General features: G+C 45.9%; 101 protein-coding genes and 1 riboswitch (1 of these 102 running past the window's edge). Of the genes, 74 read left to right on the top strand and 27 right to left on the bottom strand.

All coding sequences use genetic code 11. The features are described from left to right. The 5 genes in view from IEY13_RS23525 to IEY13_RS23505 are tightly spaced (at most 20 nt apart) and all read right to left on the bottom strand, a layout consistent with a single transcriptional unit that may run on beyond the window. Positions 1 to 477: the 5' end (the start) of a hypothetical protein gene (locus IEY13_RS23525; protein ID WP_188956857.1), read on the bottom strand. The gene continues 1,293 nt to the left of window position 1, outside the view; only the first 477 of its 1,770 coding nucleotides appear in the window; the start codon lies at positions 475 to 477; its stop codon lies beyond the left edge, outside the window. After that, the gene (locus tag IEY13_RS23520; RefSeq protein ID WP_188956855.1) at positions 474 to 2,654 is read right to left on the bottom strand and encodes a DUF4175 family protein; all 2,181 of its coding nucleotides are present in this window, start codon (positions 2,652 to 2,654) and stop codon (positions 474 to 476) included. Before IEY13_RS23520 ends, IEY13_RS23525 begins: the two co-directional genes overlap by 4 nt. Then, positions 2,647 to 4,158, bottom strand: coding sequence for a BatA domain-containing protein (locus IEY13_RS23515; protein ID WP_188956853.1), 1,512 nt, complete (start codon positions 4,156 to 4,158; stop codon positions 2,647 to 2,649). The genes IEY13_RS23520 and IEY13_RS23515 overlap by 8 nt, the downstream gene beginning before the upstream one ends. Before the next feature lie 2 nt (positions 4,159 to 4,160). Next, complete coding sequence (locus IEY13_RS23510) at positions 4,161 to 5,045, bottom strand: DUF58 domain-containing protein (protein ID WP_229687982.1); 885 nt, start codon at positions 5,043 to 5,045, stop codon at positions 4,161 to 4,163. A 20-nt stretch (positions 5,046 to 5,065) separates the two neighbouring features. Continuing rightward, positions 5,066 to 6,070: an AAA family ATPase gene (locus tag IEY13_RS23505; RefSeq protein WP_188956851.1), complete on the bottom strand. Its 1,005-nt coding sequence runs from the start codon at positions 6,068 to 6,070 to the stop codon at positions 5,066 to 5,068. 201 nt (positions 6,071 to 6,271) lie between these two features. Here IEY13_RS23505 and IEY13_RS23500 point away from each other — a divergent pair, with 201 nt between their 5' ends. After that, the gene (locus IEY13_RS23500; RefSeq protein ID WP_188956849.1) at positions 6,272 to 6,895 is read left to right on the top strand and encodes a DUF4159 domain-containing protein; all 624 of its coding nucleotides are present in this window, start codon (positions 6,272 to 6,274) and stop codon (positions 6,893 to 6,895) included. Positions 6,896 to 6,949: 54 nt separating this feature from the next. On the opposite strand, the gene IEY13_RS23495 is transcribed toward IEY13_RS23500, so the two are convergent. Continuing rightward, positions 6,950 to 7,243 (bottom strand): hypothetical protein, encoded by a 294-nt coding sequence (locus IEY13_RS23495; protein ID WP_188956847.1) that lies wholly within the window; start codon positions 7,241 to 7,243, stop codon positions 6,950 to 6,952. Between the two features lie 73 nt (positions 7,244 to 7,316). On the opposite strand from IEY13_RS23495, the gene rpoN reads away from it, so the two are divergent. Continuing rightward, positions 7,317 to 8,801 (top strand): RNA polymerase factor sigma-54, encoded by a 1,485-nt coding sequence (rpoN, locus tag IEY13_RS23490; RefSeq protein WP_188956845.1) that lies wholly within the window; start codon positions 7,317 to 7,319, stop codon positions 8,799 to 8,801. A 5-nt stretch (positions 8,802 to 8,806) separates the two neighbouring features. Next, the gene (locus IEY13_RS23485; RefSeq protein ID WP_188956843.1) at positions 8,807 to 9,493 is read left to right on the top strand and encodes a hypothetical protein; all 687 of its coding nucleotides are present in this window, start codon (positions 8,807 to 8,809) and stop codon (positions 9,491 to 9,493) included. Positions 9,494 to 10,177: 684 nt separating this feature from the next. Here the strand turns inward: IEY13_RS23485 and IEY13_RS23480 are convergent. Continuing rightward, positions 10,178 to 11,002 (bottom strand): murein L,D-transpeptidase catalytic domain family protein, encoded by an 825-nt coding sequence (locus tag IEY13_RS23480; RefSeq protein ID WP_229687991.1) that lies wholly within the window; start codon positions 11,000 to 11,002, stop codon positions 10,178 to 10,180. Between the two features lie 193 nt (positions 11,003 to 11,195). After that, a riboswitch (cobalamin riboswitch) is annotated at positions 11,196 to 11,409 on the top strand. Positions 11,410 to 11,570: 161 nt separating this feature from the next. Here IEY13_RS23480 and IEY13_RS23475 point away from each other — a divergent pair. After that, a complete protein-coding gene (locus IEY13_RS23475) occupies positions 11,571 to 12,665 on the top strand; it encodes a DUF5074 domain-containing protein (RefSeq protein ID WP_188956842.1) in 1,095 nt (364 codons plus the stop codon). A gap of 21 nt (positions 12,666 to 12,686) precedes the next feature. Here the strand turns inward: IEY13_RS23475 and IEY13_RS23470 are convergent, their stop codons facing one another. Both IEY13_RS23470 and IEY13_RS23465 read right to left on the bottom strand, forming a co-directional pair. Further along, positions 12,687 to 12,926, bottom strand: a complete 240-nt coding sequence (locus tag IEY13_RS23470; RefSeq protein WP_188956840.1) for a DUF3820 family protein — start codon at positions 12,924 to 12,926, stop codon at positions 12,687 to 12,689. A 528-nt stretch (positions 12,927 to 13,454) separates the two neighbouring features. Beyond that, on the bottom strand, positions 13,455 to 14,339 hold the full coding sequence (locus IEY13_RS23465) for an AraC family transcriptional regulator (protein WP_188956838.1): 885 nt from the start codon (positions 14,337 to 14,339) through the stop codon (positions 13,455 to 13,457). Between the two features lie 301 nt (positions 14,340 to 14,640). On the opposite strand from IEY13_RS23465, the gene IEY13_RS23460 reads away from it, so the two are divergent. Genes IEY13_RS23460 through IEY13_RS23430 form a run of 7 tightly spaced genes read left to right on the top strand, consistent with a single transcriptional unit; the run spans position 14,641 to position 22,366 of the window. After that, positions 14,641 to 15,543, top strand: a complete 903-nt coding sequence (locus IEY13_RS23460; RefSeq protein WP_188956835.1) for a magnesium transporter CorA family protein — start codon at positions 14,641 to 14,643, stop codon at positions 15,541 to 15,543. Between the two features lie 42 nt (positions 15,544 to 15,585). Beyond that, complete coding sequence (locus tag IEY13_RS23455; protein ID WP_188956833.1) at positions 15,586 to 17,055, top strand: DUF3375 domain-containing protein; 1,470 nt, start codon at positions 15,586 to 15,588, stop codon at positions 17,053 to 17,055. Between the two features lie 10 nt (positions 17,056 to 17,065). Beyond that, positions 17,066 to 17,668: a DUF4194 domain-containing protein gene (locus IEY13_RS23450; RefSeq protein ID WP_188956832.1), complete on the top strand. Its 603-nt coding sequence runs from the start codon at positions 17,066 to 17,068 to the stop codon at positions 17,666 to 17,668. Then, positions 17,634 to 21,026: an ATP-binding protein gene (locus IEY13_RS23445; protein ID WP_188956830.1), complete on the top strand. Its 3,393-nt coding sequence runs from the start codon at positions 17,634 to 17,636 to the stop codon at positions 21,024 to 21,026. The genes IEY13_RS23450 and IEY13_RS23445 overlap by 35 nt, the downstream gene beginning before the upstream one ends. 56 nt (positions 21,027 to 21,082) lie before the next feature. Further along, entirely contained in the window at positions 21,083 to 21,649 is a 567-nt protein-coding gene (locus IEY13_RS23440; protein ID WP_188956828.1) for an NADPH-dependent FMN reductase, read from the top strand. Between the two features lie 4 nt (positions 21,650 to 21,653). Further along, entirely contained in the window at positions 21,654 to 22,118 is a 465-nt protein-coding gene (locus tag IEY13_RS23435; RefSeq protein WP_188956826.1) for a TspO/MBR family protein, read from the top strand. 20 nt (positions 22,119 to 22,138) lie between these two features. Further along, positions 22,139 to 22,366 carry a hypothetical protein gene (locus IEY13_RS23430; RefSeq protein WP_188956824.1) on the top strand — a complete coding sequence of 76 codons (228 nt, stop codon included), beginning with the start codon at positions 22,139 to 22,141 and terminating at the stop codon, positions 22,364 to 22,366. A gap of 6 nt (positions 22,367 to 22,372) precedes the next feature. Here IEY13_RS23430 and IEY13_RS23425 read toward each other — a convergent pair whose 3' ends face one another. From IEY13_RS23425 to IEY13_RS23415, 3 genes are all read right to left on the bottom strand, one after another. Then, the gene (locus IEY13_RS23425) at positions 22,373 to 23,098 is read right to left on the bottom strand and encodes a phytanoyl-CoA dioxygenase family protein (protein ID WP_188956822.1); all 726 of its coding nucleotides are present in this window, start codon (positions 23,096 to 23,098) and stop codon (positions 22,373 to 22,375) included. 5 nt (positions 23,099 to 23,103) lie between these two features. Further along, on the bottom strand, positions 23,104 to 23,526 hold the full coding sequence (locus IEY13_RS23420) for a hypothetical protein (RefSeq protein ID WP_188956820.1): 423 nt from the start codon (positions 23,524 to 23,526) through the stop codon (positions 23,104 to 23,106). 67 nt (positions 23,527 to 23,593) lie between these two features. Beyond that, complete coding sequence (locus tag IEY13_RS23415) at positions 23,594 to 24,328, bottom strand: YqjF family protein (protein WP_188956818.1); 735 nt, start codon at positions 24,326 to 24,328, stop codon at positions 23,594 to 23,596. Positions 24,329 to 24,570: 242 nt separating this feature from the next. Between IEY13_RS23415 and IEY13_RS23410 the strand changes: the two genes are divergently transcribed. The 10 genes from IEY13_RS23410 (at position 24,571) to IEY13_RS23365 (ending at position 45,407) form a co-directional block, all read left to right on the top strand. Then, positions 24,571 to 28,722, top strand: a complete 4,152-nt coding sequence (locus IEY13_RS23410) for a hybrid sensor histidine kinase/response regulator (protein ID WP_188956816.1) — start codon at positions 24,571 to 24,573, stop codon at positions 28,720 to 28,722. A gap of 272 nt (positions 28,723 to 28,994) precedes the next feature. After that, positions 28,995 to 32,195, top strand: a complete 3,201-nt coding sequence (locus IEY13_RS23405) for a SusC/RagA family TonB-linked outer membrane protein (protein WP_188956814.1) — start codon at positions 28,995 to 28,997, stop codon at positions 32,193 to 32,195. 33 nt (positions 32,196 to 32,228) lie between these two features. Then, positions 32,229 to 34,136 (top strand): RagB/SusD family nutrient uptake outer membrane protein, encoded by a 1,908-nt coding sequence (locus tag IEY13_RS23400; protein WP_188956812.1) that lies wholly within the window; start codon positions 32,229 to 32,231, stop codon positions 34,134 to 34,136. Positions 34,137 to 34,159: 23 nt separating this feature from the next. Beyond that, positions 34,160 to 35,377 carry a DUF5000 domain-containing lipoprotein gene (locus tag IEY13_RS23395; protein ID WP_188956810.1) on the top strand — a complete coding sequence of 406 codons (1,218 nt, stop codon included), beginning with the start codon at positions 34,160 to 34,162 and terminating at the stop codon, positions 35,375 to 35,377. A 35-nt stretch (positions 35,378 to 35,412) separates the two neighbouring features. After that, positions 35,413 to 36,624 (top strand): DUF4998 domain-containing protein, encoded by a 1,212-nt coding sequence (locus tag IEY13_RS23390; protein ID WP_188956808.1) that lies wholly within the window; start codon positions 35,413 to 35,415, stop codon positions 36,622 to 36,624. 492 nt (positions 36,625 to 37,116) lie between these two features. After that, entirely contained in the window at positions 37,117 to 38,427 is a 1,311-nt protein-coding gene (locus IEY13_RS23385; RefSeq protein WP_188956806.1) for a BNR repeat-containing protein, read from the top strand. A gap of 12 nt (positions 38,428 to 38,439) precedes the next feature. Beyond that, entirely contained in the window at positions 38,440 to 39,426 is a 987-nt protein-coding gene (locus tag IEY13_RS23380; RefSeq protein WP_229687979.1) for a glycoside hydrolase family 43 protein, read from the top strand. A gap of 33 nt (positions 39,427 to 39,459) precedes the next feature. Beyond that, positions 39,460 to 42,567, top strand: a complete 3,108-nt coding sequence (gene lacZ / locus IEY13_RS23375) for a beta-galactosidase, LacZ type (RefSeq protein WP_188956804.1) — start codon at positions 39,460 to 39,462, stop codon at positions 42,565 to 42,567. A gap of 11 nt (positions 42,568 to 42,578) precedes the next feature. Continuing rightward, a complete protein-coding gene (locus IEY13_RS23370; protein ID WP_188956802.1) occupies positions 42,579 to 43,811 on the top strand; it encodes a DUF2264 domain-containing protein in 1,233 nt (410 codons plus the stop codon). A gap of 87 nt (positions 43,812 to 43,898) precedes the next feature. After that, the gene (locus IEY13_RS23365) at positions 43,899 to 45,407 is read left to right on the top strand and encodes a family 43 glycosylhydrolase (RefSeq protein WP_188956799.1); all 1,509 of its coding nucleotides are present in this window, start codon (positions 43,899 to 43,901) and stop codon (positions 45,405 to 45,407) included. On the opposite strand, the gene IEY13_RS23360 is transcribed toward IEY13_RS23365, so the two are convergent. From IEY13_RS23360 to IEY13_RS23345, 4 genes are all read right to left on the bottom strand, one after another. After that, positions 45,401 to 46,534: a PAS domain-containing protein gene (locus IEY13_RS23360; protein ID WP_188956797.1), complete on the bottom strand. Its 1,134-nt coding sequence runs from the start codon at positions 46,532 to 46,534 to the stop codon at positions 45,401 to 45,403. The two genes, IEY13_RS23365 and IEY13_RS23360, sit on opposite strands and share 7 nt — an antisense overlap. Positions 46,535 to 46,658: 124 nt before the next feature. Next, positions 46,659 to 46,865, bottom strand: a complete 207-nt coding sequence (locus tag IEY13_RS23355) for a hypothetical protein (protein ID WP_188956790.1) — start codon at positions 46,863 to 46,865, stop codon at positions 46,659 to 46,661. Positions 46,866 to 46,898: 33 nt separating this feature from the next. Further along, positions 46,899 to 47,681 (bottom strand): TIGR03915 family putative DNA repair protein, encoded by a 783-nt coding sequence (locus IEY13_RS23350; protein ID WP_188956788.1) that lies wholly within the window; start codon positions 47,679 to 47,681, stop codon positions 46,899 to 46,901. A gap of 1 nt (position 47,682) precedes the next feature. Further along, positions 47,683 to 48,942, bottom strand: a complete 1,260-nt coding sequence (locus IEY13_RS23345) for a putative DNA modification/repair radical SAM protein (protein WP_188956786.1) — start codon at positions 48,940 to 48,942, stop codon at positions 47,683 to 47,685. 108 nt (positions 48,943 to 49,050) lie between these two features. On the opposite strand from IEY13_RS23345, the gene IEY13_RS23340 reads away from it, so the two are divergent. The 3 genes from IEY13_RS23340 to IEY13_RS23330 are packed head-to-tail and all read left to right on the top strand — an operon-like array spanning position 49,051 to position 53,252. Then, positions 49,051 to 52,167 carry a glycoside hydrolase family 2 TIM barrel-domain containing protein gene (locus tag IEY13_RS23340; protein WP_188956784.1) on the top strand — a complete coding sequence of 1,039 codons (3,117 nt, stop codon included), beginning with the start codon at positions 49,051 to 49,053 and terminating at the stop codon, positions 52,165 to 52,167. Positions 52,168 to 52,196: 29 nt separating this feature from the next. Further along, positions 52,197 to 52,820 (top strand): hypothetical protein, encoded by a 624-nt coding sequence (locus tag IEY13_RS23335; protein ID WP_188956782.1) that lies wholly within the window; start codon positions 52,197 to 52,199, stop codon positions 52,818 to 52,820. A gap of 45 nt (positions 52,821 to 52,865) precedes the next feature. Next, positions 52,866 to 53,252, top strand: a complete 387-nt coding sequence (locus IEY13_RS23330; protein ID WP_188956780.1) for an acyl-CoA thioesterase — start codon at positions 52,866 to 52,868, stop codon at positions 53,250 to 53,252. Positions 53,253 to 53,824: 572 nt separating this feature from the next. Here IEY13_RS23330 and IEY13_RS23325 read toward each other — a convergent pair. Then, positions 53,825 to 54,487 carry a phosphohydrolase gene (locus IEY13_RS23325; RefSeq protein ID WP_229687978.1) on the bottom strand — a complete coding sequence of 221 codons (663 nt, stop codon included), beginning with the start codon at positions 54,485 to 54,487 and terminating at the stop codon, positions 53,825 to 53,827. A 102-nt stretch (positions 54,488 to 54,589) separates the two neighbouring features. On the opposite strand from IEY13_RS23325, the gene IEY13_RS23320 reads away from it, so the two are divergent. Then, on the top strand, positions 54,590 to 55,066 hold the full coding sequence (locus IEY13_RS23320; protein WP_188956778.1) for a DUF695 domain-containing protein: 477 nt from the start codon (positions 54,590 to 54,592) through the stop codon (positions 55,064 to 55,066). 59 nt (positions 55,067 to 55,125) lie between these two features. On the opposite strand, the gene IEY13_RS23315 is transcribed toward IEY13_RS23320, so the two are convergent. Then, positions 55,126 to 56,997, bottom strand: coding sequence for a M1 family metallopeptidase (locus IEY13_RS23315; RefSeq protein WP_188956776.1), 1,872 nt, complete (start codon positions 56,995 to 56,997; stop codon positions 55,126 to 55,128). A 111-nt stretch (positions 56,998 to 57,108) separates the two neighbouring features. Between IEY13_RS23315 and IEY13_RS23310 the strand changes: the two genes are divergently transcribed. From IEY13_RS23310 to IEY13_RS23265, 10 genes are all read left to right on the top strand, one after another. Next, positions 57,109 to 57,309 carry a hypothetical protein gene (locus tag IEY13_RS23310; RefSeq protein WP_188956774.1) on the top strand — a complete coding sequence of 67 codons (201 nt, stop codon included), beginning with the start codon at positions 57,109 to 57,111 and terminating at the stop codon, positions 57,307 to 57,309. 165 nt (positions 57,310 to 57,474) lie between these two features. Continuing rightward, positions 57,475 to 58,206 carry an acyl-CoA desaturase gene (locus IEY13_RS23305; protein ID WP_188956772.1) on the top strand — a complete coding sequence of 244 codons (732 nt, stop codon included), beginning with the start codon at positions 57,475 to 57,477 and terminating at the stop codon, positions 58,204 to 58,206. A gap of 297 nt (positions 58,207 to 58,503) precedes the next feature. Beyond that, a complete protein-coding gene (locus IEY13_RS23300; RefSeq protein WP_188956770.1) occupies positions 58,504 to 58,740 on the top strand; it encodes a hypothetical protein in 237 nt (78 codons plus the stop codon). Between the two features lie 89 nt (positions 58,741 to 58,829). Beyond that, positions 58,830 to 59,981, top strand: coding sequence for an HlyD family secretion protein (locus IEY13_RS23295; RefSeq protein ID WP_188956768.1), 1,152 nt, complete (start codon positions 58,830 to 58,832; stop codon positions 59,979 to 59,981). A gap of 1 nt (position 59,982) precedes the next feature. Then, positions 59,983 to 62,217, top strand: a complete 2,235-nt coding sequence (locus IEY13_RS23290; RefSeq protein WP_229687977.1) for a peptidase domain-containing ABC transporter — start codon at positions 59,983 to 59,985, stop codon at positions 62,215 to 62,217. Between the two features lie 8 nt (positions 62,218 to 62,225). Further along, the gene (locus IEY13_RS23285; RefSeq protein ID WP_188956766.1) at positions 62,226 to 62,600 is read left to right on the top strand and encodes an SRPBCC domain-containing protein; all 375 of its coding nucleotides are present in this window, start codon (positions 62,226 to 62,228) and stop codon (positions 62,598 to 62,600) included. A 198-nt stretch (positions 62,601 to 62,798) separates the two neighbouring features. Then, complete coding sequence (locus tag IEY13_RS23280; RefSeq protein ID WP_188956759.1) at positions 62,799 to 63,875, top strand: fatty acid desaturase; 1,077 nt, start codon at positions 62,799 to 62,801, stop codon at positions 63,873 to 63,875. Between the two features lie 153 nt (positions 63,876 to 64,028). Further along, positions 64,029 to 65,012 carry a FecR domain-containing protein gene (locus IEY13_RS23275; protein ID WP_188956757.1) on the top strand — a complete coding sequence of 328 codons (984 nt, stop codon included), beginning with the start codon at positions 64,029 to 64,031 and terminating at the stop codon, positions 65,010 to 65,012. A gap of 112 nt (positions 65,013 to 65,124) precedes the next feature. Next, a complete protein-coding gene (locus IEY13_RS23270) occupies positions 65,125 to 65,667 on the top strand; it encodes a YceI family protein (RefSeq protein ID WP_188956756.1) in 543 nt (180 codons plus the stop codon). Between the two features lie 85 nt (positions 65,668 to 65,752). Continuing rightward, complete coding sequence (locus IEY13_RS23265; RefSeq protein ID WP_188956754.1) at positions 65,753 to 66,106, top strand: cupin domain-containing protein; 354 nt, start codon at positions 65,753 to 65,755, stop codon at positions 66,104 to 66,106. Here the strand turns inward: IEY13_RS23265 and IEY13_RS23260 are convergent. Both IEY13_RS23260 and IEY13_RS23255 read right to left on the bottom strand, forming a co-directional pair. Then, the gene (locus IEY13_RS23260) at positions 66,093 to 66,479 is read right to left on the bottom strand and encodes a DUF779 domain-containing protein (RefSeq protein ID WP_188956752.1); all 387 of its coding nucleotides are present in this window, start codon (positions 66,477 to 66,479) and stop codon (positions 66,093 to 66,095) included. The genes IEY13_RS23265 and IEY13_RS23260 overlap by 14 nt on opposite strands. A gap of 89 nt (positions 66,480 to 66,568) precedes the next feature. Beyond that, positions 66,569 to 68,101, bottom strand: a complete 1,533-nt coding sequence (locus IEY13_RS23255; protein WP_188956750.1) for an aldehyde dehydrogenase family protein — start codon at positions 68,099 to 68,101, stop codon at positions 66,569 to 66,571. A 156-nt stretch (positions 68,102 to 68,257) separates the two neighbouring features. Here IEY13_RS23255 and IEY13_RS23250 point away from each other — a divergent pair, with 156 nt between their 5' ends. The 6 genes from IEY13_RS23250 to IEY13_RS23225 all read left to right on the top strand — a co-directional run bounded on the left by IEY13_RS23250 (position 68,258) and on the right by IEY13_RS23225 (position 75,755). Next, entirely contained in the window at positions 68,258 to 69,184 is a 927-nt protein-coding gene (locus IEY13_RS23250) for an AraC family transcriptional regulator (RefSeq protein ID WP_188956748.1), read from the top strand. A 51-nt stretch (positions 69,185 to 69,235) separates the two neighbouring features. Further along, positions 69,236 to 70,453, top strand: coding sequence for a sensor histidine kinase (locus IEY13_RS23245; protein ID WP_188956746.1), 1,218 nt, complete (start codon positions 69,236 to 69,238; stop codon positions 70,451 to 70,453). A gap of 2 nt (positions 70,454 to 70,455) precedes the next feature. Then, positions 70,456 to 72,015: an ATP-binding protein gene (locus IEY13_RS23240; protein WP_188956744.1), complete on the top strand. Its 1,560-nt coding sequence runs from the start codon at positions 70,456 to 70,458 to the stop codon at positions 72,013 to 72,015. A 169-nt stretch (positions 72,016 to 72,184) separates the two neighbouring features. Continuing rightward, on the top strand, positions 72,185 to 74,629 hold the full coding sequence (locus IEY13_RS23235; RefSeq protein ID WP_188956742.1) for a TonB-dependent receptor: 2,445 nt from the start codon (positions 72,185 to 72,187) through the stop codon (positions 74,627 to 74,629). 163 nt (positions 74,630 to 74,792) lie between these two features. Continuing rightward, positions 74,793 to 75,008 carry a hypothetical protein gene (locus IEY13_RS23230; protein ID WP_188956740.1) on the top strand — a complete coding sequence of 72 codons (216 nt, stop codon included), beginning with the start codon at positions 74,793 to 74,795 and terminating at the stop codon, positions 75,006 to 75,008. A gap of 138 nt (positions 75,009 to 75,146) precedes the next feature. Beyond that, positions 75,147 to 75,755 carry a TlpA family protein disulfide reductase gene (locus IEY13_RS23225; RefSeq protein WP_188956738.1) on the top strand — a complete coding sequence of 203 codons (609 nt, stop codon included), beginning with the start codon at positions 75,147 to 75,149 and terminating at the stop codon, positions 75,753 to 75,755. Positions 75,756 to 75,845: 90 nt separating this feature from the next. Here the strand turns inward: IEY13_RS23225 and IEY13_RS23220 are convergent, their stop codons facing one another. The 3 genes from IEY13_RS23220 to IEY13_RS23210 form a co-directional block, all read right to left on the bottom strand. Then, on the bottom strand, positions 75,846 to 76,973 hold the full coding sequence (locus tag IEY13_RS23220; RefSeq protein WP_188956736.1) for a hypothetical protein: 1,128 nt from the start codon (positions 76,971 to 76,973) through the stop codon (positions 75,846 to 75,848). Between the two features lie 125 nt (positions 76,974 to 77,098). Continuing rightward, positions 77,099 to 77,410, bottom strand: a complete 312-nt coding sequence (locus tag IEY13_RS23215) for a hypothetical protein (RefSeq protein WP_188956734.1) — start codon at positions 77,408 to 77,410, stop codon at positions 77,099 to 77,101. Positions 77,411 to 77,518: 108 nt separating this feature from the next. Then, a complete protein-coding gene (locus IEY13_RS23210) occupies positions 77,519 to 77,893 on the bottom strand; it encodes a hypothetical protein (RefSeq protein ID WP_188956732.1) in 375 nt (124 codons plus the stop codon). 280 nt (positions 77,894 to 78,173) lie between these two features. Here IEY13_RS23210 and IEY13_RS23205 point away from each other — a divergent pair, with 280 nt between their 5' ends. Both IEY13_RS23205 and IEY13_RS23200 read left to right on the top strand, forming a co-directional pair. After that, on the top strand, positions 78,174 to 78,707 hold the full coding sequence (locus tag IEY13_RS23205) for an RNA polymerase sigma factor (protein ID WP_308421187.1): 534 nt from the start codon (positions 78,174 to 78,176) through the stop codon (positions 78,705 to 78,707). 11 nt (positions 78,708 to 78,718) lie between these two features. After that, positions 78,719 to 79,822, top strand: a complete 1,104-nt coding sequence (locus IEY13_RS23200; protein ID WP_188956730.1) for a hypothetical protein — start codon at positions 78,719 to 78,721, stop codon at positions 79,820 to 79,822. Between the two features lie 325 nt (positions 79,823 to 80,147). Here the strand turns inward: IEY13_RS23200 and IEY13_RS23195 are convergent, their stop codons facing one another. Next, on the bottom strand, positions 80,148 to 81,497 hold the full coding sequence (locus tag IEY13_RS23195; RefSeq protein ID WP_188956729.1) for a deoxyguanosinetriphosphate triphosphohydrolase: 1,350 nt from the start codon (positions 81,495 to 81,497) through the stop codon (positions 80,148 to 80,150). Between the two features lie 189 nt (positions 81,498 to 81,686). Between IEY13_RS23195 and IEY13_RS23190 the strand changes: the two genes are divergently transcribed. The 3 genes from IEY13_RS23190 to IEY13_RS23180 all read left to right on the top strand — a co-directional run bounded on the left by IEY13_RS23190 (position 81,687) and on the right by IEY13_RS23180 (position 85,302). Then, entirely contained in the window at positions 81,687 to 84,032 is a 2,346-nt protein-coding gene (locus tag IEY13_RS23190; protein WP_188956728.1) for a glycoside hydrolase family 127 protein, read from the top strand. A gap of 517 nt (positions 84,033 to 84,549) precedes the next feature. Next, a complete protein-coding gene (locus IEY13_RS23185) occupies positions 84,550 to 84,867 on the top strand; it encodes a hypothetical protein (protein WP_188956727.1) in 318 nt (105 codons plus the stop codon). 102 nt (positions 84,868 to 84,969) lie between these two features. Further along, on the top strand, positions 84,970 to 85,302 hold the full coding sequence (locus IEY13_RS23180; protein ID WP_188956726.1) for a hypothetical protein: 333 nt from the start codon (positions 84,970 to 84,972) through the stop codon (positions 85,300 to 85,302). Here the strand turns inward: IEY13_RS23180 and IEY13_RS23175 are convergent, their stop codons facing one another. Continuing rightward, entirely contained in the window at positions 85,303 to 85,788 is a 486-nt protein-coding gene (locus IEY13_RS23175; RefSeq protein ID WP_188956725.1) for a hypothetical protein, read from the bottom strand. A gap of 228 nt (positions 85,789 to 86,016) precedes the next feature. Here IEY13_RS23175 and IEY13_RS23170 point away from each other — a divergent pair, with 228 nt between their 5' ends. The 20 genes from IEY13_RS23170 to IEY13_RS23075 all read left to right on the top strand — a co-directional run bounded on the left by IEY13_RS23170 (position 86,017) and on the right by IEY13_RS23075 (position 101,228). Beyond that, positions 86,017 to 86,331, top strand: coding sequence for a hypothetical protein (locus IEY13_RS23170; RefSeq protein WP_188956721.1), 315 nt, complete (start codon positions 86,017 to 86,019; stop codon positions 86,329 to 86,331). Beyond that, positions 86,328 to 86,882, top strand: a complete 555-nt coding sequence (locus tag IEY13_RS23165; protein ID WP_188956719.1) for a hypothetical protein — start codon at positions 86,328 to 86,330, stop codon at positions 86,880 to 86,882. The genes IEY13_RS23170 and IEY13_RS23165 overlap by 4 nt, the downstream gene beginning before the upstream one ends. Positions 86,883 to 86,894: 12 nt before the next feature. After that, entirely contained in the window at positions 86,895 to 87,326 is a 432-nt protein-coding gene (locus IEY13_RS23160) for a hypothetical protein (RefSeq protein WP_188956718.1), read from the top strand. Further along, positions 87,221 to 87,775, top strand: coding sequence for a C40 family peptidase (locus IEY13_RS23155; protein ID WP_188956715.1), 555 nt, complete (start codon positions 87,221 to 87,223; stop codon positions 87,773 to 87,775). The genes IEY13_RS23160 and IEY13_RS23155 overlap by 106 nt, the downstream gene beginning before the upstream one ends. 30 nt (positions 87,776 to 87,805) lie before the next feature. After that, positions 87,806 to 88,945: a DUF2586 family protein gene (locus IEY13_RS23150; RefSeq protein WP_188956711.1), complete on the top strand. Its 1,140-nt coding sequence runs from the start codon at positions 87,806 to 87,808 to the stop codon at positions 88,943 to 88,945. A gap of 37 nt (positions 88,946 to 88,982) precedes the next feature. Beyond that, positions 88,983 to 89,414, top strand: coding sequence for a hypothetical protein (locus IEY13_RS23145; protein WP_188956710.1), 432 nt, complete (start codon positions 88,983 to 88,985; stop codon positions 89,412 to 89,414). A gap of 25 nt (positions 89,415 to 89,439) precedes the next feature. Then, on the top strand, positions 89,440 to 89,859 hold the full coding sequence (locus IEY13_RS23140; RefSeq protein WP_188956708.1) for a hypothetical protein: 420 nt from the start codon (positions 89,440 to 89,442) through the stop codon (positions 89,857 to 89,859). A 187-nt stretch (positions 89,860 to 90,046) separates the two neighbouring features. Continuing rightward, entirely contained in the window at positions 90,047 to 92,008 is a 1,962-nt protein-coding gene (locus tag IEY13_RS23135; RefSeq protein ID WP_188956706.1) for a hypothetical protein, read from the top strand. Position 92,009: 1 nt separating this feature from the next. Next, positions 92,010 to 92,621, top strand: a complete 612-nt coding sequence (locus IEY13_RS23130) for a DUF6046 domain-containing protein (RefSeq protein ID WP_188956702.1) — start codon at positions 92,010 to 92,012, stop codon at positions 92,619 to 92,621. A gap of 15 nt (positions 92,622 to 92,636) precedes the next feature. Continuing rightward, positions 92,637 to 93,614, top strand: coding sequence for a hypothetical protein (locus IEY13_RS23125; RefSeq protein WP_188956700.1), 978 nt, complete (start codon positions 92,637 to 92,639; stop codon positions 93,612 to 93,614). Then, on the top strand, positions 93,615 to 94,097 hold the full coding sequence (locus IEY13_RS23120) for a hypothetical protein (protein ID WP_188956697.1): 483 nt from the start codon (positions 93,615 to 93,617) through the stop codon (positions 94,095 to 94,097). Then, the gene (locus IEY13_RS23115) at positions 94,097 to 94,327 is read left to right on the top strand and encodes a hypothetical protein (protein WP_188956695.1); all 231 of its coding nucleotides are present in this window, start codon (positions 94,097 to 94,099) and stop codon (positions 94,325 to 94,327) included. Before IEY13_RS23120 ends, IEY13_RS23115 begins: the two co-directional genes overlap by 1 nt. A gap of 2 nt (positions 94,328 to 94,329) precedes the next feature. After that, positions 94,330 to 94,620, top strand: coding sequence for a hypothetical protein (locus IEY13_RS23110; protein WP_188956693.1), 291 nt, complete (start codon positions 94,330 to 94,332; stop codon positions 94,618 to 94,620). Further along, complete coding sequence (locus IEY13_RS23105; RefSeq protein ID WP_188956692.1) at positions 94,617 to 94,907, top strand: hypothetical protein; 291 nt, start codon at positions 94,617 to 94,619, stop codon at positions 94,905 to 94,907. The genes IEY13_RS23110 and IEY13_RS23105 overlap by 4 nt, the downstream gene beginning before the upstream one ends. Before the next feature lie 2 nt (positions 94,908 to 94,909). Continuing rightward, positions 94,910 to 95,779 carry a hypothetical protein gene (locus tag IEY13_RS23100; protein ID WP_188956690.1) on the top strand — a complete coding sequence of 290 codons (870 nt, stop codon included), beginning with the start codon at positions 94,910 to 94,912 and terminating at the stop codon, positions 95,777 to 95,779. A gap of 70 nt (positions 95,780 to 95,849) precedes the next feature. After that, a complete protein-coding gene (locus tag IEY13_RS23095; protein WP_188956687.1) occupies positions 95,850 to 96,257 on the top strand; it encodes a hypothetical protein in 408 nt (135 codons plus the stop codon). A gap of 2 nt (positions 96,258 to 96,259) precedes the next feature. Beyond that, a complete protein-coding gene (locus IEY13_RS23090; RefSeq protein ID WP_188956685.1) occupies positions 96,260 to 97,342 on the top strand; it encodes a hypothetical protein in 1,083 nt (360 codons plus the stop codon). Beyond that, positions 97,342 to 98,499 carry a hypothetical protein gene (locus IEY13_RS23085; protein WP_188956683.1) on the top strand — a complete coding sequence of 386 codons (1,158 nt, stop codon included), beginning with the start codon at positions 97,342 to 97,344 and terminating at the stop codon, positions 98,497 to 98,499. The genes IEY13_RS23090 and IEY13_RS23085 overlap by 1 nt, the downstream gene beginning before the upstream one ends. 111 nt (positions 98,500 to 98,610) lie before the next feature. Continuing rightward, on the top strand, positions 98,611 to 99,774 hold the full coding sequence (locus IEY13_RS23080) for a hypothetical protein (RefSeq protein WP_188956681.1): 1,164 nt from the start codon (positions 98,611 to 98,613) through the stop codon (positions 99,772 to 99,774). Further along, positions 99,774 to 101,228: a leucine-rich repeat domain-containing protein gene (locus IEY13_RS23075; RefSeq protein ID WP_188956678.1), complete on the top strand. Its 1,455-nt coding sequence runs from the start codon at positions 99,774 to 99,776 to the stop codon at positions 101,226 to 101,228. Before IEY13_RS23080 ends, IEY13_RS23075 begins: the two co-directional genes overlap by 1 nt. 87 nt (positions 101,229 to 101,315) lie before the next feature. Here the strand turns inward: IEY13_RS23075 and IEY13_RS23070 are convergent, their stop codons facing one another. Then, positions 101,316 to 102,143: an XRE family transcriptional regulator gene (locus tag IEY13_RS23070; protein ID WP_188956676.1), complete on the bottom strand. Its 828-nt coding sequence runs from the start codon at positions 102,141 to 102,143 to the stop codon at positions 101,316 to 101,318. Positions 102,144 to 102,367: 224 nt separating this feature from the next. Between IEY13_RS23070 and IEY13_RS23065 the strand changes: the two genes are divergently transcribed. The 8 genes from IEY13_RS23065 to bglX all read left to right on the top strand — a co-directional run bounded on the left by IEY13_RS23065 (position 102,368) and on the right by bglX (position 114,349). Beyond that, a complete protein-coding gene (locus IEY13_RS23065) occupies positions 102,368 to 102,754 on the top strand; it encodes a helix-turn-helix domain-containing protein (RefSeq protein ID WP_188956674.1) in 387 nt (128 codons plus the stop codon). 276 nt (positions 102,755 to 103,030) lie between these two features. Further along, positions 103,031 to 104,803, top strand: a complete 1,773-nt coding sequence (locus IEY13_RS23060) for a hypothetical protein (RefSeq protein WP_188956672.1) — start codon at positions 103,031 to 103,033, stop codon at positions 104,801 to 104,803. Between the two features lie 51 nt (positions 104,804 to 104,854). Beyond that, on the top strand, positions 104,855 to 106,141 hold the full coding sequence (locus IEY13_RS23055; RefSeq protein ID WP_188956670.1) for a hypothetical protein: 1,287 nt from the start codon (positions 104,855 to 104,857) through the stop codon (positions 106,139 to 106,141). 31 nt (positions 106,142 to 106,172) lie between these two features. Continuing rightward, positions 106,173 to 107,381: a leucine-rich repeat domain-containing protein gene (locus tag IEY13_RS23050; protein ID WP_188956666.1), complete on the top strand. Its 1,209-nt coding sequence runs from the start codon at positions 106,173 to 106,175 to the stop codon at positions 107,379 to 107,381. A gap of 30 nt (positions 107,382 to 107,411) precedes the next feature. Further along, on the top strand, positions 107,412 to 108,716 hold the full coding sequence (locus IEY13_RS23045; RefSeq protein ID WP_188956665.1) for a hypothetical protein: 1,305 nt from the start codon (positions 107,412 to 107,414) through the stop codon (positions 108,714 to 108,716). Between the two features lie 373 nt (positions 108,717 to 109,089). Beyond that, the gene (locus IEY13_RS23040; protein WP_188956663.1) at positions 109,090 to 110,067 is read left to right on the top strand and encodes a leucine-rich repeat domain-containing protein; all 978 of its coding nucleotides are present in this window, start codon (positions 109,090 to 109,092) and stop codon (positions 110,065 to 110,067) included. Positions 110,068 to 110,251: 184 nt separating this feature from the next. After that, positions 110,252 to 112,090 (top strand): glycoside hydrolase family 2 protein, encoded by a 1,839-nt coding sequence (locus IEY13_RS23035; protein WP_229687976.1) that lies wholly within the window; start codon positions 110,252 to 110,254, stop codon positions 112,088 to 112,090. Positions 112,091 to 112,129: 39 nt separating this feature from the next. Next, entirely contained in the window at positions 112,130 to 114,349 is a 2,220-nt protein-coding gene (gene bglX, locus IEY13_RS23030; protein ID WP_229687975.1) for a beta-glucosidase BglX, read from the top strand. 55 nt (positions 114,350 to 114,404) lie between these two features. Here the strand turns inward: bglX and IEY13_RS23025 are convergent, their stop codons facing one another. Beyond that, positions 114,405 to 115,322, bottom strand: a complete 918-nt coding sequence (locus IEY13_RS23025) for an NAD(P)/FAD-dependent oxidoreductase (RefSeq protein ID WP_188956661.1) — start codon at positions 115,320 to 115,322, stop codon at positions 114,405 to 114,407. Between the last annotated feature and the right edge of the window lie 21 nt (positions 115,323 to 115,343).

Here is a 115,343-nt window from a genome sequence, read left to right as displayed (position 1 = left end):
CCCCTGCACCAGCAGTGGTTGCCCCTGTAAAAGCTGCTGCTGCCAGTGTATCTGTACTATGCCGGAAGGTGCAGTAAGGTGCGGTACTATGGATGAAGTGCCGGATATGCGTTCCAGTTCTGTAGCAGACAGTCCGTATCCAAAAACATGTACCTGGTAATGGGCAGCAGACGACAGCTTCCACAGTTCGTTAGCACTGTACCGGCTAACATCTCTTCCTGCAAAACGTTCAAAGGTTGCCAGTGAATCGCGCTGTACGCCATCAGTGGTTACTATTACTACTTCCGGCTCAACAAGCGATAAGCTGGTATAACTCACGGGTATAGCCAGCAATGTAAGCGCTGCTACTGCTGCAAATGCGGCTGTCATACGCAGCAGGCGGAAACGCTTTTGTGTTCTGCGGAACTCCAGCCAGCAAAGTATGGCGGCGATAACCACACTTATAATAAGCACTATCAGTTCACTCTGCCTGTTCATAGCTGCTTACCGGCTTTTAGCTGTTGAAAATATTGTTGCGATAAAGCAGGCATGCCGCCGGAGGCAGGGGCGGAGGGCAGTTTGCCTGGCGCAGGTGTTAAGCGGTGCAATGCTTTCAGGGTAACGGCTATATCTGCCGCTCGTCCGCCTTGCGGCAGCCGGGTAATGCGTTGCAGGGCTTCGTAAGCAGAAAGGTATAGCGATGGCTGTGCAGCTGCGGCTTTACCCAGTTGTGGTATTACCTGCTGTAACAATGCATTGTCTGTGGCAGATAACACAGCGCCGGTTTGTGCCTGCTCCAGTAAACTCATCGCCAGGCGTAGTGTAGTATACGGGTTGGCGGTATCTGTTTGCTGTTTCTGATATACCGGTGTTATAATTTTATCCAGTTCGCCCGTAAGCCGTTTCTCCGGTTTCAGCGGCGGAAGTTTAGCGCTGGTTTTACCTACGTAAGAGCGTGATTTCTGTTGCAGATCTTTCAGCAGGCGCAATGCCTTGTACTCATAAGGCAACGCCTCTCTGGGTGTAAAGGTACGCAGCCTTAACTCCGCATTCCACATCTCGGCAAGCGTGGCTTTTAATTGCTTTTTGGTTTCGGGGTCAAAAAAAGTGGCGTCTTCTGCTATATCGTGCTTGTGCGAAAAAGCATCCAGTATTTTATCCGCGTTGTTAAAGTCTTTGGCTGTGTTTTCCTGGTGGTGCGCATGGCCATCGTGTTCATCGTGGTCATGTTCATCATGGCCGTGCTCATCATCTTCCACCCGCTCTTCACCAATATGCGTTTCAGACTCTTCACCCAAAAACCTGCCATAGCGCAGGCGTAGTAATTTCTGATCCACGCCCAGGTCATTGCTTTTTTCGTTAAAGGCTTGTATGCTCATGGTGGCCTGGTCGCGCAGCAGTTGTTCTGTTTCAATAATAATCTGCCGCTGACTTCTGAAGTATTCCGGCTTCAGGTTTACGCCGGATACAATGCCATCCATGCTCATCAGCTGAGCAGTATCGGGCAGGGTAACAATATAAATATCCGAACGGGTTTGCTGCCCGCGTGTATCTGTTGCTTTTACATAAAAATACAGCTCATCACCCGGCTGCATCTGCAAGGTTTTCAGTTGCAGTAATTGTTGCAGCCTGTAGCTGGTATCGTGCGCCGCAAAGCTGTTGGTAAAAGCAAGCTGCTGCTCTTTAAACTTCACCGCCTCGCCGCTGCCGCTGGCAACAGTTGCTATAATAGTGGCGCCCGCCACGCCGTAGTCGTCGCTTACCTGTAAGCGAATGCCCACCTGCTCCGGCATGCCGTAATCAATAACGGTATGGGGGCCGGGTGCCTGAAAACTAATGGCCGGTGGCTGGTCTTTAATACTTTCTATTTTATAAAACTCAGACAGCTGCTGAGCCAGCTGAATACGGTAAAAGCCGGAGTGTGTTAACGTAGTGCCGGCCTGCCATTGCGTGTGACTGCTGTCTGTAGCGCGAAAGCGCAGGCGGGTAGAATCGTTAAATAGTATCTGCAACGTTTCCACAGGTTGTGTGGTGCGGATACGCCAGTTTACCGCGACCCCTTCTTCTACACGCAGGTTTAACCATTGCTGCTGCCTGGCAGCCTTACCTGTATACGCGGGTGGCTGTATATGCACAGTTGCGCCTGCAATACCTGGTGGTAATTGTTCCGCAACCACCGGCCCGCTGGTTGCTGGTGTATCTGCTTTATCTGAATGCCGTTTGCCTGCGGTTTGTGTAATAAGCAAACACAGTAGCGCCGATCCGGTAAAGAACAACAGTCCTCTTTTCAGCACACGCTGCATAGGTGGTACAGGCTTTAACCGTTGCATTACCGGAGTAATACGCAGTAGTTGCAGTTGCTGTAGCGGACTGGTGCTGTCTGGTGGCAGCAGCAATAACTCACTGCTCTCTTCCAGTTCCGGTATCTGCCGGTTAAGGTATTGAAGAATGTCTTTTTCTGTAATACGCCATTGTGGCCACAAAAACATGGCAACGCCCATAGCTGCTGCTGCAACCGGAACTACCCACCACCACGATGCATGGAGTAGTGTGTGTAACAAAGCACCTGTAACCAATGCACTGCCAGCTGCCAGTAATCCGCAATACAGTAAGGCCTGCCTGCGCCAGTTGCGTCGCCATGCATATAGCTGTTGTGCGGGGGTAAGGTTATGCATACGCCCCTCCTTTGTTTTTGTGCGCCAGCAACCGTTCGCACAACAATACTATGGTTGTCAGCAGCCAGCATAAAGGTTGCAGGGGGGTAGTGTTATCCGGGGCATGCGTAGTGCCCGATGCAATGCTTGTCTGTGGCTGTAACTGTGCACTATCTATGCTGCGTATATCTGCTGCATCTGTGGCATCAGCAGCAGTGCCGCCTTCCAGCAGCAACCGGGTAAGCAGTGCGGGAAAATCAGCACTCCATGTAAGTGTATTCCACAAAGGGCTGAAGCGTGTAGCCAGCCGGTAGTAATGAGGCTGGTTAAGTGTTGTATATAAAACAGGTTGCCCCCAGCCGTTCCGCCATAATACCCGCAGGCTGTCTTCCGGCGTGGTAACAAGGTTGTACTGCCGTAGTGTTACCGGCTGCATGGGCTGCCCGGTTTGTAACACAGAGGCGGCGGTACTTGTTTTGCCATTGTGATATGTAAGTACATTTTCTGCCTGTAAAGCAGCAGGTACAGGTTTGGCAGATAGCCACATCAGCCAGCTATATGGCTGCGCGGGCGGCGTGCTGCTGAAAGTAACAAGCTGAACAGGCAGCTGCAGGCTGGATTGTATAGCCGTTATAGCTGCCTGTATATACCTGGCGTCCTGTGGGTAATCACCGGTATATAATGCAATGCGGCAAACGGTGGTATCTATTTTTACCAATGCTGCTCCGGGCAGTGAAATACGCCATGTCCCATCCTGAAATCTGCGTACCGTAAAGCTGTCGTGGTTGCCTGCTGTAAAGGGTATTGTATGATAGCTATAGATTAACGAGGCTGGCGTGCTGTGTGCCATTGCTATCCGTATAGTGCCGGAGTCGCCGGTTTGCCCGGATGCAGGAGGCATCCGCCAGGCACTGGCAATAGACCGCCTTGTTTCGTTTTCAGGCGTAAAAGTAAACCAGTGTATGTTAGAAGGCAGTACTGGTTTTTCGCCGTTGAAATAACGTAATTGGTTAGCTGAATAAATATAAACCGGCATGCCATGTTGAGCCTTTGCTGTTAATTTGGGCAAAGGCGCCCAGTAATTACCCGTTTGCTCAGGGGGGCTCATCTTATCTGTACCAAAGAACCGGGAAGTATCCACCGGGGTAAAATCCTCTTCAAGAAAACGTAGTTCAAATCCCTGTTGCAGTAAAGCGTCAATGGCCGGCTTAAAATGCTGATAGGTTTGTTTTCCGTAATCAGGTGCCAGCAGCACCCATCCCTTTTTAGTACTACTGCTACGTGCTACCCACACAGGCTTTGCCAGCAACAGCGCCACCAGCAATATCAGCAAACACCGCAGCAGTAGTAGCGGAATATCTGTCAGCCGCCGGTTTAGCGAGGCCTGCCGTGCATGCTGTTGCATCAACTGTATGCTGCCCACCTGCAACACCTTGCCCTGCCGGATGTTCCAGAGGTGCAGCAGCAGGGGTATAATAACAGCAGTACCTGCCCAGAGCCATATAGCATTTGTTAGTTGCAGCAAGGTTATGCAGTGTTTTTATTGCGTTGACGTAAAAAATCGGTTAATGCTTTTTCTACCGGTTCACTGGTGCGCATCAGCCGGTAGCTGATGTTTTTTTCCAGCAGGTATTTGCGCTGTGCTTCTATCCAGGCTTGTACGGTATCCTTGTGTTCCTGGGTTGTGTTACTACTTACCGCCATCGTTTCTCCGGTTTCCAGATCCTGCAAAGTAGTATAGCCTGCAAAGTCCATGTTCAGCTCGTTATCTGCCATCAGGTGTAATACAACTACTTCGTGCCGGTAAGCGGATAGTGATTCCAGCAGCGGCATTATCTCGTTATGGGTTTGATAAAGGTCAGATATGAATATCAGCAACTCCCGCTGACGGCTGTTGGTGAAAATGCTGTTGTACGCTACAGGCGTGGTAAAATGCCCGGCTGGCTGCAACCGCTCCAGCTGATAAAAAATGCGGTTCAGGTGCTGTGGATCTTTGCGGGAAGGCAAGGCAAACAGCTCTCCATGCTGAAATGCATACAGGCCGATAGCATCGCCCTGTAAGTTGGCCAGCCATGCCAGCGAGGCTGCCAGATAGCGGGCATAATCCATTTTGGAAAATGCACCATCCTTATGCCCCATACTGCCGCTGGCATCTACCAGTAATCGTACTGATATGCTGGTTTCTGTTTCCGATTCGCGGATATAATAACGGTCGCTGCGGGCATACATCTTCCAGTCCAGCCAGCGCAGGTCATCACCCGGCTGATAGCTGCGGTACTGGCTAAACTCCAGCCCTGCACCTTTTATATTGCTTTTGTTGAGGCCCTGCATAAAGCCGTCTATGGTGGTTCTGGCTGCTAAAGCAAGGTCTTTAATAGCCATCATAACTGCCGCACTAATAATACCAGACATACACAGCCTGTTAAGAATGATCAGATAAGTCCTTTAACACGGGCAACAGCCTGTAACAACTCGCGCGTTACATCATCGGTACTGATGCGTTCTGCCTCTGCTTTAAAGTTCAGCAGCACCCGGTGCCGCAGCACGGGGTAGGCCATGGCCTTAATATCGTCCATGGTAACCGCATAACGCCCTTTAAACAACGCACGTGCTTTGGCAGTAAGTATCAAAGCCTGCCCCGCACGCGGGCCGGCGCCCCAGCGTACCCATTCTTTTACATAGCTCACGGTACTGGTATCCGGGCGTGTAGCGCGTATCAGTTCCGCTACATATTGTATAAGATCGTCGTTAATGGTTACTTCCCGCACCAGACCCTGTAGTTGTAATATATCTTCTCCGTTTACTACCGGTTCCACCTTCGGTTTTTTGGTGCCGGTGGTGTTGCGCAGTATATCTGCCTCTTCCTGTGCGGTGGGGTAGCCTATGCGTATATACAATAGAAAACGGTCCAGCTGTGCTTCCGGCAGGGGATAGGTGCCTGCCTGCTCAATCGGGTTTTGTGTAGCCAGTATAAAAAACGGACGGTCCAGCGGATAGGTTTGTCCGCCATACGTAATCTCAAATTCCTGCATGGCTTCCAGTAATGCCGACTGTGTTTTGGGCGGCGTACGGTTTATCTCATCTGCCAGTACAATGTTCGAAAACAGCGGGCCTTTGTTAAACTTAAAAAAGCGCTTACCCGTTACATGGTCTTCTTCCAGTATTTCTGTACCTATTATATCCGTAGGCATCAGATCGGGCGTAAACTGTATACGGCGGAAGTTCAGGTGCAGCGCCTGCGACAGCGTACGTACCATCAGTGTTTTGGCCAGCCCCGGTACCCCTTCCAGCAAACAATGTCCGCCTGCCAGCAGTGCCACCAGTATTTCATCCAGTATGTTATCCTGGCCTACTATAACTTTTTGTATTTCTCCTTTCAGCCGCGATAGTTTCTCCTGTAGTTGCGTTACGGCAGATGCTGTTATTTCCAATGCCATTCGTTTTAGTTTCTCTCATGTTTGCGGCAAGCAGCGCTATACGGGCAACCGCTCTATGCGCCTGATATTGTTTCAGCGATATAGTTTTGGGTTCAACCGTATTTTGTCTAAAAAAACGATCCGGAAAGGAAATTATACATATAAAATCATCAATTTTAAAAAAATACACCAGCGGCAGTATTAAATCGGTAATCAGTATACATGAAGAAAGCCAGCAAATTCACCTTTACCCGCCTGCGATACCGCTCCGGCGATTGGGATACAGACCAGCGCATGCCCGCCAATCTGCTCAATTCGCTGATAGAGTATACCACCATACCCGTACAGTTACAGGAACGGGTGATAGACCTTTCTTCCAACGATTTGTTCGAAGCGCCTTTCTGTTACCTCAGCGGTCATAAACTGGTGCAGTTTGATGCGCAGGAGGCCGCTCATTTTAAAAAATACGTGCAGAACGGAGGCTTTGTTTTTGTGGACGATTGTAACCATGATATCGACGGACTGTTCGCCAAATCGTTCGAAGCGCAGATGAAGTCCTTATTTGGCCCCGGATCGTTGCAAAAAATCCCCAATAATCATGAACTCTATCATTCCTTTTTCCGTTTTGAAAAAGGACCACCCACTACTTCTTTTGAATTAAATGGCTGGGGTGATGATCTGGTACACGATTATCTGAAGGCAATTGTTGTTAACGGGCGCATAGGTGTATTGTACAGCAACAAAGACTACGGCTGCGAATGGGACTACGATTTTCGCAATAAACGCTTTCTGGCAGAGGATAATACGAAGTTTGGGGTGAATATAGTTGTCTACGCCATGTCGTAGACAAGCACACCGGAACAGCTGTACATAGCCGTGGAACAAAAGATTGGAACGCTTTTAGGGTTTACCCTCCAGTTTGTTTACATATTCCAGAGATCCGAGGCGAAAACGCAAGGGAATACCAGATAACTTTTCTATTTTTAATTCCTTATCACAAAAGAATGGCAGGTGTTTGGAATAATAGTTGGCCGGAACAGGCGTGCTGTTTTTTTGAGATAAGAGGTTTATACGTGCGGCAGACAATAAATACAGGCTGTCAGTAGCTTTAACCACCGTATCGGCAGGTGTTTGTGCCGGCGCTACCTTGTATACGCCCAGGGCCATCACCAGTAATATGAGAGTTTTAGTCATCCGATTGGCTTATAGTATGTAAATTTACCGCGAAAAAATAACTTTTGTACGGACGATCCTTAGGTAAAAACGAATGTCACTTAGTCAATCTTTACAACAGAAATTACTTCAGAAGCTATCGCCTCAGCAAATTCAGTTAATGAAATTGCTGCAGGTGCCTACTGCCAACCTGGAAGAGCGCATCAAAGAAGAATTAGAAGAGAACCCGGCACTGGAAGTTACCGAAGAGAGTCATGATGACAATTTCGAGGAGCAACAGGAGGAATTTGAAAATCCGGATGAGGAGTATGAAATGGATGGCAGCGAAGACGAATACGAAAACATCGACATCAGCGAGTATGTTTCTGATGGGGATGATGATGTAGCCGACTATAAGCTGCGTGACGATAATTACCCGGACTCTGATGACAAAAAAACATTGCCTTTTAAAATTGAAAGCAGCTTTCATGATGTACTGCTGGATCAGTTAGGCTTGTTATCGCTGGATGAAAAAAACTTTAAGATTGCAGAACAGATTGTAGGTAGCCTGGATGATGATGGTTATCTGCGTCGTGAAATATCTTCTATCTCTGATGATCTGGCTTTCCGCCAGAATGTAGATGCTTCAGATGAGGAAATTGAAGCCATTATTCACCAGATTCAACAGTTTGATCCACCGGGTGTATGCGCCCGCGATCTGCAGGAATGTTTGTTACTGCAACTGCGCCGTCAGCTGATAGCTGGTAAAGAGGTTGGTTTGGCTATTCAGGTATTAGAGAAATACTTTGAAGAGTTTACTAAAAAGCACTACGAGAAAATACAACGTGGCCTTAATCTCAGCGATGACCAGCTGCGCGATGTAATCAACGCTATTATTAAACTCAACCCCAAGCCAGGTGGCAATGTGGGTGAGATTAACAAGGCAGAGAGCTATGTAGTTCCCGACTTTTTTATACTCAACACCGGCGGCAAGCTGGAGTTGACCCTCAATGCTAAAAACGCACCCGACCTGCGCATCAGCGAAGGTTACCGGGATATGCTGAAAGAGTATGACAGAGGTGCCAAGAAAGACAAACGCCAGAAAGAGGCGGTGATGTTCATCAAGCAAAAGATTGATTCTGCCAAGTGGTTCATAGATATGATTAAGCAGCGCCAGCATACCCTGTTGAGCACTATGGATGCCATTATGAACTACCAGCGCGAATTTTTCCTTACAGGCGATGAAACAGCCCTGCGCCCGATGATTCTGAAAGACATTGCGGAAATTACCGGCCTGGATATATCCACCGTAAGCCGCGTGGCCAACAGCAAGTTTGTACAAACAGAATTTGGTACCTACCGCCTCAAGTTTTTCTTCAGCGAATCGTTAAGTACCGAAAGCGGCGAAGAAGTAAGTACCCGTGAGGTAAAGAAAATTCTGAGCGATCTGATTGAAGGCGAAGAAAAACGCAAGCCGCTGAGCGATGAACGCCTCACCGAGTTATTGCAGGAAAAAGGATACAATATTGCCCGCCGTACGGTGGCAAAATACCGCGAGCAACTGAATATTCCAGTAGCCAGGTTACGTAAAGAGCTGTAATATAGATGGATACATTGATGAGTGCTGAAAATGAAGCGGCGGCGGTAGAAGTATACAACGCCCCGCAACCGGTGCGCCTGCTGGCAAAATTGTTCTCTTATCTGCTGCACCCGTTGTTTATTCCAACCTATTTTTTCCTGTGGGTAATGTTCCGCTTCCCTTACGAGTTTGCGGGCATGGATGAGCATACCATGAACGTTCGCCTGCTGGGCACTTTCTGGACCACCGCTTTCTTCCCCGCTTTCGCCGTATTCCTGCTCTGGAGGCTGAAATTCATCTCCAGCATTATGCTGCGTATTCAAAAGGAGCGTATTGTACCTTACGTTATCACCATGTTCTTTTACTGGTGGATGTGGTACCTGAGCAAAAACTTTAAAGACCAGCCTTCCGTTCTCAAATTCTTTTACCTGGGCATATTCCTTACCACCGTAGCAGGCCTTATCTTCAACAACTTTGTTAAAATAAGCATGCATGCCATGGGTATGGCAGGCATACTGGTAGGCGTAATACTTACCTGCTTTGTATACCAAACCCACCAGGGTTTAGATTTATCAGTAGTAATCATCGCCACCGGCGCGGTTTGTACCTCTCGCCTGATATTAAACGATCACTCCACCGGCGAAGTTTGGCTGGGGCTGTTTGCTGGTATTTTCTGTCAGCTGATTGCTTACTTTTTTACTTTTATCTGGTAAAATACACTACATACAAAAGCAAAGGATATTTTGCTTTTAACATATTTTCACAGTCGTATTTAGACCTCATTAGAAACACTTTGTTGTGTGATTGAAACATTGGGGCTGGAGTGTAGACTAGAGCTAAAAACGATGGAATAAGCATCAGGTGTAGCTTTTCTGCCATTTTGCCGTGCATTTTCCCTTCGCCGTTCCTTCGGTGTGGGTTCGCCACGGGTTCGCTTCCCCTTCGCTCTGGCTGCTGAAGCAGAGAATTGTAAAAAATGACAATCTGACGGATTTGCGGAAAACAGGAGCTGAAATCCTTGCTGCTGGCTGTACCTGACGCAGAATATAGGCTACATAAGGGTTTGAGTGGCCTTTGATGTCGTTTGCATACAGCATTCTGTCGTTTGCATACTTGAAACTGTCGTTTGCCTACTTTCCGGCAAAAACCGCCTCCCCCGCATCGTATCATTGCTATGTCTGCCGCCGGTAGCTCCGGGGCCACGCCAAAAGCGGGAAGTGGAAGAGGCGTTCTGCCTCCCGCTTTACCTGGTGTTAACAGCGGCAGACATAGTTCTTTGACATATTGGAAAACAAAGCTTCAGACACCGGCATATAAAAAACGGCCTGAGTAAGGTGTTTTACCACCCCTCAGGCCGTTTATAAAAACTGATTGTTGTAAGGGATATCGTTTTGTTATCAGCTTCTGGTTGCCGGAGCCACTGGTGCGCTTACCGGTGCATTCTCTGCCAGGGCAGGTTGCATGGAAGGCCAGGCAAAATCGGCGTTCAGAATTTTTGAACTGCGATGGTAGTAGCCGTCCGGATGATAAATAAAGAAACAGCTGCCATCTTTAATCTCGTTAATAATTGCTTTGTGCTCTGTGTAGGAAACTGCGGGGCAACCGTAGCTTCTGCCCATAGACTGACCATCATCTCCTCTGTCGGCATTTACATACGTGCTGCCGTGCATTACCACATCTCTCATGCGAACATTGCTGTTAATGCCTGCTTCCTGACCATCAAAGCGCATGCTGTAACCTGCTTTACCGCTATAGGTTTCGGCAGTTACCATAAAGCCCAATGAGCTTTTGTGCGAGCTGTTGAGGTTAGAAAAGCTGGTGGCAAACTCAGCACCTGAGTTGCGGCCATGTGCTACATACGTGTTAAAAAGTACTTCCCCGGTTTTCACATTCAGCACATACAGCCGCTTGTGCGTGCTGCTTTGGCTAAAGTCGCAAATGGTTAACAGTTCCGGTTTTTTCAATTTGTTCTTCTCTAACAGAAACTGGTAGCCTTTGTAAGCTTCAAAAAACGCTTGTTGTGATAAACCCAGTGAATCGAGGTTCAGCTGATAGTAAACAGAATCGGACATGCGCTGTGCTGCTGCCATATCTGTTTTCTCGTTCAGCAGGGATGCAAACTTCTTCTTGTCGTCCGTAAATTTTCCTTTGTTCGTGTAGCTAAAGGCAATTGATGTAAAAGCACTCAAACATACTGCTGCAATAATCATTACTCTCTTCATCAAAGATCACGTTTTTAGATTGGGGGTTATTTAATTGGTGATACCGTGATTATAAATGCTCAGGATGGTAAATTTATTGCACAACTAAGACTTTTTTAAAGTTTAGCCCGTTAATTTATCGTTTTTTAACCTGGAATGCGGTTAACTGTTAACATTTCGTTGTTATTCTGCATGTTATCGCAGGTGCCTGCCCTACCTTTGCGGCGCATCAGGTTGCGCTTTGTGGTACCCGCAAAGTGCATTAAAAGGGAATCCGGTGTAATACCGGAGCTGTCCCGCAGCTGTAAACTGTAAGGTGATGTATTCACCGCCGATGGAATCTCCAATGCCACTGTACCTGTAACAGGTACGGGAAGGCCATCCACGGATCAGTAAGCCAGAAGACCTGCCCGTTGCATCTGCATTCACAGCTTTCGGGGATTGAGGCTTGAATACAATAAGCAAATAAGAAGTTTCTTATTGTTCTATTTCTGTTTGCCACCTTACCGTGGTAAATGGCGGTAGCCTGTGCATTCCGGAAGTGTGATAGGTGTGTTTACAACTATTATACAATACAAACATGAACTGGATGAAAAGAGGGATTTTGAGCCGCCAGGCGGTAGGGGCAGTAGCGGCGTTGGCAATGGTGGTTACTATGGGCTGTAGTAAAAACGATGATGTGGCTGCACCTGCCGCCACGGGCAGGTATTCCAATGGCTTTTTTATTGTGAATGAGGGCTGGTTTGGTCACGAAACAGGCAATCTGTTTTTTTACGATCGTAGTGCAGATTCGCTGGTACCCAATGTGTATACAAAGGAAAATCCGGATAAATCGCTGGGTAAAGTATCTGCCACCTTACAGTATACCGCCATTTACGAAAACAAGCTATACATGGTAGTAAAGGCAGGTGGTCCGCTGGTGGTGTGCGATGCCAATACGCTGAAGGAAACCGGCCGTATGGAGGCAATGCCTGGTAACGATGGGCATTCTTTTCTGGGCATTAACAGCAATACCGGCTTGTTGGGTACCGGCAGCGGGGTATACCTGCTGGGCTTAGCGCCACTGGCAGTTAACGCAAAGCTGCAGAATGTAACTGGTTACGTAGGCAACATGGTAAAAGCCGGAAACAATGTGTATATAGCTTCCAGAGACAGTGGCCTGGTGGTAATTAATGCCGGTGACTACGGTTTTGTAAAAAGAGTAAAAGGGGTAAATATGGGCCCTGTTACCGGTATAGATGGTAACGTATGGGTAACGGCAGATAGTAACCTTATCCGCATCAACTCCGCCACACTGAACACCGATACCGTAAAACTGCCCATTAAAACGTATAGTGGCTGGGGCGCATGGCGCAGCACCTCTATGGCCGTTTCTACCTCAGAAAATGCAGTATTTATTGTACGCAATGGCTCATTTTCCGGCGGGCGTGAAATATACAAGTACGTAAACAGCAATAAAACCTCGGTGGACAAGCCATTTATAACCCTGCCGGAAGGAGAATATTCTTACGGTGCGGCAGTAGGATACGACGGCCGGCATAACGAGTTGATTGTAACTACAGTGAACGGACAGTTTACCGGCGATATTAACCGGGTACATTTTTACAATGCTGCTACTGGTGAGTTAAAGAAAACGCTTACTTACACAGGCTGGTATTTCCCCGCCATGACTGTGTTTCACTAGCAGTCACTGGCAACAGAACTGTTAGAATTTCCGCTTCAATGGCCTGAGTAAATCCTCCAGGCCATTGATTTTTATCTCATATAAGGTAGCCAGCTGCATACCCAGCTTACCCTTGGGAAAACCACCATTGCGGTGCATCCATTCCAGATAAGATACAGGAATATTACAGAGGATAGCGTCTTTATACTTTCCAAACGGCATTTTGGCTACTACCAGATCCTGTAATATCTCCGGAGTAAGTCCCGGCGTTTCTTCCTGCATACTGAAAAATTTAATCTGTGTAAATCGGGCGTCAAATGTAAAATAATCAAAGCAAATGTGTAAAAGCTTACCATATGGTAAGTGTCGCATACACAATGGAATGGGTAGGTTATGGTACTATTTGGGTGTTAAAACGCTGTAAGTAGTAAAAATAAAACGATGTGTAAGGGCGTTATGATAGAATGGGTACTGGCACATCCTTTGCCAAACAGTAAAAAGGAAGCTTGTTCTGAAAAAAGTAATAAGCAAAGATATTCGAAAGTGTGAGGGCCGTTGACTAACCAATCTATAAACACCAGAGGTCCTATAAAAAAAATAGGCCTGAGCCCTAGACAGGGCAGGCCGTTGCTAACCTATGAAAAACACCATCTTAAATGCGATATATAGAGTGATCTATTGTTTTTGTCGATGTTGATGTTGTAAAGTTAATGCGTCTTTATAATTCAAAGCAATTAAAAAAAGCTTTATTTATTAAAAATGCAGGTAAATTAATACGCCGTATATATAAATGTTTGATAATTAGCCCATTTATATAAATGTGCGTACCCCAGAGGAAGTGTAAGCCTGCCTGAATTCTTTGGGTGTACAGTCTTTTTTCTTCTTAAAGATGCGGTTGAAGTTACTCATGTTATTAAATCCGCACTTATAAGCCACCTCATTTACGCTTTGGGTTGTATCTATCAGCATACGTGAGGCATGGCCCAGTCGTACCTCATTCAGCGTATCTACAAAGGTTTTGCCGGTGCGCGCCTTAAAAAAACGGCTGAAAGCCACCTCTGTCATAGCAGATATTTTAGCCGCTTCGCCCAGCGATACGTTTTTGTCAAAGTTGCTGTTGAGGTAGTACATCACTTTTTCAATACGCCGGCTGTTGTACGTGTAACTTTCCAGATTGCGGAAAGTTGCATCAGACAGGGTTCTGATATTGCGGGAGGTAGATAAATCGTGTAGTATAGACAATAGCTCCAGCACCGAGTCGAACCCGTGTTTCTGCGGCAGTTCCTTTAACCGGGGCATAATGGCCATGGTGGTTTCGCGGGAGAACAGCACCCCCCGTACTGAGCGTTCCAGCATATTACGGATAAAACTCATCTGGTTGCGGTGCAGAAACTTCTCATCAAACAAATCGCGGTGAAACTGAATGGTTATTTCCTTAATAGCCCGTGTAGTGCAATTATGGGTAAACCAGCCATGCTGCAGATTAGGCCCCACCAGCACCAGTTCCAGCTCGTCTATTTCTTCCATGTGGTCGCCAATCACACGCTTGGCGTTGGCTGCGTTTGTAATAAAATTCAACTCAAACTCCTCATGGTAATGCAGGGGAAAGTCAAAAGCAGCCTTCTCCCTGGAGAAAACTGTAAAACAATCGTTGGGTGTAAGGGGCGTAATTTCCCTTAACAGTTTCGTTTTCATATACAAGCGTTAAAAGCAGTAGAATGATGTAGGTAAAGTTATATAAATACAGTAATAAAGTATTATTTGTGTGAATAGGGTGTTTTGCTTTTATGGCATTGTTAATCAGTTGATTATGGTTCTGTTATAGTAAAAGATGAGTGCTTTTTTCCAAATAGTATACAAAATAGATAAAAAAGTATGCGTTGGGTGCGGGTAAATGGCCGTCTGTGGCGCAGGTTACATTACTGTCTGTTGCGGCCTGCAAACATAGCTGTTGGCATAGCTGTTGAATGCTATAAGCTATACAGTGTGCTGAATTATGATTAGAAAACTGGCCCAGAAAAACGGCCTCCCCTACGAGTGGATAGATATTGAAGGTGCAGAAAAAGAGGAGATAGCCCGGGTGGCGGAAGAATATGGTTTGCATGAAGCGTCGGTGAAAGATTCACTGGAGTCAGATCATTTGCCTAAATATGAGCGGCTTTCAGATTATACCTTCGTAATACTACGCGTATACGATCCGCAGGATGATAAAGAAGCCGATACGGTAAAAGAACTGTCTAACAAAGTGGCCGTATTCCTGGCCGATGCGCATATCATTACCATTCATAAAGAGCCCTGGAAAGCACTGGAACATATTAGTGAAGGCGTGGTTAAAAAGGGCGAATGTAAAAAGCCTGCCCATGTGCTGAACGAAATAGTAAAAGCCGGCCTCACCTCATTTAATGAGCCCGCAGCTGCACTTACAGATGAAATAGAATACTTTGAAAAGCATGTGTTTCTCAAAAACCGGAAAGCCCCTGTTTTAAAAGGGCTGTACTATTTAAAGCGGAAATCGGATGTTATCCGCAGGCTGATGACCCTTTCGTTTGATATGGTAGATAAAATTGACGCGCCGGAGCACAGCAATGTATACACCCGCGATATCCGCGACCTGCATATTAAACAGCAGGCTATTTTCGATTCCCTGTCAGAAAATACCAACCACCTGCTCAACATCTATTTCAACATATCCTCTCAGAAAACGAACGAAACCATCCGCATTCTCACCATATTCTCGGTTTTCTTCATGCCCCTCACCTTTATTGTGGGTATTTACGGGATGAACTTTGAGTTTATGCCCGAATTAAAATGGAAATGGGGCTACCCGGGCTCGCTGGTGCTGATGGCGGTAATTACCGCGTTGATATACGTTTGGTTCAGGCGCAGAAAATGGTTGTAATATATTACCTTCATTCCCCTTTTTCCGTAGCTTGTAACGCGTATGCCAGGTTCAGAGATCGCTTTTACGATAGAAAATTCCCCATCGGTGCAAATGCTGCGTATGCGCAATGCACACTGGGTACTGCCTTTTTTATACCAGGTATTTAAAGATGCCAACCTCTTTTCTATTCAGGAACCCCAGCTGGTAAGCATGCTTGCCGAAACCCTGAGTACCCATGCCGATGGTACCGAGGATATTGAGGAAGCCCGTATTGAGTTTGGAGAGGATGAAGAAAGCCGCGCCCGTAAATACCTGCTTAACTGGGTGCAGAAGCGCCTGTTACAGGATTTGCCCGGCCCTGAGGGGGAAGTATTATACCAGCTGAGCGCCCATACCGAAAAGCTGTTTCAGTGGTTGCAGAGCTTACAGAAACGTCAGTTTATAGGTACGGAAAGCCGTTTTAAAATGCTGTTCTCCTCCCTGCGTGATATGGTGGAGAAAACAGAGGACGACCGCGTGCGCCGCCTGGAAGAACTGAAAAACCGCCGTGCAGAAATAGACAAAGAGATAAAAGCCCTGGAAATGGGCGCCCCTGTGGAGGTATATAGCAACGCCCAGGTACAGGAGCGGCTGGAATTATTTACCCGCCTCTGTTACGAACTCATCAGCGATTTCCGGGAGGTAGAGGATAACTTCAAACAAATTCACCGCGACATAGTAGAGCAGCACACCCGTGCTGAACTGAATAAAGGCGCCATTATCGGCTATGCCTTCGAGTCGTACGATTCGCTCCGCAACAGCGATCAGGGTAAGAGCTTTTATGCGTTTTACGACTTTCTGATTTCCCGCGCCGGGCAGGAAGACTGGCGTAACCTTACCGATGAGTTGATGCAGCTGCTGAACGAGCGTGTGATTGATGCAGATTATAACTTTTTACAGAATATTAAATCGCTGTTGTTACAACAGGGGCGTGCCGTATACGATGCCAACGATAGAATGGCAGAAAAGCTGAGCCGTATTATTACCGAAAAAGAAATTGCTTTTCACCGCCGCTTACGTCAGCAGATCAGCAACATTAAAGAGCTGGTGTTTGAGCTGATGGATGAAGAAGAGGAAATACCGGTTGGTATACCCATTGACCAATCCGCCGAGATAAAACTATCCATGGACCGGCGGCTTACCACCGAGCAGAAAAAAGCAGCCGGTATAATTAAGCAGCCATTATCGGGCGAGGAAAAGATTGGGGATATGGAGCGCTTTAACCGCATGCTGAATACCAGTTTTGTGGATAAGAAAAAGCTTTGGGGTAAGGTAGAAACGCTGTTGAAGCAACAGGAAACCGCTACCCTGAAAGAGGTGGTGGAGAAAACAGGGCTGGAAAATGGCATTGCCGAAATAGTAGCCTACTATAGCTTTTTGCGTGATAAAGGCAGCCGTGTACAGATTATGAAAAACATAACCGAACACATACCTGTAAATGAGCAGCAGACTAAGTTTATAGAAGTGCCTTATCTGTTGTTTAGTAAATAGAAAAGAACGAATGAACATACCAGACAAAATATTACCCTATACACCGGTGTTTATCAAATTACTGAAAGGGCCGGTGGAGTATGTGGAAAAATCAGCCTGGGAAAGGCTGTTACAATACAAAACGGAACTTACCCGTTTTGTGCAGCAACTGGGGCTTACGCTGGTGCTGGATGAAGAGGATGGCTACGCCTATCTGAAGCATACCATTAGTGAAGAGGATGAAGCAGGCGTAAGCTGGATGCAGCGCCGCCCACTTACCTACGACGAAAGTGTATTGCTGGTACTGCTGCGCGATATGATGGCGGAGTTTGAAGTAGGAGAGGTTACCAACAGAGAACTGATAAAAAAGCGCCGCGAGATAAAAGAATATGCAGAACTGTTTTTTAAAGAAAACGCCAGCCGGGTAAAGTTTGTGAAAGAGCTGGACCGGCTGATTGACCGGGCAGAAGAGAACGGCTTTCTCGACAGAATTGAAAACAATGATATATCTGACGAGCAGAAGTTCCGCATTAAAAAGATTATCAAAGCCAGAGTAGACGGCGAAATATTAGACCAGTTTAAGCAACAATTGAGCGAACATGCAGCTAAACGTATTCAGCACCGACAGTCATAAATCCGGTTTTCGCCTTCAGTATATGGAAGTGTTTAACTGGGGCACCTTCGATGGGGTAATACATAGCATACGGCCGGGGGGCGAAACCTCCCTGCTTACCGGTTCTAACGGTAGCGGTAAAACTACATTTGTAGATGCCCTGCTTACGTTGATAGTGCCGGAAAAAAAGTATCGTTTTTACAACCAGTCATCCGGCAGTGAAAAAAAGGGCGACCGTACCGAGGAAACCTATGTACTGGGTGGCTATGGTACTATTAACAGCGATACCACAGGCACTACCAAAACGCTGTACCTGCGCGAAAGCAAAGACGAGGCCTACAGCATACTGCTGGCACATTTTGCCAACGAAGCACAGCAACTGGTAACCTTGTTTCAGGTGCGCTATTTTACCGGTGGCGATATGAAGCGCATGTTTGGTGTGGCGCACAAAGCTTTAAAAATAGAGGACGACTTTAAGCCGTTTGACCTGGGGGGCGACTGGAAACGCAGAATTGACAAACAGTATAATAAAAGCAGCAGCCGCAAACAGGTAGAATGGTTTTCGGCTGCCAGTGGTTATGCGCAACGGTTAACCGAAGTGCTGGGCATGCAAAGCCTGCAAGCCTTAAGTCTGTTTAACCAAACGGTAGGTATTAAAGTGCTGGGTAACCTGGATGAGTTTATCCGCATGCACATGCTGGAACCGCGCAACATGGAAGAGCAGTTTCTGGATCTGAAAAAACACCTGGGTACTTTGCTGGAAGCTCAAAGGAATATTGAAAAAGTAGAGGAGCAGATTAAGTTGCTGCAACCACTGGGGCAGCTGTTTACCAGCCACCAGCAAAACCAGCAGCAGCTGCAACACCTGAAGCAGCAGGCTGAAACTGCTACTATCTGGAACCGCTATACCCGTCACCACCTTTTGCACGAAACGATACAGCAGTCGCAGGTTACGTTAGCCGATTTGCAGCAGAAGCTGGAAGCGGCAAAAAAAGAAACCGATGAGTTAATAGAAGAGGAGCGTGTAACCCGCAACCAGATAGACCAGAACAAAGCCGGCCAGCGTTTGCAGCAACTGGAAAAAGACCTGGACGATACCCGCGACAAACTAAAACAGGCAGAAACCTCATTAACCTTATTCAGCGACTGGTGCGATACCCTGCATTTATCTGAAACAAGTGTAACAGACGAAGCAGGCTATAAAAGAATAAAGAACGAAGCGCACAAAGCAGGTTTGCGTATTGAACGCGAAACCCGGTTAAATGAGGATGATGAGTTTGACAGCCGCAGTTTATTAACAAAGGGTGGGCAGGAAAAGGATGATATTGAAAGGGAGTTAAATGCGCTGTTGCATAGCCGCAATAACATTCCTGCCAACCTGATTCAGATGCGGAAAGAACTGTGCGACTCTTTAAAAATAGATACCAGTGAATTGCCCTTTGCGGGAGAGCTGATGCAGGTAAAGTCTGAAGAGATGGCCTGGCAACCGGCACTGGAAAAGCTGTTGCATGGGTTTGCCTTGCGCCTGCTGATACCCACCCATCATTATAAGCGGGTAAATAAATACGTTAACAATACCAACCTGCGTGGCAGGCTGGTGTATTATCATGTTATTGATTCTGCGTTACAGCAACATGCCGATAGCGGTACGGTATATTATAAGCTGGATTTTCACCCTGAACATCCCCTTGCTGACTGGGTGGAGCAACAGGTGGTGCAGCAGTTTTCATACAGCTGCCTGGATGATGAAAAAACACTGGAACGTTACGACAGAGCCATTACCCTGCACGGCTTAATTAAAAACCGTGACCGGCATGAGAAGGATGACCGCCCGCATAGAAATGATGCAGGCAGTTATGTAATGGGCTGGAATAACGAAAAGAAAAAAGAAACGCTGATACGTAAACGTAATCAGCTGGCCGATACCATTGCCCTGGCAGAAGAAACCCTGCAACGTTGTAAGCGTAAAAAGGATAAACTGAATAAAGAGTTTATGGCTTTAGGCCGCCTGCAACAACATGGAGGTTTCGCTGAAATTGATGTGGCCGCCTTACAGCGTGCCATCCGCACTATTGAAGAGCAGATGAAATCGCTCAGCCAGAGCAATAACCAGTTAAAAGAGCTGACGAAGCAACTGGAAGAGTTACAGCAGAAGCGCGCTGCACTGGAGAAGTATAGAGAGGAGTTGTTTGCACAGCGTACTACGCGGCAGAACGACGTTAACAGAATGGTAGCTGAACAGGAAAACCTGCGTGATCTGCTACAGTTTATCAGAGAAGAAGATAAAGACAAGCTGTTACAGTTTCAACAGTCGTATACAGAACAGATAGGTACACCTGCACTGGATACCATTGATGGTATTTATGATAGCTTAAAGGTATTAATAGGCAATGGCGTAGAACGCTTACAGGATACCGTACACCGCGAAGAAACCCAGTTGAATAAAGCCATTAACCGCATCAAAAACCCATCACAGGATTTACAGCAACGCTTTCCCGACTGGGTGGGCGATGTGCAACAGTTTCCGGAAGACGCGGCCTATACTATTGAATACGTGGAATGGCTGGGTAAGCTTGAGTCGGAAAACCTGCCCCGCTTTAAAAAGGATTTTGAGCGTTACCTGCACGAAACCATGGTATACAAAATGGGCGAGCTGAGTGAGGAACTGGAAAACTGGGAGCGTAGTATTAACAACAGCATTATTAAACTGAACCAGAGCTTAGGCGGCATCAATTTTAACCGACTGCCTGATACTTATATACAACTGGGCAAACGTTCTGTAACAGATACTTCCGTAAAAGAATTCCGGAATAAGTTGCTGGAAGCACTGCCACAGGCAGCCAACTGGCAGCAGAATAGTTTTGAGGACAAAGCCTGGCATTTCCGCAACAAGGTGCAGCCGCTTATTGCCAGCCTGGACGAAAGCGAAAGCTATCGCGCCCGTGTGCTGGATGTACGCAACTGGTTTGAATTCTGGGCCGATGAAAAATATAGAAATACAGACGAACTGAAGAAAACCTACCGCCAGATGGGCCAGCTGTCGGGTGGTGAAAAAGCGCAATTGACATACACCATTCTTTGTAGCGCCATTGCCTATCAGTTTGGCATTACACGCGAGGGTAGCAACAGTAAAAGCCTCCGCTTTATTGCCGTAGATGAAAGCTTCAGTAATCAGGATGAAGAAAAAGCGACTTACCTGATGGAGCTGTGTAAGCAACTACATCTACAGCTGCTGGTAGTAACGCCCAGTGATAAAATACAGATAGTGCAGGACTTTATTGCACATGTACACCTGGCCCAGCGTATTAACAACCGCCATAGCGAGATGTATAACATGACAATGAAGGAACTAAAGGAGAAAATAGAAGAAGTGGAATAATGTGTATGGCACATCTGGTATGATCTTTTCGGGTACTAAACCCTAATCTATACCATATGAGCACAAATCTGCATATAGTGGCGCTTTGCGGCAGCTTACGAAAGGAATCCTACAATTTGTATTTGCTTCAGGCAGCCCAACAGTTGCTACCCGAAGAAGTAAGTATGGAAATTGTTTCTATAGCAGATTTGCCGCTGTACAATCAGGATCTGGACCTGCCCGCTGCCCAGGAGCGCCCGGAAGCGGTTACCGCTTTCCGCGATAAACTGGCTAAGGCAGAGGGCTTCCTTATCGCTTCGCCCGAATACAACTACTCTATACCGGGCGGTTTGAAGAATGCGATTGACTGGGCTTCGAGGGGTAAAGATTCCCCACTCCTGAAAAAACCGGTGGCTTTAATAGGCGCTACTATCAGCTTATGGGGTACGGTGCGTATGCAGCTGGCTTTTGAGCCCATTTTTTTAACCATGAATATGGCGGTGGTGCAACAGCCGGAAGTATTGGTAGCGGAAGCCTCAAAGAAGATAGCAAAAGACGGAACGGTAACGGACGAAACCACCCGCTCGCTTCTACAGCAGAAGCTGGTGAATCTGAAGCAAATGATATTGCTGCAAAAAAAATAACAATATGAAGTGGGGCAAGCTAATTATATCTCTGGCCATTCCGCTGGCGGTAGGTGCGGTGGCAGGTATAGCCACCAGTAGCAACGTAGATACCTGGTATCCACAATTGAACAAGCCTTCCTTTAATCCGCCCAACTCCGTATTCGGGCCGGTATGGACGGTGTTGTATATACTCATGGGCATCAGCCTGTATCTGATATGGCGCATGCCTGTTTCTTTTGCCCGTAACAATGCGCTGCGTCTGTTCTTTTTTCAGCTGGCGCTGAATTTCCTCTGGTCTTTCCTGTTTTTTGAGTGGCATCTGATCGGCTGGGCTTTAACAGACATAGTATTGTTGCTGGTAAGCATCTTGTTTTGCATTGCCCTGTTCAGGCGCGTGCAGCGGATAGCAGCCTGGTTGTTTGTGCCTTATCTGTTATGGGTAAGCTTTGCTACCGCGCTTAACTTTGCCATTTATCGTTTAAACTAAGCAGCAGCAAACCAGCGCATATGAAACGGTATAAAAACCTCTCGGGCAATTCAGGTGTGCTGTTATATGAGGCAGGTGCTGATTGCATACACATTCGTTTCAGAGGCTCTGATGGTGTATATGTATACAATTACCACAAACCGGGTAAGCGGCATGTGGAAGCCATGAAAAAGCGGGCGCAGGAAGGGAAGGAATTAAGCACCTATATTTCCCGGTATGTAAAAGATAATTATGCCGATGTATTATAACAGTTATTAATAGCTGGCCATTTCACTCCATTGCAAGGGGGCAGGTAGTTGCTGCCTGCTGAATTCAATATGCACCACCCGGCGCTGGTGCTGGTTAACTGTTCTGCCAGATGCATGCAGCAGCAACGGCTTCATTAACATCACACCACCGGCAGGCACTTCGCAGATGGTTTCTTTTTCTTCCTGCCAGTCAATGGTTTCGGGTCGGTAAACACCTTTGGCATGTGAGCCGGGTATCACTTTAAGCGCCCCATTGTCGGCGGTGGTATCATCCAGGTGTATACGGATAGTGAAATTGTCTTCCAGCAGCGGGAGGGGTGGCTGTACCGCAAACTGTTGTTGTTTTACCGTCCAGGGGCCAAAGCCTTCTGTTTCTATCTTTTCCTTTACGGAAATGGTGAGGTCCTGATGCCAGGCAACAAACCAGTTAGATTGGGCGGGCTTATCAAAGTAAATAGACTTCACTACAAAGTAGCCATCTCCGAATATCTGCGCGATTAATTGTTGCAGTGCCGGGGTAAAAATCAGTGGCATTGCCTGCGGCAATTCTTTTAAAAACTGACGGATAGCAAACAGGTCATCAGACTTACGAAAAGTAGAACGGGAAGAGTCTGCCTGCTGTATCATTGTTAACAGCGCGGCCACTGCTTCCCGTTCATAAATCCTGTCAATTACTGTAAATCCGTTTGTAGCAACTTCCTGTCTGTAAGCTTCTGTGGTTTGTATGCTCATAGCATCTATTGATGCCTGAAGATATAAACAATACTGGCAATACTGAGAACGGAGGAAGTAACCATCATAGCGCGGGCTACCTTACGGCTGCTGTTGTTGTAGCAGTAGTACGATTTACCCGTGTAGCGGCTGTTGATGGTATACTGCGAGTAATAGTAGCCTATAAAGGCTCCGATGATACTGAAACTGGTAAGCCAGCCAATAATAAGGCCCATTTTGTTGGCTGATTTTCCATTGTTCAGCAGCACTTCTTCTTCAGCAATCTTTTGTTTCCGGTAAATGTCAAGATCGTCTGGCAGTAATCCTCTTTTAGAAAGTTCGTTGGCAACAGCATTCAGCATTCGTGGGCTCCATTTGTCAATGTCGTAGATCATACGCAATAGGTCTGCGTCTGCCTTTGACCAGGCAATTTGTTCAAGATGTTCCATGCAGTAGGGTCGTTTTAAAAATCCACTCAAATATACCAGGCAACCTTAAACGACCCTCCCCCTATAATCAGGCGGGTTCTTTATCCCACGCAACCACTTGTACCCCCTCCGAGTAGTGTGAAAGTACCGGAGGCGTATCGGTGGTAAGCAAGGTTTCGCCCGCTTTATATTCTAATAATAGCTTGTGTATGGTTACGGGCTGCATGGGCCACTCTGCATGGTGAATATTGTAACGGAAGAGTTGTTTTTGCAGCGGCACATACAGGCAATACCGCTCGGTTAAAAACAGGTCCAGCGGTGTTTTGGTTACCGGTGCAGCAGAAAGCGTGTATTCGGCATGCAGGTGAAACTGCTTTTTATGGTTTACCGAGGCGTAGGTGTGCAGGTTGTTGTGCAACGAACGCAGAATGGTAGACTTTTCATAAGGCAAACCGGAAATACTGCGCGATAAAAATACCGACAGGGCTTTTTGTGCTTCAATGTTAATAAAGAACACGCCTGGCTTATTGTTTTTGGTTACATACGTGCGCACGTTAATTTCATGAAAGTCAGAAACCGGTTTAAAAAACGGCAGATGCTTTGGCCGTATCTTCTGCATGGTAAAAGCCACTACTGAAATCCACGCCTTCCCTTCAAATATATCCAGCTGGGTACCTTCAGGAATAACGGCACGCAACGCTTCAGGGTCTACCGGCCAGTGCAGAAACAGCGATTTATTCCATTCCTGGTAATATTTCCAGTTGGTAGTGGGTAAGGGCCATGGACGGTGAGCGCTGTTTTGTAAAATGGCGGGAATACTCATGTAAACTGCTTTTCTGAGGAAGTGAAATTACTGATTCTGGTCATTTTTACGGGCCTCGCCTGTTGGTTGCAGCGTAAATAGAGACGATAAATGTTTACACAATAAAACAGGAAAGCGTAAAATAAGGTGCTTGCCGGTTAAAATTGAGTAAGCTTTTCTTGCCGCCGGCGGTTATATTTGGGGGTATTGCTATCGGTTGTAATTGTTGTATGAAAGTGTGAACTACTGCTTAAATGTGTAAGATGATACTGACTGCTATTGAAAATAAAACACGTCTGTGTTTTGTGATGTTGTGCATGTGGATATGCCTGGGAATGCATTTTCAGGCAGTGGGGCAGAACGTACAGGTACAATATCTGGGTATAGAACAAGGCTTGTCTAATAACTCTATCACCTGCATTAATCAGGATAGTAAAGGCTTTATGTGGTTTGGAACTTTTGATGGGCTGAACCGCTACGATGGCTACAGCTTTAAAGTATTCCGTAACCGCCTGGGCGATTCTGCCACATTAATTGATAACCGCATTACCGCAGTTTGTGAAGACAGCCGCAACAATATATGGGTGGGCACCAAAAAGGGCCTGAGCATTTACTGTAATATCAAAGACTATTTTTCTACTTTATATTATCAACCCAATGGCTCAACGCAAAAGGTGCCGGTGCACGTATCCGTAAACGAAATCCGCAAAACTGCCGGAGGTGCCATGCTGGTGGCTACCGCAGGTTTGGGTTTGCTGAAGTTTGATGGGGGAAAACTGGCTAAACAGATTCCCTGCCATGCCAAGGGAAAAGTAATATGGAATTACTACGCACAGGGTATTGACTTTGATTCGGCCAATCAGACCTGGGTAATGGTGCACAGTGTGGGTCTTTGCCGCTTTAACAGCCAGATGGCAAGGCTGGAGGTAACAGGCAGCAGCATTCATTCCGCTACCTGTATGGTGGCTGGCAAAAACGGTATGATGTGGCTGGGTACAGACAGAGGGCTGGCAGCATTTAATACCAGCAACAATACGTTGCAAATGTATAACGAGCAGCAGGGACTGCTTTCTGACCGTAAGATTGCCGGCTTGTGCATGGACAAAAAAGGGTTGTTATGGATTGCTACCGATGGTGGCGGAGTGAATATACTCAACACCCTTACCGGAAGCTTTACCTACATGCAGCCGGAAAACGGTAAAACAGGTATTAACAGCAATGCTATCTATGCTATATATGAAGACAAGGAAGAGCGTAAATGGATTGGTACCCTGCGTGGAGGCATTAACCTGATTGACCGGAAGAAAAACCGCTTTTCCACCATCAGTCACGACCCCTTCACGGCTAACAGTGTGGTGAATGATTTTATACTTTCCTTTTGCGAAGATGAGCAGCAGAACATCTGGATAGGTACCGATGGTGGCGGTGTAAGCTGCTGGAACCGCCAGCGCAACCAGTATACCAGTTACAAACATAAAGCAGGGCAGCCGGGAACGCTCAGCAATAATTTTGCTACCAGTATTGTAAATGATTACCACAACAATATATGGATAGCTACCTACGGCGGAGGCATTAACCGTTTTGATGCTGCTACGCACACGTTTAAAAAGTATACCTGCTTTAATGAGAAGAATCAGTACGAAGATTGCTATGTGTGGCAGTTGTATGAAGATCGGTTGCACAACCTGTGGGCGGGCACCTGCTCTTCCGGCAGATTATATAAGTATAACCGTACTGCTGATAAGTTTGAAGTGTTTGATGATAGAATAAGAGATGTAATAAGCCTTGCAGAAGACCGGAGCGGAAACCTTTGGGCAGGCAATTTTAATACGCTTGTCAGAATAGATACCCAGAAAAACAATCATCGTTTTTATACTGTGAACTTCCCTGTCCGCTTTTTCCATCAGGATAAAGCCAACCGCTGCTGGGTAGGAACGGAAGGAGGTGGGTTGCTGTTGTTGCATCCGGAAAAGGGCGATTGGGAAGTAATATCGGAAAGTGAAGGGCTTAGCAATAACTCTGCACTGAACATGTTGGAAGATGTACATGGCCAGTTATGGATAAGCACGTTTAACGGCCTTTGCCGCTTTGACCCTGATACCCGCCACTTTACTAACTTCTATGGTTCTGATGGTTTGCAAACCAATCAGTTTAACTACAACGCTGCGCTAAGACTGCAAAGTGGGGAGTTGCTTTTTGGCGGCATTAAAGGGTTCAATTTGTTTTCGCCGGATAGCGTTCGTGCAGCTGGTGGTATGCCCGATCTGCTGGTAACCGGTATGCGCATTAACAATCAACCTGCGGGGAAAGATAATTTTATTAAAGACGGTAAATCCGTATACGATGTAGAGGTGATACGCCTGCCTTACGATAAGGCGGTACTGTCTGTTGATTTTGCTGCACTGGAATATTCTGCACCCGATAAAATATCCTATGCCTATTATATGGAAGGGTGGGATAAAGACTGGACCTATGGCAAACTACGCACCGCCAACTATTCCCGCCTGCGCGATGGAAATTATGTGTTACATATTAAATGCACTAATGCCGAAGGGGTATGGAGCCGTAATGAGCGGGTAATTATAATACAGGTGCTGCCGCCCTGGTACAGAAGCTGGTGGGCCTGGTGTTTATATATAGGCTTGTCAGTATTGCTGGTTCGTACCTGGTTATTATATCAAAAGCGGCAGGAGCGTTTGAATTATGAAATAAAGCTGGCGCACCTGAAAATGGAAAAAGAGAAAGAGTTGAACGAACGCAAGCTTTCTTTCTTTACCCATGTATCGCACGAGTTCAGAACACCGCTTACGTTAATCATTAACCCGGTAAAGGAACTGCTGTACAGTTCCGGCAAAGAGGCAGACCCGGAAAATCTGAACGTGGTATACAGAAATGCAAAACGGTTGCTAAGCCTGGTAGATCAGTTGCTGCTGTTTAGAAAAGCTGATTCTGAGGAAGACAGTCTGCGTATTGCCAAACTGAATTTTTATGAGTTATGTTATGAGGTATATCTGTGTTTTATACAACAGGCTAAAAACAGACGTATACATTACACCTTCTCCTGCAATAATCATGCACTGGAAGTGTATGCCGATAGGGAGAAGATGGAGATAGCGCTGTTTAATTTGTTATCCAACGCCCTCAAGTTTACACCAGACGGTGGCCATGTCCAGTTTTTGGTAGAAGAAACGCTCAATCAGTTTGTAGTAAAAATTACAGACAGTGGTTGCGGTATTGCCGCACACGCCGGTAATAAAATATTTGATAAGTTTTACCAGGCAAAAGATGCAGGTAAGGCAGTGAAGCCAGGTTTTGGTATAGGACTATTTTTAGTAAAAAACTTTATTGAAGCACATAAAGGCACTATCACCTACCAGAACAATGAGAAGGCAGGCACCACTTTCAGTATAGCGTTAAACAAGGGCAGGGAGCATTTTGCAGGCCGTATTATTTTTGAGGAAGTAACAGAGAACGCCGTTTTTCTGGAAGAGTTGATGGAAGAAGTAATTGCGGAGAAGCCGCTGGTAAAAGAAGCCGCCAAACCGGTACTTGCAGAACCTGCTCCGCTGGTATCGGAAGAACAGACCATGCTGATAGTGGATGATAATGAGGAAGTAAGGCAATATATAGCCCGTTTGTTTAAGGATACCTTCCGGTTGTACGAGGCTGGTTCCGGCGAGGAAGGGCTGCAACTGGCGCAACAATATGGGCCTGATATTATTATCAGCGATGTGATGATGGGGGCTATGAGTGGTATTGAACTGTGCAGCCGCATTAAAGAAGAAGAGGCATTAAGCCATATTCCGGTAATTCTGTTAACCGCAGGTACCTCCACAGAAATTAAACTGAAAGGAGTAGAGTGTGGCGCAGACGATTACATTACCAAACCCTTTGATAAAGAAATACTGATGGCCAGGGTGGAAAGCCTGCTCCGGACCAGAACGCAGTTGCAACGTTATTTCTTTAACGAGATTACCCTGCAAAGTCACAGCCTGAAAGTACCGGAAGATTATAAAGCCTTTCTGGACAGCTGTATAGAGATTGTGGAGAAGCATATGGATGATGAAGAGTTTACCATTAAAACACTGGCTACGGCTATAGGCATGAGCCATTCTAACCTGTATAAAAAAGTGAAAGCTTTTTCCGGACAAACAGTAAGTAATTTTATACGTTTTATCCGGTTGCGTAAGGCAGCAGAATTATTTATTAATACTTCCTGCAATGTAAATGAGGTTACCTGCATGGTAGGGATTAATGATGCAAAGTATTTTCGTGAACAATTTTATAAACTGTTCGGTTGCAATCCCTCAGAATATATCCGTAAATACCGTAAACCTTTTCAGAAAACGATACGGCTGGACGAGCACGTTGTAAAAAGGAGCAAGTCGCGTATTTCATCAGGAAAAAAGCCTTAACCGGCAGAGTTCACCCCCTCAATTGGACGAGTTTGGCCCCGGCGCGAATGCATAAATCATACTTTTTTTACAGTAAGATTTATTTATTCATCTAAAAAATGTTTCATGATCAGCCAATGTAACCTGAAAAGCGCAGGGCCTTTTCCGCCAGCCTATAGCCTGTTCTCTTAAACCAATCAGCGCGTTTTATTGAATTGCAGCCCATGTGGAAAAAGCTGTGTTGCCTGCTAACAGGTGACGTGGCAGTTTATTAACCAAAACAACAGATTGCAATGAGTCATTCATTTTTAACAAATGTGTGGAGAGGCCTCCTTGTGTGTATACTTACCACGGGCCTTGCCATAACACAATTGTATGCACAGGACAACCGGATATTAGTTACCGGTACCGTCCGGTCGGACACCTCAGTACTGGAGAGCGCTATTGTACGCGCCAGATCCAATGCACGTATTACCACCCGTACCGATGAAAAAGGGTTTTATGCGCTACGTGTATTACCAACTGATACACTGGTGTTTTCTTTTATCGGTTATCAGCAGATAGAGGTAGCCGTAGAAAAACGCCCGGTAGTAGATGTGGTAATGAAAGCTGAAGACAATGGCCTGAACGATGTAGCGGTGGTAGGCTACGGTACCCAGCGTAAAGTAAGTATGGTAAGCTCTATTACATCCGTAAACCCCAAAGAGTTAAAAGGCCCCACAGGCAACCTTACTACCATGCTTGCCGGTAGAATATCCGGTTTAATTGCCTACCAGCGCAGCGGCGAACCAGGGGCAGACAATGCTTCGTTCTTTATTCGTGGGCTGGGTACGTTTGGCTCCGGTAAAGTAGACCCGCTGATTCTGATTGACGGCGTGGAATCCAGCGCCACCGATATGGCGCGTTTACAGCCAGATGATATCTCTTCTTTTTCTGTATTAAAAGATGCTACAGCGGCGGCGGTATATGGTGCCAGGGGAGCTAATGGCGTGGTACTGGTGCTTACCAAATCCGGTGCCTCCGGTAAAACCAGATTCAATTTCAGGGCAGAAAACTCTATGTCTACCAACACCCGGAACTTTAAGTTTTCTGACAATATCACCTATATGACATTGGCGAACGAGGCGGTGCTTACCAGAACCCCGGAGCAGATTCTGCCTTATTCCCAGAACAAAATAGACCATACCAGAGCAGGCGATAATCCGCTGCTGTATCCTAACAACAACTGGATTAACCTGTTGATAAAAGACCGCACTATGAACCAGCGTTTTAACTTAAACGTATCTGGTGGTGCACCCAATGCACAGTACTATGTGTCTGGTACTTATAACATTGATAATGGTATGCTGAAGGATAATAAGCTTAACAACTTCAGCAATAACATTAAACTGCGCAACTATGCTATCCGCTCTAACGTAAATCTGAAGTTTACGAAAACCACGGAGGCCATCATTCGCCTGTACGGGCAGTTTGATGATTACAGCGGTCCTGTTGGTGGATATGATGGCAATGGTAACCGTATTAATGGCGGGCAGCTGGTATTTGCCAGGGCTATCTGGTCTAACCCCGTTATGTTCCCGGCTATTTATCCGTCATCCTATCATCCCATTGCCAAACACCCGTTGTTTGGTAACGCACTGGTGCCGGGTACCAACACGCTGTATATGAACCCCTATGCTCTTTCTCTGTCTGGGTTTCAGCAGTATAATACGTCTACCATGCTGGCACAGCTGGAGCTGAAGCAGGACCTGAGTGCTGTTACACCTGGCCTGAACGTGCGTACTATGGCGTATACCAACCGGTATTCCTATTTCGATCTGTCGCGACAGTACAATCCATTCTACTACTCTCCCAGCACCATCGATGGTAAATCGGTAGAGCGTATCATCGCCCTTAACGATGGTTCGGCTTCTTCGGTAGGGCTGGTAGGTACGGAATACCTGAACTACTATGAAGGCCGTAAATTATTAAACACTACATTTTATGTAGAAGCTGCTGCCAACTACAGTCACCTGTTTGATAAGCATGCTGTATCGGGTATGGTAATAGGCATTATGCGCAGCTACCAAACGGCCAACGCAGGTAACCTGCAGGCTTCCCTGCCAGCCAGAAACTCCGGCGTATCAGGCAGGTTTACTTATGGTTACGATAACCGCTACCTGGCAGAGTTTAACTTTGGCTACAACGGTTCTGAGCGTTTTGCATCCTCCAGCCGCTTCGGCTTTTTCCCTTCATGGGGTGTAGGCTGGAACGTAAACAACGAAAGCTTCTTTGAACCCCTTACCGATGTTGTTTCCAAATTTAAACTCCGGGCTACTTATGGCTTGGTAGGTAACGACCAGATAGGCAATACGGGTGACAGGTTCTTTTATATGTCTAACGTAAATATGAACGACGGAGGCTATGGCGCTCAGTTTGGACAGGATTATGCTTACTACCGCCCTGGTGTTTCTATTTATCGTTATGCCAACGATAAAATTACCTGGGAGCTTTCACGACAGATTAATATAGGTACAGATATCAGCCTGTTCCGTTCCATCAACATTATTATAGATGCTTATAAGCAATACCGCTCCAACATCCTTATGTCACGCTCTTATGTGCCCACTACTATGGGGCTGGCGGCAAACGTATCGGCCAACATAGGTAAGGTAGAAAGTCAGGGTATTGATGTGTCGGTAGATTACAATAAAGAGCTGGGTAATAAATGGTGGATTCAATCCAGAGGCAACTTTACCTATGCTACCAACAAGATAAAAGTGTATGACGAACCGATATGGGGTAACGAGCTGTCGTATCTGTACCGTGCGGGGCATAGCACCAGCAAAACGTTTGGGTTTCTGGCAGAACGCCTGTTTAATGATGATGTTGAAGCAGACAATTCCCCCCGGCAAAGCTTCAGCAGTGTGCAAAGGGTAATGGGTGGTGATATCAAGTACCATGATATGGATGGTGACGGACAAATCACCAATAACGACAGGGTACCTATGGGCTATCCTACTAACCCTGAAATTGTATATGGTTTCGGGTTCTCTGTAGGGCATGGCGCTTTAGATTTCAGTGCTTTCTTCCAGGGCGCTGCCAGAACATCCTTTTTTATCAATCCCGAAAACATATCGCCTTTTGTAGTAAACGGTGGTGCACAAAACGGATTGCTGGAGGTAATTGCCAGAGACCACTGGTCGGAAGACAACCGCAACAGCTATGCTTTGTGGCCAAGGCTCAGCAATTTCTTTGTATCTAACAATAACCAAACTTCCAGCTGGTGGCTGCGCAATGGCAAGTTTCTGCGCCTGAAAACCATGGAAATTGGTTACAACGTGCCGCAACACTTGTTACGCAAATGGGGCATAGGTGCTACCCGCATTTACGCCAATGGTTCTAACCTGTATACATTCAGCAACTTTAAGTTGTGGGATGTGGAAATGGGCGGTAATGGTCTGGGTTATCCTTTACAGCGTGTATTTAACATTGGTCTTAACCTGAGCCTGTAAGGGGTATTGTGCAATTAATAACAGCATGTATTTATGAAAAAAAGAACACATTATATAACCATAGGCATACTGGCACTGGCGGGTATGCTGGCCTCCTGTAAAAAATACCTGGATGTGGTGCCCGATAACGTGGCTACCATAGACAATGCTTTTACTCTGCGTATTGAAGCGGAGAAGTTCTTATTCACCTGTTATTCCTATCTGCCTAAAGATGGTTCACCTATCGGCAACATAGGCTTTACCGGTGCAGATGAAATATGGATTCCTAAAACGCAGCTGGGTATTATAGCAGATGCTACCGCCTGGTACATAGCACTGGGTAACCAGAACGTAAACAACCCCTGGAAAAACCTGTGGGATGATTTACCACGGGCTATCAGAAACTGTAACATTTTTCTGGAGAACGTAACAGATATGAGCAAGGTGCCAGACCTGTCGCCGGACGAGCGTACACGCTGGATAGGAGAGGTGCAGTTTTTAAAAGCATTTTATCACTATCAGTTACTGCGCATGTATGGACCTATACCTATTACCGATGTAAACATACCTGTATATGCCTCGCCGGATGAAGTAAAGGTAAACCGTGTGCCTTTTGACTCCTGTGTAAACTACATCTCTAACCTGCTGGACAGTGCCGCAGTAAGGCTGCCGGATGTGATACTGGAAACTACTACACAGCTGGGCAGGGTAACCCGTCCCATAGCGCTTTCCATAAAGGCAAAGATGCTGGTAATGGCTGCCAGCCCGTTGTTTAATGGTAATGCAGACTATGCCAACTTTAAAGACAAAGCAGGCGTAAAGCTGTTTAATACCGATTATAAACCCGAAAAATGGCAGCGTGCAGCTGCGGCCTGTAAGGCGGCCATAGATGCCTCTACACAGGCGGGTTTTGCGCTGTATACCTTTGCTGGTGGTTCTATGGCTTTATCAGATACTACCAAAAGGCAAATGAGTATCCGTAATGCCATTACTGAGCGATGGAACAAAGAAAAGATATGGGGCTTATCTAACAGCCTGGCTACCGATCTGCAAACGGTATCTATGGGGGTGCTGGTAGCGGGTGGCAACGCCAAGCTATCTGCCGGGCAGTTTGCTGCTCCGTTAAAAATTGCGCAGTTGTTTTATTCAAAGAATGGCGTGCCTGTTAATGAAGACAAAACGCTGGACTTCTCTAACCTGAACCAACTGCGTACTGCCACGCGTGACGAGCGGTTTTATATAGGAGAGAATTATACTACTGCACGTATGAACTTTGACCGTGAGCCCCGGTTTTATGCAGACCTTGGTTTTGACGGTGGCGTATGGTATATGTACAACAGCCCCACCGGTAGCGATGAAGGCACGTATGTAATGCAGGCTAAGTTTACCCAGTTTGGTAACAACGGAACAGAAGGCTTTTATAACGAAACCGGTTATTTTATTAAGAAGCTGGTAGACTGGAACTTTTCTGCCACTAACTCTGCTGCAACCATACGCTGGTATGAGTGGCCGGAAATAAGACTGGCCGACATATATCTTTTATATGCAGAGGCATTGAATGAAAGCAATGCAGCACCGGTAGAGGAATGTTTTACTTATCTGGATTTAATCCGCAGCCGTGCTGGTATTCCGGGGGTGCGTGAAGCATGGAGTAATTATTCTAACAACCCCAATAAGTTTACCACCAAAGAAGGTATGCGTGCTATCATTAAGCAGGAGCGTGCGATAGAACTGGCGTTTGAGGGTAGTCGTTTCTGGGATCTGCGCCGCTGGAAAGATGCAGTACAAACCTTGAACCAGCCCATCACCGGGTGGTCTGTTTTCCAGTCCACCGCATTGTCGTACTACCAGCCGCGTGCTATTTACCAGCAGCAGTTTGTAGCTCCCCGTGATTATCTGTGGCCCATCAGGCAGTACAATTTCACTGTTAATCCCAACCTGGTGCAAAACCCCGGATGGTAATTCCCTATCTCAATTACTGAAATATGAAAAGACTACTCATTATATCTTTTGTGTGCCTGTTGTATGGAGGAATGCCGGCAGGCTGCAACCCGGATGTGCAGAAGCCATTAACACCTGCCGCCGGTGCACCTGGTGTTATAACCAATGTAACGGTGGAGAACGGCCACGGACAGGCTAAACTTACTTATACACTGCCGGGCGATAAAGACCTTGCCTATGTAAAAGCAGTATATGAACTGGCCAGCGGCAAAACCCGCGAAGTAAAAGCCTCAGCGTATACCAACACTTTGCTGGTAGATGGTTTTGGTGATACCAGCGAGCATACGGTGCAGTTGTTTACCGTAAGCAAGGGTGAGGTAACTTCTGCTCCGGTGACGGTAAAAGTAAAGCCACTGGAAAACCCTATATGGGCCGTATACCGTAACATGAAAGTGCTGGCAGATTTTGCAGGGGTGCGTGTTATAACCCAGAACCCGGCAAGGGCTGAAGTATCTATCATTGCTATGATAGATACTACGTATGAGTATGTACTGTTGCAGGGCATTTACACACAGGCCGATTCTATCAGCCGTGCTATCAGGGGCCTCAGTATCTCGCCCAAAAAAATAGCTGTGTTTGTGCGCGATCGTTTTCTCAATTCCACAGACACCCTGTTTACCACCCTTACACCCTTATACGAGGCGCCACTGCCTAAATCGGGCTACAGAACCATGACACCTGTGGTATGGCCTGGTGATTCCCGCATGGATAACTCTTCCAGCGGTACTGCTGGTGTTGGCATAAATAAAATATGGGATGGCGATGTAATCAACTGGCCCAGCTGTCTGGCTGGTGTGCCTACCAACCTTACGCCGCAGTCGTTCACCTTCGACCTGGGTGTGGTGGCGCAGTTGAGCCGTATTGTAATATGGGATTATCCGGAATATCTGAACAATGGCCGTGCGTATTACTATCGGGGTTGTATGAAGCGCTTTGAGGTATGGGGCTCTTCCAATCCTGCCCCTGATGGAAGCTGGGATAGCTGGACAAAGCTGGGTACTTACGCAGAAGAAAAGCCATCTAAAAGCGCTTACGGTGTACAAACCACAGAAGACTACGATGTGGCTTATGCCGGCTTTAGCTGGGATTTTAAAATAGATGTGCCAAAAATGCGTTACCTGCGGGTAAGATGTCTGGAAAACTGGATGGGTACCACCTTTCCTATGATATCAGAAGTGCAGGTATATGGCGATGCGCGTTAATCACCGTTTTTCTTCTTACCATCAAAAACAGAATCATGAAACTGAATAATATATCTGTGCTTTCCTGGCTTGCCGGTGCTATGCTGTTGTGTCTGGCAGCCTGCTCCAAAATGGATGAGTACAGAAACTTTGCACCCGATGGAGAAAAGGCCTATGCCGGCAAGATAGATTCTCTTAAAATCTATTCCGGCCGTAACCGGGTACTGGTAAAAGGCCTGTTTATAGCCGACCCTAAAATTGTGGCCTGCCGTATTTACTGGGATAGCCGCAAAGATTCCGTAACCATAGCTATAAAAAGAACGGGCGGTGTAGATACCCTGTCCAGGCTAATTGAAGGGCTGGATGAAGGCGTGCACAGTTTTGAAGTAGTTACCATAGATACTTTTCAAAACCGGTCTGTAGTGGTAAATGCTTCCGGTACCGCTTATGGCGATCGCTACCAGGCCCTGCTGCTGAACCGGCCCATCAACAACAGCGAGCTGAACAACAATGCCGAAACAAAAATCTCCTGGGGTGGTATGGACCTTACCAGTGGGGTATTTGCTTCCGAGCTTACGTTTACCGATACGTTTAACGTACAGCGGAAAATCCGGGTTCCCATAGGTATAACCGATACCACGTTAAAGCCCTACAAATATGGCTCATCGTTCCAGTATCGTACCCTGTTTCTGCCTGATACGCTGAGTATTGATACTTTCTATACTGGCTATCAGACTGCCAATGTGCTTATGAACGTAACTGCCGATTATCTTAAAAACACTGGTGGTCCTTTCAAGGCATCTTCGTGGGATAGTAAACGTTGGGGGGTACTGGATGTGTGGAGTACTTCCTCCTCTGTAAAAAATGCAGGCGGCTATGGCGGGTACGAACTCCGTTCAAATGTGGGCGTATTGTCTTTTGAGGCAGGCTGGGGATTACCCAATGTGTCTGAGGGCAAAATTTCACAAACGGTAACATTACCTCCGGGCACCTATGTGTTTGAAGCAGTGGTAGATGCCTGTAGCACCAGCGGTGCCATGTATGTAATGGCAGCGCGTGGAACTGCCCTGCCCAATATTGCCACTTTAAGTACTAATCCGGCGCTTGCCAGTGTGGCTTTTACCTCTAATGGTACCAAACAGGTGTCGTTTGTACTTACAGAGCCGGAAACCATTACGCTGGGCATGGCTGCAACGCTTACCGGCACGGGTTCTACCGGACAATATTGTAAAATAACCGCAGTGCGGTTAAAGTACCTGAAACCCTAAACCTTTATAAACCAATAGTATGCGCATACAGTTTGTTATGGCCGCAGCAGTAGTGTCGTTTGCCTGCAATAAATCAGAATCCGGTGCCATCCATCCTACGCCGGGGCCGCAAGGCCCCGTAGCGCCGGCGAAGATACCAATGCCTCTCGGAGCGGAAAACTGATTGTAAGTGGCGTATACGAGGGTTTAAAGGAACGGAATGTAAATCCACTGCCGGCCTTATTAAATACTGCAGTTTGGTAGAGGCCATGAAGGCAGACGGACTATAAATACTTCATTTACCCCTCTTAAATGTGAATTTGCCCCCTTAGTAAACGGGGGGATAACAGTTTTTTTGCACAACCACCTCCCTTTCGCAGCCCGGAAGGGGGGTAGGTTGTAAACTGACGCGGCTTTTGTGCTATTTTGCTGAGAGCGCTATGCCATAACCCCCTGCTACGCTGATAAACTGCCCGTTTTGGGGAATGGCTGCGTTGTTAAACAAAGAGAACTATGTGGAAAAAAACGGTTTTGCCATTATTGGGTATGGGTATGATGACGGCCTTGCTGGCACAGCAACCTGGCAAAGGAAGGCTGGTAACGGTGGCGGATGGCTGGTCGGCCAACTCGGTAAACGCGGTTGTTTTTCGCAAAAACTCACTCACCAGCTTCAGAGATACACAATACGTGGCGTTTTACAACGCAGATAAAAAAGTAGTGCTGGGTAAGCGCTGTTTGCGCGATACTGCCTGGCAGCTGCAAACCACCGCTTTTAGCGGTAATGCCAACGATGCACATAACACCATCAGCATTATGGTAGATGGTGCCGGCTATCTGCATCTTTCGTGGGATCATCATAACAATCCCCTGCATTACACCCGCAGCATCAGCCCCGGTTCGCTACAGATGAGCGCCCCCATGGCTATGACCGGTAAAAAAGAGAACAAAGTATCCTATCCGGAGTTTTATAAACTACCGGGCGGCCATCTGCTGTTTATGTACCGCGATGGCGGTTCAGGCAACGGCAATCTGGTGCTGAACCGGTACAACCTGGCCACACAGCAGTGGACGCAGGTACAGGAAAACCTGATAGATGGCGAAGGCAAACGCAATGCGTACTGCCAAACGTTTGTAGATAGTAAAGGCACAATACATATTTCCTGGGTATGGCGCGAAACTCCGGATGTGGCTACCAACCATGATATGTGCTATGCGCGCTCGCAGGATGGTGGTGTTACCTGGCAAAAAACAACCGGAGAAGCGTACACCCTGCCCATTACAGCTGGCACCGCGGAATATGCCTGCCGCATACCGCAGCGCAGCGAACTGATTAACCAGACCTCTATGTACGCCGATGACAAAGGCTACCCTTATATAGCCACCTACTGGAAACCCGCAGGAACACAAGTGCCTCAGTTTCAGCTGGTGTATTACAACGGTACCCAATGGCTAACCAGCCAGGTAACCAACCGGAACAGTGCTTTTAGCCTCAGCGGTACGGGTACTAAAAAAATACCGGTATCACGGCCGCAGATTATGGTAATGCGCAAAGGGAAAAGAACGGCGGCTTATATGGTGTACCGGGATGAAGAGCGGGGCAGTAAGGCTTCGGTAGCGTATTGCAGCGATATACGGAAGAACCAATGGAATACTACAGATGTAACAGATAGTTCACTGGGGCAATGGGAGCCTTCTTATGATACCGATGTATGGCAGCGTAAAAAACAACTGCATTTGTTTGTACAGAAAGTAGCGCAGGGAGATGGAGAACGAACAGAAACCGTTCCGCCACAGCCGGTAGGCGTGCTGGAATGGAAACCATAAAACATGTTGACAATGAAACTACAGCGAACCTTATGCGGCCTGCTTACCGCGTGTATGATGGCAGCTTTTTGTTCTGGCAATGCCCAGCAGTTATTTAAGCCGGGCGAGGTTTGGAATGATGTGGATGGCGTGCCTGTGAATGCGCATGGTGGCGGTGTACTGTTTGATAAGGGTAAATATTACTGGTTTGGAGAAAGCCGGGCCCGGTTTGGAACTGAAGGCGTAGGTGTATACTCTTCCACCGACCTTCACAACTGGCGTCGTGAAGGCCTGGCTTTTATTCCCGACTCCGACACCACCAGCGAGGTGGGCAGGGGCTGCGTAATAGAACGCCCTAAAGTGCTGTACAATAAAAAAACAGGTAAGTATGTAATGTGGTTTCACCTGGAACTGCGTGGCAAAGGCTACAGTGCGGCACGTGCGGCTGTGGCGGTGAGCAATAATGTAACAGGGCCTTATACGTATATCGGCAGCTTTCGCCCCAACGGCAATATGAGCAGGGATATGACGCTGTATCAGGATAACGACAGTACCGCTTATCAGATTTATTCTTCCGATGAAAACTATACCCTGCGTATTGTAAAGCTGGCGCCGGATTATCTGTCTGCCACCGCAGAAGATTATTTCATGTTCCGCAATCACCGCGAAGCCCCGGCGGTGTTTAAGCACGATAAAAAATATTACCTCATTACCAGCGGTTGCACCGGCTGGGCGCCTAACCAGGCTGCCCTGCATGTGGCCGATTCTTTAACCGGCCCCTGGAAGGAGCTGGGCGATCCTATGCGGGGTGCCGATGCCCTGCACACCTATGGCGCGCAGAGCACATTTGTACTGCCTGTACAGGGTAAAAAGGATGCCTTCATTTTTATGGCCGATCAGTGGAACCCTAAAAACCTTGTCAACAGCCGCTACGTATGGCTGCCCATACAATTTAACAAAGGCGTTCCTTTTGTGGAATGGTCTGCCAACTGGAGCCTGGAGGGCTTTGACAGAAGATAACGTAATCAATAGCGACACGATAAAATGGTTCACATGAAAAAATTACTTGCCGCCGCATGCCTGGTGGTTCAGACAGGCTTTGCCCAGCAGAATAACGACTGGGAAAACCCTAAGCTGGTTGATTGGAACAAAGAAAAGCCACACGCTACTTTTTTGCCTTTCACCAATGCAGCAGATGCTAAAAAAGACGACTACAGTGCGTCTGCTTTCTATCAGTCTTTGAATGGTTCCTGGCGCTTCAGCTATGCTGAAAAGTATGCTTTCCGCCCGGTTAACTTTTATGAAACGCGTTACGATGATAGTCAGTGGAAAGATATAGAAGTGCCCTCCAACTGGGAGCTGAAAGGTTTTGGTATTCCTATCTATACCAACATTGCCTATCCGCACCCAAAGAACCCGCCGTTCATTGGCGAGAACAATCCCGTAGGTACTTACCGTAAAACCTTTACCGTTCCTGAAAACTGGAATGGCCGCGAGGTAATGTTACAATTCGGTTCTATCAGTGGTTGTGCTTTCATTTATGTAAACGGTACCAAAGTAGGTATTACCAAAGCCGCCAAATCTCCGGCAGAGTTTAACATTACACCATACCTGCACAAAGGGGAGAACCTGCTGGCAGTTCAGGTATTCCGCTGGCACGATGGCAGCTATCTGGAAGATCAGGATTTCTGGCGCTTAAGTGGTGTTGAAAGAGATGTATACCTGTATGCACTGCCTAAATGGAGTGTATGGGATTTTTTCCTGAAGTCAGACCTGGATGCACAGTATAAAAACGGCCTGTTCAGCGCGGCTATTGATCTGCGCCAGTTTGCCGGTAACAAAGTAAAAGAAGGTGCTTTACAGATAGAGCTACAGGATAATACCGGTAAAACGGTGTTTACGCAGCAGCAGCAGATACAGGCGGGTAGCGATACTATACAAACAGTAAAGTTCAGCGGTACCGTAAAATCGCCTTTACTGTGGAGTGGTGAGTTTCCTAACCTGTACGATTGTATCATTACCCTGAAAGACAAACAGGGCCGTGTAATAACTGTAACCGGCGCTAAAACCGGCTTCCGTAAAGTGGAAATTAAAAATGCACAGCTGCTGGTAAATGGTATGCCTATTCTGGTAAAAGGGGTAAACCGCCACGAGCATGATGATGTGCTGGGCCACGTGCCTACCAGAGAGGTAATGCTGAAAGACATTGCCCTGATGAAGCAATTAAATATTAACGCCGTACGTACCAGCCATTACCCTAACGATCCGTTGTGGATAAAGCTGTGCGATCAGTATGGTTTATACCTGGTAGAAGAAGCCAATATTGAAACACATGGCATGGGCGCTACGTTCCAGGCCTGGTTTGATAAGAGCAAACACCCCGCATACTTACCGGAGTGGGCACCTGCACATATGGACCGTATTCAGCGCCTGGTAGAGCGTGATAAAAACCACGCCAGTATCATTATCTGGTCGCTCGGTAACGAGTGTGGTAACGGTGCTGTATTTCATGATGGGTACAAATGGATTAAAGAACGCGATAATACCCGCATGGTGCAGTTTGAGCAGGCAGGTGAAGACGCGAACACAGATATTGTATGCCCTATGTATCCACGCATCCGCCACATGAAGGAGTATGCTGATGCTGATAAAAAGCGTCCATACATTATGTGTGAATACTCGCATGCCATGGGTAACAGTAATGGTAACTTTCAGACTTACTGGGATATTATCAGAAGCAGCAAACACATGCAGGGTGGGTTTATATGGGATTGGGTAGACCAGGGTATTAAAACCAGAGATGCCAACGGTAAACTGTTCTGGGCATATGGTGGCGACCTGGGTGCTTTTTACTGGCAACATGATGAGAACGGTGTAGCCGATGGTATCATCAGCTCAGACAGAACACCAGACCCCGGTGCGTGGGAAGTGAAGAAGGGCTATCAGAACATTCTGTTTACAGCCAAAGACATCAGCAAAGGCATCATCTCTATTCACAACGATTTCGACTTTACCAACCTGAGCGCTTACAACTTCCGCTGGCAGTTATGTAAGAATGGTGAGCAGGTGCAGGAAGGTACTTTTACGGTAGATCTGGCTCCGCATCAGGATAAAGATATAACTCTGGCAATACCTACCCCTGCTGCCGCAGAAGGGGAGGAGTATTTTGTAAAAGTGGCTGCGTATACCCGTAATGATGCACCTTTATTACCTGCTGATTATGAAATTGCCGCAGAGCAGTTTAAACATTCCGGCGATTACTTTGCGCGTAAAGCTGCCAACGGTGGCGGTGTTACCGTAAACAAAGAAGGCAACAAACTGTCTTTCACTTCCGGTGATGTTAAAGGTGAAATAGACCTGAACCGTGGTGTGATTACGCATTATGCGTTACGCAACCAGTGGGTACTAAACGGTTATCCTGAACCTTATTTCTGGCGCGCCCCTACGGATAATGACTTTGGCAACAACATGCCTGAGAACATGGGGGTATGGCGCAATGCACATGCCGGTAAAAAAGTGAAGAACGTAACGGTGGGTGATAAAACCGCAGAAGGTGTGCCGGTGAAAATACAATTTGAACTGGCGGGTATTAATGTGCCCTATACGGTTGAATACCTGATACTGAATGATGGCGCTATTAAAGTAACTGCCTCTATTGATATGACCGGCCGCGAACTGCCTGAACTGCCACGCTTTGGTATGCGTATGAGTTTACCGGGTGCTTACGGCAACCTGGCTTACTACGGCCGTGGCCCGTGGGAAAACTACAGCGACCGTAAGGATGCTGCTTTTGTAGGCAAGTATGAAGACCGCGTAGAAAACCAATACTGGAAAGGCTATATCCGTCCGCAGGAAAGCGGTTATAAATCAGATGTACGCTGGATATCACTTACCAATCAGGAAGGCCATGGCTTAACTATTGAAGGTGCACAGCCCATCGGTTTCAGCGCTATTGACCATACCACAGAAGATCTGGACCCGGGTATGACCAAAAAGCAACAGCACCCGACAGACCTGCACCCACGCAGAGGCGTTTACCTTACGGTAGACCTGAAGCAGCGTGGCGTAGGTGGCGATGACAGCTGGGGCGCTTTACCGCACGATGCTTACCGTTTGCTGGAGAAACAGTATACTTACAGTTATATTATGCGATTGAAATAAGCAGAAGTTATATGTATAAGTATCTTTTTATTGTAATAACAGCCTGCTGCGCTTTTCAAGCACAGCAGGCTTCTGCACAACAGGGGGCAGACAACAGCCGTCGCGAAGAATGGCTGCGTTATATGGATAAGATAGCCCGCCCGGTAATACAGAACCTGGCGGAAGACAAGCTGAAGCAAAACATGCCTGTGTTGTTTTCTGCTACTATTGATAACAAAGAAAGCCGTGGCCGGGTAGCCTACCTGGAAGCCTTTGGTCGCACCTTGTCGGGCATTGCTCCCTGGCTGAATATAGAAGAAGGCAGCCCTGCGGAACAGGCCCTGCGTAAGCAATACCGGGCATGGAGCTTAAAAGCCATTGCCAATTCGGTAAACCCCAAAGCCAAAGATTATCTGGAATGGAGAGGTGGGCAGCCGCTGGTAGATGCCTCCTTTTTTACACTGGCGCTGGTAAGATGCCCGTGGTTGTGGGAGCACCTGGATACTGCTGTACAAAAGCAGGTGGTAACTGCACTGGTAAGCACCCGTGGTACTGTACCGGTGTATAGTAACTGGTTGTTGTTCTCCGGAATGATAGAAACCTTTTTCTGTAAATACGGCTTGCCGTACGATGCGGTGCGTATCGACTACGGTATCAGAGAATTCTGGCAGCACTGGTACACTGGCGATGGCATGTTCTCCGATGGTATGCAGTTTCATATGGACTATTACAACAGTTATGTAATACAGCCATATCTCTCGGCCATATTACCTGTTGTAAGTAAAGAAAGAAGGGGGTATGAAGGATTTATTTCTTTGCTGGATAAAATTACCAAACGCTACGCCGCTATACAGGAACGAATGATTTCTACAGACGGTACATTTCCTGTAACCGGCCGTTCTATTGTATACCGTGGCGGTGCTTTTCAGCATCTGGCGAATATGGCTTACACACAAAAACTGCCTGCGGAATTAACACCACAGCAGGTGCGTTGTGCGCTGGCAGCCGTATTGCATAAAACCATGGAAGCGCCTTCTACTTTTACGCAGGATGGCTGGCTGAACATAGGGCTGTATGGTCACCAGCCTAAACTGGCTGATTTTTATATTACTACCGGCAGTTTGTACCTGTGTACTACCATGCTGCTGCCTTTGGGCCTGCCGCCTGCCGATCCGTTCTGGTCTGCACCTGCTGCCCCCTGGACGGCTGTAAAAGTGTGGAGTGGAGAGGATATGCCTGCAGATCATGCTATGGATTCACACTAAGCCCTAGGCCGATAGTGCAGGAAGGTTGAGCGGAGCAGGCGTTCTATATTAGGGCTTTATTTGCCTGAACCGGAAAAGTTTAATAACATGAGGGTATTCTTCGGAGCCTTGATTGCTGCCTCCTTCGCTCAGTATGGCGTATTTGCCCAGCAAAAGCCAATAACCAGAAATGTGCCTGACCACCCGCTGGTGGCAGATAATATAGCCGACCCATCGGTGGTGCGCTTCAGAGATACTTTTTATCTCTATGCCACCACCGATGTGGATGCCGGCCTTGCCAAAGGCGGAACACCTGTAGTATGGCGCTCCGCAGATTTTGTAAACTGGAGTTTTGATGGCCCGTTGCAATTGGGCAATATGGATTGGAGTAAGCCTTACACGTTTACCGATGTTAAAGGCGCACAGAAAACCGGTTACTTCCGCTACTGGGCACCCGGTAAGGCGGTTTTAAAAGATAACAAATACTACCTTTTTCCCACCATTGTAACCCCCGATGATAAAATGGGTACTTATACCGTGGTAGCAGACCATCCCCAGGGCCCTTTCCGTTTTACCAATGGTACCGGCGTATACTTTCAGCAGCCGGAAAAAGAAGCAGAGCAAAGCAAGCCTATAGTGCCTGATATAGATGGTGAGCCCTTTATTGATGACGATGGTAAAGCCTACATGTACTGGCGCAGGCGTTTTGCCACCGCACTGGAAAATGATCTGCTTACAGCCCAGGGCGAAACTATAACCATACCCACCAAACTGCCGGGCTATTCAGAAGGCCCCGGCGTATTTAAGCGCAATGGCCGCTACTATTATTTCTACACTCTTTCGGGCAATGCCAGCTATTGCAATGGCTACATGGTTAGCGATAAAAGTCCGTTAGGGCCTTTCACTATTCCTGCAGGTAAAAACATTTTTATTCAGTCTGATACCGCTACCGGCGTATGGGGGCCAGGGCATGGCAACGTGCTGCATGTAGCAGATAAGGATGACTATCTGTTTTTATATCTGGAGTATGGCGAAGGCGGTACTACGCGGCAGGTGTATGCCAATAAAATGTTGTTTAATGCAGATGGTACCATACAACCCGTGAAGGTGCATAAACAGGGCGTTGGCAGTTACCGCAAATGCAAATACCTGCCTGAGGATAACAAAGCACTCAGTGCAACCATAACTGCTTCCAGCTTTAAAAAGGAGCGGGTGGTAACTACCAGAATAGATGCAGATAAGGAAGGAGGCGACAGCAGTTTTCAGGGTATTAAAAGCATCTCACGCACCTTTACTTATGCGCCGGATAATGCGGCAGATAACAGCAACGGCACACGCTGGTGGGCGGCAGCAGAAGATAAAGAACCATGGATACAATTTGATTTGGGAAAAGTGCAAAAGCTGAAACGTTGCGAACTGTATTTTGTATTTCCTGCCTACGGCCACAGCTGGATATTGGAGAAGTCTGCTGATGGTAAAAGCTGGACCACCTGCGGCGAACAGCCAGACCTGAAAATCTGTAGCCCGCATGTTATTTCTACAATTGGAAAAGCCAGATACCTGCGTGTAAAAATAAAGGGTGGTACACCGGGTTTATGGGAATGTAAAATTTACTGATTACCTGCCTGCCGGTTAATGCCTACAATGCGGCGTATGTTTTCATCCATTTGCATGGCTGCTTTTTCCAGTAACAACAGGTATTCTTTACTTGCCTGATAATTGTCTTCTTTAATCAGGTTTAAGATGCCCAGTATGGAAGTAAGCGGCCCACGCACCTGGTGCGATTGTATCTGTGATATTTCCCGTAGCTTATCATTCTGTACCAGCAACTTTTGCTCGTTACGCTTACGGTTAGTAATATCAGTAGCATAAAAAGATACGCCCATTATTTCACCGTTGGAATTGCGCGCGGGCGAATAGGAAACATCCCACCAGGTATCAATGCCTGGGTAATAGTTCAGATTTCTTTCACCATACACGCGTTCTCCGGCAAGTGCGCGGTTGTATGCTGCAATAACGCTGCTAATGGAGGTAGGGGTAGTATAATTCAACACGCTATCGCCCAGTTCATAACCTCTGCCCAGTGCAAACTTTATAAACTCGTCTGCTGCTTTATTAAAAGCCAGTATTTCCATTTGTTTGCCTACCAGAATCTGATAGCTTTCGGAGCTGTCCAGTATAGCGCGCATTTTTAACTCAGATTGCTCCATATCCAGCATGCACTGGTTAGCTACTTTCAGGCTCAGTGATAAATCCATCAGGTGAATCGCCTGTTTAGAGAGTGCCTGTAAACATCTGGCCTGCCGCTCAGATAACTCTTTAGGTTTGGAGTCTATTACGCACAGGCTACCAATGTTAAAACCTTCGTTGGTAGTAAGCGAGGCGCCGGCATAAAAACGGATATGAGGCTCTCCCTTCACCAGTGGATTGGAAGAAAAAAAGGCATCTTTTTCTGCATCAGGTACCACCAGAATATCATTCTGCAAAATGGTCTGGTTACAGAAGGCAATTTCCCGTTCTGTGCCGGTAAGGTCGGTGCCGTGTTTGGTAATGAATACCTGCTGGTCTTTATCTACAATGGACAGTAGTGCTATAGGCACATCGCATATTTCGGAGGCCAGCAGCACTATTTCCTGAAGCTCAGATTGCCAGGTATTTTCCAGTTCACGGTAACGTTTTACCACATCCAGCCGGTATAATTCTTTCGCCTGTTTATCCTCGTCGCCGGATTGGAGGTTGTACATGTGCTAACGGATTAATTCGCAAAATAAAGGCTAAAAACGGACCATTTTCCTTCTTCAGGTTATTTTAAGCCCAATGCAGTTATCAATCAATAGCTTATGTACACTCCGGTAAACCGCTTTTCCCTTAATTCATAGGTATTCTTTTGCGGGCGATGGTATCCATCATAATACTATCGCGGCGTAATGAATCGCCTTGTTTAATAGAATCGGTAATGCGGTCCTGAGGAATGATATCTGCGGAGTCTTTTTGTGCATCGCTACCATTGTTATTACTGCAGCTGGCCAGTACCAGCAGCAGCATACCTGCGAATATTCCGGTAATGTGTTTCATAGTGGTAAGTTTTTATGCTTACAGTAAATTCAATTATCCTGCCATTCCTGTACCGGCGGGTTGTTTCTCTGGCAGGTACTTCCAGTAACGCAGCGGCATGTGCCGTATGTGCAGGGCAGTGTTTTTACGGGAGGCTATGTTTACGCTATTAAAATACTGTTGCCACAGGTGCTGAAATCCCGCTTCTTTTTCGTTCCACGCAGCCGAAGCATCTTTACCCTGAAGCATATCGGGCGAAAAATTCATTTCCACTACCTGCACAGAGGATAAATCGTAGAAAATGCCATACTTCCTGCGGCAATCGTAAATAACCCATCGCTGATCGGCGTAGCGCTTTTCAAAATGTTCTGCAATAAGGGGCAGTACATCAAAGTCGGGTTCTACTACCGCATAAAACAAACCATCCGTTGTTTCGCTAAAGCGCACAAAAGCTTCCATGCGATGTTTTTCGCGGTATACTTTACGCACCGTTTGGTGTACGGTTAATACAGCCGGGTGACTGAAATCCTCATGCACATTGGTTTGTTTAAAAAACGCATATTGAAAGTAAGCCAGCAGTGTCTGCGGCATGGTATCCAGTTCAGACAAATAAGCCTGATACAGCTGGTGACGTGCTTCGCCGGAAATACAGTTACCTATGCCCTGCCACACTCTTTTGGCTTTGGAGGCATCGGTAACTACTTCTCTTTGCTCACCAAACAGCACGGGGTTGCTATCTGCCGTAGCCAGCCGTACATCGTTCAGTTTGTATTCATATACTTCAAATATAGCGGTAAGCAGGCCGGGAAAGCTGCCATCAAATAAAAGCGTAGTCATACTAAAACAGTTTTAATTGCGGTGAAAAATTGGGCTGGTATTTACTGTGCTGCAGGCTGAGTATCTGTTGTTTAATCTGCATAGGGGTAAGGTCTCTACGGTTATCGCCTGGTATTCTGCAATCCAGAAAATAGCGGGCGCGGCTGCCTGCAATACCCATCTGCTTCAAATGATCCCAGGTGAGGCGGCTGAACCTACGGGCGGCAATAATTTTCTGCGCGCTTTGTACGCCTATGCCTGGCACCCGCATAATCAACGCTGCATCGGCACGGTTTACATCCACCGGAAACAGGTGCAGATTACGCAGTGCCCAGCCCAGCTTGGGGTCAATATCCATATCCAGGTGCGGGCTGTCGGGCGCTACCAGCTCGCCCGCGGTAAAGCCATAAAAGCGCATCAGCCAGTCTGCCTGGTATAGCCTGTTCTCCCGTATCATAGGCACAGGCGTTCCAATGGCGGGCAGGCGGTTATCGTTACTAATGGGTACATAACCGGAGTAATACACCCGCTTCATGCGCATTTTCTGGTAGAAATAGCTGGACATCATCAGTATCTGCCAGTCGTTTTCCGGCGTGGCGCCAATCACCATCTGCGTGCTTTGTCCGGCAGGCGCAAACAGTGGCAGGTGGCGGCTGGTTTTCTTTTCAGCCTCGTATTGGGTTATGGCCTGCTTTAAATATTGCATCGGTTTCAGCATATCGTTCCGGTTTTTTTCCGGTGCAAGCAGTTTCAGGCTTTGCTCAGTGGGCATTTCTACATTTACGCTTAACCGGTCGGCGTATCGGCCGGCCTGTTGCAGCAGCTCGTCACTGGCACCGGGTATGGCTTTCAGGTGAATGTAGCCGTGAAAATTATGCTCGGTGCGTAGTTTTTTAGCAATCAGCACCAGCCTTTCCATGGTGTAATCTGCATTCTTAAAAATGCCCGAGCTGAGGAAAAGGCCTTCTATGTAGTTGCGTCGGTAAAAACCAATGGTAAGCTCCACCACCTCATCTACAGTAAAAGCAGCCCTTTTAATATCGTTGCTGCTGCGGCTTACACAGTACGCGCAATTGTAGATACAGTAATTGGTAAGCAGTATTTTAAGCAATGAAACGCATCGACCGTCTTCTGTATATGCATGGCAAATACCCATGCCTCCGGCGGCGTTGCCCAACCCTTTGTTTTCATTTTCCCGTTTGCTTCCGCTGGAAGCGCAACTCACATCATATTTGGCAGCATCTGCCAAAATCTGCAATTTCTCACTGATACGGTCGTTCATACTATAAAAATACTAAAAAATGTAGTATTGTGCGCCGGGTTAAAATAGAGTTATTCGGTATTAATTTTCGGGCAACAGCCAGTAACGCCATTCTGTAACTTTAACCTCATGACTATTAAAGGATTATTGCTGAGTGCGCTGGCGTTTCCCACAGCTTTTACCGCACTGGCACAGCCCGCCTGGCTGAATGAAAAGGTTTCTGAAGAAAACAGGCTACCCGCCCATGCCTCGTATTTTGTATATGAGAACAGCGAAAAAGCCGCTGCCGGCCAATGGCAGCAGTCAGCCAATTACCAGAGCCTGAATGGCAACTGGAAGTTTCAATGGCTGGAAAAGCCCGCAGACGCTCCCGCAGGTTTTGAGCAAACCGGTTTTGACGATAGTCGCTGGGCGCAGATGCCCGTACCCGGTAACTGGGAGTTGCATGGTTTTGGTTTTCCCATCTATACCACCTCCGGTTTTGAGTTTATGTACGTGATGCCGGATAAAAAAGCCGACCCACCCAAAGTACCTATGCAGGTGAATAACACCGGCCTGTACCGAAGGGTTGTGGATATTGGTGATAACTGGAATGGCAGGCAGATAGTATTACACATAGGCGCTGCCAAATCTAACCTTACGGTTTGGGTAAACGGAAAGTATGTGGGGTATGGAGAAGACAGCAAGCTGCCTTCTGAATTTGATATTACCCCTTACCTGTCTAAAGGCCGCAACCTGATTGTACTACGGGTAATGCGCTGGTGCGATGGTAACTATATAGAAGATCAGGATATGTGGCGCTTAAGTGGTATTACCCGCGATTGTTACCTGCTGGCCCGTAACACACAGCATGTATACGATGTGCAGTTTCAGCCTTTGTTAGATAGCACGTATACCCGTGGCACCTTGCAGGCAACGCTTACCCTTAACCGTAAAGCACCTGCTACCGGAACGGCCACTGTTATCCTTTCGCAGAAAGGTAAAGTAGTAGCACAACAAACTACCACTATTACAGACTCTATTTTACACCTGCAGATACCTGTTGCTAATCCCGCACTGTGGACTGCCGAAACCCCCAATCTGTATGAAACAGAAGTGCAGCTGCGCAATGCAGCTGGTGCCTTGCTGGAAGTAATACCGGGGCATATAGGTTTTCGCGAAATAGCTATCCGCAATGGTCAACTGCTGGTGAATGGGCAGCCGGTACTGATTAAAGGCGTAAACCGCCACGAAGCTAATCCACAGACCGGCCACGTAATATCTAAAGAAGCAATGCTGCGCGATGTACAGTTGATGAAGCAGTATAACATCAACGCCGTACGTACCAGTCACTACCCCAACAATGAATACTGGCTGGAACTGTGCGACCGCTATGGATTGTACGTAGTAGATGAAGCCAATATAGAATCGCACGGTATGGGCTACGATATTACCTATACCATGGCCAACCGCCCCACCTGGGCGCATGCACACCTGGCCAGAGTACAACGTATGATGGAGCGTGATAAAAACCACCCCTCCGTTATTATCTGGAGCATGGGTAACGAAGCAGGCAACGGGTATAACTTTTACAACGCTTATCTGTGGATGAAACAACGCGACAGTTCGCGCCCCATACAGTATGAAAGAGCAGTAGCCGACTACCGCCAGTTTAAATGGGAATGGAACTCAGATATCATAGACCCCATGTACCCTACGCCAGATGGTATGCTGCAATACGTAAAAAACAATCCGCATCCGCAGCGTCCGTTCATTATGTGTGAATATGCGCATGCCATGGGCAACTCCTTAGGCAACTTTGTAGATTACTGGAATGTAATACGCGAAAACAAACAACATTTTCAGGGCGGTTTTATATGGGATTTTGTAGACCAGTGCTTCCAGCGCGTTAACAGCAACGGCGACACAGTATACACCTACGGCGGCGATTACGAACCTGCGGAAGCCATTACCGATTGGAACTACGCTGCTAAAGGCATCTTTTACGCCAACAGAACACCGTACCCGCATGCATGGGAAATGAAGCATATATACCAGGACATACATTCGAAAAAAGAAGGCAGCAATCAGGTTCGTATATACAACGAGCGGTTCTTTACTGCACTGTCTAACCTTACCCTTCAATGGCAGGTATTGGTTAACGGTAAAGTGCATCAGTCAGGGGAGGTAACGGTACCTGCTATCGCTCCACAGCAGACGCAACTGGTAACTCTGCCGTTTACAACGCTGCCGGAGGGAGAAGCTTTTGTAAACCTTACCTACCGCCTGCAAAAGGAAGAACCATTAATGCCTGCCGGGCATGTAGTGGCTACGCAACAGTTGAAGCTGGGTGGTACATACATGAAGGGTGTTACCAGAGATGTTCCGGTAGTATTGAAGAATAAAACGCTGGCCAATACTATTGAACTGAGTGAAGGTGATATGTTGCTGGAGTTTAACAGGAAAACCGGCTTTTTACAACGCTATCGTTACAAAGGGGTAGAGCTGCTGGATAGTAATTACGGTGCAAGGCCTTCTTTCTGGCGCGCTCCTAATGAAAATGATTTTGGTGCCCAGTTACAGGTGAAACTGAAAGACTGGAAAACGGTTACTGAACAGCTTAAGCCTGAAATTCGTGTATCGGGCCCTGATGCCAAACTTAATACTGTAGAATTAATGTATTCGCTGGAACAGGTGCATGCTACCTTGTTTATAACATACGAATGTATTGGCAACGGAGCGTTACGTGTAACTCAGACGTTAAAGGCCGATACTTCCTTTCACACAGAAATATTACCCCGCTTTGGTATGCAGTGGATTATGCCCGCAGGCTTTGAGCAGATCAGCTATTACGGCAATGGCCCGCACGAAAACTATGCTGACAGGCAAGCCAGCGCTTTTGCAGGCATTTATAATCAAACAGTAGCCAGTCAGTATTTTCCTTATGTAATTCCACAGGAAACCGGTAACAAAACAGATGTACGCTGGTGGCGCATCAGCAACAGCAAAAACAAAGGACTGCTGATTACCTCAGACTCGTTACTGAGCATGAGCGCCCTGCATTATTTTGATAGCGATCTGGATGATGGCGAGAAGCGGCATCAGCGCCATGCAGCAGACCTAAAGCCAAGGCCACAAACGCAGCTGCATATTGATTGGAAGCAGATGGGCGTGGGCGGTATAGATAGCTGGCGTTCGCGGCCTATGACGCGTTATCAGTTACCTTTTGCCAACTATACTTACAGTTTTGTAGTAAAGCCTTTGTAAGCCATTGCAGCTGTTGCTATCTTTAGGGCATGTTAGAATTACCTGTTACTATACGCGTGCCGTTGCCGCACGAAATGCCGCATAGAGAAGATATGGAAGAGATATTGCAGAAGCGGAAGCAGGCCCGCATACAGGAAGGATTTATGTATACGCCTAATGATACGCAGCAGCTGCCTTTTACTTTTTACGCCGCTATTAACGTTAACAACTCCCGTTTATGGGAGGTGTTTGCTGCCTTAACAGCGCTTTTTCCCGATAAAGAGCTGAGTTGTGTCTATGGGCTGCACGACGAAGAACCGGTTACCACAGGCTATTTCCCCAGGGCGCATGTACTGGCCACACTGGAAAAATACCGCACCGAATTGACGCAGGATGCCTGGCTGGAGTTTGGCCTGCTGTTTCACACCAAAGAAACCCTGATAGAACTGTTTATTACCGAAAGCAAGTATATCAAATTCTGGGGCTCTGACAGGGCTGCCCTGGTAAAACTAATGCTGGATTTTGGCATACCGCAGGTGCAGAACCTGGCTTTTATAGATGAGTACCCTAAAATAAGTACGCCGCTCCGCAATTTTGTACCCACTGCCAAACATCCCGAATCGGTTATCCGCGGTTTGGATAGCGCGTTTGAAATAGACAGAAGCGCCTTATAACAACTTTACAATACTTTTACGCCCTGAAAATCCAAATCCGGCTTAATGACTTTAGACGAAAGATTAGCGAATTCTGAAACAAGGATATTTAAAGCAGTATTCCCAGGCACAACCAACCACTACGATACATTATTCGGCGGCACGGCTATGATGCTGATGGATGAGGTGGCTTTTATTACTGCTACCCGTTTCAGCCGCAAACGCATGGTAACTATTTCATCTGACCGTATCAACTTTACCAAACCCATTCCCGCAGGTACCATTATTGAACTGGTAGGCAAGGTAACGGAGGTGGGTAACACCAGCATGAAGGTTTCTGTAGAAATTTACATTGAAGAAATGTACTCCTTTATACGCGAAAAGGCCATTACCGGCACTTTCACTTTTGTGGCTATAGATGAGCACAAACATCCCATTAAGGTGTTGGAATAACAAAGGCTTACCGGGTGCTTTTTACAGCTGCTCCGTCAGATTTTTCCCTGACGGGAGCCACGTTTCTGTGTTTTCGTCACTTTATTTTCTCACCGCCCAGCTGGGCGACTGCATCCGAAAGCTTTAGGAAATGCTCCGGAAGCTTTTATTTTTCCCCGGACAACTTCCCGAAATGCTCCAGCAACTTTTATTTTTCGCGCCAGCGCTTTTAAATTACTCCGGCAGGTTTATAAAACACATCCGGTAACTTCTTTTTTGCGCCAGAAGGTTTACAAATTGCTCCCGTCAACTTGTAAATGTGCTCATAAGGTTGCCAATTCTCTTCCTAAGACTTATAATTTCAACGGGCAAGCTGGGCCGTAACATTTATAAGTGCTGTTTTAACAGCAGCCAGCGCTTGGCAAACATTCCCCAGCACCCCGCGCACTCCGTTAATATGGGCGGTGAATAACTGCTGCTGGCAGTTACCTTTCTAAAGCACGCGCCTGCTTTCCTAAAGCTTTGGGCGGGTTTCTATAAGCTTTGCCATGCTATCAACGCATTTATAAATGTGGTGCAACAGCAGGAAGGTGCTACCTGCCTGTTGCCTCGGCTGCAAGCTGCTTCATAAAATCCGTTAGTATGGCGGAGCGTTCTTCTGCCAGTTTTTTCCCACTTTCGGTATTCATCTGTGCAGGTAGTTTAAGCAGTTTTACCTGGAAGTGGTCTAACGCGTAAGTCTTATCATCCGGGGGACGATTCTGAGCCAGCGGGTCCTGCGCGTGAAACATTTGTGAGTGTAACAAGCCAGCTACATAAAAAGTACGGGCAATGCCAATTGCGCCCAGGGCTTCCATTCTATCAGCATCCTGCAATACCCTGGCTTCGTAGGTGAGGGGCGTAATACCTGCAGAAAAACTATGCGCATGTATGGCATGTGCCACGCTTTCTATCTTATCCTGCGGATACCCCTCAAACAAGGTGCGTAGTAACGTACTGGTTTTTTCTGCGCTAAGTAAAGAGGCTTTATTTCTGTCAGGGCTGTTTTTAGCAACCGCCACCAGATCGTGAAAATAACTGGCGGTAAGCAGTACCAGCAAATCGCCTTTGTTCCCTTCTGCCATATCAATAATACGGCAGGTGTTCCACACGCGTGTAAAGTGGCTTATGTCATGTGCGGCATCGCTGTTATCTGTATGTTGTTGCAGGTAACTGATAAATGTTGCTTCCCATTGTTGTAGTGATATTGCTGTCATTTAGATGGTGTATATGGTGGTTGCAAATGTGATTAGTTTTTTTATTTCGGCAGGAAGTTTTTACCTTGAACCATCAAGTGTTAGCAACCAACCCTACTCCATATGTCTTTCTTTAAAAAATTGTTCGAAGCCCCTGCGGGCCCGGAGCCGGTTGAACCTATATTCCCCGGCGATGACTTTGTGGAACTTGAATGTGATACTGTTGATGGCCCTGCATTAGCCTTTATCAACAAGTCTTATCACGCTTATCACAACAAGCAGGCATTCCCTTATCAGGTTATGGTAGAACTGGAAAGTATTTATACTGATGAGGAAGGTTATGCCACAGACGCAGATGCTATGCGGTTGAATGAAGTAGAGAAAGATGTGCTTGATTTTTTAAGAAGCAGAAACACCGTGCATCTGGTAGGTCGTGTTAACCGGAAGAATTTCCGCGATCTGCTTATTTACATTGATGAGCCGCAGATGACGCAGGAAGAAGTGAATGAATTATGCGATGAGATTATGACGGAGCGGGGTATTAATTTTTCCATTGAGAAAGATGAGGAATGGAATGCAGTAGGCGGCTTTTTAGCATAAAGTAAAAGGCCGGTATACCTTTAACAGTACACCGGCCCATATTATAAAAGTGCTGTTGCTTATTTGCTCCAGATGTTGTCTTTAGGAGTAGCATCCATATACAAACCACCTTCCAGTTGTACGGTGCGGATGGTTTTATTACCCGGTATAGTTACCTCTGCCTGGCGCTGGTTCGTTTGCCATATGCGGGGTGTCTGGTGCAGCGTGGTAAAAGAGCCGTCGGTAAAACTGACAATTACATCAAACGGAATAGCAAAGCCGCCTTTGTTGTACACCGTTACTACCGTGTTTTCTCCTTTCTTAACCACATCCTTTACACTTACATCAATATAGTTGTTGGTAAAAAACCAGTTGTTCCAGTACCAGTTCAGGTTTTCGCCGGTGGCATCATTAAAACTGTAGAAGAAATCCCAGGGTATGGGGTGTTTGCCGTTCCAGCGGTTCATATATTCCTTCAGTGCTTTTTTTAACAGGGTGTCGCCCAGCATATCTTTCAGGCCCAGATAACTTAACGAAGGTTTGCCATACGCATTGTTGCCATAGCCGGAACCGCTTAGCTGAGACGACAGGGAAATAATAGGCTGATCTTCTTCCGTAGAAGGATCGTTAATATAGCGGGTTACGCGGAACATTTTGTAAAAGCGGTCAGCCTCCTCTTTGCCTTTTTCGGCAATACCTATCAGGTATTCCAGCGTGGTAGCCCATCCTTCATCCATAAATGCATAACGGGTTTCATTAATGCCCATATAGAAGGGGAAATAGGTGTGTGCTATTTCATGATCCTGCACCAGCTGAGAAAAGCCCAGGTCGTCTGTGGTAGCGTCATTTACCATCATGGGGTATTCCATATCCGCATATCCCTGAAAGGCCGTCATTTTAGAGAAAGGATAAGGCACGCCGGGCCAGTTGTTCGAAAACCAGTTGAGCGCGTAATGACTGTTTTTAACGGAAGAATGGAAGTCTTTAGCCGTATCGTTATAGGCTGCCTGAACACTGGCTCTGCGGCCGGTGCTGCTGTCTACCATTACACTGGCGGCATCCCATACAAAATGATCGCTGATGCCGTAAGTAACATCGGCTATATGGGCCGCTTTAAACTTCCAGGTGTTCCAGTCGTTCTGCTGCGTAACTCGCTGGCGCTTCATATCGTTAAAGCTGGCAATGTTTACCACTTCATCAGAAGCAAAGGTTTTTTCCAGCTTTTTGGCTATGGATGGCTGTAATACCTCTTTAGGGTTTTGCAGATCACCCGTTCCCCATACCACAAAGTTTTTGGGAGTTTTTATCTCCACTTCATAATCATTGAAGTCGCTATAGAATTCCACGCGGTCGCTGTGCTCTATGCGGTCCCAGCCGTTATAGTCATCGTATACCGATACGCGTGGGTAAAAATAGGCGAGATAATAGGTGGTACTGTCAATCATGCCTTCCCGGCCGCTTTCTACCGATACGTCGTAATGCCACGTAATATGCAGCTGCGCGGTTTCGCCGGAGGGTATTTCGCGTGGCAGACGCACGTTGGCAACCGTGCCAACGTCGTTATTAAAGCTTATCTGGCGACCATTAACCATAAACGTGTCTATGGTTACCCCGTTGCTGAGAAAATCTTTGCCCACGTAACCGGAGCGGGGCGATTGTGGTTTGTGCAGATTACAGATAAGTCTTATTACCAGCGATTGCAGCGCATCCGGGCTGCCATTGTAGTAAGCAATGTCTTCGCTGCCGTAAATGGTTTTGTCAGGTGGGTTTACAGTTACGCGGATATTGTAATTGCCCTTGTTTTGCCAGTATTTATTGGCGGGTTTACCGTCTAACGAGCGGGTGCCGCGTGCGTAGGCGTTCTCAATATTTCTGGGGTGGTATAAATCCTGCGCCTGAGCAGTTACAGCCAGTAAACCAGTAACCAGGCATCCACTGAAAAATTTTAACATAAAAGGAAAAACGGTTTAATGTGCTTCTAAAAGTACGGCAAGCGGTTGAAACGGATTTGCTTTTTGGCACAACTCTTGAATTTCTACTAAGCATAACCAAAAATATTTTTTATGAAAAACATTTTAATTGCCGCTGGTATTGTAGGCGCAGCCACCGCTGGAGTGATATTGTATATGAGAAACCGCAACAAAACATCTGAAACTTTACACGATGTAGCGGACGCAGCTGGTGATGCCCATGAAGGCGTAAGAAGATTCTTCAGAAAGTCTAAAAACGAAGCAAAACGTGAGTATAATCACGCTATGTCTTAATCGAACTTTTTTAACGTTTACAATTTAGTAAAGGCGGCTTCTTCCGGAGCTGCCTTTTTTTTACTAAATATGCAAAAAAAATAGATGCCGATGCGCGTTTGCATTGCGTTATCTTCGCAGGCCTCGTGTGATGGGGCTTACTTATTAAACTAGATTTTGTGATTTATGGCTATTCTCATTTTTTTCCTCGCTCATTGGTTCTTGTCTCTCTTTTGCCAGACGTTTTTCCTGCACCGGTATGCTTCTCATAAAATGTTCACCATGAATAAGTTCTGGGAGCGTTTTTTCTATGGGTTTACCATTTTTACCCAGGGAGCGTCCTTTCTTAACCCCCGTGCGTATGCCATCATGCACCGCATGCACCACGCTTACAGCGACACGGAAAAAGATCCACATTCTCCCCACTTTTTTAAAGACGTGTGGGAAATGACGATGCAGACCAAAGAAATTTATCTGAACTATGCTAAATATAAGGTAGAACCTGAAAAGGCATTCCGTGGCAATTACCCTGAATGGCCGTTTTTGGACAGAATAACCAATTACTGGAGTGTTCGTATCATGTTTGGCCTGGCATACCTTGCTTTTTACATTTACTTCGCTACTGCCTGGTGGATGTTTCTGTTACTGCCTATACACTTTTTTATGGGGCCAGTACATGGCGCTATTGTAAACTGGTGCGGACATAAATATGGTTACTCCAGCTTTGATAATGAAGATCACAGTCGCAACACTGTACCGGTTGATATTTTCCTGATGGGCGAGCTGATGCAGAATAACCACCACAAAAGCCCTAACAGTATCAACTTTGCAAAAAAGTGGTTTGAGTTTGATCCTACATACCCGGTAATACTGGTACTGAATAAATTGCATATCATCCGTATTAAACGGGAGTTTTAATGACCTCCGGCAAAATGACATTGACAAAGTGGCTTTATATAAGCCACTTTTTTTATGCGTTCCTGTTTTTTAATATTTTTCCCGCTTTACGTAAACAAAACCGGTTTGGTTTTGTTTCGGAAATAAAATTGCTACCCTTCTGCTTTGGCAGCATCTTTGGGGAAAACACCGATGTAATTACAGAAGCATTAATGCGCTAAAATCCAGTTGATCCTTTTTTGAAGAACCAGAGGGGTAAGCCGAAAAGCCTTAAAGAATAGAGTAGGCGCTAATCTTTTTCTTTAACAACTGGTAATTATGAAAATGCAAGAATTGACTTTTGATGAGATGGTAAATACCAATGGCGGCGCTGGTCTGTCTGGTCTTCTGAACATCAAACTGACTACAACTACTAATGGTAATTCACAAAGCACTGAATTGAATCTGGGCTTAGGTACAGTAACCGATCTGTTAGAAGGTCTGAACCTGAACAACCTGTTGGGCGGCCTTAATCTGGGCGGCTTAAACCTGGGTGGTTTACTGGGTGGCCTGTAAGCAGTGGCATTGACAAAAGAGGGATGGTCAGCGGATCATCCCTCTTTGTGTTTACTCATCCCTTTCCTCACCCTATTTATGTGTGTACTATGCAAGCACCCACGCAAATTTTTCCTGCGGGCGTAATTGAGAACAGTGTAGAAAAGCACTTTCACGATTATCATCCGCGCACCAAAGCTATATACCTGGCCCTGCTGGCAGCAGTGTTTATTGCCTTTATTGCCCTGTTTTTTATTAAAGTTGACATTTCGGTAAGAAGTGCCGGTGCCTTTCGTTCTGTAGCCGAGCGCTCAGAAATACGCGCTTCTGTTAGCGGCGTAGTGGAAACGGTGCTTGTTACCGAAAACCATGCGGTAAAAGCAGGGCAACCTTTGCTGAAGGTAAATGCACAGCAGGTAAATGAAAAAAGCACACTGGAAAGCAATCATTACTCTGAGTTACAGGCGCAACTGCACGATCTGGAAATTATTACAGGCAATTCCGAAGCGACGCTGGTAACGCGCATGTACCGGCAGCAGTACAGTTTGTATCAGCAGCGTATAACCGATGCCCGTATGAAGCTGAATGTAGCCTTGCGTGCCTATAACCGGTATGCGGCGCTGTATAAAGGCAAAGTGGTATCTACCGGTGAGTTTGAAAAATACGAATATGAAAAGAATGCCGCAGAGAGTGAGTTGTCGCTGATTAAGCAGCAGCAGATAAGCCAGTGGCATGGGGAGTTAACGGCCATACGGTTACAGTTACAGGAAGTAAAGGCCAGCCGCCTGGTAACGGCGCAGGAAAAAGGCCTGTATACCATAACAGCTCCGGTAAACGGCTATATACAACAACTGAAAGGCATACAGGCCGGCAGCTTTGTATCGGCCGGTGAATTACTCGGGGAGATTACGCCCGATTCTACGCTGATAGCAGAAGCCTATGTGGCTACCAGAGATATTGGCCTGCTGAAAGCCGGTACGCCGGTACGTATGCAGGTAGATGCTTTTGATTATAACAGCTGGGGCGTACTCAGCGGAACGGTACAGGAAGTATCGCAGGATGTATTTACGGCTGAAGGTCGTGCGCCGTTTTTTAAAGTACGCTGCCGTATGCAATCACCCACGCTGCAGCTGCGCAGTGGCTACAAAGCGCAGGTAAAAAAGGGTATGACGTTGCAGGCGCGGTTTCTGGTAACGCAACGTACCTTATATCAGCTGCTGTACGATAGAATTGACGATTGGTTAAACCCTAACAACGCCTGAGATGATGTTATTCTCGCGAAAAAAGATTGCGGTTAAGCAGCGGGATATTACCGACTGCGGCGCTGCCTGCCTGGCTTCTGTGGCAGCGCATTACGGCCTGGCTATGCCGGTGGCGCGTATACGCCAGTATGCCTCTACCGACCAGAAAGGCACCAATATTCTGGGCCTGATGGAGGCGGCCGGTAAACTGGGCTTTTCTGCCAAAGCGGTAAAGGCCGGTATGGAGGCTATGGCCGGTGTGCCTTACCCCGCCGTTGCCCATGTTATTCTGCAGGAAAAACTGAGCCACTACGTAGTGATATATGGCGCGGATGCCAGAAATGTTACGGTGATGGACCCGCTGGATGGCCGCATGCACAAATGGCCCAAAGATGTATTCCGCAAACAGTGGACAGGCGTATTGATGCTGCTGGCACCCGGAGAATCTTTTGAGCGGGGCGACACAACCGTACCAGTGGTTACCCGCTTTGCTTACCTGTTAAGGCCACATAGGTCAGTATTACTACAGGTGCTTACCGGCGCAGTGGTATATACGGTACTGGGGTTATCCACTTCCATTTTTCTGCAAAAAATTATTGACAATGTATTGCCTGATGGCAACAGAAAGCTGCTGAACCTGATGGGCATGGTAATGCTGCTGATTTTGTTGCTGCAGTTTTTTATCAGCCATGTAAAAACCATATTAACCATACAAACCGGCCAGCAGATAGATGCGCGGCTGATACTGGGCTATTACAAGCACCTGCTACGCCTGCCGCAGCAGTTTTTTGATACCATGCGGGTAGGGGAGATTATTTCCCGGTTGAATGATGCGGTAAAAATCCGTGTGTTTATTAACGAAGTGCTGGTTAGCCTGGCTGTAAACGCTTTTATACTGCTTTTTTCTTTCGGGCTTATGTTTACCTCTTACTGGAAGCTGGCGGCTATTATGCTGGGCATTGTGCCGCTGTATGCGCTGGTATATTTTTACGCCAACCGGGTAAATAAACAAACACAGCGTAAGCTGATGGAGCATAGTGCCGACCTGGAAGCGCAGCTGGTAGAATCTGTACACGTAGCCGGAACCATCAAGCGGTTTGGGCTGGAAACCTATTTTAATATTAAAACAGAAGACCGGTTTGTAAAAATGCTGCGTACGGTATACCGTTCTGCCATTAACGGTTTGTGGACGGCCAACAGCAGCCAGCTGATTACGTCTGTATTTACCATACTACTGCTTTGGATAGGGGCTTCTTTTGTGCTGGATAGTAAAATTACACCGGGCGAGCTGCTGTCTTTTTATGCGCTGATAGGCTATTTTACCTCACCGGTAGTATCGCTGATTGGTATGAACAAAACCATGCAGGATGCTTTTATTGCCGCAGACCGTTTGTTTGAAATAATGGATCTGGAAAAGGAGGTGGAAGGGCAGCGCGTAACACTTACCCGTGAAATGACGGGGGATGTGCGGTTTAAAGGCGTGCAGTTTCGTTATGGCTCACGCGTGCCGGTGTTTGAAGGGCTGGACCTTACCATTGCCAAAGGCAAAATAACGGCCATTGTGGGCGAAAGCGGCTCTGGTAAAACTACGCTGCTGTCGTTATTGCAACATTTGTATCCGCTACAGGCCGGGCATATTTACATTGGCGATCATGATATCCGCTATATCAGTGCAGATAGTTTACGTTCGCTGGTGTCGGTAGTGCCGCAGAAGGTAGACCTGTTTGCCGGTAATGTGGTAGAGAATATTGCAGCGGGGGAGTTTGAGCCGGACATTGCCCGGTTACTGGTGGTGTGCAAGGCGGTAGGCATACTGGAGTTTATTGAGCAGTTGCCTAATGGACTGGCTACCTACCTGGGGGAGAATGGGGTAAGCCTTTCCGGCGGGCAACGGCAGCGGCTGGCCATTGCACGGGCATTATACCGCAACCCGGAAATACTGATTATGGATGAGGCTACTTCTGCGCTGGATTCTGCCTCGGAGCAATGTATACAGCAGTGCATACAGCAGCTGCGGCAGGCAGGAAAAACCATTATTCTGATTGCGCACCGGCTAAGTTCGGTTATACAGGCCGATACCATACTGGTAATGCACAACGGCAAAATAACAGAGGAAGGCAGCCATGAAAGTCTGTTACAGCAGGGTACGGCTTATTATAGAATGTGGGAGCAGCAGTTTCCCATGATCAGCCAGCTGAAGCGCAGCCGGGTAAAAACTGTAATAGTTGAAGACATACATTTACCTTCGCAGGAATAGCAATGAATATGAAGGACTACAAAAAATACCATATCCTGCCGGCTGAACCTGAAGAAGTGTATGTTGCCCTTACCAATCCCGCCACCATTCAGTTGTGGACCGGTGAGCCTGCTATCATGTCAACCGAGCCAGGTTCTGAATTTGCCCTGTGGGATGAGAGTATTGTAGGCAAGAACCTGGAATTTGAGGAAGGAAAGAAAATTGTGCAACAATGGTATTTTGAGCAGGAAGAACCTTCTATTGTTACATTGAAAATGCACCCGCACAAACAGGGCACCTCACTGGAAATAAGGCACACCAATATTCCGGACGAGGAATATGACGAAATTGTAGAGGGCTGGGAAGATATGTACCTGCGCTCGCTTACCGAGTTTTACATTTAGCAGGCAGATGCGTCCAATATTAAAAGCACTTTAAATAAAAAGGTTTTAGCTTTTGGGATGAGGAAAAACACCTATCTTGTTCGTGTGTCATTTAGCGAAGGATTCTGTATTAACCACTATGTATCCCCCATAGTTCCGCATTAGTCTTTGTAATCTGATATTATAACCAATTTCTTCATCCCCTCAACTGTGTTTCGCATGTCTTTTTTAGATTATGTGCTGGAGAAGCCATCCTATGGGTGGACGGATACTTCCGGCGCCCTTTCCGTTCCTTCCAGCCGTCAGCTGCTTTCTGAGTTTTTTTCCCGGCTTAATGTTGTAAAGTGTAAAAAAAACTGGCTATCATTCTTCAGCTGGTTTAAGGTAGCAGCGTTGCTGCCGTTTTTTCTGGTGTTTATGTTTCAGTTTTTTTCGTGGCAGTTTTTTGTAGCAGGTTTTCTGTACAGTATGGTGTTAATGGGTACGCATGGTACCATATGGCACCACCGGTATTGTACACACCAGGCCTACACATTTAAAAATAAGTTCTGGCGGTTTATTACCCGCAATCTTTCGCTCAAAATTATTCCCGAGGAAATTTATGTTATCTCGCACCATGTGCACCACGCCAAATCAGACCAGCCTGGCGATCCTTACAACGCTTCCGGCGGTTTTCTGTATTGTTTTCTGGCAGATGTAAACCATCAGCCTATTGCACGTACACTGAATGAAAAGGATTACGACAGGGTTGTACGGCTGATGGCGCATACCGGCGTAAAAAGCAACAATTATCAGCAGTATCAGAAATGGGGTTCTGTAGCCGGCCCCCTGCAAACCATTTTGCACTGGGTGTTAAACTGGGGTTTTTGGTATGGTGCTTTTTATATGATAGGAGGCCATGGGTTGGCCTGTGCATTATTTGGCGGTGCCTTTTTCTGGGCCGTAGGTGTGCGTACCTTCAATTATGAAGGCCATGCCAAAGGAGAAGCAGATAAACAGAGAGATGGCATTGATTATAACAGGCAGGATAATTCCATCAATCAGTTATGGCCGGGTTATGTGGCAGGTGAGTGGCATAACAATCACCATTTGTTCCCTTCCAGCGCCCGTTCCGGTTTTCTGCCTTACCAGTTAGATCTGGCCTGGTGTTATATCCGGTTTCTGAAGGGTATAGGCGGTGTAAGCAGTTATAAAGATTCGCGTAAGCAATTTCTGGAAAGATATCATACGCCCTTTGTTGAAAAGAAGCAAAAGGAAGCAGGCCAGCCTGTAGAAATGTATACGGAACGGACTTAATAATAGCCCGGTTGGTCGGTATTAAAATACAATTTATCGGTAAAGCGCTGACTGATACAGCTGCTTGCCGGTTACATGCTCATCTGTGAAAAACACCTCTGTATATGTGCCGGATAATACAGTACATTTACGGCTTTGTATCCACTTCCCGCTTTGACAGAAGTAAACGTACATATAGCCAACCTGTTGCTTTCCCGTATTATGGAGGGAGATGAAACGGCCTTTCACGTAGCCTTTAATCAATACAGAGATAAAATATACGCTATATTATATACTATTCTGCGCGATCAGGCTGCTGCCGAACGGATATTGCTTTGTGTTTTTGAAGATGTATGGCGCTTCCGGGAAACCCTGCCCGGAGCATACGGTTTTAATGCCTATATAGATATTCTGCTGTGTAAATACCTGCATGCCGTATGTGAAGAAGGCGGAGAAACCATGTGGCTGGAAAAGCAGCTATGGGAAAAAAATGGAGCCAACCTGGCTTCTATGCAGGCTATTAAGATAGATAAAGAAAGGGCAGAGGAATTGTATAGCCATCTGCAAAAAACGCTGGCATGGAAAGTGGCGGGAACCCGGTGGAAATTACTGTTGATGGCTGCACTTATTACCGGCGTTGTAGCGGTAGGTGTTGTATGGTTTAATAATTACTACCGTGCTTTCCATACCTATATTACCCGCAAGGGCGAGCGGAAAACCTTTATTCTGCCCGATGGCACCAAGGTAAGGCTGAATAGCGGGAGCACGTTACGGCTTGCCGGTGGTTATGGCAGCAACCGGCGGGAGATGGAGTTAAAAGGGGAAGGTTATTTTGAAGTAAAGAGAGATACCGCACACAAATTTGTTGTACATACTGCTGCCATGAACATACAGGATGCCTGCGCGGCTTTTAGTGTACGGGCTTACCCGCACGAAAAGGCGGACATGGCAACTGCTATTGGTGGAAAAGTAAACGTTACGCTTAAAGATAAACGGAATGCTACCACCTACCGCGTAGCCCCTATGCAAAAACTTACCGTAGCTAAACCTGCTTATTCAGAAGGGGAAGCAAAACCCAACCAGCCCCGTATAGAAGTACTGGATACCAGCCAGCAAACCAGCGCGCCCCGCGAAATTTCATGGATGATGTCGGAATAGTCTGTGTTTTTATTTTTGATTTTTTTTCTTAATCCAGGTTAAGTGTAACACCCTGCCGGTAATACTAGCTTTGTGTTATCAAACAAATCAAAAAATATAAAAACATACAACTATGGCAACTGCAAAATGGGTTTTAGATAATGCACACTCTGAGTTAGGTTTTAAAGTAAAACACTTAATGATTTCTACTGTAACCGGCAAGTTTGGCAAATTTGATGTACAACTGGAAGCAGGTAAAGAAGATTTTACCGATGGTAAAGTAGTGCTTACTGCTGCTATCGGTTCTATAGATACCGGTAATGAACAAAGAGATGGGCACCTGAAATCAGGCGACTTTTTCGATGCAGAAAAATATCCTGAAATCCGTTTCGTATCTACTTCTATCCGCAAGTCTGACAACAAAGGCGATTATATAGCCGAAGGTGAATTAACGATCAGAGATGTAACCAAAACCATTGCTATTCCGCTGGAATACGGTGGTACGGTGCGCGACCCCTGGGGTAATACAAAAGCTGCGTTTAGCCTGGATACCAAAATTAACCGTAAAGAATTTGGCTTAGGCTGGAATGCGGCACTGGAAGGTGGTGGTGTACTGGTGGGAGAGGATATCCGTATTCTTGCAGAAATTCAGTTAGCAGAACAGCCTGCTGAGTAGTGGATGTTGGAATTTGTGAATGGTAAAGCCCTTTGCTTTTGCACGGGGCTTTCTTTTTATCTTTCAATACATTTAAAAGCAACTTATGTTTACTGTAACACGCATATTTAGTGATGCCAATGGCGACAGCCATTTTGAAACCAAAGAAATTCCTTTACAGGAGGCCGGTGAAATAGGCTTGCTGTCTGATGCCCTGCCGGTAAAGAACCTGATATTCCGCGAGGTGGTACCGGCGTATGACTACGATTTTCATACAGCTCCGCAGCGGCAGTACATTGTATTGCTGGATGGGGAAATTGAAATAGAAACCTCACTGGGTGATAAAAGAACTTTTGGCCCGGGCGAAATACTTCTGGTAGAAGATACCACAGGCAAGGGGCATAAAACCCGTAACCTGAAGCCCATACGCCGCAAATCGTTATTTATTACCCTGCCTTAATGGTAGTGCTTTCTGCGGCTTCCAGCCCAGCCACTTCCTCCTCTGTAAAAAGGCGCGAGCGTATCATAAACCGTACGCCCAGCGGTATTTCCAGCGAAAAGCTGCTGCCTCTGCCGGGTGTTACGTCCAGTATCAGCTGTGTATGCTTCCAGTAACCAAACTGATCGCGGTGCATATAAAACGGGCAGCCGTCGGGCTCACCCAGCAGTACATCACTGGCTCCGGTTTTAAACTCTCCCGCAGCAAAACACATGGGCTGCGAGCCATCGCAGCAACCTCCGCTCTGGTGAAACATCAGCGGGCCATGTTGTTGCCGCAGGCGTTGTATCAGTTGTAATGCAGCTTCGGTAGCTATCACTCTTTCCGGTGTCATAATATAGTATTGTATCGTACATAAAAAAGCACCGGGGGCCCCTTCTGCCCCGCGGTGCGCTCACTATTGCATACTCCTCTTGTGTGTAGTTAAAAGAACCCCAGCTTATCTTTACTGTAAGAGATGAGCATGTTTTTGGTTTGACGGTAATGGTTCAGCATCATTTTGTGTGTTTCTCTGCCGAAGCCCGATTTTTTGTAACCACCAAAGGGTGCATGTGCAGGGTAAGCATGATAACAGTTTACCCATACACGACCGGCCTGAATGGCGCGGGGCACCTGATATAACTCATGTGCATCACGGGTCCATACCCCTGCTCCCAAACCATATAAAGTATCGTTGGCTATCTGTAGTGCTTCCCCGGTAGAAGAGAAAGTGGTTACGCATACCACCGGCCCAAAAATCTCTTCCTGAAAAATGCGCATTTTGTTGTTGCCTTTAAAAATGGTAGGCTGTATGTAATAACCATGCTCCAGCCCGCTGTTCTGATGAAAAGCTTCGCCGCCGCACAGCACCTGCGCGCCTTCCTGTTTGCCAATATCCAGATAGCTGAGAATTTTGTTGTACTGATCTTCACTGGACTGTGCGCCCATCATTACCGTGCCATCCAGCGGGTTACCCAGTTTAATGGCTTTGGTGCGCTGTATTACACGGCTCATAAACTTGTCGTATATTTTTTCGTGTACCAGTATACGGCTGGGGCAGGTACATACTTCGCCCTGGTTTAAGGCAAACATAACTGCTCCTTCCACGGCTTTATCAAAAAAGGCATCGTTTGCATCGCCAACACTTTCAAAGAATATATTAGGGCTTTTGCCGCCCAGTTCCATGGTAAGCGGAATCAGGTTTTCAGAGGCATACTGCATAATCAGTCTGCCGGTAGTGGTTTCACCGGTAAAAGCTACTTTCTGAATACGGGGCGAGCTGGCCAGTGGCTTTCCTGCTTCCACACCAAAGCCGGTAACTATGTTCAGCACCCCTTTGGGTAAAATGCCATCAATCAGTTCCATCAGGCACATAATACTGGTAGGCGTCTGCTCTGCCGGTTTTACTACCACACAGCATCCGGCTGCCAGTGCGGGCGCTATTTTCCAGGCGGCCATCAGCAGTGGAAAGTTCCAGGGAATAATCTGGCCTACTACGCCAATAGGCTCGTGCAGGTTAATACTTACGGTAGTTTCGTCATGCTCGCTGATGGTGCCTTCTTCGCTGCGCAGCACCCCGGCAAAATACCGGAAATGATCTACAGCCAGCGGCAGATCCGCTGCACGCGTTTCGCGCAGGGCTTTGCCATTATCAATGGTTTCTACCACGGCCAGGTATTCCAGATTGTCTTCTATTACCTGTGCAATTTTCAGCAGCAGGTTGCTGCGGTAGGCGGCACCGGTTTTACTCCAGGTGGTAAAAGCTTCGTGGGCGGCGTCAATGGCCTTATCTATATCACGTGCGGTGCCACGTGCGGCGCGGGTAAAAACCTTGCCATCTATGGGGGAAATATTGTCGAAATAATCGCCATCGGCAGGGGCAACCCATTGTCCACCAATATAATGATCGTATTGTTCTTTAAAACGGGGGCGTTGTGCCACATCGCTTTTGGGTGCGGCGGCTGTTGCGTTACTCATACAGGAAGCATTTTTAATCGTTAAACAATACCGCTAAGGTTGCGTAAAGCCGGGGTAAGGCGCTTGACTTTAGTACTTTTTTATAGCACGATTGTACCTTTTGTTTTGCTGCCGGGCGTAAATAAGGGTAACTTGTATTACTAAACGATTGCGGCCATGCAGGTAAAGAACTGTTTGCAAAAGATGGCATTAACACCCGCTTCCGGTTTACAGCAACTGGTAGAAAACCGCCGGGTTTTTAATCTGGAAAAATGCGAGCTCAATGTATTTGAAAGCTACCAGAACGCCTACCATGTTCCCCTTACGTTTAACGATCTGGTGATTACCAGTATGGTACGCGGTAAAAAAGTGATGCATCTGTTTGATCAGCCTGCTTTTGATTATCTGCCGGGCGAAACCGTAATTGTACCCTCCCGGGAAACCATGATTATCGATTTTCCGGAAGCTACCATGAGCAGCCCCACGCAGTGCATAGCCCTTGCGGTAGACGCGGGTTATATTAACGATACCGTGAATTATCTGAATCAGTATTACAATGCCGGTGAAGAAAAGCATAACTGGCACCTGCACTTTAACCAGTATCATTTTGAAAACGACAGTGAGGTTACGGAGCTGATTAATAAGTTGATACGGGTATGCAGCAGTGGCGATACCTCCAAAAACATTTATGCCGACCTTCATTTGAAAGAGCTGTTAATCAGATTAATACAAAGCCAGCATCTGCAGCAGGTAGCCGGTGAAGTTACGGCTGGCAGTAACGGCACCCGCATGCACTATGTGCTGCATTATATTCATGAACACCTGACGGAGAAGATAGCGGTGGATGCCTTAAGCCGTAAAGCCTACCTGAGCCGCAACATCTTTTTCAAATGGTTTAAACAGCAACTGGGCATTACGCCGCTGGACTATATTAACCGCGAAAGAGTAAAGCTGGCCAAACAACTGCTGGGCCAGCCTAAGTACAGTATACAGGCGGTGAGTAGCCTGTGTGGCTTTAGCGATGTAAATTATTTTATACGCGTATTCCGCAAAACGGAGGGAACTACCCCTAAAGCCTGGCAGCGCCATTTACCAGCGCTTTGATTTTTAGCGGTTCTGCCAACTATTTCCCGCCCGCGCGGTTAATGCTGTAATATGCAGAACGATCTTAGCCCCATTGAAAAGAAGCTGACAGCCATTATTGAATATGCGCCTCTGGGTATTGTGGAACTGGACGACCAGGGTACTATTATCCATGTAAACATTGCGGGAGGCGAAATACTGAGGCCCATACGGCAGTATTTTCAGTTGTACGATGATAACTTTTTTCCCCTGCTGGAAAAAATGGCTCCCACTGTGCTGGAACGGCTACAGCTGTACAAAGAGGAGAGTGGCCCGGTGCTGGTATCGGAAGTGTATTGCTTTACCATGCCTGGTTATGGCGTTCGTTATTTCAACTATATCGTTACCCGTATTTATAAAGACTGTACCGTAATAAGCTTTGAAGATGTAACGGAGAAGCAGGAGCGGGAAAAGGTGATGCAGCAGATGCTGACGGATAAGGCTGTAGAGCAGGGCAAGCTGGAGATAGCTTCGGGCGTGTTGCACGATATAGGCAATGCGGTCGTGGGGTTTGGCGCTTACCTTAACCGTATACGCAGCTGGCTGGATAAAGACAATACGGCTACCCTGCAGCAGCTGGTACAATTTTTTGAGGCGCAACAAACAGCAATGGAAGGCGCATTGGGGGAAGAAAAGGCCAGAGCTGTAAACACATTACTGCAGGGCGTAATACTGGCAAGAAAGGAGGAGCACGAAATGGTATCCAGGGCGGTAAAGGAGCAGTATAATATTATTAACCATATACAGGAGGTGCTGAATATTCAGCGCCAGTATGTAGTGGGCCAGGAATTGCGGGAGCGAAGGCCGGTTGCCCTGTTTCAGCTGGTGAATGATAGCCTGGCCATGCTGCATGATGCGCTGGATAAACATGGGGTGCAGGTATATGTGGATGTACCTGGCACATTGCCGGTAATTAACGGCGACCGTACCCGGCTAATGCAGGTGATGTTGAATATGCTGAAAAACAGCCATGAGGCGTTTACTAACGATATATCTGATAAAAGAATTCAGATACGCGGTTATGTTTTACAGGGGTGGCTGGTTCTTGAAGTGGAAGACAATGGAGTGGGATTTGAACCGGAACAGGCAGCCCGTTTTTTTGAACGGGGTTTTACCACCAAATCGTCTGGCACAGGCCTGGGCCTGTATAACTGCCGGGCTATTATTGAAAGCCATTCCGGCAATATCCGCATCAGCAGCGAAGGGCCGGGCCGGGGCGCTGTAACAACTATACAATTTATAAACCACTGAACATGAGTGATGCTATAAACGCTTCCGTGCTGGTAATAGATGATGAAGAGCTGGTGCGTGATAACATAGAAGAAATACTGGTGCCGCATAAAACAACAGCAGCCCATCAGCTGGTGAATGAGGCCGCCGATATTTTGTTCAGTGGTACAAAGCCTATTCTGGAAAACCGCAATACCGATTTGCCACGGTTTACAGTAGATAAGGCCTCTAACGGTATGGAAGGGGTGGCAAAAGTGAAAGCGACACTGGATGCCGGTAAGCCCTATGCCGTAATTTTTCTAGATATGCGCATGCCAGGGTGGGATGGCCTGCAAACAGCTATTGAAATAAGAAAGGTGGATACCAAAGCCGAGATTATTTTCGTAACCGCTTACAGCGATAAAACCATTGAAGATATTGTAGCCCAGGCCGGGCAAAATGTAGGGTACCATTGCAAACCCTATGCCTCGGAAGAAATAATACAGCTGGCCACCAAAGCGGTGAACGATTACAGCAGGTTGCGCAATATGGAAAAGTTGATTGCCGCCATTTCCTCATTCAGTTTACATGCACACGATCTTACGCCTTTATTGAAGAATATTCTGGAACAGCTTTCTGCCTACGTAGGCTCTGAAACTGCGTTGCTGGGCAGGTTGTATGAAGATCTTACCTATGAAAAACTATTTGCCATAGGGCCGGTGGAAAGCAGGATTAATGTAGAAGAGCTGATTAAAACCATACAGGCGGCAGATATTAAACAGGAAGAGGTGCGGCAGGTGAAAGAGGTGATTATGACCCGGCTGGACCACTACACTATCTTCATTATTACCCAGCAGCAATTAAAAACGGAAAAGATATACCTGCTGAAGCTGTTTATGCAGAATGCGGCACGGGCCATACAGAATGCGGAGTTGTACGAAAGGGTAATGCAGCAGGAAAAGCTGTCTGCTGTAGGCAAAGCTATTGGCATGGTAATGCACGATTTGCGTGGGCCGGTAGGGGCCGTTAAGATGATTGTGGAAATGATGGAAATGGAGGGCATACAAAATGAATGGATGGCGCCGCTGAAAAAGTCGGGCAATGAGGCCATGGCTATTTTTGAAGATTATCTGGATTTTCTGAAAGATATAAAGGCAAAGAAGCAGCTGCTGGCATTGCTGCCGCTGGTAAAGGAAATAGTGCAGCAGATACAAGACAGGAGAGCAGTTGCTCAGTTACAGATAGAAGTGCAGGTGCAGGAGCAGCTTATGGTGAATTGTGATGAGAGTAAAATGAAACGCATTTTAGCGAATCTGATTAATAACGCCATTGATGTATTGGTTGATTATAAGGTGAGTAACCCCCGTGTAACCCTGCGTGCTGCTAAAGCAGCGTTGAACGATAACGTACAGATAGAAGTACGCGATAACGGGCCGGGTATTGCCCCTGGCATTATGAGAACCTTGTTTGAGCCCTTTGTAACCAAACATAAAAGCTATGGCACCGGGCTGGGGCTGGCCATAGTAAAGCAGTTTGTAGAAGCCCATGGTGGCACTATAACCGTACATAATGATGGTGGTGCCGTTTTTCTGATTGAGCTGTAATATGGCTTATGCTGCCTGATATATGGTAAGTTTTCCGTTTCAGTAAAGTGTATTTCCCGATTTCATAAAGGTATTTGTCTGCCTGCCGGTAGTTTCGCCGGATAATTGCTCCGTGTGAATAGCCATGCTATACCCCCTGCCTCTGACAACACTGTAAACCAACTTATAGATGAAAATTGCAAACATTTTTATAGCAGTGTTATGTACACTGCTATGCGGCCAGCTACTGGCACAAAGCACCATTAAAGGAACTGTAAAAGACAACGAAGGCAATGCGCTGGAGCAGGTAAACGTATTGTTGATTCCGGGTAACCGCCAGGTATTAACGGATAAAAAAGGAGAATATACATTCTCAGGGCTGGCAATGGGCCGGTATGCGGTTCATTTTTCGGTAGTAGGCTTTAGAGAAACGAGTAAGAGCATACGCCTGGAAGATGGAGAAACGCGTATGGTTTCTGTTGATATGATGCATGCAATAGAAGAGTTACAGCATGTAGAGGTAGTGGGCCGCCGCGAAAGTGGTTATAAAAACAGTACCACGTTTGTGGCTACCAAAACCGCTTCCTCGCTGCGTGATGTTCCGCAATCGGTTAGTTATGTAACCAAAGAGGTGATAGAGGATCAGCTGGCTTTTAAAACCAGTGATGCTATTAAAAACATCAGTGGCGTTAACCAGTACTCCTATAACAACAGCGATTTTGTGCTGCGTGGCTTCCGGGCCAGCAGTGTAATGGTAAACGGCCTTCGTGTTTCTACCCGTGGCTGGAGCCAGAACCTGCTGCCTTATGTAGAAAGGCTGGAAGTAATTAAAGGCCCTGCTTCTGCACTGTTTGCCAATACAGACCCGGGTGGTACCATTAATACTGTTACCAAAAAGCCGCTGGATGAAAACCGCAAAGCCATCAGTTTTGTAACCGGCAGCTTTAATACGTATCGTTTTACTACAGATTTTACCGGGCCTGTAAATGAATCTAAAACCTTACTGTACCGTTTAAACGTAGCGTATCAGAATGCACAGTCATTCCGGGTGTTGCAGGAAGGCGAGGCTATGGTAATTGCTCCATCCATCTCGTTTATTCCCGATGATAAAACCAGAATCAACTTTGATCTGGTATATCAGCTGAACAAAGGCCGGTTAGACAGAGGGCAGCCGATTTTTGGTGCTACTGCAGGAACTGATTTGTATTCTACCCCCATCTCTTTTGCGGTAGGCAGAAGAAATGATTATCAGAACGAACTGAATCTGTTCTCTACTATTTCTGTACAACGTAAAATCACCAGAAACATCTCGTTCAACGCTTCTTATATGAAGTCTATGTACGATGAAGATTTGCTGGAGCATCGTACCTCTAACCGTTATGGGGTAGATGCAGACGGAAAGGAAATTCCTACACTGATGGGTATGCAAACCATCCGCCGCTTACGCAAAAATTATCTGGATAACATCAGCAGCTGGTTTACCGCGGAGTTTAATACAGGCATTGTATCGCACAAGCTGGTGGTAGGGTACGATCATATTAACGAGGTATTTCCTGTAGGCAACTCTACTTATAATGCCGGTGGTTTTCTTACCGCAGATGGCAGGGGTACTATCAGTACTTACCGGCCCGCCGAAAGGGAGAAATACCTGATTGTAAACAATATGCCGGTGCCGAATGTGCCCTACTTTAATCTGGCCAATCCGGATTATTCCATTTCTGAAATTTCGCGCTATATAAATGTATCTGCGGCAGAAACGCCCACAAAGTATTTTGTAAACGGTATATATGTACAGGAACAGCTGCGCGCCGGTAAATGGCAGATGTTACTGGGGCTGCGCCAGGAGTATTATGTAAATGTGCTGGATTATACCAAAGCCAATCAGCGTAACATAAAGCAAAAGGCTCTGATACCACGTATTGGAGTGGTGTACACGCCACTGGAACCCGTTAGCCTGTACGGTACTTATACAGAAGGCTACCAGCCTCAGAGTGCAGTAACCATTGCTAACCCGGATATATACGGCGGACCTTTTGATCCGTTAATCAGTAACATGGTAGAAGCGGGTGTGAAAATGGGATTGCTTCATGGAAGACTGGCGGTAAACGTTGCGGCCTACCGCATACGGCAGAATAATATACTGCGGAATGCGAACGCTGCTGACAGGCCCGATTTAATGGAGCAGATAGGGCAGCAGCAGTCTACTGGGGTAGAGGTGGAGATGTACGGCAAAATACTGCCTAACCTCAGCCTTACTACCAATTATGCCTATAATGTTACCAGGGTTACCAAAAGCGATGACAAAACGGAAATAGGCAATATTCTGCCAAACGCCCCAAAAAGTCAGGGTGGTGTTTGGGCCAAATACCTGTTTGCCGGTAAAATGCTGAAGGGATTGGGCATAGGCGCAGGTGCCAACTTTGCCACTACCCGCGTTACCGACAGTGATATTTTACAGTTGCCCGGCTATGTGGTTGCTAATGCAGCATTGTATTATACGGTTGACAAGTTTAAAGTGAGCATGAACCTTAACAACGCGCTGAACAAAACATATTGGGTGGGTGGTTTTGATTTTAACCGCCTGTTTCCCGGCGCACCCCGTCATTGGATGGCATCACTCGCATATACTTTTTAATTCCCCCTCTTTCTCTGTGCTATAAAAGAAGTTCTGTTATCAACAACGGAACTTCTTTTTGTTAAAAGTACAGGGTGGTGCCTGCCGCAGTAAGCAGAAACTTTTGCTGACTCTGCCAAAGCTTTTTAAATTGCGGGGAATTCATTTATAACTCATTCCAGATATGACTATTGAGCAGTTTAAAACGTTAACCCACGAGCAAAAATTAGTTGAGATTAAATACAACGGCGAGTTACTGGGTAGCTGGGAGCGTCCAAGTGAAGAGGCTGGAAAGAAACAACCAGGCGATATTTTTCAACTGGGCGAGTTTTGGGTGTTCCTGAGTGATGACGAGAAAACAGTAATTCCTACAAGAAGAAACGTGCTGGCTGGTTCTTAATCAGCCTTTTTTTTCTCGTAACTGTTTTAAAGCCGCATTGTAACAGTACCTGCAACAGATGCCTTACGGGCAATTGCTGCAGCTTTTGTATGTCTGGCAAATTGCACAGGCTTTTCAGGGGTTACATTAATAAAAACTATGAAACAATTATTCAAAGCTTCCCGTACGGGCAAAAGCAATGTTGCCAATATTATTTCCTGGGTATTGCCGGCACTGGCACTGTTTATAGCGTTGAATGCCAATGCAAAAGCCTGGGCTATACGCGGGCTGATGCAGGTAGGTTTATTTCAGGTACAGGCAGTGGATAACATTGCTGAAGATGCGCCGGAAAGTGCCTACGAGGGCGATGTTGTTTTTAAAGATGGTGCTGGTAAGGCAGTAGAACTTTCTTCGCTGAAAGGCAAAGTGGTGTTTATTAATTTCTGGGCTACCTGGTGTCCGCCCTGCCGGGCAGAAATGCCTTCTATTAATACACTGTACAGCAAGTTTAAAAACAATGCTGATGTGGTATTTATAATGGTAGATGTGGACGGGAAATACGAAAAGTCGTACAGCTTTATTAAGCAGAACGGATACAACTTCCCATTGTATGTACCTGCAAGCAGTATTCCTTCTTCTATGCTGGGCAATGCCATTCCCACTACTGTTATCCTGAACAAAAAAGGTAAAATTGCCATGCGCCACGAAGGCGGGGCAGATTATGCAAGCCCTAAAGTAGAAAAGCTGATCAATTCTCTTTTAAACTAGAAATGCGGGTGGTAACACCTGGCAAATGCTATAAATAAAACAGGGTGTGCCGGTAAGCACACCCTGTTTTATTTATAAGAAGGTTGTTTATTAATCTTTCTCGTACAGACGGTATCTTTTATCCAGCCTGGCTCCTATATCCACAATGGCTTTGTTCATCATCACATTGTCTTCCAGTATCCAGGAAGCTTCCACCTCTTTAATTTCCGGGTGCTTGATAAAATATTCAATAAACGCCATGTAAAAGAATATTTCAATGCCCAGCTTACGGTAGCCATCTATTACACCCAGCAACGGAATACGCAGGCTTTTAATTTTTTTCATGCCGGTAAGCAGTTTCACCAGCCCAAAAGGAAACAGACGTCCTTTTTTAATGGTAATAAGTATTTCGTTGATATTAGGAATGGCTGCACCAAAACCTACCATTTTTCCCTCATGCTCTGCCACCAGACACAACTCGGGGTTAATAATCATTTTCAGGTCTTTGGCCATATAATCAAACTCTTTATCGCTCATGGGTGCAAACCCCAGGTTTTTATCCCAGGCAGAGTTGTACACTTCACGTATGTTGCGCGCTTCTTCTTTAAAGTTTTTCATTACTACCGGGCGCACCGTAATACCCTTTTTAGCCAGCTTATCTGCCATATATACCTGTAAGCGGCGCAGGCGGGTATCATCAAAGTTTTCGCGGGTATATAAATAGGCCAGAATATCTGTTTGTTTACGGAAGCCGGCAGCAGTAATCAGTTTGTCGTAATAAGGGGCATTGTACGTCATCAACGCCTTCGGGGGGGTATCAAAACCTTCTACCAGCGTGCCACAGGTTTCGTTGGTAGAATGATTTACCGGGCCTTTAATTTTACCGGTAACCCCTTTTTTACGTAACCAGCTTTCTGCTTCGGTAAACATGCTTTTGGCAGTTTCCACATCATCAATACAGTCAAAAAAACCAAAGAAGCCTTCGTTTACGTTGTTAAACTTATTGTGGCTGTGGTTTAAAATGGCAGCCATGCGGCCCACTACCTTATTGCCCCGGTAAGCCAGATACAGTTGAACCTCTGCATGTTCAAAAAAAGGATGTTTTTTAGGGCTGAGCAAATCGCGCTGTGCGATAAACAATTCCGGTACATAATTAGGGTCATCCTTGTACAGCTCGTGCGGAAAGTCGATAAAAGTACCGAGTTGCTTAGCCGATTGAACAGCCTCAATCCTTTTCATGCGTAAGTAGTTTTTTTATAATGGGGTATGAAAATTCCGGTCGCTAAATTATGCAAAGCGAGATAGATTAAAGCATGATTCTTTTTAGCGGGAAATACAGGCGCAGGAAGGGGGGCTTTACGCTGCTATTTAGGCAGCAGCGTAAACCGGTAAGGCGCGCGTACACCGCCGCCTGTCATAATAAGATCTGCTTTTTTGCTGTTTTCAGTAGCAACAAAGCTGAGTTGGGATAATTGATTTTCAGAAAGTTCCGTGCCGGTTTCTATGCTATTTACCACCCCGGCAAAAAAGCCATCGCTTTCAGCAGGCAACCGGAAGGTGTGAGAATAAGCCGGGCTGGATAAAACTTTCCATGCCGTTCGTGTATTGGATAGTACGATTACTACCGTATAGTTGGAATCGTAAGATTGATTCATCAGGGTAATTTCAATGCCCATGCGTAATATTCAGTATTGGCCGGCTGCCGCTAAATGCAGTGCCGGAATGTAAATAATAGCGCCTTCATTACGAGAGTGCACTGTGGAAATCAGAAAATAGCTGAAATGTTAACACGCAAGGGCAGGAGGCGCACGCAGGCTTTGAGTAAGCATGGCAGCAATATGCCAGTGGGCTTCCGGAATGTTAAAAATACCGGTACTTACATATACAGGAAGTGGCGTGCTGAGCGAAAAGGCTACAGCAAGCGTATTTTCAGGATGAAAACGTTTGTTAACCAGCACTTTAATGTGCTCATGATCGGCAGAGTTGCGTGCTTTTATCTGCTTTTGAATGCCGCGTTGCGTTTTTACGGCCCTGAAAGTGCGGTCTTTAAAACACGATTGAATACCGCCAATATTACAATACACCTGCACTACAAAAAATGCCCAGTATCCTGCTATCAGCAGCGTACGGGAGATTGATATGTGTGCTTTTTGCGGCATTGCAGAGAAATTTCACAAATGTAATACAATTGAAATAAGTGGTTTTAGGTATGACTGTTAGCTTTTTTTTAAGGCGCACCTAACGTTTTTACCCGCTATTTCGTTAAAGTATGTGTTCCCGGATGATGAATAGCATCAGGGCTACCGTTGCGAAGGGAAATAATTCGGAATTTTGCCCCTCGCCATCCCGATGGTGTTTATTAAACAAACAACCTTCATTCATACCAGGTCGTTTTTTACAAAAAATGGGCCTGTTGTGTACAAAACAATATGAGAGAGACTGGAAGAGCTTAGTCTGATACTGAAACAGTGCGCGTTGAACGACAGGACTGCGCAGCAGCAGCTGTACATGCATTTCTATGATGATATGTACCGGCTTTGCTATCGCTATGTAACAGAGCCTCATGCCGCAGTTTCGGTAGTGAATGATGGCTTTTTGAAGGTATTTAAAAATATTCATCAGTATAACGAGACGGCGGGCGCCTTCAGGCCCTGGTTGAAGCGTGTGATGGTGAATACGGCTATTGATTATCTGCGGAAAAAGAAAACCGATATAAAGGTGGTGGAAATGAGCGGCGTGTACGAGCCTGCACAGGAAGAAACAGGATTGAATCTGAAATGGAGCCAGCAGGATTTGTTGCGTTGTTTGAACCAGCTACCCGCTATGACACGGATGGTGGTAAACCTGGTAGCGTTTGAAGGGTATAGCCACCGCGAAATTGCACAGCAGCTGGATATTTCGGAAGGAGCCAGCCGGTGGCACCTGTCTGAAGCCCGCAAACGATTAAAACAAGTACTAGCCATACATAGGTAAACCAGAAGCCCATGCACGAAAATTTACACAACGATCCGTTTACTGATGGCAGCTTTGTTCCGCACATTCCTGCGGCGCAAGCCTGGCAGAACATGGAAACGCTGCTGAATACACACCTGCCCGCGCAAACGCGCAAAGCAGCATGGTGGCTTACCGGTTTGCAGGTAGGCCTGGTAGCTATGTTTCTGCTGCTGGTATCAGTGCCGCTGAAGGATAGTTTGTTTTCGGGCATTTTTTTGGCGCAGCCTCAGGAAAAAACAGCTATTGCACCTGTTGCACCAATGCTGGCTGTGGTAGAGAAGGTTAGCAGTGAGCCAGTGCGTAGTTTGCCTTTGCCTGCCGCTACACCCGTGCAGCTTTCCGGCACACACATATTGCCAGGTAGTAACACGCAGTGGGCGGAAAAACTTATAAATGCGGCCCCGGACACCATACAAACAGATACCCCCGTTAGCACAAAGGCTGGTGCTGCCATTGACAGTGTGAAAAAGGCGGCTCCAACGCCGCAGCGGAAAAACAAATGGCAGTTGCTGGCCGGTTTAGGTACTAACTATGTAATAGGAGGCAATACGCAATACATGGCGCCTTACCCTACTGCCGAACTGCGTTACTTTATTAATAAACGTATTTACGTGGCAGCAGGTATAGCCATTGGAGCACCGGTGGCTTCTGATGAAAAAATTATAGAAAAGGATGTTACTTATTACGACCAGGTAACCAACGAAACCAAAACATACAATCAGTTACGGAGTATAAACAGAGCTGTTTATACAGATGTGCCTGTTACAGCCGGTATGCAGCTTAATAAACATTGGTCGGTTGCTACAGGCGTACAGATGTCTTTTTTAAACAAGGTGGTTTCCAGCAGGTATATGGAAGATTACGCGGCAACTTTCAGGCAGGTAATGGTATATTCTCCTGGCCTGGTAGGGCCAACCGCTATTGTGGAAGAAAAGCCGGAACCGGAAGTGCCGGTGGCACAGAAAGATTTTCGGGGGCTGGCTGCCCTTACCTGGCAGGCAGGAAAATGGCAGGTTACAGGGCAGTACCAGCGCTCGTTTAGCCAGGGACACAAAAATATTGTTTCGTTAAAGCTGCAATACCGGCTAAAGTGATCCTTATTTTCAGGGAAGTGTTCCTTTTTAAAAAAAATATTTTTATCGGTAAAATTCTCTATATAAGAGATTGACAATTAAAGCGTAAGTGTAGAGAAATGTCGTCATTCTGACAGTTATTCCCGATTTAAAAAAGATTTTTGTTGAACTTTTTGTCTTTTGTTTTGATTATTGTGTTATTTTAGTGTCATCAAACAACGGAAACGAAGTTTGATACCGCTTCGAAAGAAGCAAACAAATTAGAAGGTGTATCACCAAAAGATGGTGTTTTTCATAGGTTAGCAACGGCCTGCCTTGTCTAAGGCTCAGGCCTATTTTTTTGCCCCTAACTGAGCGTGGGGAATGAAATGCCTTTAATCTTACTGTATACTTCCACCGCATACAAGTCTGTCATACCCGATACATAATCCAGCACACTTTGAATTTTAGAATACACATCTGTATTGTCTGTTAAAAACTGCGTAGGAATCAGGTGTACCAGCTTTTTATAGTAATGTGTATTGTTATGAATAAGGGCCGGAATAAATTCTTCCAGCAGGCCGGCCATTACTTTATAACCCGCTACTTCCTTTTGTATTACTGAAGAGGAATTGTAAATTTTCTGCACCGAAATTTTTTCAATGGCTTTCCACGCGCTACGAACCGGCTCTTCCAGGGCATCGGTAAGACTTTTGTTGAAATCACCTTTTAAAATCAGTTCCTGCTCATTAAAAAAGATATCTACGCATTGGAAAATCAGCTTGTTAATGGCTTTGGCGCGCAAAAGGCTAATCTTTGCGTCTTCATCGCTGAAGGCGTCTGCCTCAAGGCGCCCCTCCAGTTTAGGATCGTCACATACCGCCAGTAGCAATCTGGTTACCTGATCGTACGAAAATATTTTCAAGCGGTGTGCATCTTCCAGGTCAATAATGTTATAGCATATATCGTCTGCAGCCTCTACCAGGTATACCAGCGGGTGGCGTTTATAAATTAATGGGTTGTCCAGCACTTTTTCCAGCTGCAGCTCTACCGCTATATTATTAAACGTATCCTGTTCTGATTGAAAGAAGCCATATTTTTTACGGTAGATAGTGCTTTTTTCATGACCGGCTACTGAGGCGCAAGGGTATTTTACAATAGCTGCCAGTGTAGAATAAGTAAGTGCAAACGCGCCATTGCCTTTGCCCTTAAAGGAATGCGTAAGCATGCGAAGGGCGTTGGCATTACCTTCAAAATGCGTTACATCTTTCCATTGGCCGGCGTTGAGGTCTTTTTCGTAATTGCGCCCATCGCCATCTGTAAAATAGCGTGAGATAGCTGCTTCGCCGGAATGGCCGAAAGCGGGATTTCCCAGATCGTGCGCCAGAGAGGCGGCTGCTACAATGTTACCGGCTTCGCTGAGCAGGGGAACTTCTTTCAGTATATCCGGGTTTTGCTTTTTCATACGGTTGAAAAAGATATTACCCATAGAGCGGGCTACACTGGCTACTTCCAGGCTATGGGTAAGCCGGTTGTGCACAAATACACTGCCCGGCAGCGGAAACACCTGCGTTTTGTTTTGCAGTCTTCTGAAAGGAGAAGAAAAGATAAGACGATCATAATCGCGCTGAAACTGAGACCGGGCCTCATCCTCATCGTGCATGGTGTACGATTCCTGCCCCCATCTTCTGGCTGAAAGTAAATTTTTCCACTCCATTTTTCCTGTTTAGCTGTCTGAAATGGGTTCAAAAATAGTTGTAATTACCAACAATTGCTATACACCCGTCCGGGGGCAGCGCTATGCCCCATTCCCAGGGTAGAAATTAACAAGAACGGAAATCTTAAACAAAATACTGGCTATCCGCAGTAATGATTTGACTTATTTTTAAAGCATATTTTCAACTACATGAAATACGCGATTCTTTTAACGGGCTTGTTATTATCCGGGCAAGTGGTGGCACAGCAGCCACCACTTGCTGCTTTTCCGTTGTCATCGGTACGCTTGCTGGACGGCCCATTTAGACTGGCCCAGAATGCTGATGCCACTTATATGCTACAGTTAAGTGCAGACCGTCTGCTGGCGCCTTATCTGCGTGAGGCTGGGTTAACCGCCAAAGCAGCTTCTTACGGCAACTGGGAAAATACCGGTTTAGATGGTCATATTGGCGGGCATTATGTGTCTGCCTTATCGCTGATGTATGCGGCCACCGGCCGTACGGATATTAAAGAACGGCTGGATTATATGATTGATGAACTGGAGAGATGCCAGAAAGCCAGTGGTGATGGTTATCTGGGAGGAGTGCCTGGTGGTAAAGCCATGTGGAAGGAGATTGCTGCCGGTAAAATTAATGCCGGAAGTTTTTCTCTGAATGATAAGTGGGTGCCGCTGTACAACATACATAAAATATTTGCAGGCCTGTATGATGCCTATACTATTGCAGGCAACCAAAAGGCGAAAGCTATGCTGATACAGTTGTGTGATTGGTGCATACAGCTTACCTCCGGCCTGTCAGATGAACAGGTGCAGCAGATGCTGAAGAGTGAGCATGGTGGCCTGAACGAAGTGTTTGCCAATGTGGCGGCACTCACCGGCGATTCCAAATACCTGATAATGGCGCGTCGTTTTTCAGACCGGCGTATTCTTACTCCTTTACTACAGCAGCAGGATGCGTTAACAGGTATACATGCCAACACACAGATACCTAAGGTAATTGGCTATAAAGCCGTTGCGGAAGCGGGTAAGGATACTGCCTGGGCCAATGCTGCCAATTTTTTCTGGAACACAGTGGTGCATAACAGAACCGTATCTATCGGTGGTAACAGCGTCCGGGAACATTTTCACCCTGTCAAGGATTTCAGTTCTATGATTGAGTCGAGAGAAGGCCCCGAAACCTGTAACTCCTACAATATGCTCAAGCTTACAAAGCAGTTGTTCTTGTCTAACCCTTCCAAAGCTTACATGGATTATTACGAGCGTACACTATACAACCATATCCTCTCTTCCGAAAATCCCAGGGGGGGCTTTGTGTATTTTACGCCCATGCGCCCCAATCATTACCGCGTGTATTCGCAACCGCAGGAAGGTTTCTGGTGCTGTGTAGGCTCTGGCCTGGAAAATCATGGCAAGTATGGCGAACTGATCTATGCGCATACCAATGATGACTTGTATGTAAACCTGTTTATTGCTTCTGCGCTGGAGTGGAAAGAGAAGGGGCTGAAGCTGTATCAGTTAAATAACTTTCCGCAAAATGAAACAACACGTTTGCAGCTGGAACTGAAAAAGCCGGTGGATATGCCAATACATCTGCGTTATCCTTCCTGGGTGCAGAAAGGAACGTTGCGGGTGCTGGTAAATAAAAAAGAGGTGGCCGTAAGTGAAGGTGCAGATGGATATGTAACGGTGAGTCGCCGCTGGCAGCATGGAGATATGATAACCGTACTGCTGCCTATGCATACTACTACAGAGTTTTTGCCCGATAGCTCTAACTGGGTATCGTTTGTGCATGGCCCTATAGTGCTGGCTGCGGCAACAGACACTGCTGGTTTGCAAGGCCTGATGGCCGATGGCAGCCGTATGGGACATGTGGCAGGCGGCGCTTTGCGCCCGCTGGATGATGCGCCCATGGTAGTTGCTGAAAAAGATCAGCTGGCTGCTGCGTTAAAGCCACTGCGCACGCCACTTACTTATGTGGCACCGGATTTATTTGTGCAGCCTGTCTACAGAAACCTTACGCTGAAGCCGTTTTATACTATTCATAACAGCCGCTATGTTATCTACTTCCCTTATACGCAGCCAGACAAACTGGATTCTGTACGGGCTGCTATGCAGGTGAAGGAAAAAGCTAAAATGGAACTGGATGCTATGACGGTAGATATGGTAAACTGCGGCGAGCAGCAACCGGAATCAGATCATGGCTTTAAGGGCGATAAAACAGATGCAGGCCTGTTTAAAGAGCAGCATTACCGTAATGCTAAAGGCTGGTTCTCTTATAACCTGCGGAACAATAATAAAAATGCTAAGCAGCTGCGGGTTACTTATTACGGTAAAGACAGGAATAAAACCTTCAGCATTTATATAAACGAGACACTGCTGGCACAGGTAAAAGCTGATGGCAGTGGGGGAGATAAGTTTGTGGAGGTGGATTATCCTTTACCGGCTGCTGTTGCCAATGCTGCTGTACTTACGGTGAAGTTTGTAGCAGGGGAGGGTAGTGTAACACAGAATGTGTTTGAGGTGAGGTTGTTAAGGTAGTAACGAAAAGAAATAATCGAAAAAGAGAGCACGGTTTAATGTGCTCTCTTTTTTTGCCTGGCGGCATGTGAACTTTATAATTAGATATTTAAGGACAAGATATTTGGTTTTTTGAAAATTGTCGCTATTGATTGTTTTTTAGTGATTTATGAGGTGTTTTTATTTCTTTTTAGGGAGTAATTAGATGTTTTTACCTACATGTTCAAGAATCTTGGACATGCCTTGTCTTTTTTAATTATCTTCGGGGTATACTCATTACGAGGGTTATTACACTAATGAAACATGGACTAGTTGGAATCTTTGTCTGCTGACACCGTTATGCCTTAAAGTATGTATTTCCTCCGCTACTAATAGGATATGGTTTAAAAGAACTCCATGACATAGCCTAAAAGGGTTATGCAATTGCCAGCTTTTTTTATCAGAAAAAAGTGATAGGGAGTGCTGTGCCATGAAGAGACTGGTAATATGCCAGAATGAGTGCCGGTAATTAAGATTAAAGAAAAACAGTATGGCAACTATGATTAAGCTGAAATTAAACGCCAGTGAAATGTTGGCTTTAAGTGAAGCGTTAGACAAAACAACAGAAAATATGCAAATGCTGAAAAACAAAAGCCTTCTTTCTAAAGAGGATATGTTATTGTTATCAGTATTTGAAGAAATGAATATGCATTTTGCCCTGAAGGCTTATAAAAGACAACATCAATATCTGATTTCGATGAAGCCGTATTGGGCTATTGCATTCAATATGCAATTTGATGGCTTTACCGATAGGGCCAGCTACCTGGGGAATCTGCTGCAGGGAATTTGTGATAAAATTTCTGTTGAGGCTGCATAACATCTTATGGTGCAGTAATGCCTGCTCGCATATTTTCAATATGTATTTTATGTGAGCAGGCTTTTATTAATGAGGTTGAAAACGTGTAAATAAAAATATACAATGAGAACACTACAGCGTGGTATTTCTGTTTTGCATTCCTTGTTATCAGAAGAAGAGGAAATGGTTAGTGCTGATAAAGTGGAGCGTAAAGGGCGTAATCCTAAATTGATCGTTGCGCGTGATACCTGCCTCCTGTATCGCTTTTATTTCAAAAGTAAAATTGAAAGGCGGCTTTATCCGGATTCAGTAGCTGCACTGATGAATGAATTTCATCTCAGCCAGGTAATGATCCAGAAAATCATTCAGGCTAAAACTGATGAGCTAATGCTTATTAAAAAAGAGCAGCCATCAGTTAAAAGCCTGAAAGAAAAATATCCACATTTTGTGTGGTAGTTATTCAATGGTCATTCGGGGGCTTGTGGTTGTATAATTTGTTGAAGCTGTTGAGTCTTCAAACATAGTGTTAAATAATAGCTTTCTCACTCTGATTCCATCGGTTCGTTTTTCCGATGCATCGCTGACGCGATTCAAAGGCTGGCTAATTCCATTTGCGGGATTCCAGCCTTTAAATGCTTTATAAATCTTCCCTTCCAGTTCATAATAAGCTAAAGCCGTTTCTGTTATTCCTTGCGCCGCAGCTTCATCATTCATCTTGTATCCTATTCTCATTTGAATAGAAGCATCTCCGGTTTCTGATAATTGTCCGTTTTGATTAAAAGTTGTTCCCGTAAAATCAATCAGTAAACAAGGGTATGCAAGGTTAATTGCGTTTTCATTGTCTAGCTGTCCAAAGTCCTGATCTATGTAAACGATTTCAGGAACCATTTCATTAATCCGTGCTTTCATTTCTGTTAACATTAATGCATAAAAATTACTCATAGACATTTTTTTAGGTGCGCAGTATTTAGTGCTGCTGCATGGCAAATGTCGTAATAGCATTACTTCAGTTAGTTATTGAAAACTATGATGGTGCAGTAGATACAGGTTGGTGTTTCTTTAAGTGTATTGTCGTAAAATGGCCGTTTTGAAAGGTTTTTAAATAGATGCAATTTTACATTGTCGCCGGTTGATAAATGAAAAGTTAGTTAAGTTGAAAAAATATATATAATGAATATTACGGTATGGGTATCGCTTGTTACTGCAGTAGTAACTTCTTTGCTGGCCAGGTTATTATATCGTGCAAAGCTAAAGGCAGAAGCAAAAAAGCTGGAGGTGGATACGGAAAAAATTCAACTGGAGAATATTGAGAAAACAGTGAATTTATGGCGTTCATTTTCTGCTGATCTGGAAAAACAGATAAGTGTTCTTACGGAAAGGTGCGCTACGCTTAGTGCAGAAGTGGAGCGCTTGCGAACGGAGAACAAAGTGCTGGAGAGGCAGGTGATAAAATTGAAAACAGTTATAGAAAACAAAGTAGCATGAGTAAATGGTTATTGCTGATAGTTGTGCTGATTACTGCGTGCAGTACCGGCCGGAATGTGAATAAGTCAGTTGTGTCATTAGATAGTCTTTCTGTTTTAAAAACAGAAGAATTTAGTAAGTCTTCTGCTGTTGAGTTGAATGAGCGCCGTTCGGTTTCTAAAAGTAAAGGTGTTGTAAGTACAAAACCGGATAGCGTGGTTGGTAATTTTTTCTTTAACCCTTTGGATACAGGAGTTGTGGAAACGGCATTAGAAACGGGCACATTGCGGGTAAAGGCGCTATTTAATCCGGTAACGGGAAAAGGGATTTTAACGGCTGAGAAAAAAGCAGAAGAGGTAACGGTAGATGTATACAATGAAGAGAGCATAAGAATGTTTGCCTCAAATACAGATAGCAATAGCAGGAGGGTGCTGGATAGTACTGTTTTGGAAAAGAAGGAGAGAGGTAAGGTGTCGGATGCCCGTGGAGCAGGTGGTATACTGGGTGGTCTTCTGCTAGTGCTATGCTGTATTGTATTGGCGATATGGGTGAGAAAATATTGTAAACAATAAAGTAGTAATTACATGAAAGGAGTAAAGAGATGGTTGTTGATGCATGACTGGATATGGAGTGTTGCGGTTGCTTTTCTAAGCTATTGGTTTTTAAATATGGGACCTTCCTCGGTAGGTGGCGTAGCCATGGAGTATTACGCCATTAACTGGATTCAGGCTTTAATAGCTACCGCCGGTATCATGGCAGGTTTGTTTGCTGTTGCACGCATAGGGCTGTGGTTCAATCTGCGTAAAGTACACAACTATCTATGGGGCAAGCGATACAAGGTGGAAGAGTCGGGTATTGAATACCGCGAATACAAGCTCTACTCTTTTGAAGATTTTATAAAACTAAAAGCATGGCAAAAATTACTGTTTGCATCTTTCTGGCTGGTTTTCTTTTTCTCTGTTGCAGTTATTGTTTTTCTCAGACTGCTGGCGGCAGCAAGCGTAACGCCGTTGTAGCAACATATAAAACACAGATTGGTGTTAGAGAGAGAACAGGTAATAATGATGGTGTTGCGGTAGAAGGCTATTTAAAGTCTGTTGGCCTTAATAAAGGTTACGCCTGGTGTGCTGCATTTGTGAAATGGTGTTTGCTGAAAGGTGGCATAACGAAGGCGGTAGATATAAATGGTATGGCTGCCAGTTGTCAGAGAAAAGAGGCGCTGCTTTTTTATAAGGGCCGCTGGTTGGCCGGGCCGCTTCCGGCAGATGTGTTCTGCCTGTATTATAAAAGCCTGGGGCGCATAGGGCATACCGGTTTTTTTGATGGCTGGGCCAACAAAAGCATGGGAACCTTCTACTCCGTAGAAGGGAATACAAATGATGGAGGAAATAGAGAGGGAGATGGCGTGTACAGAAGAATACGTTCCGTAGCAGCCACACACTCTATTAGCAGATGGGTAATCTAAAATTCAAGCATAAACATAAATAAATAAAGCATGTCTTATCCTAAGGTAGTAGTTGCCTATGCAAATGGCAACTTGCTAAGTGATGTTGCCGCTGTAGATGGAATAGCGGGTTTAGTTGGAACGGTGAATACCGCTGGTTTGCAGGGTAGTCCGGTCGTGGTTTTTAATCTGGCAGATGCCGAAAGCAAAGGTTTTACTGAGGCGGCAGAGCCGGCCATGCACAGGCATTTAAAGGAGTTTTATGGTGAAGTGGGTGGTAATCAGGAGTTGTATGTAATGGGGGTTGCAGCTACGCAAACAATGGCGGACATTCTGGACGAAACCAACGTTGCGGGTGCTAAAAAGCTGATAACAGCTGCCGAAGGTAAAGTGCGGTTGCTGGGTGTTTTTAGAAAGCCACCTACTGGTTACGCTGCCGGTACTGATTTTCTGGATGCTGATGTATCCGCTGCAGTTGTAAAGGCTAAAGTTTTTGCGCAGGCCCGCCTGGCAGCACTTACGCCATTGCGCATATTAATTGAAGGGCGCATTGCGGTGGAGTCAAGTGCAACTATTTATGAGCCTGATACAGCCAGTAACGGTTTTGCGGGCGTAGTACTGGGTGGAACACTGCCGGATAATTCTGCGTCTGTTGGGTTGGCGTTGGGGCGTGCGGTTAAGTATCCTGCACATATTAAGCTGGGTAAAGTGGCTAACGGACCATTAAGCATAACCAATGCTTACGTTGGCTCTAAGCTGATTAAAGATCTGGTAAGCCTGGAGTCTATTCATGGAAAAGGGTATATCAGCTTTATGAAGCATCCGCAAAAGGCAGGCGTTTACTTTGGTATCGACCGCATGTCCAGCAATGATGATTATCGTTTATTAGCCCATGGCCGTGTGCTGGATAAAGCAGCTGTAATAGCCGCAGCCACTTATGTAGAACAGGTAGAGAGTGAAGTAAATGTTACTGCCGATGGCAATATCTCAGATTCAGATATTGCGTACCTGTCTGCGCTGATAGATCAGCAGATTAAAGTAAACATGGGCGATCAGATCAGCGGTCTGGAAGTAACCATTAGTCCTGCGCAGAATATCATCAATACGAATACACTTTCTGTTAAGTTAAGGGTGCGCCCGGTTGGTTATACCAGTTTCATTGAAATTGAACTGGGCCTGACTGCCGCTTAAGCCGAACAACATCTGATAATTAAATAATCAATTTATAATGGGAGCATTTTCAACGAGTGAGTGTGCCTGGTCTCAAACCAGTGTAACAATATTAAAACGAACAGTAGTTGGTATTACCGGGTTTGAATTCAAGGCCGCTATAGAAAAGGAATATTTACGCGCGGCAGGCAGTAAGCCCATAGATATTCAAATGGGCGACGAGTCTTATACCGGAAGCTTAAAGTTGCTGAAATATGAAGTGGATATGTTAAACGAAGCTGCTCAGTTTGCAGGCTACGAAACTATACTGCATGTGCCACATACATTAATTACAGTTACCTGTGTGTATAAGAAATCATTGTCTGACGCTCCTAAAACCATTGCTGTTCAGCAGTTGGCTTTTACTGAAATGCCTTTTGCAATGGAGCGTACTGCAAAAATGACAGAGGTTAGCCTGCCATTCATGGCAATGGATATGAAATTTAAATAAGTATTAGACCGTAAAAGTAAGTGAAATGGTAAGGACAGATATAGGAAAAGGTTCTTCTTTAAAGGAAATCAGAGAGCGGGAGAGAAAGGAGAAAGATAGTTCTCTGCGCGAGAAGTGTGCTTTATTAGCTAATGAACGTTATGGCGAAGACGCTGTAAAGAAATGGAGCAATGCAAATAAAGGCTTGTTTTTTCTGCCTTTACTTGACGAAGAAGAAAATATCGATAAGTTGGCTGTGTTAAAGCCCATCGACAGGCATATTCTTTCTTTTGCCAGCACCAAAATATCAGACGAGGGTCTGTATCTTTTTCTGGAGGCCTGTATGCGTGAATGTTGGATTGAAGGCGATAAGGAAATTCTGGAAGATGACGAATACTTTATTCCTGCAGCTAACAGCCTGAACAAATTAATTGAAGGTAAAAAGGCAGTACTGCTAAAAAGATAAGCGATGCATCGAAAAAAGCCGAACAGGATGTGTTCGGCTTTTTAGAAACATTGGTGGAGTATTATACAGGGCGTGATGCATCGCTGCTTTCTGATGAGGCCCTGGTGCTGAAAGTGGCACATATAAAAACCATAAGGAAAATGGAAGCGGAAAACAGCCTTAATAATTCACTTGAAACATTTTTAAAATGAACGGTAGTGTAATTGAACTGTTTGTTAGCATAAGGTCCATAGCCGGAAGTGGTCTTGCGGAGTTTGCAGAGCACGCAAAAAAGTCTTTTGACAAAGTGCAGAATTATATAGTGAACACCACTAAAAAACTGGATGCACTTATTTCCAGGTTCCAGACCTTAAATAATGAACTGCCTGGCCTGGGAGAAACAATGAAGCAGACTTTTGAAGATAGCGGGATAAGTGATGCAGTGGATGATATGGAAGAATTGCATCAGGCAGCACAAAGGGCTGCCGGTGCAATTGCCAATATCCCTGCTACTCCGGCAGTCGGAGCAATTGCCAATATCCCTGCTGCTCCTGCGGCCGGAGCGGCGGTAGGTGGAAATGCGGCTCACGGAAACGGGCCGGGTAGGTTTGCGGGGCAGGCAAGGGCGTGGGCGTTGCAGGCTGTTAACGGGCTCAGAGATCTGGTAACGGAATCTATGGATATGGCCCGGGAGTACAATGCGGCCAGGAATAATGTGATTGGCTTGGCGCATAACGCAGTAGAGGGTGAGAAGCTGGCGAGCGGCCTTGATGATATGGCAGAACATACGGTGCTGGGCAGAGGAGTTTTTAAAACAGCCGCTGATTTGCAGGTACAGGGGGGGGGGAATGGTAAAGTGTTGCCGTTAATACAGGCATTTGGAGACATAAGCGGAGGGGATGCAGGAAAGATGGCGGACCTCACAGGTGCTTACGGGGCCGTGCAGGCATCTGGAAAGCTCGACGAAAAAAGCCTTGAGCAATTCCGGACCGGACACTTTGATCCAATTAAACAAATTTCAGAATCCATGAATATGGATGAAGGTGCCGTGATGAAGAAATTCAGGGAAGGGGCCATTGGGATTGACATGATTGATGTAGCCTTAAAAGATGCTACAAAAAGTGGTGGGGAGTTTTACGATGGATTAAACCTTGCAGCAGAGTCGCCAGCTGCGAAGATGCAGCTTTTGCAACAATGGGTGGATACGCTTAGGATAAAGCTGGGGCAGGCATTGTTGCCTATTCTGGATAGCATGGGTGCGCTGGCAGGCTTTCTTCTGGATAATAAGGAGTTGATAATTGCTGTAGCGGCTGCCTGGGGCGTGTATACGCTTATTGCAGAACGGGCGGTGCTTTCGCAGGTGGCTATGGCGATTGCAACAGAAGGTGTAGCAATTGCAACAGAATTGTGGAATGCAATTATGATGATTAACCCGATCGCGCTGATTATAGCACTGGTAGTGGGTTTGATTGTATGGATTACTGCACTTACAAGGAAGTATGAAGGATGGGGGATTATGCTTGAGGGGCTTTGGGAGATTATTAAAGGTTTTGTAAAGTCGGTTATTCTTGACTTCCGGGATTTTTACGAAGGTATTGTTTACTATCTGAGCCGGGCTTGGCTGGGAATGCAGGACTTCGGCCAGCGTGCCATTCAGTTTGCAAGAAATGTAGCCCAGGCGATCAGGTTGGCGTTAACAGGACATGGCGATGAGGCCAGGGAGTTGTTGACGGCGCGCATTAAAACAGAGGCGGAAACTCGTATTGAAGAACTGGAAAAGAACAGGAAGAATTATCTGGATGAGAGTGGGAAGGACAGGGCGGCTGCGCTTTTACAGATAGGGAATGGGTTTGCCAAATTAGATAATGGATGGGATAAACGCGGGGTGCTAAAGCCTGAATCCAAAGGTGCCGCATCTGTAAGTGCGGGAGGTATAACGGATAGCAACACTATGACGTTCAAACCCACCGATACCGCAAAAGATGTTGGAAGGGAAGTTGGCAAAGATGTTACCTCAGGTGGTCCGCGTGTAATTAATATCAACGGGGTAAGGTTTGCGGATAAAATAGAAATCCATGTGAATGCTTTGGAGGAAGGGCTAAGCCAGCTGGAAGATCGGATGGGGCAATTGTATCTGCGTATTTTAAACAGTGGGGCAAAAATGCAATAGTATGGGATCGATAATATTTGAACTACAGGATTTGTATAAAGATACGTTTGGTACTAAACCTGCGATTGTAAAGGAGTGGCTGCCGGATAAAACAGATCCTTCGGAATTGTGGCTGGCAACTATGAATGAAAAGCCGCTTACAGATGGTCACAGCTCGGAACTGCGAACATCATTTGCGGGTGTGGAAATATGGTTGCCCACCCGGTTCTGGGGTGTTCCTTCAGAAATTTCAAAAGAAGGAAACCTGTTTTTGCCCTATACGGTAGTTAAAATTTCTTCTAAAAAAACAATTGTCAAAACGCCGCTTGCTGAACGGAGAGGCACGGTGAAAGAGCAATACAATATAGAAGATTATTCCATTTCACTGAATGGGTTTGTAATTGATGAGAAACGTGTATGGCCTTACAGCGAATTGATGGCACTCAAAACGCTTTATGAGTTGAATTATGCAGTAAGAATGAGTAATGCTTTAACGGATATTTTTATTGGTAAAGATGACAGGGTGGTTATTGAAAGCATTGATTTTCCGGAAGTGAAGGGTGGGCGTAATCATGTAAGGCCGTTTAGTATGCAATTGGAGAGCGATACAGTATTTACGTTAGAATCGAAATAGTGTTATATGTTTTTAATGACCAACAATATTACAATAGGCGATTTTAAGCCTTTTAAATGCACCAGCGTTAGTTGGAACAGAAGCATAGATAACTACGCAGACAGTGCTAAAATAACGATGCCGGGTGTTGGGCGTTTGAAAAAAGGAGGAGATCAATACGGCTTACCTGTTTCTTCCGGGATGCTATTCAAAAAGGGAATGCCGGTTGAAATTGCCTGTGGTTATAATGGCAATAACTCTGTTCGGTTTAAGGGGTTTGTAAAAAAGATAAACTATTCCATTCCGCTGGAAATTGAGTGTGAGGGATATAGTTATCAGCTCCAGGCCGATAAGAAAACATTGAAAAAGAACTACGAGCATACTACTGTGCGTAAAATACTTGAAGATGTGGTAGCTGGTACCGGAGTAAAGTTGAGCGCGCAAATTCCTCACATTCCTGTGATAAAGGCGCCTATGGCAGGCCTGTCTGGCGTAAAGGTGTTGGAGTGGCTGAAAGAAAACATGCTTCTCACAGCCTACTTCAATTTTGACGAGTTGTATGTAGGGTTAAGATATGTGGATGTTAAAAGGTCGCAGGAAGTGGTGCATCGGCTGGGTTGGAATGTGATTAAAGATAAGGAGCTGGATTTTGATGAGTCGAAGTCTGACACCAAAGTCAATATTACGTTGGAGGTAAGAAAGTCTACAGGCGTTAAAAAGAAAGTGGAGGCGCCCGCGGAAGGTGGAAAAAAAAGCTTTGTGGTGGTGGGAGTTGATCCTGAGTCAGATTTTTTGAAGAAGCTGCACAAGGATATACAAACCAAAGAATATCATAAAGGTTATTCCGGAAAGCTTACCTGTTTTTTAGACCCTGTGTGTGATCTGAATATGGTTTCGGTGATCAGGGATGCGAGATATATCGAACGGGCTGGAAAGTATGTTATTGAAAGCGTGGAAGGTTCTTTCAGCTCCTCGGGTGGCAGGCAGAAGGTAGGTGTAGGTGTAAAATTATAAATGATGGGATTACACGAAGACATTAGAGAAGCGCTATTCAATCTGGCTGCAAAAGTGGGGCCGAGGCCCAGTCTGCTGGCAACAGTGAAGCGGGTGGATGAAGACAAGATGACCTGTACGTTGGAGGATGATGATGGTGTTGAGTTTTACCAGGTGCGGCTGCGACCCGTTTTGGATGGAAAAGAAGCGCTGACCATATTTCCTAAACCAGGTGCATGGGCGTTGGCGCTTCGTGTTGAAAATGATGATGACTGGGTGATAGTAGCAACGGGAGAGGCCGACAAGTGGCGTTTAAAGATAGCTGAAACTGTTTTAGAGCAGGATAAATCGGGGTTGCTGGTGCAGCAGGGTGAGGACTCGCTTTTGCAGGTGATTGAATTAATAATTGAAGCAGCAATGGGTATTGTTGTAGTGCAGGGGCGAAACCCCGATTATGTAAAGCTGCAGCAGGCATTAACTAAAGTAAAGAAAATTTTAAGATAATGGCACTAAATGCAGATTTGTTAGGGCAGCAGTTGTACGATAAAGCAAATGAGTTTAATGATGTAGATATTGATAACATTGATGAAGCCCGCAGGAAATTCTGGAAAGGGGTAGCTACTGAAATTATCACTCATTTGCAGACTAACGCAATTTTAAATGTGCCGGGCGTAGGGCTGATTGCAGGCCCTTATGCTGTAGCCGGCAATTCTGTTACTGGTAAAATACAATAGCAATGACTGATTTAATACTTGACGAGTTTAATGACTTGTTAATCAGCGAAACAACCGGAGATTTTGTTTTGGGTGAGAGTGATGTGCAGCACCAGCAGTTGCTATTGTTATGCAGCAAGGGGGCTTTTAAAGAAAGTCCGGATACCTGCGTAGGTGCGTTTAAATATCTCGAAAGCGAAAATCCTGCTGCGTTGTTAAGAGAGGTAAGGCTTCAGTTCAGTGCAGATGGAATGGAGGTTGGGCAGGTTGTCTTTGAAAACAAAAGTTTAAAAGTTAAAGCTTCTTATTTATGAAAGTAGAGGTGCTTGAAGGGCAAACGCTGGCAGATATCTCAATACAGACAAATGGCGATCTGGGACGTATTATAGAGATAGCTATGTTAAATGGCATCAGTATTACGGATGATATTGCTGAGGGGGTGGTGATTGAAGTGCCTGCTGCTGATAACGATAAGCAAAGTGTTGTTGCAGTTTTCAATGACAAAGCAGACAGGCCTGCCAGTAAAATACAGTTTTCAGATATTATAATGCCGGAAGGGATTGCTTACTGGACTATTGGTTTAGATTTTAAAGTTAGCTGAATATGGCAAGAACAATTAATGAAATACAGGCATATATAACCAACGTATATGTTACTGAAATGGCGGCGGCCGGTTACCAGGTTGTACCGGCTGCCTGGAGCAAGGTAAACATACAGCGTTTGCTTATTTACATTGTGGCAGTTTGTACCTGGTCGCTGGAGGTGATTTTTGATGTGCACCGTTCTGATACAGAAAATGATATTAAAGCATTAAAGCCTCCAACCAAAGAGTGGTATGCCAATAAGGCGCTGGCGTTTCAATACGGCTTTCCTATCAGGCCTGAAACAGATGTTTTTGATAACACCGGATATACCGATGAGCAGATTGAGACAAGTAAGGTTGTAAAGTATGCGGCCGTAGTAAGGCAGTTAAATGCCTATGGAAGAATTGTGTTGAAGTTGAAGCTGGCTGGCTACGATGGTGAAGACCTGGCCCGTTTGTCGGAGGAAGAAATTGCCGCAATCAACGCGTACTTCAGCCGCATAGAAGCGGCAGGTGATAACCTCGTAATCTCCAGTGAAGTGCCTGATAAGTTGCGGATGAAGTGGCGTATCAGGTATGATCCGTTGATTCTGGATGGCAATGGCAACCGGCTTGATGGTCAGGGTAGCGATGTGGTGCGAACGGCTATTAAAAGTTTTCTCGTTGATGGAATGAAATTTAGTGGCGTGTATGCGCTTACCTATCACATAGATCATGTGCAAAAAGTGGAAGGAATAATTATTCCGGAAGTATTGGAGTGTGCTGCAAGTTATGGCAACGTTCCTTTCTCAGCTATCAGTCAGTTGTACGAGCCGGATGCCGGTTGGTTACGTTTTGATGCAGAAACAGATTTAATCATCGAATATTTACCGCAAAGTGCCATCCAATAATATTTACAACGTCGAATGGAAGAAGCTGGCCACGTGGCTCTTACCTGTTAACATCAGGGGAAAGAAAATAATGGCTCTGTTATATGCTTTGCTTGCGCCTGTTAATGATTTGCATACGCGCTTTCTGGCATATGTTAAGAATGTTGACTATCGCTTACGTATCAACTACCAGGTATGTTATCTGGAAGCGGCTTTAAATGACAGGTTTGACTACATTGACAGAAGAATCCGCATTGTGCGGGCGCGGCAGTATGATCCGTTTCCAATATATCTCAACCCGGAAAATAAGCCGGTTGTATTGCAAAGGCGTGGTGCAGGAAATGGTGTCGTATTGTATTCAAAGCAACAGACAGGCCAGTTTGCCGTGGATTTTATTATAAGGGTGCCTGCCGGTGTGCCCTTTGATGTAAGTGAGCTTACCGCTTTTGTAAGCTTTCATATTGTGCAGAGCCGGACTTTTCAAGTGCAAACATTTTAATAATGAACAAGACAATCGATTTTTCACAAGCCGGGGGCTTGTATATATATCAGGATACCCTGGATTACATGCAGAAGGCGTATGGTGATGTGCTGGATGCGGTGGGAGGATTTTTGGGCAGCCGGTTTATTTTAAGCGGATGTGTAGAGCAGAATGGAACTGTTAGTGATGGTTGGCTGGTGATGAATGGTGAGGTGTTGCCATTTTCTGCCAGTCTTAAAGCAGATTATGTAACCATTGAAAATTCATCTGCAACGGAGCAGTTTGAAGATGGGGAGCAAAAGTCTGTTTATTTACAAAAGCGTGCTAAGCTATCTACTATTGCAACAGGCAACACTCCTTTTGCAGACTTTGTGCGTTTGCCTTTTGGCGACTCGCTAAAAGACTTTGCATATAATGTGCAAACGGTGTTGAAAGGCTTGCTGGTTGAAAACGAAGTGATTCTTTCTGGTTGCGAAGTAAGCGCAGTGAATACGGCATCCTCTGCATTAACTATAGCGCCCGGCTTTTGTATGTTTAAAGGTAAACTCATGGCTGCACCCGCTTTTTCAGGTCGGTATCCGGTTTTTTTGAAAGAAGATGGCGCTTATGTTAATGATCAGCCGGCTTCCGGATTATTTATCTCTTTCGATCCCTATACCAGTCAGCGATACGCTGATGTGATGAACCGGGCCCTTACAAAGCCGGGAAAGATTGAGATGTACGAAACAAAGTCTGACCGGTTTGAGAATATAACCGGAATAGGCAAGTGGGAAATGAAAGGCTTTCAGCTGATGCAGGCTATGCAAGGCAGGGTGCCGGTGGGGTATTGGTTTGATGGAAATGCTGTTACAAACGTTACAGATCTGTCTTATAGAACAGAGAAGTCTCAGGGTGGGGAAAGGATGCACGGCCTAACGATCAGTGAGATGCCGTCACACAATCACTCCTTACTTGCTTATCAGGCAGGAAGGTCCGATAATGCAAATGACAGGGATGTTATGGTGCCAGGTGGCAATTCATTTACTGGTAGCACAGGGGGCGGTCAGCCACACAATAACATGCAGCCCTATACAGTAGTTGTTTACGTTAAAAGAATGGGATAATGTCAGTAAAAACAGTTAACCAGTTAAAGTCGCTGTTTAAGAATGGCGATAAGCCAAATCAGCAGGCTTTTTATGATTTTATGGATAGTTACCGGCATGTAAACGACAAGATAGCCGGTACTGATTTGAATGATGAACTATATAATATTATATCCAGCATGCCTCCGGCAAATGCCTATAATCAGTTGCTGGCTATGGTGCAAACAAAGGCAACGCCTGCCGATATTGTTGCGGCTATTACGGCTGCTGGCGGAAGCACGCTTGCGCCGCTTTCAGGTGGTAAGGTGCCGGTAGTATATTTGCCGGATAGCCTTGGTGCCGATGCTTATATGGATCAGACGTTTACCACCAATATAGCTGTTGGCGGTATAGCAGCAGGAACCGTTATTAGCAGTGGAACCAGATTAAATACAATTGTACGCAATCTGCTAACCACCGTATATAATCCTGATATCACAGCTCCTGCGTTTACGTTGAGTCATAATGCTACGCCTTATAGAAAAATTGATTCTACAGTCAATGTGCTGCTTACATTCAACTTTGACAGGGGTAATGTGCAAAGTGGCTGGAGTAATACTTCCCAGGGCGCGCGGGCCGGTGATGCAACAGGATATACGTTTATGAATGCAGATAACGTTGCTTATAGCGGGCAGCCGCAGGCTGGCAATCAATATACTGTTAACAATTATACTGTGTTGCAGGGGTTGAATGTTTTTAAATCAAAGGTGGCGTATGTCGCTGGCATTCAGCCCCTTAACAGCAATGGTGATAGTTTTGGATCGCCACTGGCGGCGGGAGAGTCGCCTGTTCAAAGCACCTCTTTTGAGGGTGTTTATCCTTTACTGGGCACAACTGCCGCTATTACTACCGCTACTGAGCAAACGCTGGTGTCGATGCTTACCGCAACTGGTATAGAACTGAATCTCGTTGCTGAGAGTGGCGGCAATAAGCAAACTTTCTGGATACCTGCTGTCTGGTTAGCAGCACGTTCACTTAAAAGCGTGCAGTATTTCAATACTGTGTCTAATACGTACGATGGAGCCAATAAAGCGGGCGATTTTTTAGCCTCTGATGCTACTGTAGGTGGTGTTTCATATAAAAGGTATGTTAACCAGACTTCAGATAGAGGTGCGTTGAAAATAAGGCTTGCCTTTTAGTACAGCGCTTGTTACAATGTTCTCCCCTCAGATTTTTTATACAACTGAATAGCAGCTCCGGTAGGTAACTCTGCAGGGCTGCTATTAGTAAAATTGATTTAATGATTTAATATGGCAAGAGAAACAGGTGCTTTTTCTTTTAGTGGCAATTTCGAAGTCACCAAAAAAGGGGCGTTGGATGCCCGTGCCTATTGTGCCAGCTATGCAGATTTATTATCCTTTACAGCAGCAAATTTTATATATAATGGGCATGTCGTGTCTGTGTGGGATGCAGATGTATCAAAACGCGGCTTATACCGTTGTGTTAACGAAGCGGATTTAAGTAGTGCAGCCAGCTGGCAAAAAGTAGGCGATGATATTAGCCCGGCAGGCCTGGAAAAGGTGGCAAACAAAAATGTAGCCAATGGGTACGCCGGACTTGATGGAAATGGTTTGGTGCCGGCAGTTTTACTGCCATCTTATGTAGATGATGTAATTGAGCGAAGCGCTTTTGCAGCGTTACCGGCAGTTGGTGAAACAGGGAAAATATATGTAACAACCGATACCAATAAAACCTATCGGTGGTCAGGAAGCGTTTATATTGAAATTTCTGCTTCTCCCGGCAGTACAGATGCTATTCCCGAGGGAAGTGTCAACCGGTATTATTCTGATTCACGGGCTATGGCTGCGCCGCTGACTGGTTTAACGGCCACTGCCGGTGCTCCCGTAGCGTCAGATACCATGCTTGGGGCGTGGGGCAAAGTGCTGGGCTTTATAAATAATATTGCTGCTACCATACGCGGCGCGGTACTTACAGGGTTCTCCACATCAACTGTAGCTGTAAATGCAACAGATACTATGTTGTCGGGCATGGGTAAGCTACAGGGGCAAATCAGTAACAAAGCTGTATTAACCGATTTTCAAAATACAGCTACAGATATAACAAAGGTGCCAACGGTTAAAAGTATTACGGATTATCTTGATTACTGGAAGCAACAGGCTAACAACTGGGTAAGTCCAACATTTTCGGGTATAGGAGCTAGAATGGTACATGCTACCAGTTCAGGCGAGTTAGTGGCAAGTATTCCGGTTTTAGAGGAAGATGCTTATGTTACCGATAACGATGTTATAAGCGCCTGCGTGGCTGCCACTTTTATTGCTGCCAATAATTATATGCCGGTAATAGTTCCCGCGAATGGGAAAAAAATGAATGCAGGATGCTTTTGTGTTAATGGTGAGTATAAGTATGAAGCAGTGCTGGACAATACCATTATCAGAATTAAAATTTCAGAATAATGATAGTGAAGCAAAATGGCCGGATTGTAAGGCAGGGGGGAAGGGTTATAGGGGGCATTGTTACACTGGAATATACAGGCCGGTCCGCAACCTTTCCTTTTGCTATCGCAAATAATTCAGGGGTAAATAGTGGAGTAGGTAATCTGGCGTTGCAGTTTAATAAGCAAACGGCAATTACGGTAGATTATGGCAATGGTGTGGTTAAAACTTTTGTCTCAGTGGTTTCGCCGGGCGAGTCTGTTAATAGGTTTGTATTCAACTCAAACGACTATTTCAGTTCCTTTTATGATTTGTATCACCCAAAGTATATCTATCCGGATGGCGAGGTTAAGCAAAGGACTGTTAAGATTAGTTATAACAGAGAAAACCTTACAAGTTATAGCGGAGGCATTAATGGTGTTACAAATATTCCGGTGTTAAACTTTTTGTTTTATGCGCACCGTAATCTTACTTTTTTTTCTACATCTGGTGCGGCTGGAACGTTAACGGATATTCCTTACCTGGATAGAATAACTGCTTCTACCAATCCCGTATTGCAGACGCTTCGTATCGTTAATTTTTCTGCAAACTCTCCATGGGTAAGGGCGGTTCCGATTAACTTTTTGGATATGCCTTTGACTTTGCTTACCACGGGTACTACATCGTTTACTGATACAGGCTCAAATCTTGAACATATTGGTAGTCGCGCTATAAAGAATTCATTGATTTCGCTGGAGCTTATAGATCTTATAAATGTAACCACTTTGCCGGCAAGTTTGGACGGTGTGGTTAAGTTGCGTGATCTTACTTTGAACAGATGTTCTTTTGCAGAGTTTCCTGAGGTGATTACGCGATTAACAACGCTGCAGTCGCTGATTATTAACGACACCACTAACCGGCTTACAGGAATGTCTCAGATACCAGCTTCTATAGCCAACCTGAATAAGTTGGTTAACTTCTCATTCAATATCTGGAACGTAACCAAAATTCCGGACAACGTTAATCTGCTAACTACTATTGTTACACTAACTATTTCAGGAGGTGCAACATTTACAGAGTTTGGAGATATTTCGGCGCTAAAAAATATGGCTACACTGATTTTGGCGCATCCTACTATTCATAATTCTTTTACTGCATTTCCTGCTTATTTTGATGCGTTCACAAAGTTTAGAACGGTAACGTTTAATTCCCCCTTAAATTCCGCTTCAGTAAACGTGACAAAGAAGCTGAGTCTGATATATGATCTGATTACCAGAAATGCGCCTAAAACAGGTGTTAACAATGGAAGTATTCCTTACCGGGGATTTATTTTGAATCTGTTTACCGGGTCTGCTGTGCCTACAGCAGTAGATGGAATAATTGCGGAGCCCGAAGGGTTTGTGCAGGGAGTGGAGAACGGTGTTGTTGATAGTGCGGGAAAGATGATATGGGTGTTAAGAAATCAATATGGATGTACTATAAATATTACCGTTTAAATAGAGTAGAAGTTTTTATAGCGGATAGTTGCCAGATGGAGCCTGTTGTAGACACAGGCTCCATCTGATAAACTATGTATTCAGGCGCTACCGTATCTTTAGAGGTAGATTTACTTTGCGCAACTCTGCTTCCAGTAGCGTTAAACGTGCTTCTGTATCCGCTACCCTTGTATATATTTCATTGGGAGAGCGCATCTGCCGGCTCATAAAAGCTATCCCATACCACATTTCCAACACATCCTGCGGGTCTACTACAAGGGGGGGGTATTCATCTTTAAGCTTGTAATTGTCTGATTTTAATATCAGCTTATTGTCTTTTTCTATTCTGTTCAATACCCTTTTTACAACAATGCCGTCGTTTCTGGTAACAACTACATAAATGCGGTCATCTCTCAATGCGTTAAGGTTTTCCACAAATTGAGTAATCAGAATGTCTTTGTCGTCAAAGGTGGGATACATGGAAAGTCCTTCTATTTCAAACATTCTATAAGTGCCGTTGCTTAAGCCTGGAAGACGGTAGGTAGGAAGTGTTGAAATAAATTCGGGGTCTTCATAGCCATGTAAGTAGCCGGCGCGGGCTTTAGCGGGCACCATCATTACATTTTCATTTCCTGTTTGGTCAATAGTAATTACCTGAGGTATGCGGTGCATTATTTTCTCCTGCGCCTGTGGCAGAATAATATCAGGCTGCCCCGGTTTTTGGGACGGCTGACTCAGATCCTGGTATAGCATCTGGTCTGCCGGAAGTCCAAAGAACTCGGATATTGACCTGAGTAATTGAAAATCAGGACTGGAATATCCCGTTTCATAATTGGCATACGTATTCTTTTTTATATGTAAAAGTTCTGCTAATGCAGCCTGGGTAAGTCCTTTCTGCTCCCTGAGAAGTTTGAGATTCTGTTTCAGGTAAATCATTACAAATTATATTTTTTTGGACAAAATTCTTGGACTGTATCTGTTTTTTGGATTATCTTTGTATCCTATTCAACGCTAAGATAAGGCGCAAAAGCGATAAAATCCAAGAAATAAAGATTTTAAGCCTGGCGTCTTTAACGACAACCTTAAAAAATAAGCGGCCGCTTCCTTTAAAGTATGTCATCGGTTCTGTTGTTTTTAATAATAACATCTAAAAGCAGTTTATGGCAAATATGCTTAAGCGGGAGCGCGGAACATTCCCGGCTAACCCGGATTTTGAAATGTGGCTGGTTGAGAATAAAGGAAATTTTGCATTAAGTAGTGTAGCGGCTGTAGTGTGTGAAGCGCTTCGGGTTGATATTAAACATTTGCGCGCCCGGGACAAGCCACAGTGGATAACAGATGCGCGGCAGATTTATTGTTATATGGCCAGAAATCTTACCAATGCAAGCTATAATGAAATTGCAATGCGTATCTGTAGAATGCATCCCAGTGTTATATCTGCAGAGCGGAATATTAAAGATAAAATTGCCATACAGGATGAAATAATTGTAGAAAAAGTAAATATTGTTTATAGCTACTTCAGGCGTGTTGAGTATGCAAATGCATAAATAAAATACTACCTGTTTTATCAGGTATCTCTATATATATCAGGGCTGGCGTCTCTTTAAGGGGCGCCGGCCTTTTTGTTTTGGCGCAGTTGTATAATAAATATTTAAAGGAGTGGATGGTGTGTTATAATGGAGCATTTGTTTTGTTGTCATGCACGTGCGATTTTGAAATGGAGGCCTTTATTTGAAATTTTACATTCTTGTTTTTCGGCTAGTCAATACGCCCTGTTACAATCATTAATGCTTTTGGGGGGATCATCTAAACAATAATATTTTATGGCGAGAGAATTGGGCTCTTTCTCTTTTAGTGGAAATTTTGAAGTGGCAAAAAAAGGTGCGTTGGATGCGCGTACTTACTGCCCTTCCTATGCAGATTTGCTGGCGTTTACAGCAGCTAATTTTATTTATAATGGCCATGTAGTGTCTGTGTGGGATACAGACCCCGCCAGGCGTGGCTTGTATCGTTGCATTAACGAAAATGCTTTAAGTAATCCGGCCAGCTGGCAAAAGGTGGGTGATGATGTGGATTTGTCGGAGGTGGAAAAATTAACGAACAGGAACATAGCAAATGGTTATGCGGGCCTGGATGCAAGTGGCCTTCTCCCTTCTTCCATATTGCCCAGCTATGTAGATGATGTGATAGAGCGGGCAAGCCTTGCTGCTATGCCTGCCACAGGCGAAACGGGTAAAATATATGTTACACTTGATAGCAATAAAACCTATCGTTGGTCTGGCAGTACTTATATAGAAATCTCTGCTTCGCCAGGTAGCACAGATGCTATTCCGGAGGGTAGTCTTAATCTGTATCATACTGCTGCGCGGGTGGCAGCAACACCTCTTACAGGATTGGCCGCTGGTACCGGAACGCCCGTTGCTTCGGATACCGTGTTGACCGGGTTTGGTAAGGTGCTGGGCTTTATAAATAATATAGCCGCTACTATCAGAGGAACTGCACTTACCGGCTTTTCCGCTACAACAGGTGCTGTAACGGCAAGTGATACTGTATTAAGTGCGCCGGGTAAATTGCAGGGGCAGGTAACTGCACTGCAAGGAAACATTCCAACCACTGCGGAAATGCAGGCGGGTACAGACAATGCCAAATTTGCCACAGCATCCAGAGTTGCTACCTGGTGGGCATGGGTAAAAACCCAGGCGCAGGTTTTTACTGCAAGGGTTTCGGCGCCTGTTGTTAAGCTGGTGCCACAGGGTACAACACCTGCTTCTTCTGACGGCGATATCTGGATGGAAAACACAAACAGCAGACCGCGTATGCAAAAAGGCGGTCAGGTTGTGGATGTGCTTACCAGCGCGGATAACTATTTGTTTGTAGGCGCCAGCCCGCGTTTGGTGCAGACGAATGCGCTGGGCGATTTATCTGCTACCCAGGAAATAGCAGAAGGTTTTGTTACAGATACAGATGTTATTTCTGCCATTACTTCGGCTTCATTCAATGCTGCAAATAATTATACAGCCAATGTAAGCCCACTTAATAGTAAAACGTTGTACCAGGGCCAGTGGTATAAAAATGGGGCTGATATGTATTTTGCCGTAGATGATAATTCGGTTTATAAGTTTGGTTCCGGTAACAGCGCTGGTTCTTCAAAACAACCTGCCACTTTGTTTCAGGCCTTTGATGAGATAACAACTTCTGGTACGGCAATCACTACGGCTTATTCGTACACGCTGCCAGCAAACACCCTGGCTGAAAATGGAAATGTACTCGAGTATGATTTTGTAGTTAGTTGCGGATTTGGGCCTTCTGACAGGATAGTGTATTTGAGCATTGGTGGCTGGGGGCCGATAGGTGTAATGAATGCTACTTCTCCTAGTGCTGTTACTCGTTTTCAGGGAAGTATTATACGTATTTCGGAAAGTAAGGTGCGGGTAATTTCGTGCTATACGGGATCTTATATTTCGGGTGCTGGGTGTTATGAGTATGATGCATTTGATTTTACGGTTGATAATCCTGTTGGGCTTGTGCTCGAGTCAAAGGATGCTTCTTCTTATGTAAAGGCGTTGGGGTTACGGCTGATTTATAAGCCTGAATAGCCTTAGTAGCGTTGGTTTGTTAGTGTAGTCGTTTTTTAAAAGTGGGAACAGATGATATTCAGTTATAGCGGCAGCATGCAGTTTGTAATAAAGGGAACGAGGTTTCCTTTTGTAGGTGCTTCTTCTTCCAATGAGGGGCTGGGGCTGGTTGGCAGCAAGCCGTTTTTTGTCACTATCGATTATGGTGATAGTGCGGGTGCTGTAAAGTATGATGCGGTTCTTTTTGCCGGCATCTATAGGGTTCGTTTGCTGGATTACGATAATGTGAACGTGAACCCGGCCTTAGGAAATTATGCCGGAAAGCTGCTGGATAATAGAAATGACAGGCTTATCAGAATTACCTGTAGTAATTGGTCGGTTATTATTCAGCTTGTTTTTAATAATCTTCCTTTTTCTAAAGAGCAGGTTTTGGGAATGCCATTTAATCTCATGACAGGGCTGGTATCCATTAATAATAATTTTTCTGCCAGCCAGGCTTCCTATGGCTTTATAACGGAAGTAAACAAGTCTCTTTTTTCACTGAATAAGTTGAATACGTTTGTTGTTTCATTGGGCATGTTCTCGCCATCCAGCAGGTATTACGGATATATTCAGCCGGATATGCTTAACAGAAATATTACAACCATTGGTTTTGATAGTTATGGCTTTCCGGGAAAGTCTTTTATACAAACCAATCTGGTAGGAATTAATGCCTCCTCTATGCCCAATCTGAAAATACTGGGCCTTGGTGGCCTGGGGCAATACTATTATGATGATAACTCGGGCGCGGGGCCTTTTCCGGTTCAGTGGACCCGGTTGCCGGCCTTAAATGCACTTCAGTTCGACAGGCCTTTGTTTACCAGAATTCCTGACCGGTATAACGATATGGCATCTCCCACCTTTTCAATCATCAGACTAACAGGTGCGCAAACGGTTGTCGCGTGGCCTGTTAGCCTTACTAATCTTACGGAGCTCACTTTAGTGGAGGTGGCCGGAGCTAACAGATTTACCAGTGATGTGCCGGCTTACTTATCAGCTAACAAAAAGTTGCGGACAGTTGCTTTTACAAATGCTGCCAATGCTGCTACGCAGCCCGTAGGGTGGATAGATACGTTAATAGACAACTGGTACAACTTTATTGTGGCTAATGCTTCGCTCGCATCGGGCTCTTCTCCGTTCAGGGGTATGATCATGAACTATGCTGTTTCTGGTGGAGTTGCGGGTCAGGTGCCTTCCGGTGTGTATAAAGCGCCTGAAGGGTTTGTTGTGGGTGTAAGTAACGGGGTGCCATCTAATGCACAGGAAAAGTTATATGTAATGCAGGTGCAATACGCTCATGTGTGGACTGTTCCTTCCTGATTAAATAGGAGAGTTGTTAAAACATCAAAAAATGATATTTAGTTATAGTAACGACTGGGTTTTTCAGTTTACAGGTTTGCAGTTTCCGGCAGGAAATGTATTTCTCAATTTTAGTGGTCCCGCCAGTATTTACGTTGATTACGGAAACGGAGCCGGTGCTACTTTTACATCGGGTACTGCAAACAGAATTTTCTTTGGTACCGATGATACATCTAATGCTAGTGCAAACTATCCGCGGTATTTGTATGGTACAGGCAGTGCAAGCTCGCTTAGAACGGTAAGGATAAGAATTAATCAGCCTGAGCTGTTAGTAGGGTTGCAGGTTAATGGTGCGCTTAACAGGCCGCAGCCTTTCCCGGTTAAGTTTTCCAGGTTTGTTAATCTGCAATCGGTGGGGCTTTCCGGAATGTCGCTGACAGATATAGATACATCCCTTTTGCAGCTGAAAAACCTTACCCTTCTTTCATTCAGGGGGGCTTTTTCTAAAGATACCAGGTTCTATGGCTTTATTCCTGATTATGTTTTTTCTGGTAAGAAGTATCTTACGTTTGGCTGGCAGGCTGCCCTGGGCGGTAAGTCTTTTTCTGTGTCAAATCTGGATAAGCTGGCGGTTCATTTAGGAGCAACTTTAGATAGGCTGATTTTGGATTCCAACTCCCTGGGCGATACAAATGGAGTCGATGGTGCTTTGCCGGAAAATTTTTCTGGCTTTGGGTTACTTTCTTATCTGGCCTTGAATAACAACCTGTATAGCACTTTTCCTGCTTTGATAAATGGCCTTACTTCATTAACTGCTCTGGAGTTTGGAAGTAACCCATTGGTGTCATGGGGTAATCTTTCCGGGCTTACTAATTTAACTACGCTGAATATTTCTTCATCGCATGCCACATCGTTACCTGCATCTGTGCCTGCTTATTTTACCAATCTCACAGCATTAAAGGTGTTTTCGTTTATGGCGTGCTTTGGAAATGCTGCCGGGCTGGAAGCTTTTATCGGCAGTTTCTACAGTTTTGTTGTATCCAATGCAGCGTTGTCAGGGCCGGCTTCGTTGCCTTTCCGGAATATGCGCATTACATGTGGGGATGTAGCTGTGGGCTCAGGGTTTCTTGTCAGCGGTGTTGAAAAGGCGCCGGATGGATATGTGCAGGGAAGTAGTAACGGAACCCCGGCAAATGCTGCTGAAATGATTTATGTAATGAAAAATCAATACGGTCATACCTGGATTTACAGAGGTGTTTAGTTGTTAACCGGATGTATAAAGCGGTGTTATATGGTAGTAAAGTTTAAAGAGCGGCTTTTGCGCTACGGCGGTGATATGGTGTTTGTGGTTAATGGCACTTCACTGTTGGCGGGGGCGTTACAGTTGGTAAGCGTGGCGGGAATGCCTTTTAGTATTACAGTTGATCCGGGAGATGGTACCGGAAAGTTCGTCTTTCAATCTGTTGCAAGTGTTTTGCGGCTTTATAACGTAGGTAATCTGAATATTAACCCCGGTATGGGGTATTATCAGTGTCCTGTATGGGCCACCGGTAATCTGCAGAACAGAGTAGTGAGAATTAGTTGTTCCAACTGGTCGGCTATCGTTACCTTAAACATCTCTGGTTTGTATCTTTCAAAGCCTCAGAAGTACAGTGCGCCTTTTCATCAGATGAATAGGTTAAGGAATATCTATTTGTCTCAGGCTCCCCCTTATGCTCAGATTACAGAGTTTGATACAGGCGTACTTTCATTGCCTTCTTTTACGGGATTGGCTGTAGTTGGTCAGTTTTTTACGCCCGATAGCAGGTTTTACGGCAATGTTCCGTCTGATGTATTGAATCCTAAACTTACATCACTTGTCTGGAATGGAGTAGGTACCGGTAATAGCGCAACCGGAAAAAACAAGCCTTTTGCAGCTACAGGCTTTTCGGCAATCAACCCTGCATCACTGCCTGCTTTGCAGGAATTGGGTATCGAATACTCCTATGTTGCGGGCTACGACGATAGTGAAGCTGGCGAAGGAGCTTATCCGGATGTATGGAATACATTTCCTGATCTCAGGAGGTTTTCGCTGAATCTGGCGCTGTTTACCAGAATGCCCGCTAAGCTGAATAATCTGCCGGTTACTTTACAGTCGCTCAATCTTGTATATCTGAGATATGTAAAGGAATGGACAGATTTGAGTAATCTGATTAATCTTACTGGTATTGTGCTTACGGGGTGTCCGCAGTTTACCAGCGATATTCCTGCATGGATGTCGTCGTTGAAAAAATTAAAAGTGTTGAGTCTGGGTTCTATAGGAACGCTTGCTAATACTACTGATACAAACTGGCAGAATAATTTTTATACCAATCTGTACAGTTTTGTGGTTGCCAATGCACCTGTTACGGGAAATTCTGCCAGCCCTTTCAGGAATATGACTATCCGTACCCGCCAGGCAGACGACTCTGTTACAAATATGCAGTTGGTTGCCGGGGTAGAGCAGGCGCCTGCAGGGTTTGTACAGGGGGTAAGCAATGGTGTGCCCGCTAATGCTGCGGAATGCATATATGTTTTAAAGCAGCAATACGGTCATACAATAAGCTACCCTGCCTGATCTGTTAATTGCTTAATAAAGAATCTCTGATGTTATGATAACAAGGTTTAAGAATAAGGTGATGCAGTTTGGTGGAAACATCAGCTTTATTGTTAGTGGTAATCATTTTCCCAATGGTGCAATTCAGTTTGTTTCAGCAGCACCCGTTCAGAAAAATTTTACTGTTTCTATTAATTATAATGATGGTACTGAGCCCGTGGTATATAGTTCGTTGGGTAGTACCGGTAAGGTACTGAATCTCTACAATCCCGGGCATGTCAATATTAATCCTGCTACTGCCAACTATAGTGGAAAAGTTTTTTCAGATGGAAATAAGAACGATAGAATAGTTGTAATCAACTGCTCAGACTGGTCTGTTATTACCGGTATATCCATGTCTGGTCAGTTGTTTTCAAAAACTCAGTCATTGGGTATTCCGTTCAGGCTTATGAGAAATCTGGCTGGGTTTGGTGCTACAAACGGCCTTGGTGGGGGAGGGGCTTATGCACGCATCACAGATATTGATGCGGCATTGTTTTCCTTGCCTGCTTTAAGGTCTTTGTCTTTAGGGGGCTCTTCTTTTGAAATTACCAGCAGGTATTATGGATATCTGCAGCCCGCATTTATTAACCCTAATCTTACTTCCTTATTAATTGGTGGTCCGGGTTATACAGGCAAGTCTTTTACAGCAGCCAATTTAACAGCAATAAATGGAGTTGCGCTTCCTCAGCTTACTTCTTTTAGTTTTAATGGTGGAATGATTGGGGGCAATGATAACGGGTTTGGAGAAGGGCCCTTCCCTGTTGAATGGACAACGCTGAACAAGCTGCTTGTGTTTGGATGTAATACAACGGCATGGACGAGCATTCCGGACAGAATCAATAGTATGAGTAATACGTTAACTAACTTAAATTTTACTTATTGCGGGCAGATTGTAAGCTGGGCAAATGATCTCTCCAATCTGGTGAATCTTTCTACGCTTGTATTAACAAGGTGTGTCAATTTTCCAACCACGGTGCCCGGTTATATTGCCAGTTTAACAAAGCTGAAAAACTTAAACATGGGCGGGGTGTTTCCGGTTAACCGTCAGGCCGGAGCTATAGATGCTTTTATCGATAACTGGTATGCTTTTGTTGTGGCCAATGCAGCTATAACAGGCGCCAATGCGCTACCGTTCAGAGGAATGGTTTTTGACATCAGGAGTGAGGATATAGTCAATATTCCTGATGGCGTGCAAATTCCAACGGGAGTTTATCAGGCGCCAGCCGGGTTTGTGTCAGGTGTTTCTAACGGAACACCTGGTAGCTCTCTGGAAAAAATTTACGTCATGGAGGTGCAATACGGGCATATTTGGCGGTATCGTACTGTGTAGTTGTCTGTATCTGCTGTTTTCTAAAAATTTTCTTTTTTCTGCTGCCTGCTATGTTAGTATCGGATCGTACCTTTTAAATTCTTTGCAGTAATTCCCGGGTGGTTAAACCCGGTAGTATAATGTTGTGTCTATAGCCTGCTGCAAAAGTGCTTTGCCGGACGTAATCAACCACAACTAAAATAGCATGAATATGCAAAAAAGGGTATTCACAGGGCTGTTGCTGCTGATGTCTGTTGCAGCAATGGCACAAAGCGAGCCGCTACAGAACATTGCAGGCAGAAAAATACTGAGTCTGAATGGCCGGTGGAATTATATTACAGATCCGTATGAAAACGGCTATTACGATTACAGGCATAAGCCCTACGATGCTTCTGCCAGCGGTGCCGGTGGTTTTTATGATAATAAAAAGGCTAGGGGGAATGATCTGGTAGAATACAACTTTGATAATTCGCCCACGCTGCGCGTACCGGCAGACTGGAACTCTCAATCAGAAAAGCTTACTTTTTATGAAGGTACTATATGGTATCGCCAGCAGTTTACACTGGCCCCCGCCGCGGGAAAAAAATACTTCTTGTATTTTGGTGCAGTAAATTATGAGGCACATGTGTATCTCAACGGCAAAAAGCTGGGCATGCACAAAGGTGGCTTTACGCCTTTTCAGTTTGATGTTACCGATAAGCTGACTAATGGCCTTAATACAGTAGTAGTAAAGGCAGATAATACCCGCCATCAGGATGAAATACCTACTATTAATACCGATTGGTGGAACTATGGGGGCATTACCCGCGATGTATATGTGGCGGAAGTAGAGTGCACTCACATTTTGGATTATAAAATTCAACTGGATAAATCCGATGCCAAAAGTATCATAGGTTTTGTATCCGTAGCTGGCAATGGTAAAGGCCAGGCGGTAAGTGTGCTGATACCGGAGGCGGGTATTAAAACGCAGGTAACTACCAACGATTCTGGTTATGCTGCTATTAAACTAACACCTAAGCAGCTCTCGTTGTGGTCGCCGCAAAACCCAAAGCTGTATCAGGTGCAGCTGGTGTTAAATGGCGATACGCTTACTGATAAAATAGGCTTTCGCACTATAGAAGTAAAAGGGCAGGATATTCTGCTTAATGGCCGTTCTGTGTTTTTGAGTGGCATATGTCTGCATGATGAAAATCCGCTGATTCCCGGTCGCCTGCGCTCGCAGGGTGATATGCGTATGATGCTGCAGTGGGCCAGAGAACTCAATTGTAACTATGTGCGCCTGGCGCATTATCCGCATAACGAGGAAATGCTGCGTCTGGCAGATGAAATGGGGTTAATGGTGTGGGCAGAAGTGCCGGTGTACTGGACCATCAGCTGGCAAAATCCTGAAACCTATGCCAATGCAGAAAAGCAGCTTTCAGATATGATTGCCCGCGATAAAAACAGGGCCAGTGTAGTGGTATGGAGTGTGGGTAATGAAACGCCTGTTAGCGAGCCCCGCAATGTGTTTATGGGTAAGCTGGTGGCACGTGTGCGTCAGTTGGATAATACCCGCCTGGTGTCGGCAGCATTGGAGGTACACCGGGAAGGAGAGAAGGCTTATGTGAATGATCCCCTGGGCGAAAAGCTCGATCTGGCCAGCTTTAATGAATACGCCGGTTGGTACTGGGGTGGCGTACCTTCCAATATTACTAAATATGCGTACGAAGTAAAATACAATAAGCCGGTGCTGATTACAGAGTTTGGTGGTGATGCGCTTGGTGGATACCATGCCGATGAAAATACCCGCTGGAGCGAGGAGTATCAGGCCGCGCTGTATCGCAACCAGTTTGTATTGCTGGGTAAAATGCCGGGACTGCGGGGAATGACGCCCTGGATTCTGTGCGATTTCCGTTCGCCCCGCCGGCAGGAGCCGTATTATCAGGATTTCTTTAACCGTAAAGGACTTATTTCAGAAACCGGTAAGAAGAAACTGGCATTTGACGTGTTAAAGACGTATTACCAAACCATGCAACAGCAATACAATACAGGTAATAAAAAGTAGTTTTGGCCCCATTGTTTATCTCAGAAACCCAACTTGTATATGAAGTGGATTGGTAGTTTGCTTTGTGGTATGGCTGTGGCAACCGCCGGCTATGCGCAGTCTTATGACCCTGTTTTATTAAAAAAGACCAACGCGTTACTGGCTAAAATGACGCTGGAAGAAAAGATAGGTCAGCTGAACCAGTACTCCGGAAAAGATGTAACCGGCCCGGTAAATGCGCAGAACAAAACCCAGAAAGAAGATATCCGCAACGGACTGGTGGGTAGTATGCTCAATGTAAAGGGCGTAAAAGATACCCGCGAAATACAGGAGCTGGCCCTGCAAAGCCGCCTGAAAATACCCCTGCTGTTTAGTCTGGATGTAATACATGGATATAAAACCGTATTTCCCATACCCCTGGCCGAAACTGCCAGCTGGGATACGGAGCTGATGGAGCAAAGCGCCCATATTGCTGCCAAAGAAGCGGCTGCCAGTGGTATTCACTGGACGTTTGCGCCTATGGTAGATATTGCCAAAGACCCACGCTGGGGCCGTGTAATGGAGGGTGCCGGTGAAGATACCTATCTGGGGGTGCTGGCCGCCAAAGCGCGTGTAAAAGGCTTTCAGGGTGCTAAGCTGGGCGGTACCGATGCGGTAATGGCCTGTGCCAAGCATTTTGCTGCTTACGGTGCTGCTATTGCCGGGCGCGATTACAATGCCGTAGATATGAGTCTGCATCAACTGTGGCAGGACTATCTTCCGCCATTTAAAGCCGCTGTAGATGCAGGCGCTGCCACATTCATGAACAGTTTCAATACCCTCAATGGTATCCCTGCCACCGGTAACAAATACCTGCAGCGCGATATCCTGAAAGGGCAATGGAAGTTCTCCGGTTTTGTGGTGAGCGATTGGGGTTCTATCGGTGAAATGGTGAACCATGGCTTTGCAAACAACGATACCATTGCGGCGCTCAAGGCTATTACTGCGGGTAGTGATATGGATATGGAAAGCAAAGCTTATCTCGCCGGTCTGGCTTCATTGGTAAAAAACGGAAAAGTAAATATTGCATTGGTTGATGATGCTGTGCGCCGTATATTATATAAGAAATTTGAACTGGGTTTGTTTGATGATCCCTTCCGCTTCTGTAATGAAGCGCGCGAGCAACAGGTAATGAACGATGCTTCGCATGTGGCAATAGCACTCAAAGCAGCAGAGCGCAGCATTGTATTGCTGAAAAACAATCAGGTGCTGCCTTTGTCATCCGGCACAAAAACAATTGCAGTAATCGGCCCTCTCGCACAGTCCAGACGCGATATGGCTGGCAGCTGGACGGTTAATCCGGTAGATACCAATCTCATCGTAACTCTGTATCAGGGCTTAAAGAATAATGCCGCCGGCGCTACCGTTCTTACGGCTAATGGCTGTGTGGTAAATGGCGGTGATAAAAACGGTTTTGAAGAGGCGTTAAGTGTTGCTGCCAAAGCAGATGTAGTGGTAATGGCTATTGGTGAAACCTGGGACATGAGTGGTGAAGCCAAGTCGCGCAGTGATATTCGTATGCCGGGCCTGCAACAGCAATTGCTGGCTGCGGTAAAAGCAACCGGAAAGCCGTTAGTAGCTGTGGTAATGGCAGGCCGCCCGCTGGTAATGGATACCGTAGTGGCTCAGGCAGATGCGGTAGTATATGCATGGTGGCTGGGTAATGAGGCTGGTAATGCTATTGCCAATGTGCTGCTGGGTAAATACAATCCCTCCGGCAAACTGCCTATGACTTTCCCCCGTAACGTAGGTCAAATACCTGTTACGTATAAACAGCAGAACACAGGTCGCCCCGTAACCAACGAAAACAATGTGGTATACCGCAGTGCTTATATCGATGTTACCAACAGGCCGGCCTTTGCTTTTGGTTACGGCTTAAGTTACACTACTTTCAGCTACTCAGGTTTGCAGGTAAGTAAGCCGGCATTTTCCGGTAACGATTCTGTTGTAGTAAGCTTTACCCTCACCAACACCGGCAAATATGCGGGTGAAGAGGTGGCTCAGTTGTATATCCGCGATAAGGTGTCTGATATAGTAAGGCCGGTAAAAGAGCTGACAGGCTTTAAAAAGCTGATGTTACAGCCGGGTGCACAGCAAACCATCCGCTTTACTATTAATAAAGAAAAGCTGGCTTATTATAACAGCGATCTGAAAAAGATAACAGAAGCGGGGGATTTTGAGGTGATGATTGGCGGCTCTTCCGATAATACGCCGTTAAAAACAACTATTCGTTTCCAATAACCTGTTCTATAGTACCCCCGCATGGCAAAGCCTTTTGCCGGCAGTTTCCTTCTGGTTACTGCCGGTGAAAGGCTTTCTCCGTTAAGTCTTTGTTAATAAAAGCACCCGCACTCAGGCCGCCTGCTACTGCGTTGGCTACTGCCCGCATGGGCGACATGCAATCCCCTGCAGCGTACACGCCTGGTACGGTGGTCTGAAAAAAATTGTCTGTCTGCAGCAGGCCTGTTTCTGTAAAGGCGCAATGCAACTGCTGTGGTATGGTGCAGTGTTGCTCAAAAGGTGGGCGTGTATATAAGGTGGTTAAAGCCGTAGTGCTGCCATCTGCAAAAAACAATGCCGCCAGCTGGCCGTTCTGATGTTTCAGTTCTTTTATCTCTTTTGTAACAACTGGTATATTTCTTTTCTGCAACAGTTGCATGTGTTCTGCCGGTAAGGTGCAGGGGCCGTTAGTGTAAACAGTAAGCTGGCTTGTCAGCTGATTTACCAGTGCAGCATAATGCCAGGCGGTATCTCCGTTGGTAAGTATGCCTGTAGGCTGGTGCCGGTTTTCGTAGCCGTGGCAATAAGGGCAGTGTATTACAGAAATGCCCCAGCATGCTGCAAAGCCAGGTATCGGCGGTATATTGTCCTTTACTCCTGAGGTAAACAGCAACCGTTCTGTGGTAAACGTTTCTCCGCTTTGTAAGGTAACAGCAAATCCCTCATGCAGTGCTGCAGCGCTTACCGCTAATCCGTTCATCCATTCCACCCCCGGATATTGCATTACCTGCTCCCGCGCCTCTGCTGCCAGCTGGGCTGGCTTTTTGCCGTCATGGGTAATAAAGTTGTGCGAGTGGGGTGTTTGCCGGTTGCAGGGCAATCCGCTATCTATAATTAATACCTTGCGTAAACTGCGCCCTAGTGTCATACCCGCCTGCATACCCGCAAAACTGCCACCTATAATGATTACCTCGTATGTGTTATTTGCAACCATGGTTCATATATTTCGGTTTCA

The organism is Filimonas zeae, assembly GCF_014641615.1.
In the GTDB taxonomy this organism is placed as follows: Bacteria; Bacteroidota; Bacteroidia; order Chitinophagales; family Chitinophagaceae; genus Filimonas; species Filimonas zeae.
The sequence above is the reverse complement of the archived record's forward strand: the minus strand, read 5'-3'. Positions and strand labels throughout refer to the sequence as shown.

Excerpts from the sequence above, each read along its gene's own strand:
- IEY13_RS23520 (WP_188956855.1), bottom strand. The coding sequence starts at position 2,654 with ATGCATAACCTTACCCCCGCACAACAGCTATATGCATGGCGACGCAAC.
- IEY13_RS23510 (WP_229687982.1), bottom strand. The coding sequence starts at position 5,045 with ATGTCTGGTATTATTAGTGCGGCAGTTATGATGGCTATTAAAGACCTT.
- IEY13_RS23505 (WP_188956851.1), bottom strand. The coding sequence starts at position 6,070 with ATGGCATTGGAAATAACAGCATCTGCCGTAACGCAACTACAGGAGAAA.
- IEY13_RS23500 (WP_188956849.1), top strand. The coding sequence starts at position 6,272 with ATGAAGAAAGCCAGCAAATTCACCTTTACCCGCCTGCGATACCGCTCC.
- IEY13_RS23495 (WP_188956847.1), bottom strand. The coding sequence starts at position 7,243 with ATGACTAAAACTCTCATATTACTGGTGATGGCCCTGGGCGTATACAAG.
- rpoN (WP_188956845.1), top strand. The coding sequence starts at position 7,317 with ATGTCACTTAGTCAATCTTTACAACAGAAATTACTTCAGAAGCTATCG.
- IEY13_RS23485 (WP_188956843.1), top strand. The coding sequence starts at position 8,807 with ATGGATACATTGATGAGTGCTGAAAATGAAGCGGCGGCGGTAGAAGTA.
- IEY13_RS23480 (WP_229687991.1), bottom strand. The coding sequence starts at position 11,002 with ATGAAGAGAGTAATGATTATTGCAGCAGTATGTTTGAGTGCTTTTACA.
- IEY13_RS23475 (WP_188956842.1), top strand. The coding sequence starts at position 11,571 with ATGAAAAGAGGGATTTTGAGCCGCCAGGCGGTAGGGGCAGTAGCGGCG.
- IEY13_RS23470 (WP_188956840.1), bottom strand. The coding sequence starts at position 12,926 with ATGCAGGAAGAAACGCCGGGACTTACTCCGGAGATATTACAGGATCTG.
- IEY13_RS23465 (WP_188956838.1), bottom strand. The coding sequence starts at position 14,339 with ATGAAAACGAAACTGTTAAGGGAAATTACGCCCCTTACACCCAACGAT.
- IEY13_RS23460 (WP_188956835.1), top strand. The coding sequence starts at position 14,641 with ATGATTAGAAAACTGGCCCAGAAAAACGGCCTCCCCTACGAGTGGATA.
- IEY13_RS23455 (WP_188956833.1), top strand. The coding sequence starts at position 15,586 with ATGCCAGGTTCAGAGATCGCTTTTACGATAGAAAATTCCCCATCGGTG.
- IEY13_RS23450 (WP_188956832.1), top strand. The coding sequence starts at position 17,066 with ATGAACATACCAGACAAAATATTACCCTATACACCGGTGTTTATCAAA.
- IEY13_RS23445 (WP_188956830.1), top strand. The coding sequence starts at position 17,634 with ATGCAGCTAAACGTATTCAGCACCGACAGTCATAAATCCGGTTTTCGC.
- IEY13_RS23440 (WP_188956828.1), top strand. The coding sequence starts at position 21,083 with ATGAGCACAAATCTGCATATAGTGGCGCTTTGCGGCAGCTTACGAAAG.
- IEY13_RS23435 (WP_188956826.1), top strand. The coding sequence starts at position 21,654 with ATGAAGTGGGGCAAGCTAATTATATCTCTGGCCATTCCGCTGGCGGTA.
- IEY13_RS23430 (WP_188956824.1), top strand. The coding sequence starts at position 22,139 with ATGAAACGGTATAAAAACCTCTCGGGCAATTCAGGTGTGCTGTTATAT.
- IEY13_RS23425 (WP_188956822.1), bottom strand. The coding sequence starts at position 23,098 with ATGAGCATACAAACCACAGAAGCTTACAGACAGGAAGTTGCTACAAAC.
- IEY13_RS23420 (WP_188956820.1), bottom strand. The coding sequence starts at position 23,526 with ATGGAACATCTTGAACAAATTGCCTGGTCAAAGGCAGACGCAGACCTA.
- IEY13_RS23415 (WP_188956818.1), bottom strand. The coding sequence starts at position 24,328 with ATGAGTATTCCCGCCATTTTACAAAACAGCGCTCACCGTCCATGGCCC.
- IEY13_RS23410 (WP_188956816.1), top strand. The coding sequence starts at position 24,571 with ATGATACTGACTGCTATTGAAAATAAAACACGTCTGTGTTTTGTGATG.
- IEY13_RS23405 (WP_188956814.1), top strand. The coding sequence starts at position 28,995 with ATGAGTCATTCATTTTTAACAAATGTGTGGAGAGGCCTCCTTGTGTGT.
- IEY13_RS23400 (WP_188956812.1), top strand. The coding sequence starts at position 32,229 with ATGAAAAAAAGAACACATTATATAACCATAGGCATACTGGCACTGGCG.
- IEY13_RS23395 (WP_188956810.1), top strand. The coding sequence starts at position 34,160 with ATGAAAAGACTACTCATTATATCTTTTGTGTGCCTGTTGTATGGAGGA.
- IEY13_RS23390 (WP_188956808.1), top strand. The coding sequence starts at position 35,413 with ATGAAACTGAATAATATATCTGTGCTTTCCTGGCTTGCCGGTGCTATG.
- IEY13_RS23385 (WP_188956806.1), top strand. The coding sequence starts at position 37,117 with ATGTGGAAAAAAACGGTTTTGCCATTATTGGGTATGGGTATGATGACG.
- IEY13_RS23380 (WP_229687979.1), top strand. The coding sequence starts at position 38,440 with ATGAAACTACAGCGAACCTTATGCGGCCTGCTTACCGCGTGTATGATG.
- lacZ (WP_188956804.1), top strand. The coding sequence starts at position 39,460 with ATGAAAAAATTACTTGCCGCCGCATGCCTGGTGGTTCAGACAGGCTTT.
- IEY13_RS23370 (WP_188956802.1), top strand. The coding sequence starts at position 42,579 with ATGTATAAGTATCTTTTTATTGTAATAACAGCCTGCTGCGCTTTTCAA.
- IEY13_RS23365 (WP_188956799.1), top strand. The coding sequence starts at position 43,899 with ATGAGGGTATTCTTCGGAGCCTTGATTGCTGCCTCCTTCGCTCAGTAT.
- IEY13_RS23360 (WP_188956797.1), bottom strand. The coding sequence starts at position 46,534 with ATGTACAACCTCCAATCCGGCGACGAGGATAAACAGGCGAAAGAATTA.
- IEY13_RS23355 (WP_188956790.1), bottom strand. The coding sequence starts at position 46,865 with ATGAAACACATTACCGGAATATTCGCAGGTATGCTGCTGCTGGTACTG.
- IEY13_RS23350 (WP_188956788.1), bottom strand. The coding sequence starts at position 47,681 with ATGACTACGCTTTTATTTGATGGCAGCTTTCCCGGCCTGCTTACCGCT.
- IEY13_RS23345 (WP_188956786.1), bottom strand. The coding sequence starts at position 48,942 with ATGAACGACCGTATCAGTGAGAAATTGCAGATTTTGGCAGATGCTGCC.
- IEY13_RS23340 (WP_188956784.1), top strand. The coding sequence starts at position 49,051 with ATGACTATTAAAGGATTATTGCTGAGTGCGCTGGCGTTTCCCACAGCT.
- IEY13_RS23335 (WP_188956782.1), top strand. The coding sequence starts at position 52,197 with ATGTTAGAATTACCTGTTACTATACGCGTGCCGTTGCCGCACGAAATG.
- IEY13_RS23330 (WP_188956780.1), top strand. The coding sequence starts at position 52,866 with ATGACTTTAGACGAAAGATTAGCGAATTCTGAAACAAGGATATTTAAA.
- IEY13_RS23325 (WP_229687978.1), bottom strand. The coding sequence starts at position 54,487 with ATGACAGCAATATCACTACAACAATGGGAAGCAACATTTATCAGTTAC.
- IEY13_RS23320 (WP_188956778.1), top strand. The coding sequence starts at position 54,590 with ATGTCTTTCTTTAAAAAATTGTTCGAAGCCCCTGCGGGCCCGGAGCCG.
- IEY13_RS23315 (WP_188956776.1), bottom strand. The coding sequence starts at position 56,997 with ATGTTAAAATTTTTCAGTGGATGCCTGGTTACTGGTTTACTGGCTGTA.
- IEY13_RS23310 (WP_188956774.1), top strand. The coding sequence starts at position 57,109 with ATGAAAAACATTTTAATTGCCGCTGGTATTGTAGGCGCAGCCACCGCT.
- IEY13_RS23305 (WP_188956772.1), top strand. The coding sequence starts at position 57,475 with ATGGCTATTCTCATTTTTTTCCTCGCTCATTGGTTCTTGTCTCTCTTT.
- IEY13_RS23300 (WP_188956770.1), top strand. The coding sequence starts at position 58,504 with ATGAAAATGCAAGAATTGACTTTTGATGAGATGGTAAATACCAATGGC.
- IEY13_RS23295 (WP_188956768.1), top strand. The coding sequence starts at position 58,830 with ATGCAAGCACCCACGCAAATTTTTCCTGCGGGCGTAATTGAGAACAGT.
- IEY13_RS23290 (WP_229687977.1), top strand. The coding sequence starts at position 59,983 with ATGATGTTATTCTCGCGAAAAAAGATTGCGGTTAAGCAGCGGGATATT.
- IEY13_RS23285 (WP_188956766.1), top strand. The coding sequence starts at position 62,226 with ATGAAGGACTACAAAAAATACCATATCCTGCCGGCTGAACCTGAAGAA.
- IEY13_RS23280 (WP_188956759.1), top strand. The coding sequence starts at position 62,799 with ATGTCTTTTTTAGATTATGTGCTGGAGAAGCCATCCTATGGGTGGACG.
- IEY13_RS23270 (WP_188956756.1), top strand. The coding sequence starts at position 65,125 with ATGGCAACTGCAAAATGGGTTTTAGATAATGCACACTCTGAGTTAGGT.
- IEY13_RS23265 (WP_188956754.1), top strand. The coding sequence starts at position 65,753 with ATGTTTACTGTAACACGCATATTTAGTGATGCCAATGGCGACAGCCAT.
- IEY13_RS23260 (WP_188956752.1), bottom strand. The coding sequence starts at position 66,479 with ATGACACCGGAAAGAGTGATAGCTACCGAAGCTGCATTACAACTGATA.
- IEY13_RS23255 (WP_188956750.1), bottom strand. The coding sequence starts at position 68,101 with ATGAGTAACGCAACAGCCGCCGCACCCAAAAGCGATGTGGCACAACGC.
- IEY13_RS23250 (WP_188956748.1), top strand. The coding sequence starts at position 68,258 with ATGCAGGTAAAGAACTGTTTGCAAAAGATGGCATTAACACCCGCTTCC.
- IEY13_RS23245 (WP_188956746.1), top strand. The coding sequence starts at position 69,236 with ATGCAGAACGATCTTAGCCCCATTGAAAAGAAGCTGACAGCCATTATT.
- IEY13_RS23240 (WP_188956744.1), top strand. The coding sequence starts at position 70,456 with ATGAGTGATGCTATAAACGCTTCCGTGCTGGTAATAGATGATGAAGAG.
- IEY13_RS23235 (WP_188956742.1), top strand. The coding sequence starts at position 72,185 with ATGAAAATTGCAAACATTTTTATAGCAGTGTTATGTACACTGCTATGC.
- IEY13_RS23230 (WP_188956740.1), top strand. The coding sequence starts at position 74,793 with ATGACTATTGAGCAGTTTAAAACGTTAACCCACGAGCAAAAATTAGTT.
- IEY13_RS23225 (WP_188956738.1), top strand. The coding sequence starts at position 75,147 with ATGAAACAATTATTCAAAGCTTCCCGTACGGGCAAAAGCAATGTTGCC.
- IEY13_RS23220 (WP_188956736.1), bottom strand. The coding sequence starts at position 76,973 with ATGAAAAGGATTGAGGCTGTTCAATCGGCTAAGCAACTCGGTACTTTT.
- IEY13_RS23215 (WP_188956734.1), bottom strand. The coding sequence starts at position 77,410 with ATGGGCATTGAAATTACCCTGATGAATCAATCTTACGATTCCAACTAT.
- IEY13_RS23210 (WP_188956732.1), bottom strand. The coding sequence starts at position 77,893 with ATGCCGCAAAAAGCACACATATCAATCTCCCGTACGCTGCTGATAGCA.
- IEY13_RS23200 (WP_188956730.1), top strand. The coding sequence starts at position 78,719 with ATGCACGAAAATTTACACAACGATCCGTTTACTGATGGCAGCTTTGTT.
- IEY13_RS23195 (WP_188956729.1), bottom strand. The coding sequence starts at position 81,497 with ATGGAGTGGAAAAATTTACTTTCAGCCAGAAGATGGGGGCAGGAATCG.
- IEY13_RS23190 (WP_188956728.1), top strand. The coding sequence starts at position 81,687 with ATGAAATACGCGATTCTTTTAACGGGCTTGTTATTATCCGGGCAAGTG.
- IEY13_RS23185 (WP_188956727.1), top strand. The coding sequence starts at position 84,550 with ATGATTAAGCTGAAATTAAACGCCAGTGAAATGTTGGCTTTAAGTGAA.
- IEY13_RS23180 (WP_188956726.1), top strand. The coding sequence starts at position 84,970 with ATGAGAACACTACAGCGTGGTATTTCTGTTTTGCATTCCTTGTTATCA.
- IEY13_RS23175 (WP_188956725.1), bottom strand. The coding sequence starts at position 85,788 with ATGAGTAATTTTTATGCATTAATGTTAACAGAAATGAAAGCACGGATT.
- IEY13_RS23170 (WP_188956721.1), top strand. The coding sequence starts at position 86,017 with ATGAATATTACGGTATGGGTATCGCTTGTTACTGCAGTAGTAACTTCT.
- IEY13_RS23165 (WP_188956719.1), top strand. The coding sequence starts at position 86,328 with ATGAGTAAATGGTTATTGCTGATAGTTGTGCTGATTACTGCGTGCAGT.
- IEY13_RS23160 (WP_188956718.1), top strand. The coding sequence starts at position 86,895 with ATGAAAGGAGTAAAGAGATGGTTGTTGATGCATGACTGGATATGGAGT.
- IEY13_RS23155 (WP_188956715.1), top strand. The coding sequence starts at position 87,221 with ATGGCAAAAATTACTGTTTGCATCTTTCTGGCTGGTTTTCTTTTTCTC.
- IEY13_RS23150 (WP_188956711.1), top strand. The coding sequence starts at position 87,806 with ATGTCTTATCCTAAGGTAGTAGTTGCCTATGCAAATGGCAACTTGCTA.
- IEY13_RS23145 (WP_188956710.1), top strand. The coding sequence starts at position 88,983 with ATGGGAGCATTTTCAACGAGTGAGTGTGCCTGGTCTCAAACCAGTGTA.
- IEY13_RS23140 (WP_188956708.1), top strand. The coding sequence starts at position 89,440 with ATGGTAAGGACAGATATAGGAAAAGGTTCTTCTTTAAAGGAAATCAGA.
- IEY13_RS23135 (WP_188956706.1), top strand. The coding sequence starts at position 90,047 with ATGAACGGTAGTGTAATTGAACTGTTTGTTAGCATAAGGTCCATAGCC.
- IEY13_RS23130 (WP_188956702.1), top strand. The coding sequence starts at position 92,010 with ATGGGATCGATAATATTTGAACTACAGGATTTGTATAAAGATACGTTT.
- IEY13_RS23125 (WP_188956700.1), top strand. The coding sequence starts at position 92,637 with ATGACCAACAATATTACAATAGGCGATTTTAAGCCTTTTAAATGCACC.
- IEY13_RS23120 (WP_188956697.1), top strand. The coding sequence starts at position 93,615 with ATGATGGGATTACACGAAGACATTAGAGAAGCGCTATTCAATCTGGCT.
- IEY13_RS23115 (WP_188956695.1), top strand. The coding sequence starts at position 94,097 with ATGGCACTAAATGCAGATTTGTTAGGGCAGCAGTTGTACGATAAAGCA.
- IEY13_RS23110 (WP_188956693.1), top strand. The coding sequence starts at position 94,330 with ATGACTGATTTAATACTTGACGAGTTTAATGACTTGTTAATCAGCGAA.
- IEY13_RS23105 (WP_188956692.1), top strand. The coding sequence starts at position 94,617 with ATGAAAGTAGAGGTGCTTGAAGGGCAAACGCTGGCAGATATCTCAATA.
- IEY13_RS23100 (WP_188956690.1), top strand. The coding sequence starts at position 94,910 with ATGGCAAGAACAATTAATGAAATACAGGCATATATAACCAACGTATAT.
- IEY13_RS23095 (WP_188956687.1), top strand. The coding sequence starts at position 95,850 with ATGGCTCTGTTATATGCTTTGCTTGCGCCTGTTAATGATTTGCATACG.
- IEY13_RS23090 (WP_188956685.1), top strand. The coding sequence starts at position 96,260 with ATGAACAAGACAATCGATTTTTCACAAGCCGGGGGCTTGTATATATAT.
- IEY13_RS23085 (WP_188956683.1), top strand. The coding sequence starts at position 97,342 with ATGTCAGTAAAAACAGTTAACCAGTTAAAGTCGCTGTTTAAGAATGGC.
- IEY13_RS23080 (WP_188956681.1), top strand. The coding sequence starts at position 98,611 with ATGGCAAGAGAAACAGGTGCTTTTTCTTTTAGTGGCAATTTCGAAGTC.
- IEY13_RS23075 (WP_188956678.1), top strand. The coding sequence starts at position 99,774 with ATGATAGTGAAGCAAAATGGCCGGATTGTAAGGCAGGGGGGAAGGGTT.
- IEY13_RS23070 (WP_188956676.1), bottom strand. The coding sequence starts at position 102,143 with ATGATTTACCTGAAACAGAATCTCAAACTTCTCAGGGAGCAGAAAGGA.
- IEY13_RS23065 (WP_188956674.1), top strand. The coding sequence starts at position 102,368 with ATGGCAAATATGCTTAAGCGGGAGCGCGGAACATTCCCGGCTAACCCG.
- IEY13_RS23060 (WP_188956672.1), top strand. The coding sequence starts at position 103,031 with ATGGCGAGAGAATTGGGCTCTTTCTCTTTTAGTGGAAATTTTGAAGTG.
- IEY13_RS23055 (WP_188956670.1), top strand. The coding sequence starts at position 104,855 with ATGATATTCAGTTATAGCGGCAGCATGCAGTTTGTAATAAAGGGAACG.
- IEY13_RS23050 (WP_188956666.1), top strand. The coding sequence starts at position 106,173 with ATGATATTTAGTTATAGTAACGACTGGGTTTTTCAGTTTACAGGTTTG.
- IEY13_RS23045 (WP_188956665.1), top strand. The coding sequence starts at position 107,412 with ATGGTAGTAAAGTTTAAAGAGCGGCTTTTGCGCTACGGCGGTGATATG.
- IEY13_RS23040 (WP_188956663.1), top strand. The coding sequence starts at position 109,090 with ATGTCTGGTCAGTTGTTTTCAAAAACTCAGTCATTGGGTATTCCGTTC.
- IEY13_RS23035 (WP_229687976.1), top strand. The coding sequence starts at position 110,252 with ATGAATATGCAAAAAAGGGTATTCACAGGGCTGTTGCTGCTGATGTCT.
- bglX (WP_229687975.1), top strand. The coding sequence starts at position 112,130 with ATGAAGTGGATTGGTAGTTTGCTTTGTGGTATGGCTGTGGCAACCGCC.
- IEY13_RS23025 (WP_188956661.1), bottom strand. The coding sequence starts at position 115,322 with ATGGTTGCAAATAACACATACGAGGTAATCATTATAGGTGGCAGTTTT.